Annotated in this window: 102 protein-coding genes and 5 tRNA genes (2 of these 107 cut by a window edge); 51 read left to right on the top strand and 56 right to left on the bottom strand. The window is 67.7% G+C overall.

The features are described 5' to 3' along the window. Positions 1–809 carry the start of an InlB B-repeat-containing protein gene (locus tag EDC25_RS01370; protein ID WP_123521322.1) on the bottom strand. Its footprint begins 2,611 nt before the window's first position, so 809 of the gene's 3,420 nt are visible here — the first part of the coding sequence; the start codon lies at positions 807–809; the stop codon falls past the left edge of the window. 369 nt (positions 810–1,178) lie between these two features. After that, entirely contained in the window at positions 1,179–3,059 is a 1,881-nt protein-coding gene (locus EDC25_RS01365) for a S8 family peptidase (RefSeq protein ID WP_205984899.1), read from the bottom strand. A gap of 417 nt (positions 3,060–3,476) precedes the next feature. Here EDC25_RS01365 and EDC25_RS01360 point away from each other — a divergent pair, with 417 nt between their 5' ends. Continuing rightward, the gene (locus EDC25_RS01360) at positions 3,477–6,287 is read left to right on the top strand and encodes a tetratricopeptide repeat protein (RefSeq protein ID WP_164483957.1); all 2,811 of its coding nucleotides are present in this window, start codon (positions 3,477–3,479) and stop codon (positions 6,285–6,287) included. Here the strand turns inward: EDC25_RS01360 and EDC25_RS01355 are convergent, their stop codons facing one another. Both EDC25_RS01355 and EDC25_RS01350 read right to left on the bottom strand, forming a co-directional pair. After that, positions 6,288–6,494 (bottom strand): DUF2061 domain-containing protein, encoded by a 207-nt coding sequence (locus tag EDC25_RS01355; RefSeq protein ID WP_123521320.1) that lies wholly within the window; start codon positions 6,492–6,494, stop codon positions 6,288–6,290. Between the two features lie 162 nt (positions 6,495–6,656). Next, positions 6,657–7,148, bottom strand: coding sequence for a C40 family peptidase (locus tag EDC25_RS01350; protein WP_164483956.1), 492 nt, complete (start codon positions 7,146–7,148; stop codon positions 6,657–6,659). Between the two features lie 160 nt (positions 7,149–7,308). Here EDC25_RS01350 and EDC25_RS01345 point away from each other — a divergent pair, with 160 nt between their 5' ends. Beyond that, positions 7,309–7,791, top strand: coding sequence for an FKBP-type peptidyl-prolyl cis-trans isomerase (locus tag EDC25_RS01345; protein WP_123521319.1), 483 nt, complete (start codon positions 7,309–7,311; stop codon positions 7,789–7,791). A gap of 26 nt (positions 7,792–7,817) precedes the next feature. Then, a complete protein-coding gene (locus EDC25_RS01340) occupies positions 7,818–9,074 on the top strand; it encodes an NAD(P)/FAD-dependent oxidoreductase (protein WP_123521318.1) in 1,257 nt (418 codons plus the stop codon). Positions 9,075–9,143: 69 nt separating this feature from the next. Here EDC25_RS01340 and EDC25_RS01335 read toward each other — a convergent pair whose 3' ends face one another. Continuing rightward, complete coding sequence (locus tag EDC25_RS01335; protein ID WP_123521317.1) at positions 9,144–9,539, bottom strand: DoxX family protein; 396 nt, start codon at positions 9,537–9,539, stop codon at positions 9,144–9,146. A gap of 325 nt (positions 9,540–9,864) precedes the next feature. Between EDC25_RS01335 and gorA the strand changes: the two genes are divergently transcribed. Further along, positions 9,865–11,211 carry a glutathione-disulfide reductase gene (gene gorA, locus EDC25_RS01330; protein WP_123521347.1) on the top strand — a complete coding sequence of 449 codons (1,347 nt, stop codon included), beginning with the start codon at positions 9,865–9,867 and terminating at the stop codon, positions 11,209–11,211. A 97-nt stretch (positions 11,212–11,308) separates the two neighbouring features. Further along, a complete protein-coding gene (locus tag EDC25_RS01325) occupies positions 11,309–12,793 on the top strand; it encodes a transglycosylase SLT domain-containing protein (protein WP_240639603.1) in 1,485 nt (494 codons plus the stop codon). Positions 12,794–12,865: 72 nt separating this feature from the next. Here the strand turns inward: EDC25_RS01325 and asd are convergent, their stop codons facing one another. After that, complete coding sequence (gene asd / locus EDC25_RS01320) at positions 12,866–13,723, bottom strand: archaetidylserine decarboxylase (RefSeq protein ID WP_377599461.1); 858 nt, start codon at positions 13,721–13,723, stop codon at positions 12,866–12,868. Further along, positions 13,723–14,370, bottom strand: coding sequence for an SCO family protein (locus EDC25_RS01315; RefSeq protein ID WP_164483955.1), 648 nt, complete (start codon positions 14,368–14,370; stop codon positions 13,723–13,725). Before EDC25_RS01315 ends, asd begins: the two co-directional genes overlap by 1 nt. A gap of 136 nt (positions 14,371–14,506) precedes the next feature. Between EDC25_RS01315 and EDC25_RS01310 the strand changes: the two genes are divergently transcribed. The 5 genes from EDC25_RS01310 (at position 14,507) to EDC25_RS01290 (ending at position 19,081) form a co-directional block, all read left to right on the top strand. After that, a complete protein-coding gene (locus tag EDC25_RS01310; protein ID WP_123521314.1) occupies positions 14,507–16,783 on the top strand; it encodes a thiamine pyrophosphate-dependent enzyme in 2,277 nt (758 codons plus the stop codon). A 144-nt stretch (positions 16,784–16,927) separates the two neighbouring features. After that, positions 16,928–17,347 carry a DUF1801 domain-containing protein gene (locus tag EDC25_RS01305; protein WP_123521313.1) on the top strand — a complete coding sequence of 140 codons (420 nt, stop codon included), beginning with the start codon at positions 16,928–16,930 and terminating at the stop codon, positions 17,345–17,347. Beyond that, positions 17,340–17,648 carry a hypothetical protein gene (locus EDC25_RS01300; RefSeq protein ID WP_123521312.1) on the top strand — a complete coding sequence of 103 codons (309 nt, stop codon included), beginning with the start codon at positions 17,340–17,342 and terminating at the stop codon, positions 17,646–17,648. The genes EDC25_RS01305 and EDC25_RS01300 overlap by 8 nt, the downstream gene beginning before the upstream one ends. A gap of 21 nt (positions 17,649–17,669) precedes the next feature. Continuing rightward, a complete protein-coding gene (locus tag EDC25_RS01295; protein ID WP_123521311.1) occupies positions 17,670–18,482 on the top strand; it encodes a hypothetical protein in 813 nt (270 codons plus the stop codon). 116 nt (positions 18,483–18,598) lie between these two features. Continuing rightward, the gene (locus tag EDC25_RS01290) at positions 18,599–19,081 is read left to right on the top strand and encodes a YajQ family cyclic di-GMP-binding protein (protein WP_123521310.1); all 483 of its coding nucleotides are present in this window, start codon (positions 18,599–18,601) and stop codon (positions 19,079–19,081) included. Between the two features lie 107 nt (positions 19,082–19,188). Here EDC25_RS01290 and EDC25_RS01285 read toward each other — a convergent pair whose 3' ends face one another. Then, positions 19,189–21,024 carry a monovalent cation:proton antiporter-2 (CPA2) family protein gene (locus EDC25_RS01285; RefSeq protein ID WP_123521309.1) on the bottom strand — a complete coding sequence of 612 codons (1,836 nt, stop codon included), beginning with the start codon at positions 21,022–21,024 and terminating at the stop codon, positions 19,189–19,191. Between the two features lie 119 nt (positions 21,025–21,143). On the opposite strand from EDC25_RS01285, the gene EDC25_RS01280 reads away from it, so the two are divergent. Together EDC25_RS01280 and EDC25_RS14845 are read left to right on the top strand one after the other, a co-directional pair. Further along, entirely contained in the window at positions 21,144–22,514 is a 1,371-nt protein-coding gene (locus EDC25_RS01280) for a formimidoylglutamate deiminase (protein WP_123521308.1), read from the top strand. Positions 22,515–22,801: 287 nt separating this feature from the next. Next, complete coding sequence (locus tag EDC25_RS14845) at positions 22,802–23,221, top strand: hypothetical protein (RefSeq protein ID WP_207905694.1); 420 nt, start codon at positions 22,802–22,804, stop codon at positions 23,219–23,221. Here the strand turns inward: EDC25_RS14845 and EDC25_RS01270 are convergent. The 7 genes from EDC25_RS01270 to hpf all read right to left on the bottom strand — a co-directional run bounded on the left by EDC25_RS01270 (position 23,200) and on the right by hpf (position 29,339). Continuing rightward, positions 23,200–24,495 (bottom strand): alkaline phosphatase family protein, encoded by a 1,296-nt coding sequence (locus tag EDC25_RS01270; protein ID WP_123520665.1) that lies wholly within the window; start codon positions 24,493–24,495, stop codon positions 23,200–23,202. The genes EDC25_RS14845 and EDC25_RS01270 overlap by 22 nt on opposite strands. Before the next feature lie 257 nt (positions 24,496–24,752). Continuing rightward, a complete protein-coding gene (gene ptsP / locus EDC25_RS01265; protein WP_132577165.1) occupies positions 24,753–26,417 on the bottom strand; it encodes a phosphoenolpyruvate--protein phosphotransferase in 1,665 nt (554 codons plus the stop codon). Further along, positions 26,417–26,686: an HPr family phosphocarrier protein gene (locus EDC25_RS01260; RefSeq protein WP_123520668.1), complete on the bottom strand. Its 270-nt coding sequence runs from the start codon at positions 26,684–26,686 to the stop codon at positions 26,417–26,419. Before EDC25_RS01260 ends, ptsP begins: the two co-directional genes overlap by 1 nt. Further along, positions 26,683–27,090: a PTS sugar transporter subunit IIA gene (locus EDC25_RS01255; RefSeq protein ID WP_123520669.1), complete on the bottom strand. Its 408-nt coding sequence runs from the start codon at positions 27,088–27,090 to the stop codon at positions 26,683–26,685. The genes EDC25_RS01260 and EDC25_RS01255 overlap by 4 nt, the downstream gene beginning before the upstream one ends. Further along, positions 27,087–27,977, bottom strand: coding sequence for an RNase adapter RapZ (rapZ, locus tag EDC25_RS01250; protein WP_123520670.1), 891 nt, complete (start codon positions 27,975–27,977; stop codon positions 27,087–27,089). Before rapZ ends, EDC25_RS01255 begins: the two co-directional genes overlap by 4 nt. After that, complete coding sequence (hprK, locus tag EDC25_RS01245; protein WP_132577164.1) at positions 27,974–28,924, bottom strand: HPr(Ser) kinase/phosphatase; 951 nt, start codon at positions 28,922–28,924, stop codon at positions 27,974–27,976. The genes rapZ and hprK overlap by 4 nt, the downstream gene beginning before the upstream one ends. Positions 28,925–29,021: 97 nt before the next feature. Continuing rightward, a complete protein-coding gene (hpf, locus tag EDC25_RS01240; protein ID WP_123520671.1) occupies positions 29,022–29,339 on the bottom strand; it encodes a ribosome hibernation-promoting factor, HPF/YfiA family in 318 nt (105 codons plus the stop codon). Positions 29,340–29,512: 173 nt separating this feature from the next. Between hpf and EDC25_RS01235 the strand changes: the two genes are divergently transcribed. Then, on the top strand, positions 29,513–29,959 hold the full coding sequence (locus EDC25_RS01235) for an Hsp20/alpha crystallin family protein (RefSeq protein WP_123520672.1): 447 nt from the start codon (positions 29,513–29,515) through the stop codon (positions 29,957–29,959). A gap of 136 nt (positions 29,960–30,095) precedes the next feature. Beyond that, positions 30,096–30,950 (top strand): DnaJ C-terminal domain-containing protein, encoded by an 855-nt coding sequence (locus EDC25_RS01230; protein ID WP_123520673.1) that lies wholly within the window; start codon positions 30,096–30,098, stop codon positions 30,948–30,950. Between the two features lie 62 nt (positions 30,951–31,012). Here EDC25_RS01230 and rnk read toward each other — a convergent pair whose 3' ends face one another. The 6 genes from rnk to EDC25_RS14960 all read right to left on the bottom strand — a co-directional run bounded on the left by rnk (position 31,013) and on the right by EDC25_RS14960 (position 35,738). Beyond that, positions 31,013–31,426, bottom strand: coding sequence for a nucleoside diphosphate kinase regulator (gene rnk, locus EDC25_RS01225; RefSeq protein ID WP_205984818.1), 414 nt, complete (start codon positions 31,424–31,426; stop codon positions 31,013–31,015). Between the two features lie 273 nt (positions 31,427–31,699). After that, the gene (locus tag EDC25_RS01220) at positions 31,700–32,716 is read right to left on the bottom strand and encodes an oxidoreductase (RefSeq protein WP_123520675.1); all 1,017 of its coding nucleotides are present in this window, start codon (positions 32,714–32,716) and stop codon (positions 31,700–31,702) included. Positions 32,717–32,809: 93 nt separating this feature from the next. Further along, the gene (locus EDC25_RS01215) at positions 32,810–33,640 is read right to left on the bottom strand and encodes a M23 family metallopeptidase (RefSeq protein WP_123520676.1); all 831 of its coding nucleotides are present in this window, start codon (positions 33,638–33,640) and stop codon (positions 32,810–32,812) included. Next, positions 33,637–34,986 (bottom strand): dihydroorotase, encoded by a 1,350-nt coding sequence (locus EDC25_RS01210; protein WP_123520677.1) that lies wholly within the window; start codon positions 34,984–34,986, stop codon positions 33,637–33,639. The genes EDC25_RS01215 and EDC25_RS01210 overlap by 4 nt, the downstream gene beginning before the upstream one ends. Continuing rightward, entirely contained in the window at positions 34,976–35,242 is a 267-nt protein-coding gene (gene yidD, locus EDC25_RS01205) for a membrane protein insertion efficiency factor YidD (RefSeq protein WP_205984820.1), read from the bottom strand. The genes EDC25_RS01210 and yidD overlap by 11 nt, the downstream gene beginning before the upstream one ends. Positions 35,243–35,321: 79 nt before the next feature. Next, complete coding sequence (locus tag EDC25_RS14960) at positions 35,322–35,738, bottom strand: hypothetical protein (protein ID WP_240639544.1); 417 nt, start codon at positions 35,736–35,738, stop codon at positions 35,322–35,324. 1 nt (position 35,739) lies between these two features. Here EDC25_RS14960 and dksA point away from each other — a divergent pair, with 1 nt between their 5' ends. Together dksA and EDC25_RS01195 are read left to right on the top strand one after the other, a co-directional pair. Next, positions 35,740–36,273, top strand: coding sequence for an RNA polymerase-binding protein DksA (gene dksA / locus EDC25_RS14955; RefSeq protein ID WP_243695089.1), 534 nt, complete (start codon positions 35,740–35,742; stop codon positions 36,271–36,273). A gap of 268 nt (positions 36,274–36,541) precedes the next feature. Next, entirely contained in the window at positions 36,542–37,018 is a 477-nt protein-coding gene (locus EDC25_RS01195; RefSeq protein ID WP_123520679.1) for a hypothetical protein, read from the top strand. A 63-nt stretch (positions 37,019–37,081) separates the two neighbouring features. On the opposite strand, the gene EDC25_RS01190 is transcribed toward EDC25_RS01195, so the two are convergent. Both EDC25_RS01190 and EDC25_RS01185 read right to left on the bottom strand, forming a co-directional pair. Then, positions 37,082–38,362, bottom strand: coding sequence for a polyhydroxyalkanoate depolymerase (locus EDC25_RS01190; RefSeq protein WP_123520680.1), 1,281 nt, complete (start codon positions 38,360–38,362; stop codon positions 37,082–37,084). Positions 38,363–38,447: 85 nt separating this feature from the next. Beyond that, positions 38,448–40,256 carry a DEAD/DEAH box helicase gene (locus EDC25_RS01185; protein ID WP_123520705.1) on the bottom strand — a complete coding sequence of 603 codons (1,809 nt, stop codon included), beginning with the start codon at positions 40,254–40,256 and terminating at the stop codon, positions 38,448–38,450. A 225-nt stretch (positions 40,257–40,481) separates the two neighbouring features. Between EDC25_RS01185 and EDC25_RS01180 the strand changes: the two genes are divergently transcribed. The 3 genes from EDC25_RS01180 (at position 40,482) to EDC25_RS01170 (ending at position 47,391) form a co-directional block, all read left to right on the top strand. Beyond that, the gene (locus EDC25_RS01180) at positions 40,482–41,645 is read left to right on the top strand and encodes an acyl-CoA dehydrogenase family protein (RefSeq protein WP_123520681.1); all 1,164 of its coding nucleotides are present in this window, start codon (positions 40,482–40,484) and stop codon (positions 41,643–41,645) included. 41 nt (positions 41,646–41,686) lie between these two features. Beyond that, positions 41,687–42,253 carry a CAP domain-containing protein gene (locus EDC25_RS01175; RefSeq protein ID WP_164483860.1) on the top strand — a complete coding sequence of 189 codons (567 nt, stop codon included), beginning with the start codon at positions 41,687–41,689 and terminating at the stop codon, positions 42,251–42,253. A 191-nt stretch (positions 42,254–42,444) separates the two neighbouring features. Next, entirely contained in the window at positions 42,445–47,391 is a 4,947-nt protein-coding gene (locus tag EDC25_RS01170) for an NAD-glutamate dehydrogenase (RefSeq protein WP_132577163.1), read from the top strand. 278 nt (positions 47,392–47,669) lie between these two features. Here the strand turns inward: EDC25_RS01170 and infA are convergent, their stop codons facing one another. Beyond that, complete coding sequence (gene infA, locus EDC25_RS01165) at positions 47,670–47,888, bottom strand: translation initiation factor IF-1 (RefSeq protein ID WP_123520683.1); 219 nt, start codon at positions 47,886–47,888, stop codon at positions 47,670–47,672. 97 nt (positions 47,889–47,985) lie between these two features. After that, a complete protein-coding gene (locus EDC25_RS01160; protein WP_123520684.1) occupies positions 47,986–49,104 on the bottom strand; it encodes a ribonuclease D in 1,119 nt (372 codons plus the stop codon). Positions 49,105–49,136: 32 nt separating this feature from the next. Here EDC25_RS01160 and EDC25_RS01155 point away from each other — a divergent pair, with 32 nt between their 5' ends. From EDC25_RS01155 to recO, 11 genes are all read left to right on the top strand, one after another. Next, positions 49,137–51,080, top strand: coding sequence for a formylglycine-generating enzyme family protein (locus EDC25_RS01155; protein ID WP_123520685.1), 1,944 nt, complete (start codon positions 49,137–49,139; stop codon positions 51,078–51,080). A gap of 69 nt (positions 51,081–51,149) precedes the next feature. Beyond that, a complete protein-coding gene (locus tag EDC25_RS01150) occupies positions 51,150–51,995 on the top strand; it encodes a M48 family metallopeptidase (protein WP_123520686.1) in 846 nt (281 codons plus the stop codon). Between the two features lie 109 nt (positions 51,996–52,104). Beyond that, positions 52,105–52,686 (top strand): RNA polymerase sigma factor RpoE, encoded by a 582-nt coding sequence (rpoE, locus tag EDC25_RS01145; protein ID WP_123520687.1) that lies wholly within the window; start codon positions 52,105–52,107, stop codon positions 52,684–52,686. A 3-nt stretch (positions 52,687–52,689) separates the two neighbouring features. Further along, a complete protein-coding gene (locus EDC25_RS01140) occupies positions 52,690–53,313 on the top strand; it encodes a sigma-E factor negative regulatory protein (protein ID WP_123520688.1) in 624 nt (207 codons plus the stop codon). A gap of 138 nt (positions 53,314–53,451) precedes the next feature. Continuing rightward, the gene (locus tag EDC25_RS01135; RefSeq protein ID WP_377599394.1) at positions 53,452–54,948 is read left to right on the top strand and encodes a DegQ family serine endoprotease; all 1,497 of its coding nucleotides are present in this window, start codon (positions 53,452–53,454) and stop codon (positions 54,946–54,948) included. Between the two features lie 104 nt (positions 54,949–55,052). Beyond that, positions 55,053–56,843, top strand: a complete 1,791-nt coding sequence (gene lepA, locus EDC25_RS01130) for a translation elongation factor 4 (protein ID WP_123520689.1) — start codon at positions 55,053–55,055, stop codon at positions 56,841–56,843. Between the two features lie 51 nt (positions 56,844–56,894). Next, the gene (lepB, locus tag EDC25_RS01125; protein ID WP_123520690.1) at positions 56,895–57,692 is read left to right on the top strand and encodes a signal peptidase I; all 798 of its coding nucleotides are present in this window, start codon (positions 56,895–56,897) and stop codon (positions 57,690–57,692) included. A 23-nt stretch (positions 57,693–57,715) separates the two neighbouring features. Continuing rightward, positions 57,716–58,078 (top strand): DUF4845 domain-containing protein, encoded by a 363-nt coding sequence (locus EDC25_RS01120; protein WP_123520691.1) that lies wholly within the window; start codon positions 57,716–57,718, stop codon positions 58,076–58,078. Beyond that, complete coding sequence (rnc, locus tag EDC25_RS01115) at positions 58,068–58,739, top strand: ribonuclease III (protein ID WP_123520692.1); 672 nt, start codon at positions 58,068–58,070, stop codon at positions 58,737–58,739. The genes EDC25_RS01120 and rnc overlap by 11 nt, the downstream gene beginning before the upstream one ends. Next, entirely contained in the window at positions 58,736–59,632 is an 897-nt protein-coding gene (gene era, locus EDC25_RS01110) for a GTPase Era (RefSeq protein WP_123520693.1), read from the top strand. Before rnc ends, era begins: the two co-directional genes overlap by 4 nt. A gap of 73 nt (positions 59,633–59,705) precedes the next feature. Further along, on the top strand, positions 59,706–60,524 hold the full coding sequence (gene recO / locus EDC25_RS01105; RefSeq protein WP_123520694.1) for a DNA repair protein RecO: 819 nt from the start codon (positions 59,706–59,708) through the stop codon (positions 60,522–60,524). A gap of 14 nt (positions 60,525–60,538) precedes the next feature. Here the strand turns inward: recO and EDC25_RS01100 are convergent, their stop codons facing one another. Beyond that, on the bottom strand, positions 60,539–61,258 hold the full coding sequence (locus tag EDC25_RS01100) for a response regulator (RefSeq protein ID WP_123520695.1): 720 nt from the start codon (positions 61,256–61,258) through the stop codon (positions 60,539–60,541). Positions 61,259–61,355: 97 nt separating this feature from the next. Between EDC25_RS01100 and EDC25_RS01095 the strand changes: the two genes are divergently transcribed. The 7 genes from EDC25_RS01095 to EDC25_RS01065 all read left to right on the top strand — a co-directional run bounded on the left by EDC25_RS01095 (position 61,356) and on the right by EDC25_RS01065 (position 68,181). Then, positions 61,356–63,341 (top strand): hypothetical protein, encoded by a 1,986-nt coding sequence (locus tag EDC25_RS01095; protein ID WP_123520696.1) that lies wholly within the window; start codon positions 61,356–61,358, stop codon positions 63,339–63,341. Positions 63,342–63,364: 23 nt separating this feature from the next. Then, on the top strand, positions 63,365–63,943 hold the full coding sequence (locus EDC25_RS01090; RefSeq protein WP_240639546.1) for a YdbL family probable chaperone protein: 579 nt from the start codon (positions 63,365–63,367) through the stop codon (positions 63,941–63,943). Between the two features lie 68 nt (positions 63,944–64,011). Beyond that, complete coding sequence (gene rlmD, locus EDC25_RS01085; protein WP_240639547.1) at positions 64,012–65,343, top strand: 23S rRNA (uracil(1939)-C(5))-methyltransferase RlmD; 1,332 nt, start codon at positions 64,012–64,014, stop codon at positions 65,341–65,343. Between the two features lie 7 nt (positions 65,344–65,350). Continuing rightward, positions 65,351–65,827: a CYTH domain-containing protein gene (locus EDC25_RS01080; RefSeq protein ID WP_123520698.1), complete on the top strand. Its 477-nt coding sequence runs from the start codon at positions 65,351–65,353 to the stop codon at positions 65,825–65,827. Further along, positions 65,821–66,822 carry a beta-N-acetylhexosaminidase gene (gene nagZ / locus EDC25_RS01075; RefSeq protein WP_123520699.1) on the top strand — a complete coding sequence of 334 codons (1,002 nt, stop codon included), beginning with the start codon at positions 65,821–65,823 and terminating at the stop codon, positions 66,820–66,822. The genes EDC25_RS01080 and nagZ overlap by 7 nt, the downstream gene beginning before the upstream one ends. A gap of 64 nt (positions 66,823–66,886) precedes the next feature. After that, positions 66,887–67,444, top strand: coding sequence for a hypoxanthine-guanine phosphoribosyltransferase (locus EDC25_RS01070; RefSeq protein ID WP_123520708.1), 558 nt, complete (start codon positions 66,887–66,889; stop codon positions 67,442–67,444). Further along, positions 67,441–68,181 (top strand): S-methyl-5'-thioinosine phosphorylase, encoded by a 741-nt coding sequence (locus EDC25_RS01065; protein ID WP_123520700.1) that lies wholly within the window; start codon positions 67,441–67,443, stop codon positions 68,179–68,181. The genes EDC25_RS01070 and EDC25_RS01065 overlap by 4 nt, the downstream gene beginning before the upstream one ends. Positions 68,182–68,224: 43 nt before the next feature. Here the strand turns inward: EDC25_RS01065 and EDC25_RS01060 are convergent, their stop codons facing one another. From EDC25_RS01060 to metG, 4 genes are all read right to left on the bottom strand, one after another. Next, a complete protein-coding gene (locus EDC25_RS01060; protein WP_123520701.1) occupies positions 68,225–69,796 on the bottom strand; it encodes a 2Fe-2S iron-sulfur cluster-binding protein in 1,572 nt (523 codons plus the stop codon). A gap of 117 nt (positions 69,797–69,913) precedes the next feature. Continuing rightward, positions 69,914–72,058, bottom strand: coding sequence for a S9 family peptidase (locus tag EDC25_RS01055; protein ID WP_123520702.1), 2,145 nt, complete (start codon positions 72,056–72,058; stop codon positions 69,914–69,916). Between the two features lie 134 nt (positions 72,059–72,192). Then, entirely contained in the window at positions 72,193–74,232 is a 2,040-nt protein-coding gene (locus tag EDC25_RS01050) for a hypothetical protein (RefSeq protein ID WP_123520703.1), read from the bottom strand. Between the two features lie 213 nt (positions 74,233–74,445). Beyond that, the gene (metG, locus tag EDC25_RS01045) at positions 74,446–76,584 is read right to left on the bottom strand and encodes a methionine--tRNA ligase (protein WP_123521748.1); all 2,139 of its coding nucleotides are present in this window, start codon (positions 76,582–76,584) and stop codon (positions 74,446–74,448) included. A 269-nt stretch (positions 76,585–76,853) separates the two neighbouring features. On the opposite strand from metG, the gene apbC reads away from it, so the two are divergent. Continuing rightward, the gene (gene apbC / locus EDC25_RS01040; protein WP_123521750.1) at positions 76,854–77,933 is read left to right on the top strand and encodes an iron-sulfur cluster carrier protein ApbC; all 1,080 of its coding nucleotides are present in this window, start codon (positions 76,854–76,856) and stop codon (positions 77,931–77,933) included. 76 nt (positions 77,934–78,009) lie between these two features. Here apbC and EDC25_RS01035 read toward each other — a convergent pair whose 3' ends face one another. Both EDC25_RS01035 and EDC25_RS01030 read right to left on the bottom strand, forming a co-directional pair. Continuing rightward, entirely contained in the window at positions 78,010–79,710 is a 1,701-nt protein-coding gene (locus tag EDC25_RS01035; protein ID WP_123521751.1) for a M14 family zinc carboxypeptidase, read from the bottom strand. 81 nt (positions 79,711–79,791) lie between these two features. Continuing rightward, complete coding sequence (locus tag EDC25_RS01030) at positions 79,792–81,735, bottom strand: M14 family zinc carboxypeptidase (protein ID WP_123521752.1); 1,944 nt, start codon at positions 81,733–81,735, stop codon at positions 79,792–79,794. Positions 81,736–81,996: 261 nt separating this feature from the next. Here EDC25_RS01030 and dcd point away from each other — a divergent pair, with 261 nt between their 5' ends. Continuing rightward, positions 81,997–82,572, top strand: coding sequence for a dCTP deaminase (gene dcd, locus EDC25_RS01025; RefSeq protein WP_123521753.1), 576 nt, complete (start codon positions 81,997–81,999; stop codon positions 82,570–82,572). A gap of 66 nt (positions 82,573–82,638) precedes the next feature. Here the strand turns inward: dcd and EDC25_RS01020 are convergent, their stop codons facing one another. The 4 genes from EDC25_RS01020 to EDC25_RS01005 form a co-directional block, all read right to left on the bottom strand. Then, positions 82,639–83,079 carry a hypothetical protein gene (locus EDC25_RS01020; RefSeq protein WP_377599374.1) on the bottom strand — a complete coding sequence of 147 codons (441 nt, stop codon included), beginning with the start codon at positions 83,077–83,079 and terminating at the stop codon, positions 82,639–82,641. Positions 83,080–83,200: 121 nt separating this feature from the next. Continuing rightward, a complete protein-coding gene (locus tag EDC25_RS01015) occupies positions 83,201–83,611 on the bottom strand; it encodes an HIT domain-containing protein (RefSeq protein ID WP_123521754.1) in 411 nt (136 codons plus the stop codon). Further along, positions 83,608–84,273 (bottom strand): dienelactone hydrolase family protein, encoded by a 666-nt coding sequence (locus EDC25_RS01010; protein WP_123521755.1) that lies wholly within the window; start codon positions 84,271–84,273, stop codon positions 83,608–83,610. The genes EDC25_RS01015 and EDC25_RS01010 overlap by 4 nt, the downstream gene beginning before the upstream one ends. A 95-nt stretch (positions 84,274–84,368) precedes the next feature. Next, positions 84,369–84,557 carry a hypothetical protein gene (locus EDC25_RS01005; protein ID WP_123521756.1) on the bottom strand — a complete coding sequence of 63 codons (189 nt, stop codon included), beginning with the start codon at positions 84,555–84,557 and terminating at the stop codon, positions 84,369–84,371. 362 nt (positions 84,558–84,919) lie between these two features. On the opposite strand from EDC25_RS01005, the gene rimO reads away from it, so the two are divergent. Together rimO and EDC25_RS00995 are read left to right on the top strand one after the other, a co-directional pair. Further along, a complete protein-coding gene (gene rimO, locus EDC25_RS01000; protein ID WP_123521757.1) occupies positions 84,920–86,254 on the top strand; it encodes a 30S ribosomal protein S12 methylthiotransferase RimO in 1,335 nt (444 codons plus the stop codon). Next, positions 86,254–87,057 (top strand): DUF3025 domain-containing protein, encoded by an 804-nt coding sequence (locus EDC25_RS00995; RefSeq protein WP_123521758.1) that lies wholly within the window; start codon positions 86,254–86,256, stop codon positions 87,055–87,057. The genes rimO and EDC25_RS00995 overlap by 1 nt, the downstream gene beginning before the upstream one ends. Before the next feature lie 10 nt (positions 87,058–87,067). Here EDC25_RS00995 and EDC25_RS00990 read toward each other — a convergent pair whose 3' ends face one another. From EDC25_RS00990 to trxA, 5 genes are all read right to left on the bottom strand, one after another. Further along, positions 87,068–87,799: a hypothetical protein gene (locus tag EDC25_RS00990; RefSeq protein WP_123521759.1), complete on the bottom strand. Its 732-nt coding sequence runs from the start codon at positions 87,797–87,799 to the stop codon at positions 87,068–87,070. Positions 87,800–87,853: 54 nt separating this feature from the next. Next, positions 87,854–88,744 carry an aromatic amino acid exporter YddG gene (gene yddG / locus EDC25_RS00985; protein ID WP_205984935.1) on the bottom strand — a complete coding sequence of 297 codons (891 nt, stop codon included), beginning with the start codon at positions 88,742–88,744 and terminating at the stop codon, positions 87,854–87,856. Then, positions 88,741–89,181 (bottom strand): YbjN domain-containing protein, encoded by a 441-nt coding sequence (locus tag EDC25_RS00980; RefSeq protein ID WP_123521921.1) that lies wholly within the window; start codon positions 89,179–89,181, stop codon positions 88,741–88,743. The genes yddG and EDC25_RS00980 overlap by 4 nt, the downstream gene beginning before the upstream one ends. Positions 89,182–89,284: 103 nt before the next feature. Continuing rightward, complete coding sequence (gene fghA, locus EDC25_RS00975) at positions 89,285–90,130, bottom strand: S-formylglutathione hydrolase (RefSeq protein ID WP_123521760.1); 846 nt, start codon at positions 90,128–90,130, stop codon at positions 89,285–89,287. Between the two features lie 8 nt (positions 90,131–90,138). After that, positions 90,139–90,990: a thioredoxin gene (gene trxA / locus EDC25_RS00970; RefSeq protein ID WP_123521761.1), complete on the bottom strand. Its 852-nt coding sequence runs from the start codon at positions 90,988–90,990 to the stop codon at positions 90,139–90,141. 472 nt (positions 90,991–91,462) lie between these two features. On the opposite strand from trxA, the gene EDC25_RS00965 reads away from it, so the two are divergent. Then, positions 91,463–91,747, top strand: coding sequence for a hypothetical protein (locus EDC25_RS00965; RefSeq protein WP_132577161.1), 285 nt, complete (start codon positions 91,463–91,465; stop codon positions 91,745–91,747). Between the two features lie 234 nt (positions 91,748–91,981). On the opposite strand, the gene EDC25_RS00955 is transcribed toward EDC25_RS00965, so the two are convergent. Further along, the gene (locus EDC25_RS00955) at positions 91,982–92,239 is read right to left on the bottom strand and encodes a SemiSWEET transporter (protein WP_123521763.1); all 258 of its coding nucleotides are present in this window, start codon (positions 92,237–92,239) and stop codon (positions 91,982–91,984) included. A 110-nt stretch (positions 92,240–92,349) separates the two neighbouring features. Here EDC25_RS00955 and hutG point away from each other — a divergent pair, with 110 nt between their 5' ends. From hutG to EDC25_RS00940, 3 genes are all read left to right on the top strand, one after another. Then, on the top strand, positions 92,350–93,126 hold the full coding sequence (gene hutG, locus EDC25_RS00950) for an N-formylglutamate deformylase (protein ID WP_123521764.1): 777 nt from the start codon (positions 92,350–92,352) through the stop codon (positions 93,124–93,126). Between the two features lie 176 nt (positions 93,127–93,302). Further along, entirely contained in the window at positions 93,303–93,626 is a 324-nt protein-coding gene (gene sugE, locus EDC25_RS00945; protein WP_123521765.1) for a quaternary ammonium compound efflux SMR transporter SugE, read from the top strand. Positions 93,627–93,690: 64 nt separating this feature from the next. After that, positions 93,691–94,608, top strand: a complete 918-nt coding sequence (locus EDC25_RS00940; protein ID WP_205984937.1) for a peptidylprolyl isomerase — start codon at positions 93,691–93,693, stop codon at positions 94,606–94,608. A 15-nt stretch (positions 94,609–94,623) separates the two neighbouring features. On the opposite strand, the gene EDC25_RS00935 is transcribed toward EDC25_RS00940, so the two are convergent. The 13 genes from EDC25_RS00935 to amaB all read right to left on the bottom strand — a co-directional run bounded on the left by EDC25_RS00935 (position 94,624) and on the right by amaB (position 105,218). Continuing rightward, positions 94,624–95,070 carry a CoA-binding protein gene (locus tag EDC25_RS00935; RefSeq protein ID WP_123521767.1) on the bottom strand — a complete coding sequence of 149 codons (447 nt, stop codon included), beginning with the start codon at positions 95,068–95,070 and terminating at the stop codon, positions 94,624–94,626. Between the two features lie 7 nt (positions 95,071–95,077). Then, positions 95,078–95,710, bottom strand: a complete 633-nt coding sequence (clpP, locus tag EDC25_RS00930; RefSeq protein WP_123521768.1) for an ATP-dependent Clp endopeptidase proteolytic subunit ClpP — start codon at positions 95,708–95,710, stop codon at positions 95,078–95,080. 155 nt (positions 95,711–95,865) lie between these two features. Then, on the bottom strand, positions 95,866–97,185 hold the full coding sequence (gene tig, locus EDC25_RS00925) for a trigger factor (RefSeq protein ID WP_123521769.1): 1,320 nt from the start codon (positions 97,183–97,185) through the stop codon (positions 95,866–95,868). A gap of 74 nt (positions 97,186–97,259) precedes the next feature. Continuing rightward, a tRNA-Leu gene (locus tag EDC25_RS00920) sits at positions 97,260–97,344 on the bottom strand. Positions 97,345–97,388: 44 nt separating this feature from the next. Then, a tRNA-Lys gene (locus EDC25_RS00915) sits at positions 97,389–97,463 on the bottom strand. A gap of 142 nt (positions 97,464–97,605) precedes the next feature. Next, a tRNA-His gene (locus EDC25_RS00910) sits at positions 97,606–97,682 on the bottom strand. Positions 97,683–97,740: 58 nt separating this feature from the next. Further along, positions 97,741–97,817 (bottom strand) — tRNA-Arg (locus tag EDC25_RS00905). 86 nt (positions 97,818–97,903) lie between these two features. Continuing rightward, positions 97,904–97,980: transfer RNA gene (locus EDC25_RS00900), tRNA-Pro, on the bottom strand. 155 nt (positions 97,981–98,135) lie between these two features. After that, positions 98,136–99,506, bottom strand: coding sequence for a DUF1501 domain-containing protein (locus EDC25_RS00895; RefSeq protein WP_123521770.1), 1,371 nt, complete (start codon positions 99,504–99,506; stop codon positions 98,136–98,138). 10 nt (positions 99,507–99,516) lie between these two features. Continuing rightward, on the bottom strand, positions 99,517–101,310 hold the full coding sequence (locus EDC25_RS00890) for a DUF1800 domain-containing protein (RefSeq protein ID WP_123521771.1): 1,794 nt from the start codon (positions 101,308–101,310) through the stop codon (positions 99,517–99,519). Between the two features lie 177 nt (positions 101,311–101,487). Continuing rightward, complete coding sequence (gene murB / locus EDC25_RS00885) at positions 101,488–102,519, bottom strand: UDP-N-acetylmuramate dehydrogenase (protein WP_123521772.1); 1,032 nt, start codon at positions 102,517–102,519, stop codon at positions 101,488–101,490. Positions 102,520–102,603: 84 nt separating this feature from the next. Further along, positions 102,604–103,632 carry a quinone-dependent dihydroorotate dehydrogenase gene (locus EDC25_RS00880; protein WP_276312283.1) on the bottom strand — a complete coding sequence of 343 codons (1,029 nt, stop codon included), beginning with the start codon at positions 103,630–103,632 and terminating at the stop codon, positions 102,604–102,606. A 59-nt stretch (positions 103,633–103,691) separates the two neighbouring features. Further along, positions 103,692–105,218 carry an L-piperidine-6-carboxylate dehydrogenase gene (amaB, locus tag EDC25_RS00875; protein WP_123521773.1) on the bottom strand — a complete coding sequence of 509 codons (1,527 nt, stop codon included), beginning with the start codon at positions 105,216–105,218 and terminating at the stop codon, positions 103,692–103,694. A gap of 249 nt (positions 105,219–105,467) precedes the next feature. On the opposite strand from amaB, the gene EDC25_RS00870 reads away from it, so the two are divergent. After that, positions 105,468–106,115 (top strand): exopolysaccharide biosynthesis protein, encoded by a 648-nt coding sequence (locus tag EDC25_RS00870; RefSeq protein WP_123521774.1) that lies wholly within the window; start codon positions 105,468–105,470, stop codon positions 106,113–106,115. A 110-nt stretch (positions 106,116–106,225) separates the two neighbouring features. Here EDC25_RS00870 and EDC25_RS00865 read toward each other — a convergent pair whose 3' ends face one another. Continuing rightward, positions 106,226–107,152 (bottom strand): M14 family metallopeptidase, encoded by a 927-nt coding sequence (locus tag EDC25_RS00865; RefSeq protein ID WP_123521775.1) that lies wholly within the window; start codon positions 107,150–107,152, stop codon positions 106,226–106,228. A 160-nt stretch (positions 107,153–107,312) separates the two neighbouring features. On the opposite strand from EDC25_RS00865, the gene EDC25_RS00860 reads away from it, so the two are divergent. The 5 genes from EDC25_RS00860 to lpxK form a co-directional block, all read left to right on the top strand. After that, positions 107,313–109,724 carry a DNA internalization-related competence protein ComEC/Rec2 gene (locus tag EDC25_RS00860; RefSeq protein ID WP_123521776.1) on the top strand — a complete coding sequence of 804 codons (2,412 nt, stop codon included), beginning with the start codon at positions 107,313–107,315 and terminating at the stop codon, positions 109,722–109,724. Between the two features lie 70 nt (positions 109,725–109,794). Continuing rightward, the gene (locus EDC25_RS00855) at positions 109,795–110,481 is read left to right on the top strand and encodes a MotA/TolQ/ExbB proton channel family protein (protein WP_123521777.1); all 687 of its coding nucleotides are present in this window, start codon (positions 109,795–109,797) and stop codon (positions 110,479–110,481) included. After that, positions 110,478–110,909, top strand: a complete 432-nt coding sequence (locus EDC25_RS00850; protein WP_123521778.1) for an ExbD/TolR family protein — start codon at positions 110,478–110,480, stop codon at positions 110,907–110,909. The genes EDC25_RS00855 and EDC25_RS00850 overlap by 4 nt, the downstream gene beginning before the upstream one ends. Beyond that, positions 110,906–112,678 (top strand): lipid A export permease/ATP-binding protein MsbA, encoded by a 1,773-nt coding sequence (gene msbA / locus EDC25_RS00845; protein WP_123521779.1) that lies wholly within the window; start codon positions 110,906–110,908, stop codon positions 112,676–112,678. The genes EDC25_RS00850 and msbA overlap by 4 nt, the downstream gene beginning before the upstream one ends. Positions 112,679–112,718: 40 nt before the next feature. Next, positions 112,719–113,663, top strand: partial view of a tetraacyldisaccharide 4'-kinase gene (lpxK, locus tag EDC25_RS00840; protein WP_123521923.1) — the 5' portion only. Its footprint extends 39 nt past the window's final position; 945 of the gene's 984 nt are visible here — the first part of the coding sequence; the start codon lies at positions 112,719–112,721; its stop codon lies beyond the right edge, outside the window.

Here is a 113,663-nt window from a genome sequence, read left to right as displayed (position 1 = left end):
TATCCACCCCATACGCCGACGCGGTCGATCCTGGTAGGCCGGTTCAGCGTGAAACGCTGGGCGGCGAAATTCTGGTTGTCCATGCGGTAATAGGCGGTCACGCCCCACGCCCAGGGCTCGACGGTCTGCCAGAGAAAGCGCGTCGGATCGACCGGTGCGGGCTCGATGGGCTGGCCGCGCAGGAAAATGCGCACCGAGGTCTGCTGCAAGACCATGGAGCCGCTGGCCATGTTCATGGTCCAGGGGCCGTAGGTTCTCGCCGGTTTGGGATTGCCCGTGGCGTTCATCGTCGCCGAGGACTGCGACGTGGGCGAACCGTGGCGGCCGGTACCGAAACCAACGGCATACCAGCCCGGTTCAAGCTCGACGTCCATGGCGGTACTGATTTCCGCGGGCGCGTTGCCGCCGGGCATGTCCAGCAGCGCGGTCGCCACCAGGTTGCTGTCCGTGAGCACGTAAGCCGGCGAAGACGGCGTGCCGAGGGCGTAGATCGCCCCATAGATGGTCGCCGGCTGGAACGAACTCAGCTGGCCACCGATCTCGGAAACGCGGACGCGCTCGGTCAGGCGGAATGAAATGCCGTGGAAGTGCGTGCCCGAGAGGCTCAGTCCGCCGCCGGCCAGGCCCGGTGCCGAACTCTCGAACAGAAAAGGTTCCGGCGTTCCGGCACGGGCCGGCAGGGCGACCAGCAGCCAGGCCGACAGCAGCAGTACGATCAGCGTCCACCGCGTCCGCGTGTCCCTGTGTGCCGCGACGCCTGCGGCACATGCAGGGTGGAACGATTCATGGACATCGGCGATGGGTCTCATGGACAGGCTCTCTCCGCAGTTGAATGGGCAGGGTGGCAATCGGACCTTCCTCCCGGCCCGACCTTTCCACCCGTTACCTGTCCAAGCGCGATAAGGGCACGAATCCAATCACGCAATGACGAAAATCCTGAAACTGGCCTGGAGACAGCAGGTTGGGGCGCACGGCGCGGGGTCGATGCAGCCGCTGGCCCTGCCGCACGCCGGCCTGATGCACAGAAGGGGGCGTGCTTCCTCCGCCGGCCGGGCGGGGCGGATGGGGCACTGCCGCTGCGAAAGACCCGATGTACCCGTGCCCGTCGTACGCCGGCAGCCGTCAGACGAAAAAAAGCCCCGGCATTGCCGGGGCTGAAATGCGCAATCGTTCTGTGATTACGGGGTCTGCATGTAGAACGTGTAGCTGCCGCTGCCCGAGTAGGACCGGATCCGCCAGTAGTAGTAGCCGGCAGCGCCGTTGTAGTTGATCGACTCGGTGCTGCTGGCCGACGCCGAGTTGGCGACGCGGGTCCAGGCCGAACCGTTCCAGCGATACAGCTCCAGGTCGAAGTCCGCCGTTGACGGACCGGTCAGCCAGCCCCGCTGCGCGCCGGCGACACTCTGGTAGTAGTTGCCGTTCGGCTGGATCACCGCCTGTCCGCTGCCACTGAGCGAGCCGGTGAACGACGTGCAGTTGGCACCCGAGCAGGGTGCCGATCCGCCGCCACCGCCACCGGCCTGGTAGCTGCCCACCAGCTGCGCGCCGGAGTAGCTGCTGTAGCCGCGAACGAGGACGTGGTAGGTGCCGCTCTGGGCGCTGCTGAAGTTGCAGGTCTCGTTGTTGCCGCTCAGGTACGGACGGCAGTCGTAGCTGCTGGTGGTCGGCGCGCTGCCGAATCGGACATACAGGTCGGCGTCGCCGCTGCCGCCGCTCATCGCGAACGACAGGTTGGTGGCACCCGACGGAACCTGCAGCGTGTAGCGACGCTCGGAGCTCGCCGCACCGGACAGGCCGGTCACCGGGACGCCGTTCTGCAGCTGGCCGGTGGGCGGTTCCGGCTCCGGCTCCGGACCACCACCACCGCCGCCGAACAGGGAATACAGCAACCGGTTGGGCGAGCCGCTGCCCGCACTGGTGACCTTGTTCGGCGTGGCGTTGTTGATCACGGCCGTGGTCACCTGGCTGGGTGTCGCACTGGGGTTGTTCGCCAGGTAGAGGGCGGCGACGCCGGCGACATGCGGCGAAGCCATCGATGTGCCGCTGATCGTGTTGGTCGAGGTATTGCTCGAGTGCCAGGCGGCAGTGATCGACGAACCCGGGGCGAAGATGTCGAGGCAGTTGCCATAGTTCGAGAACGACGAGCGCGCATCGGTGTTCGTCGTCGAACCGACGGTGATGGCGACTGCGGCGCGTGCCGGCGAGTAGTTGCAGGCATTCGAGTTGTCGTTGCCGGCAGCGACGACGACGGTGACGCCGGCGTTGTGCATGCGCTGCACCGCCTGGTCGGTTGCCGTGGAGGCACCGCCACCCAGGCTCATGTTGGCGACGGCCGGCTTGACGTGGTTGTTGGCCACCCAGTCCATGCCGGCGATCACGCCGGAGTTCGTGCCGGAGCCATCGCAGCCGAGCACTCGGACGGGATGCAGGCGGGCCGACTTGGCGACGCCGTAGGTCGCGCCGGCCGCGGTGCTGGCGACGTGCGTGCCGTGGCCATTGCAGTCTTCGGTGCCGCGGCCGTCATTGATCGCCGTGTAGCCGGCACCGACGCGGCCGCCGAAGTCGTTGTGGGTGGAGCGGATGCCGGTATCGACCACGTAGATGCGCACGTTCGACGCCGTGGTGTCGTACTGGTACTGCTGGTTCAGCGGCAGGTTGCGCTGGTCGATGCGGTCCAGACCCCAGGTGGCGCCACTCTGCACGGCGCTGGCATGAACCCAGCCGTCCTCTTCGATGTAGGCCACGCGCTCATCGGCCAGCAGCTGTGCAAGCGCCTTGTCGTTCGCCGTCACGACGAAGCCGGGCAGGACCTTGCTGTAGCTCATTTCCACCTTGGCGCCGTAGGAGCGGGCCAGCTGGGCGGCGACAGTGGCGATCTCGGGCTTGTTGGAGCGCTCGTCGGCGAAGCGGGCGGCGTCTTCCTTCAGGACGACGATATAGCGCCCTTCGATGGCATTCTCGCTGAACACCAGTTTGTCGGCGTCGGCGGCGTGCGAGCTCGTTGCGTACAGGCTGGCCGTACCAAGCATGGCCGCCAGCAGCGTCTTGCGGTGGTTCATTGCATTCTCCCGATGGCATGTTCGCGTAGGGCCGGACCTGGCACTGGCGTGAACACACACATCCTCAGTTGGTGAAATGGAAACTCCAGTTGCCCGATCATCCATGCAGTCCTTCCGGGGAAGGCTGGGCGCTCCCTGGGCTGGGGCGACCCGTTGATATAGGCGCGCGCGGACGGATGACGCCACGGGTTCGACCTCAAATTTTTCTCAAATCGCGTTTGAGTGTGCGAGTCATCACGAAGATCGCGCCTTTTCCCGGCCTGCCGGAAGCGGGTAGGTCTGTTGTTCCCGGTTGCTGCAATGCAAAAGCCAATCCTTGGTGATCTTCCCTACGATGCGATTCGTCGTAGGAGTACATTGCCAACGCCCGTCAACACCCTTACGCTCAGGCACTGTTGCCCGCCGGACCGGCCGTCCATGACTTGCGATCTGCAGATGCCGTGGCCCGCCACGGCCAAGCAATTGCGCGTCGGTGATATCCGCCTTGACCTGCGGTATCGCCGCGTCGAGCGCGATGGGGAATGCATCGAACTGCCGCAGCGCATGTTCGATCTGCTGCTGCTGTTCGTTGCCGAACCCCACCACCTGCATGGACGCGCGGACCTGTTCCGCCGCATCTGGCCGGGCGTGATCGTCGAGGACGGCAATCTTTCGCAGAGTGTCTGGATGCTGCGCAAGGCGCTGGGAGAATCCCGGCGCGGCTGGCTGCGCACCGTTTCAAAGCGCGGATACGTCTTCGAGCCGCCGTGTGCGGTGGAGCCGGTTGCCGAAGAAGAATGTATTCCTTCCGTGGCGTCGGCGGCAGAAGGGGTACCGGGCGGCGAACCCGCCACGTCCACGAGGCCGGAGTCGCTGTCGTCGACAGGGCGTTCGGCGACGCGCTCCGTGGGCCGTCGCCGCGGCACAGGGTTCGCTGCCGCGGCAGCACTGGTTCTTGCGGTGACCGCCCTGGTGTCGCTCGGCAGCCGCCTGGCGGCGCCCTCGTCACCGCTGGCGGTGTCGTTGATCGTGCTCGCGGATCCGGCCGACGGCACGGGCGCCGTGCCGGCCGGACTGCTGGAAGCCTGGCTGTCATGGCAGTTGACCATGTTGCCCGACATCCAGCTGCTTTCGTCCGCACATCTGGCCGCCGACCGGGACAAGCAGGAAGGCACGCGTCTGGTCACGTTGTCGGCCGGCCCGGTCGATGCCGGGCCGCATCATCTTTACGTGCAGGCTTCGATCCAGGGCGGGCAGGCCGTCCGCGCCGAAGGGCCGGTCGGGCAGATGGCATTCCTCGTCGACCAGGTGGCGGGGCAGGTCCGCGACCTGCTGGTACCGGAGCGCGCCGGCCAGTCCTGGCCGGCACTGGCGGTGTCCGCCGAGGTCGCCGAACGTTTCCTGGGCTTGCGGCGTACAAGGATGGCCAGGCAGTGGGCACAGGCCTCGGAAATCGGCAACGCCCTGCTGCAGGACGCGCCCGATTTCGGACTGGCGTGGTACGAGATCGCCCAGGTGGAGCAGATGCTGGGCCGGACGCAGCCGGCGCAGGCTGCGCTGGACCGGACGCGGGCGCTGCTGTCGCCGCTGCCCAAGGACATCGGCTGGCTGATCGAGGCGCAGTGGCTCGCGCTTGGAACCGACCACGACGCGGCCGTTGTCGCATTCTCCGAGCTGGCGCGCGCGTATCCGCACCAGCCCTATTTTTCACTGGAGCTGGCCCGCGCCTATATCCGTGCCGGCCAGTACAGGGAGGCGCTGGCGATCCTCACGCCGGATGTCTGGACACGGCAGCCCGTTTCGGTGCGCATCAGCCAGCTGCTGGTGCGCGCGGACGCCGAGCAGGCGATGGGGGACGGCGCGGCCGCCCGGATCAGCGCCCTGCAGGCCGATGCCATCGCCGAGCGCGCCGGCTGGCCGCATGAGCGGGGCTGGGCGACGCTGCTGCTCGCGCAGTCGCATGCCCTGGAGCAGCGCGATCCGACCGACATGTCACTGTTCGACCAGGCCGCCGCCTATTTCGAGCTGGCAGGGGACGAACTGCATGCGCTGCGCTCACGGCTGCTGGCGGCGACCTTCTCCGCGGACGGCGGTCCCGGAAGCGATGAACAGCTCGACCTGCTGCTGGCGCGCGCCAATGACGTCGGTCATCCCCGACTGGCCATGCACGCCCTCAGGACCGTTGCCTACCGCCACTACCGGGATGGTCGGCTGGAGGCCTACCGGCGCCGCCTCGGCGAGGCCGAGGACCTCGCGCGGTCGACCGAGGACCAGCACGCGCTGGCCTTGTTCGAGGTGGACCGCGTCAACGAGGACATCATGAGCGGCGACCTGCGTCGTGCCGGTCGCCGCCTGGACCGGGTGCGTCGGGCGGGCGGCATGCAGGGCGATGCCGGGCAGTGGCTGGACTATTTCGACGCCTACCTGGCCTACCGGGAAGGGCGCTTCGATGATGCCCTGCGCCGCCTCGAGGCCCTTGGCGGGTCGGACGTCGTGGCGGCCGTGCCTGCCGATCTTCAGCATTGCCTGCGCGGCGCCGTGGCCATTACGCGCGGCGATCCGAAACAGGCGCGGGAGGACTACGGACGCTGCGCCGCATCGCCTGTTCCGATAGTCAGGCTGGTCGGTGAGACGGGCCTGGCGCAGGTCGATGTGCAGGACGGCGAGTTCGACGCCGCGCGGGTACGCCTTGGCTCCGTGCTCGAGCGCGTACCCGGGCTGGACAGCGTCCCGGACCGCTGGCTGGTCGAGTGCGAGGCGGCTGGCGCGCTGCTCCGGGCCGGTGACCACGACGGGGCCGCGAGGCTGTACAGGGCACTGGTCGCTTCACTCGACGGGTCCGGGTACCGCCTGCTGGAAAGCGATGCGCTGATCGGCATGGCCGAACTTGCGGTCCTCGATGGCGACTGGGACGGGGCGGGGCGCTACATCGCCGAGGCGGAAGCGAAACGGCAGGCCAGCGACTGGCTGCTCGACTCCAGGCTGGCGCTGGTGCGCGTGGTCCATGCCGAGGCGGTCGGGGAGCACAACGCCGCGGCCGGCCACCTGCACCGGCTGGATCGCCAGGCGCGCCGCCTCGGTGACGACATCGTCCTCGATGTGGGCCATGACCTTTTCCATGCCCTGGCTGTTGACCATGAGTGCGCCGGAGAGCGGGGCGAAGCGGTTGTCGCGGACGCTGGCCGCACACCGCACTGGCTCCTGACGGCGTTGCCGTTGCGGCTCGCGGACGCCGTGCCCGGCGGCTGATCAGACCGCCCTGGCGGCATCGTCGCTGCCGCCGGCGGGACCGCTCCAGCGCATCCACGCGCGCTCGTGCAGGTAGTAGGCGACGGTGTTGCAGGCCGGTTCGACCAGCGCCAGTGCGCCACCCACCACGAGGCTGCCGGTCAACGCCCAGCCCACCAGCAGGGCGACGTGGAAGTGGACCAGGGCGAATGTGAGTGTCTTGCGCATGGCGTGATGATACCGATTCAGGAATGAGAATCAATATCATCCATGCCTGCCACGGCATGATTTGTTCTGATTCTCCTTATCGACAGTGTCTATGGCCGCCACGCTGGCAAGGCCGACCCGCACGCTGCCGCCCGCGCACGTTTGGGTTGAATCGCGCTGATCTCAGCGCAACAGCCGCCTTCCCAGGCGCAGCCGCTCCTGCCAGTAGCCCGCATCAAGGCGATCCAGCCGCACCGTGCCGCCGCTGGATGGCGCGTGGACGAAGCGCCCTTCGCCGACATAGATGCCGGCGTGCGACGGCGTCCGCCCATCCACGGCGAAAAACACCAGGTCGCCGCTGACCAGGTCGCGGCGTGCGACCTCCGGCCACGGACCCTCGGCGAGCGCGCGCACGGTGCGCGGGAGCGCCACGCCGGCGCCTTCGCGATAGACATAGCCGATCAGCCCGCTGCAGTCGAAGCCGCCCGACGGCGTATTGCCGCCGTAGCGGTACGGGGTTCCGACCAGCCCGATTGCCTGGATGGTGATGCTCTCCGCCAGATTGCTGGCCACCGGCGACAGCGGTGGCGCCTTGCCCGGTCGATGCGCGCAGGCGGTCGTCAGAAGGGCAACGAGAGTGGCCATCGCCAGGGCGACGACGCGGCGGGGCTTCATGGTTTCCAGGCGAAGACGGGGCTCATGCCTACAAGACTCGCCGCGCGCGCGCGTTGCGGTCAACCGTCCAGCGCATGAATGACGGGACGCCAGGGTGTCCAGGCGTGCCCCCGGCGCGGCAGGGGCGTTACCATTGCCCTCTTTCTTCGAGGATCGTTACATGCAGGTTGCCAAGGATTGCGTCGTCCGCTTCCACTACACGCTGAAAGCCGTCGACGGCACGCTGATCGAAAGCTCCGAAGGCGCCCAGCCGCTGGCGATCCTCTGGGGACATGGCGGCCTGATCGCCGGTGTCGAACGGGCGCTCGAAGGTCGCAGTGCCGGTGACAGCGTGGAGGTCACGGTGTCGCCGGAAGATGGATACGGTGAACGCCGCGACGACCTGTTCCAGCGCCTGCCTAAGAAGTACTTCCGCAATCCCGACAAGCTGCGCCCGGGCATGGTCACCGAGATCCGCACCGAACGCGGCCCGCGCGTTGTCACCGTCGTGAAGACCGGGATGACGGTGATCGATGTCGACGGCAACCACCCGCTGGCGGGCCAGACGCTGCAGTTCGCGCTGCAGGTCGTGGATGTCCGTGAAGCGACGGCAGAGGAGATCGACCACGGTCACGTCCACGGCGATGGTGGTCACCACCACTGATCCTGGCGTGGCCCGTCGAGGCTGCCGTGACCGACAATCGCCATGATGTCCTGATCGTCGGCGCCGGCGTGATCGGCCTGGCCTGCGCGTGGTCGTTGCTGCGCGCCGGCCGGCAGGTCACGGTGGTCGATGCGCGCCACGTCGCCGCCGGCGCATCGCATGGCAATTGCGGCACGATCACGCCATCGCATGCGCCGCCGCTGCCGATGCCGGGCATGCCGATGCAGGTGCTGCGCTGGATGCTGCGCAAGGACGCGCCGTTCCACGTCAGCCCGCGCTGGGATCCGGCGCTGTACGGCTGGATGATGCGCGCGCTGCGTCGCTGCAACAGGCAAGACTTCGAGCAGACCGCCGTCATCCGCGCCGAGCTGCTCAAGGCCTCGCGTGAGCTGCTGGCGCAGTGGGTCGAGCGTGACAGGCTGGACTGCGAGTTCGAACAGACCGGCACGATCTACGCCTTCATCGACAAGGCCGGGTTCGACGGTTACCGCTGGCACCAGCAGATGCTGGCGGGCCTGGACATCGAGTGCCGCCGCCTGGACGGCGATGCACTGCGATCGCTCGAGCCGGCACTGAACGACCGCGCTGTCGGCGGTTACCTGCATCCCGGTGACGCACACCTGCGTCCGGAACGCTACACCGCCGAGCTTGCCCGTTGCGTGCGCGCTGCCGGCGGCAGCATTGTCGAGGGCACGCAGGTGGCATCGCTGCTGCGCGCCAATGGTCGCGTCGGCGGCATCGTCCTGGAAGACGGTCGCAGCTGGCGGGCGGAGTCGGTGCTGCTGGCCGCGGGCAGCTGGTCGCCGGAACTGGTGCAGCCGCTCGACCTGCGCCTGCCGGTACAGCCCGGCAAGGGCTACTCGATCACCTACGAACGTCCGGCGCTCGCGCCGGCGATTCCGCTGGTGCTGAAGGAACGGAGCGTCTGCGTCACCGCATGGTCCAGCGGTTTCCGGCTCGGCAGCACCATGGAGTTCGCGGGTTATGACAGCAGTCTCAACAGCGTTCGACTGGGCGCGTTGACCCGTGCCGCGCATGAATACCTGCGCGAGCCCGAAGGCCCGGTGCAGCGCGAGCAGTGGTGCGGATGGCGGCCGATGACCCCGGACGACCTGCCGGTCATCGGTCCGGTCAGCCGGCATCCCGGCCTCTGGATCGCCACCGGCCATGGCATGCTCGGCGTGACCCTGTCGGCGGTCACGGGCGAACTGGTCGCGGCGCAGATGACAGGTCGCGTTCCGCCCTGGAACGCGCGGCCGCTGTCGCCGGACCGCTTCAACTAGAGCACCCCTTGCCGCATTGACGTCGTCGCCCATGGATCGGGCGGCAGGCGGCAGCGATGGCGGCCGCCGTCAGCCCCGCTTTGATCCGGCCTGGCGATAGTGCAGGCCGACGCACGCCAGCACGCAGACCAGCAGCACGCTGTATTCCATGCCGTTGCGGCCGAGGCCGACCACGAACCAGCCGGCGGGCAGGTGGACCAGGAACAGGCCGGCGAGATAGATGGCGATGAAGCCGAGCGTCAGCGGGAAAATCCGCCAGCCGACCGCCAGCAGCAGTGAACCGGCGATCTCGTACAGCGTCACGCCCCAGGCGATCCCCGGGCCGACCATGAAGCCGAGTCCATCCAGCCAGGCGCCGAAAGGTGCCACCGCATCGTTGAGCAGCCGCGCCCAGCCGTGTGCGGCGATCAGGCCGGCCAGTGCGAGCCTGAGCAGGGCCCACAGTGTTCCATCCGATACCGTCATCGACCGGCTCCTCCCGCCCGCTGGTTGGGCGCGTGCCCGGTTGCACCGCCTGCCACGCTTGCAGGGCCGCCTTCGCGGCGCGCCCAGTATAGACATCCCCGACCGCTGAGCTGCACGGGTCGGTGCGTCGCTACGCGGCCAATCCTTGCGCCTCGGAAACGCGTCCGTGCCTGTCTGGACCCGCTGGGCTGGCCATCGCGGTTCTTCGTGCTTCCCGCGACACCGAAACGGCATCTGGGCATGGGGCCTGCACGCCGGGGCGGAACCCTCATGGACGGGCGGGGTTAGGATGTCGCTTGCCAATCATGACTGTCCGCGGAATCCGATGACTGATCAGTACGACCTGGCCGTCCTGGGCGGCGGCTCCGGCGGCCTTGCGGCGGCACAGCAGGCGGCCCGGCTCGGCGCCAAAGTGGTCCTGTTCGAACCGGGGCGCCTGGGCGGAACCTGCGTCCATGTCGGCTGCGTGCCGAAGAAAGCCCTGTGGCTGGCGGCCGATCTTGCGCACCAGGTGGAGCTGGCGCGCGGAATCGGTTTCAACGTCAGCGCGGGTGCGCTCGACTGGCCGGCCTTTGTTGCGCGACGACAGGCGTACATCGATCGTGCCGAGGCCGGTTACGCCCAGCGGCTGGTCGACCTCGGCATCCGCGTGGTGCGCGAACGCGCACGCCTTGGAAGCGACAATACCGTGAGTTCACACGGCGTCACGGTGCAGGCGACGCACCGGTTGATCGCCACTGGCGGTCGGCCCGCGCGCGTCGATGTGCCGGGCTTCGAATACGGTGCCGTGTCGGACGATGTCTTCGGCCTCGATCGGCTGCCGCGGCGGATCGCCATCGTGGGTGGGGGCTACATCGCCGTCGAAATGGCCGGCCTGCTGCATGGACTGGGGGCGGAGGTCACCCTGTTCGTGCGCGGCGACCAGGTGCTGGGCCACTTCGATGCGGATTTGGCGGAGGCGCTGGCTGGATCCATGCGGGCCCGCGGCATCGTCGTCCATACCCGCAGCGCGGTTGACGCCGTCGAACGCCGGGATGGTGGGGTCCTGCTTCGCACCTCGGGCGAACGCGTTCATCGCGCCGACTGGCTGCTGTGGGCCATCGGGCGCGTTCCGAACAGCGAAGACCTGGGCCTTGAAGACATCGGCGTCAGTCTGGACGCGCGTGGCCACGTCATCATCGATCCGTATCAGTGCACCAGCGTGCCCGGCGTATTCGCGGTGGGCGACGTCGCCACGCAGCCGGCGCTGACGCCGGTGGCGATCGCGGCCGCGCGGCGGCTGGTGGAGCGGCTGTTCAGCGACGCCGACGTCCCGCCGCTGGACCTGGCGAACGTGCCGACCGTGGTGTTCGCGCAACCGCCGCTGGCGACTTGCGGACTCACCGAGGCCCAGGCGCGCGCGTCCTGGGGCGATGACGTCCAGGTCCATCACGCGCGCTTCCGGCCCATGCGCGAGGCACTCGCTGGCGACGCGCAGACGATGTTCATCAAGCTGGTGTGTGTCGGCGCGGAAGAGCGGGTCGTCGGACTGCACGTTCACGGGCCCGGCGCCGACGAGATCCTGCAGGGCTTCGCGGTGGCGCTTCGCCTCGGTGCACGCCGCCGTGATTTCAACGAGACCCTCGCCATCCACCCGACCGCCGCCGAGGAAGTCGTGCTCGCCGGGCGCTGATGCGCGGTGGCGTGGCGACGCGTTTCGCCGGCGTTCGTTGTGGCGACCGTGACGCTCCTGTAACGTCGCGCCCTGGTTTTCCCGATTGAACATGCCCATGCGCCGCACCTCCCTGTCGCTGATGCTGTCCCTGGTCCTGTCCGGTTGTGCCACCGTCGGTGGCGGCACGGGTCCAGGCGATGCCAATGGCAACGGCAATGGCGACCGAGAGACGGCGGCGTTGTACAACCGCCTGAACGAGGCGGTGCAGCGTTTCGCCGCCGGCACCGAGGCGATGGTCGCCGGCGATGCGGAAGGGCAGAAGGAACGTGACGCCGCCCTGGAGTCGCTGCGCGTCGATGCCGAGCGCTGCCTGCAGGTACGTGCCTGCGAGGCCAGTCGTTTCGTCGCCGCCTACGACGCGCTGATCCGGAACTCGGCGATGACGCCGCTGCCGGAAGACCGGCCCAGCGCCGATCCTGCCCAGATCGAAGCCGACGCCCTGTCGCCGGTGCTGGCCGACCTGCCGGAGGCGCAGCGCACGATCACGCTGCTGCGCGGCCGCGACCTGGCCGAGGTGATCGAGTTGAACGAGCCGGTCAAGGCGGCCATCAACGAATGGCTGACCTGGTTGCGTCCCAACCTGGTCGAGGCCTACGAGAACTACCAGTACATGCGCTACATGATGTGGCCGCAGTACGAACAGGCCGGACTGCCCGAGGCGCTGCTGTTCGCCATCATGGCGCGCGAATCCCAGGGCAAGGTGCACGCGGTATCACGGTCCGGCGCGGCCGGTCCGTTGCAGTTCATGCCGGCCACCGGCCAGCGCTTCGGCCTCGGTCGTCGTCCCGTCGACGGCTTCGACACGCGCTTCGACCCGCGGGAAGCGACGCGCGCGCAGGTCGCCTATCTCAACGAACAGTTCGACCGCCTCAACAACAACCTGGAACTGGTCGTCGCCGCCTACAACGGTGGCGAAGGACGCCTGCAGCGCCTCTCCGGTGGTGGCCAGAAGAGCCTCTGGGATCCCGCGGTCTTCGGCGCGCTGCCTCAGGAAACACAGATCTACGTGCCGATGGTGCTGGCGGCCGCCTACCTGTTCCTGCATCCGGAACAGTACGGGCTGGAATTCCCGCGCCTGGACACGCGGCCGGCGGTGGTCCGGCTGGAAAAGGCCGCGTCGATCAATGAACTCACCGTCTGCCTCGGCCATGCCGGCGGCAACCGGGTGGGCTGGTTCCGTGCCCTGCGCAACCTCAATCCGCAGTACGACAACGCGCGGGTGCTGCCGGCGGGCACGCAGCTTGAAGTGCCTGCGCTGCTGGTCGATGCCTACCATCGCCAGTGCGTCGATGGTCCGCTGGTTGCGCTCGCTTCCGAGCTGAATACCGCGCGCATGCCGGTCAGCGCGCCTTCGCCGGCGCGCCAGGTGATGTCCGGCAGTGCGCCGTCCTCCGGGCGCGTGCATACCGTCCGCAGCGGCGAGACGCTGTATGCCATCGCCCGGCGCTACAGCTGCTCGATGCAGGGACTGGCCGCCCAGAACGGGATTCGCGGACCGAACTACCCGATCCGTCCGGGGCAGAAGATCCGCCTTTGCTGAGGGCCGGCCGGCGCCAGGCCGGCCTGGTCCGTCAGGGCCGTCGGTGCCGCCCCGCGGCGCCCGGCGTGAGGTTCAGGTCGGCAGGATCGTACCCAGGCGCTCACCAACCTTGACCGACTGCCCGGGGTCGAATGCATCCAGGGCGACGCGATCGCGCGCGAACAGGACGATGGCGGTGGAGCCCATGTGGAATCGGCCGGCCTCGTCGAACCGGTCCAGCCGGATCGCCGGCTGCCGGTCGCGATAGTCCTTGCGTTCCGGCTTGCCGTCCGCGTGCTCGGTTTCCATGCCGCCCCACACGGTTTCGATGCCGGCGACGAGCATGGCGCCCACCAGGATAAGGGCCATCGGGCCGGCCGGTGAGTCGAAGTGGCAGATCAGCCGTTCATTGCGCGCGAACAGGCGCTGCACGCCACCAACCGTGACCGGGGCGACGCTGTACAGCCGGCCCGGAACATACAGTGTTTCAAGCAGGCGCCCGGCCACCGGCATGTGCACGCGATGGTAGTTGCGCGGCTGCAGGTACACGGTCGCGAAGCTGCCATCGACGAAGTCGGCGACGCGCGAGTCGTCGCCGAGCAGTTCGCGCAATGAGAAGCTGCGGCCCTTGGCCTGGAAGATGCGGTCCGATTCGATCCGGCCGACGGCGCTGATGCGACCGTCGGCGGGCAGCAACACGGCCGCCGGATCGGGGTCGGGCATGCGCGCACCCGGTTTCAGCGCCCGCGCGAAGAAGGCGTCGAAACTCTCGTAGTGGTTCGGATCGGCGCTTTCCGCCTCGTCCAGGTCGATGCGGAAACGCTTCGCGAAGCGGCGGATCTGCCAGTTCTTCACCGGCCGCCAGCGGATGCGGGTGAGGTGCAGCGCGAGGCGCGTCAGCGCCTTGTGCGGCAGCGAATGCTGCAGCAGCAGATAGAGACGTCGGAGTATCAAGGGTCAATCGTCCGGTTTGCCGCCTGGAGCACCTGCAGGTCGCCGATGATGGCCTGCGCGTCGAGCGGCGCGCGGAACAGCGCGTGCAGGCGTGCGTCGGGACCGACGACGGCCAGCTGCGTACTGTGGTCCACCGTATAGTCGTCTTCGCCCGTCGGCGTCGTCATGTAGATCATGCCGAGCTGGCGGGTAAACGGGCCGAGCTGGTCATGGCCGGCGGTCGCCGCGACGATGCGCTCGCTGAAGAAGCGTGCGTAGCCGGTCAGCGCGTCGGCGTCGTCGCGCTCCGGATCCACGGACACGAAATACAGCGTCGGTATCGGCCCGGCCTCCTGCGGCCAGGCCTTCTCGATGTCGCGGTAGACCGCCAGCGTCTGCGGACAGGCATCCGGACAGCGCGTGAATCCGATGAATACCAGGCTCCAATGGCCGCGCCAGTCGGCCAGGGACAGGGTGCCGCCGGTGCTGCGGTCGAGCTGGAAACCGGCGAGCTGGCGCGGTTCGGGAAAGACCACCGCGGCACGGGTCGGCAGCGCGTCCGGGCCCGCGGCAGGCGAGAAATGGCGCTGGCCGAGGTAGAGGCCGAGCGCGCCGGCCAGGGCCGCCGCGGCGATCAGCCAGGGCAGGGAGCGGGAGAGATTCATGGCGCGCAGTATAGGGGAGGGCGATGGCGGACCGGCTCCCCGGCGCTGGCCCCGGCGTGAATCCGCGCCGGCAGTGCCGGCAACGCCATGGTCGCGACGGCTACAATGCGCGCCTTCGATTGTCCCGGTGCCCTCCATGTCCAGCTCGGCCACTGCCATTCCCGCGCGCATGCGCGGCCTCAATCGCGCGGAAATCTGCGACCAGAACTTCATCGAATTCGTCAACGGCCATCCCGCCGCGAGCGCGCCGGCGCCGGACGCTGACGCGCCGGTGCTGCCGGGCAGCAGTCTGACGGTTTCCGCGTTCCTGGAACTGTTCGAGTCGCAGCTGATCTCGCGGCACCTGGACCTGATGGCGCGCGTGCTCCGGGTGCAGAACAAGGTCTTCTACACCATCGGCAGCTCCGGCCATGAAGGCAATGCCATGGTGGCGCGGCTGACGCGCCATACCGACCCGGCGTTCCTGCACTACCGCAGCGGCGGATTCATGGCCGAGCGTTTCCGCAAGCTGCCGGGCATGGATCCGGTGATGGATTCGGCGTTGAGCTTCGCCGCCAGCGCCGAGGATCCCGCGTCCGGTGGCCGCCACAAGGTCTGGGGCAGCAAACCTTTGTGGGTCTTGCCGCAGACCTCGACAATCGCCTCGCACCTGCCCAAGGCGCTGGGCACGGCGGTGGCCATCGAGCAGGCGCGCCGCCTGAGGCGGCCGCTGCCGGTGCCGGGTGACAGCATCGCCATCTGTTCGTTCGGCGATGCGTCCGCCAATCATGCGACCGCGCAGACGGCGTTCAACGCCGCGCAGTGGACGGCCTACCAGAAGCTGCCGGCGCCGGTGCTGTTCGTCTGCGAGGACAACGGCATCGGCATCTCGGTCAAGACGCCGCCGGGCTGGATCGGCGAGCGCTTCCGTGCCTGTCGCGACCTCGACTATTTCTTCGCCGACGGCCTCGACCTTGCGCGCGGTTACGGCCAGGTCGCCGCGGCGGTGGAGCATTGCCGGCGCACGCGGCGCCCGACATTCCTGCATCTGCAGACGACCCGCATCATGGGCCATGCCGGCACGGACTTCGAGATCGAATGGCGCAGCATCGAGGAACTGGTCGCCGTCGAGCGCACCGATCCGCTGCTGCGCTCGGCCGGCATCGCGCTGGAAGCCGGCCTGTTCACCCCGGATTCGCTGCTGGCGTTCTACGAATCGATCCGCACGCGCTGCTTCGCTGCCGCCGAGGAAGCCGATCGCCGCCCCAAGATCACGACACTGGCCGAAGTGGTGCGTCCGTTGGCGCCGTACACGCCCGACGCCGTGCAGGCCGAAGCGGGCCGCGCCGATTTCGGCGAGCGCCGCCTGGCCGTGTTCGGAAGCGAGGCCAGGCTGCCGGAAAACCAGCCCCCGCGACATCTTGCGGTCCAGATCAACCAGGGCCTGCACGACCTGTTCTGCAAGTACGACGACACCTTGCTGTTCGGCGAGGACGTGGCCCAGAAGGGCGGCGTGTACACGGTCACCAAGGGCTTGCACAAGGCGTTCGGCAGTGGCCGTGTCTTCAACACCCTGCTCGACGAGACGATGATCCTGGGCCTGGCGCAGGGTTACGCCAACATGGGCCTGCTGCCGATCCCGGAGATCCAGTACCTGGCGTACTTCCACAACGCCTGCGACCAGATCCGCGGCGAGGCGGCGTCGCTGCAGTTCTTCAGCAACGACCAGTACCGCAACCCGATGCTGGTGCGCATCGCCGGCCTGGGCTACCAGCGCGGTTTCGGTGGGCACTTCCACAACGACAACTCGTTTGCCGCGCTGCGCGACATCCCGGGCCTGGTGATCGGTTGCCCCAGCCGCGGCGATGACGCGGCGATGATGCTGCGCACGCTGGCGGCGTTGGCGAGGGTGGACGGTCGCGTCAGCATCTTCCTCGAGCCGATCGCGCTCTACATGACCAAGGACCTGTACGAAGCGGGCGACGGCGGCTGGCTGTTCCCGTACCCGACGCCGGACCAGGCGCTGGTACTGGGCGAGCCGCGCATCTATGAGCCGGAAGCGACGGATCTTCTGATCGTTTCCTATGGCAACGGCATCCCGATGTCGCTGCGCGCGGCGAAGCGACTGGCCGACACGCAGGGCGCGAAAGTGCGTGTCCTCGACCTGCGCTGGCTGCAGCCGCTCAACGCGGAGGCGATCGCCGCGCATGCGCGCGACTGTGCACGCGTGCTCATTGTCGATGAAGGCCGTCGCAGCGCATCGGTGGGCGAAGGCGTGATGACGGCGCTGGTCGAGGCCGGGCTCGGCGGCAAGCCGATCGCGCGCGTGGTCGGCGCGGATACCTACACGCCGCTGGCAGGCGCCGCCTTCCTGGTGCTGCCTTCCGACGAGGACGTGTTCGCCGCCGCCGGGCGGCTGCTGGCGACGGATTGACCGTCACGGCAGCGTGCGGATACCGCGTCCGCACGCTTCGCCGGCGACACGCGGTGGGCGCCTGGACGCATCCGGCGCACGCCGTGTCGTGACGGCACCATTCCGTCACAACCGGGACGGCACGCGCGGGATAGAATTTCCGCCATGAGGGATGGAAGCGAAGGACCGCACCTGACGGCGCAGGATACGACCGCTGCAGTCGAGGCTTTCATGGCCCGCCTGGAGCATCCGTTGAAGGGCGCTATCGAACGCCTGCGCGCGGTCATACTCGGTAGTGATCCCTCCATCGCGGAAGGGGTGAAATGGAACGCGCCCAGCTTCCGGACCCGGGACTACTTCGCGACCCTGCACCTTCGCGGCAAGGGCGTCGGCGTCGTCCTGCATTGCGGGGTGAAGTCGAAGCCACCTGCGCAGCGGCTGGCCGTGCAGGACGAGACGCGCATGCTCGACTGGCTGGCCCTGGACCGTGCGATGGTCCGTTTCGCCGACGAGATGGATGTCGACAACAGGCGTGCACCGTTCCAGTGCGTGCTTCGCAGTTGGGTTGCCCGGATCCATGCGTGAATCGAAGGTGGGACCTCGCGCCGGCGCCGGCGTCCGTGGATTGGTGCTGCTTGCCGCGATGGGCGGATGGGCGGCATCCGCGCAGACCGCCGACGGACTTCACCACTCGGCGATCGTCCCGGGCGGGGGCACGGTGACTCAGGGTGATACGCGGCTGCATTACACGATCGGCGAGCCGGTTTCCGGCGTCGTCGAAACCGGCCGGTGGCGCCTCATCGCTGGTTTCCAGGCGCTGTTTCCCGCCGTTGTCGGCGACAGCGACGTCATTTTCACCGACGGTTTCGATGCCGCCGGCCCGTAATCCGCTGGAGTGTTGTCGACCATGATCCGTATCTTTTTCGCCCTGGTCATCGCCTCGCTTGCGTTGCCGCTCGCCGCGCAGTCGCCCGAAGCCGTGCAATTGCCGGACTTCAGCTACCAGGGACGCATCGAACGCGATGGCCAGCGCTTCGATGGCACCGCCGACCTGGCCTTCACGCTGTGGGATGCCGCGACGGGCGGCAACCAGATCGGCAGTGCCATTGTCGAGAACGACTATCCGGTGGTCGACGGGCTTTTCACGGTGCAGCTCGCCTTTCCGGGCGCGTTCGCCGGCGATCAGCGCTGGCTGCAGGTGTCCATCGACGGCACGGTCATGCCGCGCCAGGCCATCGCCACCGCACCGGTTGCCCAGTACGCCATGAGCACGCCCGCCGCGCCGCCGGCCGCGCTGGGGCAGCAGGCGGTGACGGTGACGGGAACGGGGCAGCTGTCCCTGCCGCCCGGCACCGGCTATACGCTGGTCCCGGGCCTGACACAGACCATCAACGTGCCGGCCAATGCCTCGGTGTACATCAGCACCGATGGTGGTGCCCAGCACACGGCGACAGGCACGACCTACTCGGCGGTCGATATCGCCGTCTTCGTCGACGGCGTGCAGAGCACCGCCGGCGGCAACCGTCGGCTGATCCTGTCGAACACGCCGGCGGTGGCTCAGGTCGTGGGCAACTGGAGCATGGGTTTCGCGCGCCAGCTTGCGCCCGGCAACCACACCATCCAGGTGCGTGCCGCCAACCCGTCCGGTTTCGCGGTCAACGTGAGTGGCAACGATCCGCTGGTGCGCGGGCAGCTGACAGTGCTGGTGATCAAGCATTGAACCGCGCGTGACGGGCGGCGCCGGACTGTTTTCCGGATGCCTGGATCGCGCCCGCGAACGGCGCGATGGCGTGCCGGGATAGAATCGGCTTTTTACACGATCCTCCGGGAGTTGCCATGCCTTCCTTCGATGTCGTTTCGGAAGTCGACAAGCACGAGTTGACGAATGCCGTTGACCAGGCGAACCGCGAACTCACCACGCGTTTCGATTTCCGCAATACCGATGCCCGCTTCGAGCTGGTCGAGTCGGTGATCACGCTGCATGCGCCCAGCGAGTTCCAGCTGCAGCAGATGCTGGACATCCTGCGGGCACGCATGGTGGCGCGGAAGATCGACATCCGTTGCCTGGAGGTGGCTGACCCGGACGTCAACCTCGGTGGTGCCCGCCAGAAGGTGACGGTGAAGCAGGGCATCGAGTCGGCCCAGGCCAAGACGCTCGTGCAGCTCATCAAGGGCGCCAAGCTCAAGGTTGAAGCGCAGATACAGGGCGACAAGCTGCGTGTCACCGGCAAGAAGCGTGACGACCTGCAGGCGGCGATCGCGCTGTTGCGTGGCAGCGACTTCGAGTTGCCGCTGCAGTACGAGAATTTCCGCGACTGACCGCTTGGCGGCCGAAGTCGATCCTGCGATGTCCTGACGGGCGCTTCAGGATGGCGTCGCTCCTGGCGCAGGAGCACCGCTGCAGGTCGTTGATGCGGCCGCGCCGATCAGTGACTGCGTTCCCCGGCACCATCGCCGGCGGTGACCGCGGCGGTTTCCGGACTCAGCGGTTTCGCGGTCCGCGTCGGCGTCGTCAATGGCGTGGGTCGGGGCGCATTGCCCAGCAGCAGGTCGCGGCCGGCACCGAAGCCGCCGGTACTTTCCAGTTCGAAGCGTTCGCTGTCGCGACGCCGGATGTCGGCGGCCACGGCGGCGGCCTCGTCCTCGGGCACGTCGAGTACGCGCAGGGCCATTTCGCCGAAGCGCAACGCCGACTCGAAGGTTTCCCGGATGAAGTGGTTTACACCCGCGGCCGCCAGGCGCAAGGCGTGTTCGCGGTCATAGGCTCTGACCAGCAAACGGGTCAGCGGGCATTCGCCGCGGACCAGTTCAACGATGCGATCCGCTGTCTTCGGATCGTCGACGCAGACCAGGATCGCGCGCGCGTGCGGCGCGCCGCTGGCATGGAGGACGTCCAGCCGCGTGCCATCGCCGTAGTACACCTTGAATCCGAATTCGGCGGCGCTTCGGATCATCTCGACATCGCTGTCGATGATGGTGATGTCGATGCCCCGAGCAAGCAGTGACTGGCTTGCGACCTGGCCGAATCGGCCGAAGCCGATGATCAGCACGGTGCCGTGCAGGTCGTCGGCCACGTCGACGCCGTCGAGCGAGGGCGTGCTGCTCGGCAGGATGTAGCGCAGTGCGATCAGTGCCAGCGGCGTCAGGCTCATCGACAGGATGACGACGGCGCTGAAGAAGGCATTGTCCTTGCCGTCGATCAGGCCGACTGCCGCCGCGGCCGAATACAGCACGAAGGCGAATTCGCCGCCCTGGGCCATCAGGGTGGCACGATGCAGTCCGGTGCCATGGCTGTCGCGGAACAGGCGGGCGACAACATAGATCCCTGCCGCCTTGAGCGCCATGTAGCCGGCGACGGCGATGGCGATCGCCCGCCAGTCGCTGGCGACCACCGACAGGTCGAGTGCCATGCCGACGCTCAGGAAGAACAGGCCGAGCAGCAGGCCCCGGAACGGCTCGATGTCGGCTTCGAGCTGGTGGCGGAAACTCGACTCCGACAGCAGCACGCCGGCGAGGAACGCACCCATCGCCATCGACAGCCCGCTCATCTGCATCAGCAGGGCCGTGCCCAGGACCACCAGCAGCGCGGCGGCGGTCATTACTTCGCGCGCGCCCGATGCGGCAAGGATGCGGAACAGTGGATTGAGCAGGTAGCGCCCGGTTACCAGCACCACGGCGATGGCGCCCAGGCCGATGGCTATGGCTAGCAGGCTGGATCCGTGCGCTTCGCCGGTCGCAGGTGCGAGGATCGCAACCAGTGCCAGCAGCGGCACGATCGCGAGGTCTTCCAGGAGCAGGATCGATACCGCCTTCTGTCCTCGCGTACTGGCCGTCTCCCCGCGTTCATCCAGCAGCTGCATGACGCTGGCGGTCGAGGACAGCACGAAACCCATCGCCGCGATGAAGGCGACCATCCACGGCAGGCCCGCAAGCACGCCGGCTGCGGTCAGGATCGCCCCACAACTGCCGACCTGGGCCAGCCCCAGCCCAAAGATCTGCGTGCGCAGGTTCCACAGCCTGGAAGGCTGCATTTCCAGGCCGATGACGAACAGGAACATCACCACGCCGAGCTCGGCGACGTGCAGGATCGACTGCGGATCGGTGAACAGCCCGAATCCGTAAGGACCGATCAGCAGCCCGGCGGCGAAATAGCCCAGCACCGAGCCCAGTCCAAGTCGGCGGAACACGGCAACAGCGATCACACCGGCACCGAGCAGGGAAACGACAGGCAGCAGGTCGAAGGCGTGTGACTCGGCGGACATCGGCGGTTTCCGGGACGACAGGGGCAGTCTGTGGCTTTTCTCGCGGCAGGCCAAGCCGGGCGCTGCCCGGGGGAATGCAGGCTGGCACGCGCTATCCTTCGCGCTGCCCAGGAGGACGTATGACCAACCGCATCACCGCAACCCATGTCTGGCTGCCGGAAGGCTGGCGGAATCGCCTGGCCATCAACCTCCTCGATGGGCGCACCCGGGCACTGGGCGACCTGGATGCGGCGGTTCCAGCGGCCGTGGAATGGCTGCTGCCGGGTGTTCCCAACCTGCATTCGCACGCATTCCAGCGCGCCATGGCCGGACATGCGGAGCGCCGCGGTGATCCTGCCGACAGCTTCTGGACCTGGCGGGAAACCATGTACGGCTTCGCCGGCCGGATGTCGCCCGAGGCACTGTTCGCCATCGCCAGCCAGCTCTACGTCGAAATGCTGGAAGCCGGCTACACCTGGGTCTGCGAGTTCCATTATGTCCACCACCAATCCGACGGCACGCCCTATGCGCCGGCGACGGCGATGTGCGATGCGCTGATCGAGGCGGCGCGATCGACCGGCATCGGCCTGACGCTGTTGCCGGTGCTGTATATGCGCGGTGGGTTTGACGGTCGCCCGCTGGCGCCACGGCAACGCCGCTTCGGACACGAAGTGGACGCCTACCTGGCGCTGCTGGCGGCATTGCAGGCGCGCGAGCACGACCGCCTGCGCATCGGCCTGGCGCTGCACAGCCTGCGTGCGGTGCCCCCGGATGCCATGGCCGCGGTGCTCGAATCCAGGCTGGCCACCGGTCGCCCGGTGCACATCCATATCGCCGAGCAGATCGGCGAGGTGCAGGACTGCCTGGCCGTCCGCGGCGCGCGACCGGTCGAGTGGCTGCTGGACAACGCACCGGTCGATGCGAACTGGTGCCTGGTACATGCGACGCATCTCACGCCAGCGGAAACGCGAGCCATCGCCGACAGTGGCGCCACCGTCGCGCTCTGCCCGACCACGGAAGCCAATCTCGGCGACGGCCTGTTCCCGCTGCGGGCGTATCTCGACCACGATGGTGCCTGGGGCATCGGTTCGGACAGCCACATCTCGGTGTCGCCGGTGGAGGAACTGCGCTGGCTGGAGTACGGGCAGCGCCTGGCGACGCATCATCGCAACATCGCAGCCGACGACGGACAGCCGAGCGTCGGCGAGACCCTTCTGGCCGGGGCGCTGCACGGCGGCCGCGCATGCGGCGCGCCGGTCGGGGTGATCGATGGCGCGGAAGGGACGTTCGCCGGGGCCATGGCGGACCTGGTGTCGCTGGACGGCAACGCGCCGCTGCTGGCCGGGCATGGCCGTGACAGCCTGATCGACGCCTGGCTGTTCGCCGGAAACCGCAATCTCGTGGACGCGGTCTGGGTGGGTGGCGAACGGGTCGTCAGCCGGGGCCGGCACCGCGACGCCGAGGCTGTCGCCGAACGCTATCGCCGCTGCCTTGCGGGGCTGTCGGGCTGATTGGGGCGGTTTCGCGCTTGGCGGCTGCGGCGTCCGCATACGCATGCCGGTCGCGTCGCAGCCTTGTGCGGGAACGGCGGCAGAGGCGGGTATCAACGCGGGCGGCGTCGCTTTTTATCTGGACGGATCGCCCGCGGGCCGTCTTGTGGCGCTATTCTTCGGGGCCGGGTCCGTCCGGCCTGGCCCTGTCCGTACATTTCCAGCGTTTTCAGGGCATGGCTAGGGCGCCATCGCCAGAGCCCGGCGGGTGTGCGCCCGCACTTCAACCATTCTCAGAGGAGCGTCAGATGAATATGCGTATCGCCTTGATCGGCATGGCCGGTGTCGTCGGCCTGGGCCTGGCCGCCTGCAGCAGGGACGAACCTGCCGCGCCGTCGCCCGCTGCCCAGCCCGCACCGGCGACCGCCCCGGCAGCGGCGGCGCCGCCGGCCACCGCGCCCGCACCCGCTCCGGAGCCGGTTGCCGCCGCGGGCGATGTCGGCATTGCCGAATGCGACGACTACCTGCGCAAGTACGAGGCCTGCCTGACCGGCCACGTCCCGGCCGAAGCACGCGACATGCTGCAGCAGTCGCTGGATGCCACCCGAAACGCCTGGCGCCAGGCCTCCGCGAATGCGCAGAGTGCCGAAGCGCTGCGCAATGCCTGCGTGCAGGCGCGTGACACGACCCGCGCCAGCCTGCAGGCTTACGGCTGCACCGACTTCTGATCGATCGCGTTGCCGGGCGGCACCGCTCGCAGCAGCGGTGCCGTCACGGCGGGATCGCCGTCCGTTTCCGGACCCTCGATCCCCAGCAGTCGCAGCAGCAGCGGCTGTACATGGATGTTCTGGAAGGGCTCGACCAGCAGGCCCTGCCCGAAAGAGGGCCCATGCGCGATGAACAGCGCACGCATCGAAGGCAGAGACGGTTCGTAACCGTGACCGCCCCGGTTTTCGCCGGCGGCTTTTTCCCAGGGGCTGAAGGAGCCGCGGCGCCGGATGCGCCAGCCTTCATCGAGCACGCAGACGAACTCCGGTACACGGGGATGCCTGCCGAACCGCCATTCCGCCGGCATCTGTCCACGGGCGTGGCAGTTGATGCCGGACCGGCGCCGCAGCAGGGCTGCGGCGACTTCCTGCTCGTGGCCCGGTCGTGAGCGCAGCGAGGTGATTTCGCCCAGCGCGACGATGCTGATTTTCGCCGGATCCACGAGGTCTTCGAGGAACAGTTCGCGGTCGGGTAGCAGGGCGGCCATGCCGTGGTCGGAGACGATGACGATGTCCACCGCGTCTTCCAGGCCCCGACGACGCAGGCCTTCGACCAGGCGGGCGAGGGCGGCGTCGGTATGCACCAGCGCCTCGTTGACCTGCGTCGAATCCGGGCCGTATCGGTGCCCGGTGATGTCCACTTCTTCAAAATAGGTCAGGATGAGGTGCGGGCGGCGGCGCAGCGGCCGGTCGAGCCAGGCGAGCACGCGGTCGACGCGGTCGCCGGCGCTGAACGTGAGGTCATAGGCCGCCCAGTCGTCCGGCCGGACACCACTGATCTCCGCTTCCGAGCCCGGCCAGAACATTACCGAGGTGCGCAGGCCGGCCCGCTTGGCTGTCACCCAGACCGGCTCACCCTGCCACCAGCGGCTGTCGCCGACGGCGGACGGATCGCGGATCGAGAAACGGCCGATGCCGTCATCAACCATGGCGTTGTCGAGGATGCCGTGGCGGTCCGGCACCAGGCCTGTGACCAGCGTGTAATGGTTGGGGAATGTCTTGCTGGGAAACGATGGCGTCATCCAGCGCGCCCGGACGCCGCCGTCGGCGAGCGCCTGCAGTGTCGGCGTCAGTCCGCGATCCAGATAGTCGGGATGGAAGCCATCGATCGATACCAGCAACACGATGGGTTGCCGCGAGCCACCGGCGTCATCGCTGGCGGTGGGCTGCACGCCACAGGCCATCAGCAGGCAGGCGAAGAGGGAAACGACGGTATAGCGGATCAAACGGCGCATGGGCTTGGCAACGGGAAGGGTACGATGCGGACCGTTCCCTGCATTCCGGCTGGCCACCGTCCATGGCGTGTCCGCTGCCGTGCGCAAGGCACGTACGCACAACGAGGACACGCGGGTACCCGCAACCGTACATCCACAGGGAACACGTGTGGCGATGCGGCGGCACCGCGCTGGCGGTTCCAGCAACGATCCGTACACGTATGGATCACTATAGCAGCGCGGCCAGGCGACCTGCCCGCCGGCGTCCGCCAGACGCCTCAGGCCAGGGTGATTTCGCCGATACGACGACGCGCCTGGAGCAGGGCGCCGGGATGCATCGACAGCTCGCGGACACCCAGGTGCAGCAAGCGCTCGATATGCAGCGGATCGCCGGCCATTTCGCCACAGACGGCGACGCGGCGGCTGGCGGCACCGGCCGCGGTCACCACGCGTTCGATCAGGAAGGCGAGCGCCGGATGCGCTGGATCGTACAGCTGCGAGACGCTGTCGTTGTTGCGGTCGGTGGCGAGCAGGTACTGCGCAAGGTCGTTGGTGCCGATCGAAACGAATTCCGCCTCGGCCAGGATCGAATCAATGGTGATGGCGGCGGCGGGCACCTCGATCATCGCGCCCAGCTCGACGCGCTCGCCGATCTCCACGCCGGCATTCTCCAGCGCCTTGCGCGCCGGCTTGAACAGCTTCCGGACCGCTTTGATCTCGGCGGCGTTGGTGACCATCGGGACCAGTACGCGTACCGGCCCGTGCGCGGCGGCGCGAAGGATGGCGCGGATCTGGGTGGTGAAGACGTCCGGGCGCGTCAACGACAGGCGCACGCCGCGCAGGCCCAGGGCGGGATTGGCTTCGTTGGCCAGCGCCAGTCCCGTGCGGTCGGCCTTGTCCGCGCCGACGTCGAGGGTGCGTATGGTGACGGGGCGGCCCTGCATGGCGCGGACGATGGCGGCATAGGCTTCGTACTGCTCGTCCTCGTCGGGCAGCGTGTTGCCCTGCAGGAACAGGAACTCGGTGCGGTACAGGCCGACCCCCACCGCACCGGCCGCGTGGGCGAGGGAAACATCCTCGGGACGTTCCGCGTTCACCCACAGCGCGATTTCACTGCCGTCCCGTGTCCGCGTGGGCGCCTTGCGCAGGCGGTTCAGCCGCTGCTGGTCGCGCGCGTGGTCCTTGCGCCATTGCTCGAAGTCGGCCTGGTCGTCGGCATCGGGATGCACCACCAGCCGGCCGCCTTCGGCATCCAGCATCAGCACGTCACCGTCGCGGACGCGCGACTGCGCATCGGCGACACCGCAGAGCATCGGCAGCTGCATGCTGCGGGTCAGGATCGCCACGTGCGACAGCGGGCTGCCGCCGGCGGTGACGATGCCCAGCACGCCGTGTTCGTACCAGTGCGCCAGGTCGGCCGGTGCGACCTGGTCGGCGACGATGATCTCGCCGGCGAGCGAGGCCGGATCGATCGGTTCACGCAGGTCGCTGTAAAGCGCGTTGACGACGCGGCCGATGACCTGGTCGAAATCCTCGCTGCGGCTGCGCAGGTAAGGATCGTCGATGGCGGCGAATTCCCCCATCAGGCGGTCGCGCTCGCGCTTCAGCGCCGTGTGTGCCGCGACCCGTTCATCGCGGATGCGCTGGCGCACCGCATCGATGAAGGTGGGGTCGTCGAGCAGCATGGCGTGGGCGTCGAGGATTTCGCCCAGTTCCGCCGCCAGGCTGCCGCTCAGGGTCGCGCGCACGCGCTCCATTTCCGCCTGCGCATCGGCAAGCGCGCGTTCGAAGCGCTTCACTTCCGCTGGAATGCGCCGCTGGCCGATGGTTTTCTCGCTGATTTCGAAGTGCAGCGGGCGCAGCACGCGCGCGCGCCCGAACGCCATGCCGCGTGCGCAGGGCTGGCCTTCGAGCACCTGGCGACGGGCTGCTGCCGTGCCCATCACTGGCCCTCGTCGAAGCGGCGCTCGAACAGGTCGAGGATCGCCGCCATCGCCGGCTCCTCGTCGGGGCCGTCCACGCGCACGCTGACCGTCGATCCGAAGCCGGCCGCCAGCATCATCACGCCCATGATGCTCTTGGCGTTGATCTCGCGGCCGCGGAACGCGATGCGGGTGTCGGACTTGTAGCTGCCGACGAGCTGGACGAGCTTTGCCGCCGCACGGGCGTGCAGGCCGAGCCGGTTCACGATTTCGATGTCGCGTTCGATCATGGGGTGTCCGCCGCCGCGGTGATGACGATGCCATTGCGGCCGCCCGCGAACGCCGTGTCGGCGAGTTCGGCGAGTGCCTGGTCGGGGTAGTTCTGGACGCGGATCAGCATCGGCAGGTTGAGCCCGGAGACGCGGCGCAGGTGGCCGGCGAGGCTGCCGACGCGGCCGCAGATGTTGCTGGGCGTGGCGCCATACAGGTCGGTGAGCACCAGCACGCCGTCGCCGGAATCCAGCTCGTCGATGCAACGCTGGGCTTCGGCCAGTGCCGCGCCGTTGTCGCAGTCGTTGGGCATCGATATCGCACGCGTCGGCAGAGGCAGGTCACGGCCCAGCAGGCTGCGCGCGACGGCGATCAGCTCATCGCCCATGCGGCCATGCGTCACCAGCAGGACGCCGACGCTCATGACAGTTCCCGGTGGAAGACCTGCACGCCGTCGCGCCCCTGGTTCCGCAGGTGCTCCGCGAGGCGTTCGATGATGTATACGGAGCGGTGCCGGCCGCCGGTGCAACCGACGGCGAGGGTGAGGTAGGCGCGGTCATCGGCTTCGATGCGCGGCAGGACATGATCCACCAGGCCGCGGATCTGGCCGATGTAGTCACCGACGGCGGCTTCACGCTCGAAGTAGGCACGCACCTCCGGATCCCGTCCGGACAGGGGTCGCAGCGCCGGCACCCAGTGCGGATTGGGCAGGAATCGGGCGTCGAAGACGAAGTCGGCGTCACCCGGAACACCACGACGGTAGGCGAACGATTCCAGCAGCACGATCAGGCGCAGGCCATGGCGGCCGACTTCCGTGCCCACCAGCCGTCGCAGGTGGTGCACGTTCATCTCGCTGGTATCGACGCTGAGGTCGGCGATGGCCGAGAGCGGACGCAGCAGGTGACGCTCCAGCGCGATGGCATCGGCCAGCGCCCGTTCGCCGGTCGCCAGCGGATGGCGGCGGCGGGTGTCGGAAAAGCGCTTGATCAGCACCTCGTCGCGGGTGTCGAGGAAGACCAGTTGGGTATCGAAGCCGTCGCCGATCAGCCGCGCGAGGATGCGTGGCAGTTCGGCCAGGTCTTCCGGACGGTTGCGGGCATCGACGCCGACGGCGACGCGAGGGTAGTCGGCGCGGCCACCGCGCGCCGAGGCCATGAGGTCGGGGATCAGCGCAACCGGCAGGTTGTCGACGCAGTAGAAGTCGAGATCCTCCAGCGCGCGCAGTGCCACCGACTTGCCGGCGCCCGACAGTCCGGTCAGCACCACCAGCCGAGGCGGCAATGTGGAGTCCTGTCCGTTCCCGCTGCTCATGGCGCGTGCCGCCTGATCTGGTGGGCCTGGCGGTCGATGAACGTCTGCGCCGGGTCGTAGCCCTTCAGGCGCAGGATGTGGTTGCGTGCCGCGGCTTCGACGAGCACCGCTATGTTGCGGCCCGGCGCCACCGGAATGGTGAGCATCGGTACGGGAACGCCCAGCACTTCGTGCGACGAGGCATCGCCACGCAGGCGGTCGATCGGCTGCTGGTTGATGTCGCCATCGACGCGCTGCAGGTGAACGACCAGCCGCAGGTACTTGTTGCGCTTGATGGCGGTGTCGCCAAACATCTCGCGCACGTTGAGGATGCCCAGGCCGCGTACTTCCAGGCAGTCCTGGAGCAGTTCCGGGCAGGTGCCATCGATGACGTCGGGCGCGATGAGGGTGAACTCCGGGGCATCGTCGGCGATCAGCCGGTGCCCGCGTGTGATCAATTCCAGCGCCAGCTCGCTCTTGCCGGACCCGGCATCGCCGGTGATCAGCACGCCGATGGAGTACACCTCCATGAAAACGCCATGCAACGTCGTCGTGGGCGCCAGTGCCCGCGCCATGTGGTACTGCAGGTAGGTCAGCAGGTCGTGGCCACGCAGCGACGAGACCCACAGCGGCGTATCCGTTTCATTCGCGGCCGCATGCAGGTCCGCCGGCGGCGCCTGGTCCTTGGTGATCACCAGGGCCGCAGGGCGGAAATTCATGATCTTCTCGATCATTTCCCAGCGGTGGCGCGGGTCGAGGCTGTCCAGGTACTGCAGCTCGTCGGTGCCGATGATCTGCACCTTGTTGGGAAAGATGAGGTTGAGATAGCCGGCCATTGAGGGGCGACGGCTCTGTTGCCCGCCCGGCTGGATGCTGCGGTTCTCGCCGCGCTGGCCGGCCAGCCAGCGCAGCTTCATGCGCTCACCGACCTGGTCGAACAGTTCGCGGACGGTGAGTTGCTGGTTCATCGTTTGGACTTGCCGGTGGTGTATGGCGGCGCGCCCCGTCGCACCGGATGGCTCGCCGCACCGGGCTGTCGAGCGCCCGGTGCGCGCGGGGGTGTTCTCAACCTTCGGCGGCGCGGCGCGCGGCGCGATGGTGGTCGGTGAGCTTGTCCTTGTACTTGCGGACCTGCATTTCCATGCGGTCGATCAGGGCGTCAATGGCCGCATACATGTCGGCGGCTTCGGCATCGGCAAACAGCTGCTTGCCCGGCACGTTCAACTGGCATTCGACCTTGTGCACAAGCTTGTCGACCGAGAGGACGATGTGGGCGCTGGTGGCCTGGTCGAACACGCGGACCAGGCGGTCCATCTTGCCAACGGCATAGTCGCGCAAGGCCGGGGTTACCTCCATCTGATGGCCGGTGACCTGTATTTGCATAGATGTCCTCCTTGCGCTGATGGGCGACTGCCCGGGATTTCATTGTAGCCATACCACGGATGACTGCCAGATGTCCCGCGCGGATTGCGGCGCCCCTTGAAAAACGGAGCCTCCGCCGCATCTTGCCGCCATCGGCGCCACCGACCGGCGCCTTTCCAGACAGGAGGACGCACATGACTCTGACCCGCTACAACTTCGGTCTTCCCGGCCTGCGTGACGAGTTCAAGCAGGCTTTCGAAGTCCTCAACAAGTTCGCCCAGATGGACGAGGGCGACCAGTCCAATGTGGTGACCAGCCAGTGGGCGCCGCGCGTGGACATCAAGGAAGAGAACGACCGTTTCCTGATCCAGGCCGATATCCCCGGCGTCGATCCAAAGGACATCGAGGTGTCGATGGACAAGGGCATCCTGTCGATCAAGGGCGAGCGCAATACCGAAGCGCGCGAGGAATCCGAGCGTTTCACCCGCGTCGAGCGCGCCCGTGGGGTGTTCTACCGTCGCTTCGCGTTGCCGGATTCCGCCGATGCCGAAGGCATCCGCGCGTCTGGTCGCCATGGCGTCCTGGAGATCACAATCCCGAAGCGGCCTGAAGCCTCGCCCCGCCGTATCACCGTCGAGTGATCCCGGCGCGGAATGACCGGCGTGCGTGGCCCGTCCGCGCTCGCCGGTTTGCGCGGCAACCTGCCTGGGGCCGTCGGTGCAGCCCGTGCCCGTTCCAGGGCAAGGGGCGTTCAGCCCTGTATGAGATCATCAGCGCATGCAATTCCAGGATTATTACAAGGTACTGGGCGTAGAGCCGGGAGACTCCGACGCCAGCATCAAGCAGGCGTACCGCCGCCTGGCCCGCAAGTACCACCCCGACGTCAGCAAGGAACCGGATGCCGAGGCGCGCTTCAAGGCCATCAACGAGGCATGGGAAGTGCTGCGCGACCGCGACCGGCGATCGGCGTATGACGAGCTGCGTCGCAACTACCGCGAAGGCCAGACCTTCCGGCCGCCGCCGGACTGGAATGGTTTCCAGGGCGATTTCGGTGGCGGATCCGGCGGCGATTTCAGTGATTTCTTTGAAACCCTGTTCGGTCAGCGCGGTGGATTTTCCCCAGGCCCGGGTCCGCGCCCGCCGCGGTCGTTGCGCGCTTCCATCCAGTTGACGCTGGAACAGGCGTTCGAGGGCGGCCAGCAGCGGATCGGTCTCAATGGCCGCAACTACGACGTCCGCATCCCCGCCGGCATCACGGCCGGGCAGGTCATCCGCCTGGCCGGCCAGGCACACGGTGGTGGCGACATCCTGCTCGAAGTGGGCTTGGCGCCGCACCCCGTGTATGAACCCGATGGCCGGGACATCAGCAGTGAGCTGCGCGTACCCGCGTGGACCGCGGCGCTCGGAGGAACCGTTTCGGTTCCCACGCTGGGCGGGCCGGTCAACCTGCGTATTCCCGCCGGAACGGGCAGCGGCAAAAGGCTGCGCCTGAAGGGGCGGGGCTTGCCGGGATCACCGGCGGGGGACCACTACGTGCGCATCGCGGTGGATGCGCCGGTCGCGAACACCGAAGCGCAGCAGCAGGCTTACCGGGCGCTGGCGCAGGCGTTCGGCGACACCGCGGCGGGCTGATCCGCGCGAACACAATGGCCGCCGCGGGCCGGCTTCAAGCTGGCCTGCGGTCATTGCCCCGCTCAGGTACGAACCGCGCGGACCTCGATGCGACGCACGGATCCGTCGGGGACGGGCCATTCGATCTCCTGTCCGACTGACAGGCCGAGCAGCGCCGCCCCGATCGGCGAGAGCACCGAGATGCGACCGGCATCGATGTCGGCGTCCGGTGGATTCACCAGCCGGACGGTGTGCGTGCGGCCGCTGTGGCGGTCGAAGTAGTCGATCTCGCGGCCAACGGCGGTCGTGTCGTCGGGCAGGGCATCGTCGGCGACGATACGCGCCCGCGAGAGTTCGTCGAGCAGGCGTTCCGCCGTCGCGACGCTCTGGTTGCGATCAAGCGCATGCTCGGCAAGGGTGGTCAAACGCGCGTGCTCGCTCGCGGTCACCAGGATTTCGGGCATGGCAGCGGCGGCTGCCTGGGTGGATGTGGACATGAGGGTTCTCCGTGTGCTGATCGCGCGGCGATCCTGGGCCACGCGATGCGAACGTCTGGAAGCTGGGTCGGACCACGACGGCCGGACGGAAACGGATCCGGCGTGTCTGGCTGGGAAGGTGGAGCCCCGGTCGCGGCGACCGGAAGGGGCGCGCCGGGGTCAGGAGCCTGCGACGAAGCGGCCTGCGTGATGCTGACGGTGGCGGCGGACGATGGTCATGCGCCGATCATGGGTGCGACGGCGGCGGGGGTCAAGTCCGGCGGATCCGGCCGGTCAGTTTTCCCCGCGGCGGTCCACGCGGACGACGGTGCGCCCGAAGGAGTCGCCGGCCATCATCAGGTCGAAGACCGACGTCAGGCCTTCCAGGCCGGTTTCGCGCGTGATGATGGCGTCGAGGTTGTCGGGCTTCCAGGGTCCCGCCAGCCGCTGCCAGATTTCGCGGCGGATGCTGTATGGGGTGCCCGCCGAGGCGATCCCCAGCAGGCTGACGCCGCGGATGATGAAGGGCATGACGGTCGTGTGCAGGGCGTCGCCGCCGGCCAGTCCACAGCTGGCAATGTTGCCGTAGGGCTGGATGACGCGCGTCAGCCAGGCCAGCGTTTCACCACCGACGTTGTCGATGGCGCCGGCCCAGGCCGCGGTTTCCAGTGCGCGCTGGCCCATCGGCAGGGTCTTGCGGTCCAGCACCGACACCGCGCCCAGCGCCGTTAGCTCGTCGAGCCTGTCGAACTTGCCCGTCAGCGCATGAACGTCGAATCCGGCCTTGGCGAGGATGGCGATGGCCAGCTGGCCGACACCACCCGTCGCACCGGTCACCAGCACCGGTCCCTGCGCCGGCGTCTGGCCGTTCTGCTCCATGCGATACAACGACAGCGCGGCCGTAAATCCTGCGGTGCCCAGCGCCATCGCCTCGCGCAGTCCGAGCCCGGCGGGCAGCGGGACGACCCAGTCCGCTTCCAGCCGCAGGTATTCGCTGTAGCCGCCATCGCGCGTCTCCGAGAGTCCGCAGCCGGTGACGAGCACGGCGTCTCCTTCGCGATAGCGCGGATCGCGTGATTCCACCACATGGCCGGCGACGTCGATGCCGCCGACGAGCGGAAACCGGCGCAGGATCTTGCCGCGCCCGGTGCCGGCGAGCGCATCCTTGTAGTTGACCGACGACCAGGCGGTGCGGATCGTGACTTCGCCCGGGGACAGGTCGTCCAGCTTCACCGTTTCCAGAGCGGCGCGGTAGCCCGCGGCGTCGTTGTGGATGCGGAAACAGCGGAAGGTATCGGGAGTGGAAGTCATCTCTGGCTCGTGGACTGCAGTGCAAGGGCGAGCATCTCCGAACTCGCCGGTGCGGGCAAGCCCGCAGGTCGCGCCGGTAGGGCTGCCCGGTGCTCAGGGGCGGGTCGGCAGCAGCAGCTGCGGATCGAGGCGCACGTCGAACCAGTTCATGCCCCAGTGCATGTGTGGTCCGGTGGCGCGTCCGGTTGCGCCGACGGCACCGACGATCTCTCCCTGCTCGACGCGGTCGCCGACCTTGCGGTCGAGGCGGCTGAGGTGGATGAAGGTCGAGGAAATGCCGTGCCCATGGTCGATCGTCAGTGTTCCGCCGGTGAGATACAGATCCGGGTCGGCGAAAATCACCACGCCGGCGGCCGGCGCCTTCAGCGGCGTGCCCGTGGGTACGGCGACGTCGAGGCCGTAATGCGGGTTGCGCGGCGTGCCGTTGAGGATGCGCTGGCTGCCATAGACGCCACTGACGCGGCCTTCGACCGGCCAGATGAAACCGTGCAGGAAATCGGTGCGGTCGTCATCGCGCTTGCGCGCTTCGATCACGCGCGCCTGTTCGCGGCCAATACGCTCGGCGAGAACCGGGTCGGGCGTCACGGTGGACTGCGGCAGGCCATCCACGCGCTCGATACGCCATTCGCGGCCTTCGATCTCCACCTCGACGCTGCTGCGGCGACCGCCCGGGAGTATCGCTTCGACGCGCTGCACGCCGGTGCTGTCGCGTCCAGCACCGAAGACGAACCAGCCATCATCGGCCACGCGTACCTCGCGTTCGCCAATGAGGACCTGGCTGCCCGGCGGCACGCGTCCGATGACCATCTCGCCCTGGCGGATGGAGCCGGGCAGTTCGATGGGCGAGTCCGCTTTCGCCGCGCCAATACAGAGGGCCACCGTCATGGAGGCGAGCGCGCTGTGGAATCGCCGGACAGGCCTCATCGTCCCGCTCCGCTGAAAGCCAGGCGCTCGCCGGCAGCCTGTGGGGACAGCTCGCCCTCATGCCAGGCGCGATGGCCGTTCACCCAGGTCGATACGACCCGGCTGCGGAAATGCGCGCCTTCAAACGGCGACCAGCCACAGCGGCCGAGGATGCTGTCCGGTGTCACGTCCGTACCCGCTGCCGGATCCACCAGCACGAGGTCCGCCGCGTAGCCTTCGCGCAGCCAGCCGCGGTCGACCACGCCGAAGCGTTCCGCGGGCGCGTGGGCGATGCGCTCGACCAGCGTCGGCAGGTCGAGGTGGCCGTCATGCACGTGCTCCAACGCCGAGACGAGCGCGAACTGCACCAGCGGCAGGCCGGAAGGCGAGGCCGGGTAGGGTCGGGATTTTTCCTCGCGCGTATGCGGCGCATGGTCGGTGGCGAGGATGTCGATGCGGCCGTCGGCGACCGCGGCGATCAGCGCGGCACGGTCGGCGGCGGTCTTGATCGCCGGATTGCACTGGATCAGCGTGCCCAGGCCGTCGTAGTCCTGGTCGCAGAAGTGCAGGAAGTGCACGCAGGTTTCCGCGGTGATGCGCTTGCCGGCCATCGGCCCGGCCTCGAACAGGGCCAGCTCGTCCGCGGTCGAGATGTGCAGCACATGCAGGCGGGCGTCGTGACGCCGTGCCAGCGAAAGGGCCAGCCGTGTCGAGGTGATGCAGGCCTCGCGCGAGCGGATCAACGGATGCTCGGTGACCGGAATGGGCTGGTCGCCATGGCGCTGGCGCGCCGCCTCCATATTCGCCTGGATGGTCGGCGTGTCCTCGCAGTGGGTGATGATGACCGTCGGCGCGTGCGCGAAGATGCCGTCGAGGATGCCCGGGTCATCGACCAGCATGTTGCCCGTCGAGGCGCCCATGAACACCTTGACGCCCGGCGTGGTGGTCGGGTCGATCGCCTTGATCGCCTCCAGGTTGTCGTTGCTGGCGCCCATGTAGAAGCCGAAGTTGCCGAAGGCCCGGCCGGCCGCGCGAGCGTACTTGTCGTCGAGGGCCGCCCGACCCAGGGTCGGCGGGTCGGTGTTCGGCATGTCCATGAAACTGGTGATCCCGCCCGACACCGCGGCCGCGCTTTCGCTGCCGATGTCACCCTTGTGCGGGAAACCCGGTTCCCGGAAATGGACCTGGTCGTCGATCATGCCCGGGAGCAGCCAGAGGCCGCCGGCATCGACCACGGTTTCGTCCTTGCGCGCGGCGAACTGCGTCCCGATCGCTTCGATGCGGCCCGCCCGGACGCGCAGGTCACCCACCGTTACTCTTCCGTCGTTGACAATCGTCGCTTCTTTTATCAACCAGTTACGGTTCATTTTTGATCGGATTTCCAGGATATTGTTCGGGTCCGGGTTCAACGCCCGGCACCGGGTCGTGGCCGCCGGGGCATAGAGGATGGCAGCGCGCCAGACGTCGCAGTGCAAGCCAGCCGCCGCGCCAGCCGCCGTGGCGGGCGATGGCGATGCGCGCATACTCGCTGCAGCTGGGATGGAAACGACAGCGGTTTCCGAGCAGCGGGCTCAGTGTGGCTTGATAGGCACCGACCAGGCGGCGCAGCAGGCGGTTCAGCACAAGGCTCTCGCAGTCCGGACCGCGTCGTGGGGAGGAGGTGGTTGCCGAGGCGGTGCGCTTAGGCTATAACACGCGGCCGCTACGCCTCAAGGCAACAGGGAAACCAATCATTTATGGCCAAGACCCCGGCCAAAGCCAAAAATACACCCGCCACCAGGGCCAAGGCGGCCGCCAAGACTGCCGCTCGAAAGCCGGCGGCCAAGTCGGCACCGGCCAAGACCAAGGTGGTGGCGAAGAAGGCCGCGGCAAAGCCGGCCGCGAAGAAGCCCGTTGTCGCGAAGAAGGCCGCTGCGCCGGCGAAGAAGCCCGCGGCAAAGCCGGCGGCGCCGGTGAAGAAGGCCGCGGCCGCCAGGAAGCCGGCGCCGGCAGCCAAGCCTGCAGCGGCGAAAAAGGCCGCACCTGCGAAAAAGGCGACGGTCGCAAAGGCGACGGTCGCAACCAGGGCGCCGGCAGCCGCCGCCAAGCCCGCGACGACGCCGAAGTCGATGCCGGCCAAGGTGTCCGCGCCGAAGACCGCCGTCGCGGTCGCGAAGGCCGGGACGCTGGTGGCTCGTGCGCAGCCGGTCCGGAATGGCCAGGACGAGCCGGCCACGCCCCGCCGTCGTGAACCGGCGACCGCTGACGTGAAGCTGCCGGCGGGTTACAAGCCGACCGCGAACGAGGAATACATGTCGCCGCGGCAGCTGGAGTACTTCCGGCTGAAGCTGCTGACCTGGCGCGACGACCTCATCGAGGAATCCAAGCAGACCATGGAAAACCTCCGCGACGAGGTGCGTGACGTCGGCGATGAAGCCGAGCGCGCCGCGCGCGAGACCGAGAATTCCCTGGAACTGCGTACCCGTGATCGCTATCGCAAGCTGCTGGCGCAGATCGACAAGGCGCTGAAGCGGATCGAAGAGGGCGAATACGGGTTCTGCGAGGAAACCGGTGAGCCCATCGGCCTGGAACGGCTGGAAGTGCGCCCGATCGCCCGCTTCTCGATCGACGCCCAGGAACGCTGGGAGCTGCGCCAGAAGCACATGGGCGAATAAGCCCCCGCTCCGCAGGACACCGGAAATGCCCGCCTCGGCGGGCATTTTCTTTTTCCGCCTCCCTCTGGGATTCGGGTGCCGGCGACCTCGGTGCCAGACGGATTCGACCAAAGTCGAATGGCAGACTGTGTCTTCCATCATGTACCTGTTGCGACGGGGAGCAACAAGCCCAGCGGAAGGGGGTCCGGTTTCGGGTCGGTGTCGTCGTGCGTGACGGGAACCGTTCCTTCCGGCACCCCACTTGACCAGGCATCATGGTGGGAGCCTCATGGAAGACATTTTCTACACCAAGACGGAGGCGGGTCGCAGGGAGATCAAGACCCGCCAGCACAAGATGTCGATGGGACTGCGCTCCCTGCTGCTGGTGATCGACGGCCAGCGCAGCGGCGAACAGCTCCGGGCGGTCATCATGGGCCTTCGTGCGCCGCCGGATTCCCTCAAGCAGCTGCGCGACCTGGGCCTGATCGAGCGGGCCGGGGCCACGCCCGAAGGGCCTGTCGCCGACACGCCGCCGCTGTCGGAAACGGCCAACCGCTACGGGATCCTCTACGCACTGATGACGGACGTCGTCAGGGAGAACCTCGGTGTGCGCGGCTATTTCTTCCAGCTGAAGATCGAGCGTGCCGAGGATGCGGAGGCCTTGCTCGGCCTGATGCCGGACCTGCGCGCCGCCCTGACCAAGGCGCGCGGCGAGGACTATGCGGAGCAGTGGGAAGACCACCTGCGGGCGCTGGTGGAGGCCTGACCTTCAGCGGGCCTCAAGGGTCGCGGTCGGCACCGTAAGGCTGGCCGCATCCCGCGCGGGCGATCAGACGGCGCGCAGGCGTCCGCGTCCGCTGCGCGGGGCGTCGTGCGCCGCGGCGATGAATTCGCGGACCTGCGGATACACCACTTCGCGCCAGCGGCGACCGCTGAAGATGCCGTAATGGCCTGCGCCTGCGACGGTGAGGTGCTTCTTGTTCGCCTCGTCGACGCCGCTGCACAGTGCCAGTGCGGCGCGGGTCTGTCCGGCGCCGGAGATGTCGTCGAACTCGCCTTCGATGCTGAAGATGGCGGTGCCACGGATGGTTTCTGGCGCCACGCGCTGACCGTCGACATGCCATTCGCCACGCGGCAGCAGGTGCTGCTGGAAGACGATGCGGATGCAGTCCAGGTAATACTCGGCGGGCATGTCGAGCACGGCGTTGTACTCGTCGTAGAAGCGGCGGTGCGCCTCGGCGTCGTCGAGATCGCCGCGCACCAGGTCCTGGTAGAAATCCCAGTGCGAACTGACATGGCGGCCGGGGTTCATGGCGATGAATCCGGCGTGCTGCAGGAAACCCGGATAGACCTTGCGGCCGCGACCGGGATAGTTCGACGGCACTTCGTGGATGACGTGGTTTTCGAACCAGCTCAGCGGCTTGGTGGTCGCCAGGTCATTGACCTTGGTCGGGCTTTCGCGGGTGTCGATCGGGCCACCCATCAGGGTGAGGCTGCGCGGGATCGCCTCGCCGGCAGCGGCCATCAGCGAAACGGCGGCCAGCACGGGAACCGTGGGCTGGCAGACCGAGATCACATGCAGGTTTCCGGCGCCGATGTGGCGGATGAATTCCTGGATGTAGCGGACGTAGTCGTCGAGCGTGAACGCCCCTTCCGACGTCGGCACCATGCGGGCGTCGACCCAGTCGGTGATGTACACCTTGTGGTCGGCGAGCATGGTGCGCACCGTGTCGCGCAGAAGGGTGGCGTGATGGCCGGACAGCGGCGCGACCACGAGTACGACGGGATCGTCCTTGAGTTCGTTGATCACCTTCGCCTCGTCGCTGAAGCGCTTGAAGCGCTGCAGGCGGCAGAAGGGCCGGGCCAGCGCGGTCAGTTCGACCACCGGCACCGTGGCGCCGTGCGCCTCGATGCTGTGGATGCCGAAGCGCGGCTTCTCGTAATCCTTGCCGATCCGGTACAGCAGCTCGTAGCCGGCGGCCACGCGCGCGGCGCCAGGCAGCTGGGAGAACCAGCTGCCGCTGGACGAGAAGATCTTGGCGCCGGCCTCGGCCCAGTAGGTCACAGGCGCCATCATGGCCCGGTTGAACTCGTGTAGCTGATAGAGCATGGTCGGATGTCGGTCCGCGATTGCTGCGATGCAGCGAGGATAGCGGGTTTTTGACGTCCGGTCTGGATCGTTTGGGCGCCAGCCGTCAGCGTTTCGGCTTGCCGGGGCCGTTGCGCCAAGACGGCGGGGCGCCACGTTTCACCGGGGGACCGTTGCGGTCGCGTGGCGGTCGGGCGTCGCGACCGTCACGATCAGCGCGGCTGTCGCGACCTTCGCGCGGTCCGCGTTGGAAGGCTGCCTCGTCGCCACGATCCTCCCAGGGACGGATGCGCAGGCGCTGGCCCGACACCCAGACGTTGCGCAGGTGCTCGATGGCATCACCGGACAGGTCGCCCGGCAGGTCGACCAGGCTGTAGGCGCCGCGGATGTCGATGCGGCCGATTGCGCCGCTGTCCAGCCCGGCCTCGTTGGCGATCGCACCGACGATGTTGCCCGGACGCACGCCGTGCTGGTGGCCGACCTCGATACGGAAGGTCGACATTGCAGCGTCACCCTGGCGCGGCGTGCGTGGGCGGGCGGGACGCTCGCCACCGCCTTCGTGGCGGGCGTACGGCTTGCGCTCGTGGCGGTCGCGGCCGTGGTCGCGCACGAAGCCCTGGCCACCCTGGCGCCCGGTCTGCACCGGATCGGGCGCGAGCAGCAGCGGCGCGTCGCCCTGTACCAGGCGCGCGAGCGCCGCGGCGATGTCGCGGGTCGGCACGCCATGTTCGCCTTCGTAGGCCTCGATCAGCGCCTGGTAGGGGGCCAGGTCGCCGCGCGCGAGCGTATCGGTGATGCGCTGCTTGAAACGGATGAGCCGCTGGTCGTTGACCACGTCCACGCTGGGCAGGCTCATCACTTCGATGGGCTGGTTGGTGGCGCGCTCGATGGCACGCAGCAGGTGCCGCTCGCGTGCGGATACGAAGAGGATCGCCTCGCCGGTGCGGCCGGCACGGCCGGTGCGGCCGATCCGGTGCACGTAGCTCTCGGTGTCGTAGGGTATGTCGTAGTTCAGCACATGGCTGATGCGCTCGACGTCGAGGCCGCGGGCGGCGACATCCGTGGCGACCAGGATGTCCAGCTCGCCATTGCGCAGCCGCTCGATGGTGCGCTCCCGCAACTGCTGGGCGATGTCACCGTTGATCGCCGCGGCGGCGAAACCACGCGCTTCCAGCTTTTCGGCCAGTTCTTCCGTGGCCTGCTTGGTGCGCACGAAGACGATCATCGCCTCGAAGGTCTCGGCCTCGAGGATGCGCGTCAGCGCGTCAAGCTTGTGGACGCCGGACACCCACCAGCAGCGCTGGCGGATCGTGCCGGCGGTACGCGTCTTCGATTCGATGGTGACTGACGCCGGATCCTTCAGGTGGCGTTCGGCGATGCGGCGGATCGGCGGCGGCATGGTCGCCGAGAACAGCGCGACCTGGCGCTCCGGCGGCGTTGCCTGCAGGATCGATTCGACGTCGTCGACGAAGCCCATGCGGAGCATTTCGTCGGCTTCGTCCAGCACCAGCAGCGAGACGCCGTCGAGCTTGATCGAGCCGCGCTCGATGTGGTCGATGAGACGGCCAGGCGTCGCGACGACGACATGGACACCGCGCCTCAATGCCGCCAGCTGCGGGCCGTAGCCGGTGCCGCCGTAGATCGGCAGCACGTGGAAGCCCGGCAGGTGGGCGGCATAGCGCTGGAAGGCCTCGGCGACCTGGATGGCCAGTTCGCGGGTCGGCGTGAGCACCAGCACCTGGGGCTGAGCCAGTTTGAGGTCGATGCCGGCCAGTGCCGGCAGCGCGAAGGCGGCGGTCTTGCCCGTACCGGTCTGCGCCTGGCCAACCAGGTCACGGCCTGCCAGCAGCGGCGGGATGGTCGCGGCCTGGATGGGGGAAGGGGATTCGTAGCCGACGTCGCCCAGCGCCTGCATCAGCGGCGCCGGCAGGGCCAGGTCGGCAAAAGAGGAAACGGGGGCCGACACGGGCAACTCCGGAACGGGTAAAGCGTGGATTGTAGTGGCTGCCGGACTGACTGCGTGTCGCGTGGCGAATCATGTTCAGCCGCCAGCGCGAGGAACACGCCGCGTGGCGCCCGTTTGCCGCGCGCGCGGGCGATCCGTTAGTCTGCGCACCCCAGTTTTCCAAGGCACAGGGACATGGATTTCCAGTTCACCGAAGAGCAGTTGATGATCCGCGACGTGGCGCGACGGATCGCCCAGGAGAAGATCGCACCCAGCGCCGAGCACTGGGACAAGGTCGGCGAGTTCCCGCTCGAGAACATCCGCCTGCTGGGTGAGAACGGCTTGATGGGCATCGAAGTGCCGACCGAATACGGCGGTGCCGGCCTGGATTCCATCGGCTATGTGCTGGCCATGTTCGAGATCGCCGCCGCCGATTGCGCGCACTCGACCATCATGTCGGTGAACAACACGCTGTACTGCAACGGACTGCTGAGGAACGGCACCGAGGAGCAGAAGCACAAGTACGTCACGCCGATCGCGACCGGCGAGGCCATTGGCGCCTACGCCCTGACCGAGCCGCAGTCCGGATCGGATGCCTCGGCAATGCGCACGCGCGCCGTTCTGTCCGCCGACGGCAGCCACTACGTCATCAACGGCAAGAAGTCCTGGATCACGTCCGGCCCGGTGGCGAAGTACATCATGCTGTTCGCGGTCACCGATCCGGCGGCGGGTGCCAAGGGCATCACCGCGTTCATCGTCGACACCGGGCGCGAGGGCTTCTTCCGCGGCAAGACCGAGCCGAAGCTCGGCATCCGCGCCTCCGCGACCTGCGAGATCGAGTTCCAGGATTACCGCCTCCCGGTCGAGGACCGCATCGGTGAGGAAGGGCAGGGCTTCAGGATCGCCATGGGCGTGCTCGATGCCGGCCGCATCGGCATCGCCGCCCAGGCCGTCGGCCTGGCGCGGGCGGCCTATGAGGCCGCCGTCGCCTACGTGAAGGAGCGCAAGAGCTTCGGCCAGCCGATCGGCAGCTTCCAGATGATCCAGGCCAAGATCGCCGACATGAAGTGCCGTCTCGATGCGGCTGAAATCCTGACCCTGCGGGCCGCCTGGGCCAAGCAGCAGTCGCTGGCGACGGGCGCGCGCTTCAGCACCGAAGCGTCGGTGGCCAAGCTGACGGCGTCGGAGGCGGCGATGTACATCACCCACCAGGCGCTGCAGATCCATGGTGGCATGGGTTATTCGAAGGAAATGCCGCTGGAGCGCTATTTCCGTGACGCCAAGATAACCGAGATCTACGAAGGCACCAGCGAGATCCAGCGACTTGTGATCGCGCGCAACGAAACGGGGCTGCGCTGAGCGTTAACTTCCGGCTGTCAATGGATGGCCTGGAGGCCCGGATGTGCCAGTTCCACCTGACCGGCGCGCTGCTGGTCGCCGCGACTGCCCTGGCAGCAGGGCCGTCGCAGGCCGCAAGCATGGACTGTCTCCACTTCGATGCCTTCGAAGGCGGACTGGCGCCCGCCGGCCCGATGCGCGAGGTCCAGCGACTGCACAACTGCGCGCGTCGCACCGCGCAGCCGCGGCCGTCGCCGCGCCTGCGCGACCTGAAATGGAATCCCACGGTGGCCGCCAGCGCGCAGTCGTGGGCGAACCAGTGCAACTGGGCGCATCCAGGTGGCCATCCCTACGGTGAAAACCTCGCCGCCGGTTCGATCGGTTACGACGCGCCCGGCCTGGTGCCGATGTGGATCGACGAATACGTGCATTACAACTATGCCGGCAACACCTGCGCCGCCGGCCAGATATGCGGCCACTACACGCAGGTGGTCTGGCGGACCACGCAGGAACTAGGATGCGCGACCAACACCTGTTCCGGCGCGCTGCCCTGGGGTGGCACGGGGCAGTGGTTCTATCTGGTCTGTCGCTACTCGCCACCCGGGAACAACGGCGGCCGCCCGTACTGATTCCCTGCGCTTGCCGCGTCGCCCATTGCGCGACGCGTCACCGGGCTGAACGCCCGCTGGCCGTTGGCCCGGATCCGGACATCCCTGCGTCGCCTCAGCGCATCGCGGCATGGATTCGCCGCGCCTGCCCCGGTATCCTGCGCGGCTGCAATCCAGTCCCTCGAAACCCCTGATTTTTCCGGAGAAAAACCATGAGCGCCTTGGCCGCGGTCGTTCCTACGTCCGAGTCGGTTGTTGCCATCCTTGACCAGCTGTCCGGACGCCTGTCCGGCGCGCGACTGAAGGAGGCGCGGACGTTCGCGGAAGGCGTGCTCGGCCGGGTCGCCGACGACGACCTGGCCGGCCGCAGCCAGGGCGACTGGGCGGCGCTGATCCTCGATCTGCTCGAGTTCGTCCGCGCGCGCGCCACCGGCAAGGCGAAGATCCGCGTGTTCAACCCGACGCTTGCCGAGCATGGCTGGGACAGCCCGCACACGGTGATCCAGATCGTCAACGACGACATGCCGTTCCTCGTCGACAGCGTCGGCATGGCCATTGCCGCGCATGGCGCCGTCGCGCATACACTGATCCATCCGGTGGTCCTGGCGTCGCGCGACCCGGGCGGCCACCTGCTCGCGCTGGGCAGTGGCGTCAGCGAATCGGTCATCCATGTCGAGATCGATCGCCAGCCGGAAGTCGAACAGCTGCGCCGGCTGAAGGAAACGCTGGAGCGCGCCCTCGTCGATGTCCGCCTGAGCGTGACCGACTGGGCCGCGATGCGGCAGCGGATCGTCGAGCTTTCCAGCGGCCTGTCCGGCGAACCGGGTCCGGCGGGCGCCGATGAGGTCGCGGAGATCCGCGCATTCCTGGACTGGGTCGGTGACGACCATTTCACCTTCCTCGGCTACCGCGAATACGAAGTCGCCAGCGTCGACGGCGACGAGGTGCTCAGGGCCATCCCGGGCACGGGCCTGGGCATCCTTCGCGGCGACATCGTCGGTGCGACTCCGCGCAGCATCAGCAGCCTGGCCGCGAACGACGCCGAAACCGAAGGCGCCAACCGCGTGCTCATCATCACCAAGACCAATGCGCGTGCCACCGTGCACCGCGTCGGCAACATGGATTACATCGGCCTGCTGCGCTTCGATGCACAGGGCAAGGTCGTCGGCGAACGCCGCTTCATCGGCCTGTTCACCTCGGGCGCCTACATGCGCCGCCCGCAGGACGTGCCACTGGTGCGAACCAAGGTCGCCGAGGTGATGCAGCGCTCGGGCCTGCGCCCGGACAGCCACAGCGGCAAGGCGCTCAAGCACATTTTGGAGACGCTGCCGCGCGACGAGCTGTTCCAGTGCAGCACCGACGAGCTGTACTCCATCGCCACCGGCATCCTCGGCCTGCACGAGCGCAGCCGCACGCGCCTGTTCCTGCGGCGCGACCGTTTCGGGCGTTTCTTCTCGGCGCTGGCGTTCATTCCGCGTGACCGCTTCAACACCGGTGTGCGCGAACGCATCGAGGCGATGCTGCTGCAGGCGCTGCAGGGCCAGACCATCGACACCCAGGTGCAGGTCGGTGATTCCACGCTGGCGCGCCTGCACATGGTCATCCGGCCGCCCTTCGGCGTGCGCCCGCAGTTCGACACGGTGGCACTGGAAGCGGAAATGGCGCGCATCGTCCGCAACTGGCACGACGAGCTGCGCGACATCCTCGTACAGCGCCATGGCGACGACCTCGGCCTGCGCCTGGCGACGCGCTACCAGCGCGCGCTACCTGCCGCCTACGTCGAGCAGGTGCCGCCGGAAATCGCCGCCGCCGACCTGCTGGCGATTTCGCATCTCGGCAACGAGGACGACCTGCGCCTGAACCTGTACCACGCGCCGGGTGACCGCGAGGGCGCGCTGCGCTTCAAGCTCTATCGCATGGGGCAGGCGATCACGCTGTCCGAAGCGCTGCCGATGATGGAGAACATGGGCCTGCGCGTGCTCGCCGAACATCCCTACGAAATGGAAGTGGCGGGGAGCCTGATCAGCATCCAGGACTTCGAGATCGCGTTCCCGGAACACGTCGACGTCGACCTCGAGGTTTCGCACCGCTTCTTCGAGGAAGCCTTCGAGGCCGTTTGGCGCGGCCGCGCCGAGAGCGACAGCTTCAACCGCCTGATCATCGGCGCGCGCCTGTTCTGGCGCGAAGTCGCGGTACTGCGTGCTTACGCGAAGTACCTGCAGCAGGTCGGCACGCCGTTCTCGCAGTCCTACATCGAGCAGACGCTCAACCGTTATCCGGTGCTCGCCCGCCTGCTGATCGAGGTGTTCCAGGCCAAGTTCGACCCGGCCCGCGTCGACGAGCCCGCCGAGGAAACGCAGCGCTGGCAGGGCGTGGTCGAGCGCGCCATGGGACGTCTGTCGCGCACCGACACCGAGCGTGCGCAGATCCCGGCGCTGGTCGAGGCCCGCGGGATGGGCCCGGCGGTGTTCGAGCGGGCCATCGTCGAAGCGGTGAAGACGCTGCTGGAGGAAGTGGGGAGCCTGGACGAGGACCGCATCCTGCGCAGCCTGATGGCAGCGATCCACGCGACGCTGCGCACGAATTTCTACCAGCTGGCCGAGGACGGCCGGCCGCACGACTACATCAGCTTCAAGTTCGATCCGGCGCGCCTGATCGAAGCGCCGAAGCCGCGCCCGTACCGCGAGATCTTCGTCTATTCGCCGCGCATCGAAGGCACGCACCTGCGCTTCGGACCCGTCGCCCGCGGCGGCCTGCGCTGGTCCGACCGGCGCGAGGACTTCCGCACCGAAGTGCTCGGCCTGGTGAAGGCGCAGATGGTGAAGAACACCGTCATCGTGCCGGTCGGCGCCAAGGGCGGCTTCATCGTCAAGCGCCCGCCGGCCAGCGGCGACCGCGATGCGATGCTCGCTGAAGGCGTGAGCTGTTACCGCAGTTTCATCAACGGCCTGCTGGACATCACCGACAACCTCGTCGATGGCAAGCCGGTGCCGCCGAAGAACGTCGTCCGCCACGACGGCGACGATCCGTACCTCGTCGTCGCCGCCGACAAGGGTACGGCGACGTTCTCGGACATCGCCAATTCGGTGTCGGCGGAACATGATTTCTGGCTTGGCGACGCCTTCGCATCCGGTGGTTCGTACGGTTACGACCACAAGGGCATGGGCATCACCGCGCGTGGCGCCTGGGAGTCCGTGAAACGCCACTTCCGCGCGCTTGGCGTCGATTGCCAGAAGGAAGACTTCACCTGCGTCGGCATCGGCGACATGTCCGGCGACGTCTTCGGCAACGGCATGCTGCTGTCCGAGCACATCCGGCTCGTCGCCGCCTTCGACCACCGCCACATCTTCATCGATCCGCAGCCGGATTCGGCGCGCGGATTCAAGGAGCGCAAGCGCCTGTTCAACGTACCGCGCTCGAGCTGGGACGACTACGATCGCAGCCTGATTTCCGAAGGTGGCGGCATCTGGCCGCGCAGCGCCAAGACCATTCCGCTGTCGCCGCAGGCGCGCGAGGCGCTGGGCATCGCGGACGACGTCACGTCGCTGACGCCGAACGAACTGATGAAGGCGATCCTGAAGGCACCGGTCGGCCTGCTCTGGAACGGCGGCATCGGTACGTACGTGAAGGCCTCCAGTGAATCGCACGCCGATGTCGGCGATCGCGCCAACACGCCGCTGCGCGTCGATGGCCGCGAACTTCGCTGCAAGGTCGTGGGCGAGGGCGGTAACCTGGGCATGACGCAGCTCGGACGCATCGAGGCGGCGCGCGCCGGCGTGCTGCTCAACACCGATTTCATCGACAACTCGGCCGGCGTCGACACCTCGGACCACGAGGTGAACATCAAGATCCTGCTCAACGAGCTGGTACAGCGTGGCGTGCTGAGCCTCGACGAACGCAACGCGCTGCTGGTCGAGATGACCGACGAGGTCGCGCAGCTGGTCCTCAACGACAACTACCGCCAGAACCAGGCGATCAGCCTGATGGAGCGCATGGGCGTCGCGCGCCTGGGTTCCAAGCAGCACTTCGTGCGCACGCTGGAAGCGCAGGGCAAGCTGGACCGTGCCATCGAGTACCTGCCCAGCGACGCCGAGTTCGAAGAACGCCGGGCGCGTGGCGAAGGGCTGACGCGGCCCGAGCTGGCGGTCCTGCTGTCCTACAGCAAGATCGAACTGTTCGAGCGCCTGCTGGAATCGGACGTACCGGAGGATCCGCACCTGTCCGCCGAACTGGCGCGCTATTTCCCGAAGCCGATCCAGGAGCGCTACGGCCGCGAGCTCGAGCAGCACCGCCTGCGTCGCGAGATCATCGCCACGGCGGTGACCAACTCGATCGTCAACCGCATGGGTTCGACCTTCGTGCTGCGCATGCAGGAAGACACCGGGCAGACGCCGGCGCAGATCGCCAAGGCTTACAGCATCGCCCGCGAGATCCTCGATGCCCGCGCCCTGTGGGCGGACATCGACGCGCTCGACGGCAAGGTCACCGATGCGGTTCAGGTCGATGCGCTGATGCGCATCTGGCAGCTTCTGCGCTCGATGACGCGCTGGCTGCTCAACCTGCCCGGCGACAAGCTGGTGATCGCCAATGCCGTGGCCCGCTACGCGCCCGGCCTGGCCGAACTGCGCAGCGGCCTCGGCAAGCTGGTGTCCGCCAGCGAGCGCGAAGCCATCAGCGCCGATGCTTCGAACTGGCAGGAACGCGGCGTGCCGAAGGCGCTGGCCGCGCAGCTGGCGGGGCTGTCACACCTGGCGGCGGCGCTGGACATCGTCGAGGTCGCGGCCGAGCGTGGGCTGCCGGTGGGCAAGGTCGCCGAAGTCTATTTCCAGGTCGGCGACACGCTGCACCTGAAATGGCTGATGGACCGTGTCGAGGACCTGCCTGTCACCGGTCGCTGGCATGCGCATGCACGTGGCAGTCTCCGCGACGAGCTGTTCGCGCAGCATCGCGCGCTGACGGCACAGATCCTCGCCGGTGCCGCCAAGCCGGATGGCAATGGTCGCAAGCTGGTCGAGGCCTGGTTCACCGGCGATGACCCGGGCCTGCGCTTCACCCTCGGCATGCTGGCCGACATGCGCAACCAGCTGGGCATGGACTATCCGACCGTGATGGTCGCGGTGCATCGCCTGGCACAGCTGGTGAACGCGGGCCGTCGCTGATCACGGCGCAAGGAAAACAAGCCGCCCTGCACCCGTTGCAGGGCGGTTTTCCGCCGCGGTCGTCCGGTGTGCGCAGGCGGAGCTCGAGCAGGCGCGCGCGAGCCGCGGGCATCGCGGAAACGAGAAGGCCCGCGTCGCATAGGCGGAAATGTTTGCTGTCTCCCCGAAGCCGCAGCCTCCGCTGGAAGCGCGGACACGGCAATGCCCCGCGGCGCCCCGGTCAGGGCGGCGGACAGCTTCGGGATACTGGAAGGCGGCCGTGGGGGCCGCCACCGCCATTACTTCATGCGGTAGGTGATACGACCCTTGCTCAGGTCGTACGGGGTCATCTCGACCTTGACCTTGTCACCGGTGAGGATGCGGATGTAGTGCTTGCGCATGCGACCGGAAATATGGGCGGTAATGACGTGGCCGTTGTCCAGCTTCACGCGGAAAGTGGTGTTGGGCAGGGTCTCGATGACCGAGCCTTCCATCTCGATTTGATCGTCTTTCGACATCCGTTGGCGTCGTGTTGGGTCAGGGGCCCGCTGGGCGAAGGCGGCGATTCTGCCATGAGTAGCGCCGCTTGGCAAAGTTTGGAGCAGTGCGCCGTGGCTACAGTTCAGCCACCAGCGCCGGCTCCAGTACTTCACGGCGCCAGCCGGCCAGGTCGTCGGGCAGCCGTCCGGCGCGGAGCAGAAACTCCAGCGCACGTCGCGGGCACAGCAGTCCCGGCGGCAGGTCGAGGCGCTCGGCTTCCCGGTCGACGACCGCCTTCAGGCGCTTCATGCCCTGTTTCAGGACATCGTCGTGCGGCGCCGGCACGGGAACGGTTGTTGCGAGTTCCTCGTCGTCCGGCACGCGTTCGAGCAGGTTGAGCAGCGCCTGCAGGCTGCGGCGGCGTCCCGCCGGTGCATCGGCCAGGCGAGCGGCCAGGCGGGCCGCGCTATGTTCCGGTTCGATGGCGGCGGCTATGGCGGTGTGGTCGTCCAGGACCCAGCGGCGTGGCAGGTCGCGCTCGCGCGCGGCCTGTTCGCGCCACAACAGGATGCGGCGCAACTGCGCCTGCGCGAGTGGCGACCAGCGCCAGCCGTTGCGGAAGGCGAGCTGTGGCTGCTCGTCGGTCTCGCCGCGCCAGCCGTTTTCGGCCAGCCGCCGGCAGTCTTCCCGATGCCAGGACGCATACCCGCGGGTCTTTAGGCGGTCGTCGAGCAGCGCGTGGACGCGGTGCAGGTGGCGGACGTCATCCAGGGCGTAGCTGATCTGCCGGTCGCTGAGTGGGCGCGCCAGCCAGTTCGACCGTGTTTCCTGTTTTTCCAGGTGGACGCCGAGGAGCTGCGCCACGCAGGCCTGGTAACCCAGCCCCGCGCCCAGTCCGGCGAAGGCCGCGGCGATCTGGGTGTCGTACAGTCCGGTGATCGGAGCGGGAAGCAGTGGCCGCAGCGCCACCAGATCCTCGCTGGCGCTGTGCATGAGGATGGTCGCCGCCGGATCAGCCAGCACCTGGCCCAGGGTTTCCAGGGGCTTGAAGACCAGCGGGTCGATCAGCGTGGCCGGGGCGGGGCCGGCCAACTGCACGAGGGCGAGGGTCGGCCAGTACGTGCGTTCACGGACGAATTCGGTATCGACGGCGAGGATCTGGCCACCTTCACCGCGCCACTCGAGCAGGGTGGGGCCGTCTTCGATCCAGAGTTCTGTCGGATGGGTGGTCGATTCGTCGGGATTGGGTACCATTCGGGGATGATGCAGTTGCAGGCAAGCCGCGCATGATACGCCGGGTCATCTCGATCCTGATCGCCCTGGCCGGCTGCGCCGTCCTGTACAGCTGGTGGCAGCGCGGCCAGGAGACCCTGTCCGGCGGCCTGACTCCACCGGCCACCGTGCTTGCCGACAGGCCGGAAGCCCCGGTTTTTCCGGGCGATGAGGGCGATGACGGCGATGACGACCCCGGCACGGGAGCCGTCGCAGTCGAGGGTGAGCCGCACGACACCCCGGAACCGGTCGCCTCGCCGGTTCCCGAAGCCGGCTGGGCACCGACGCTGGTCGAGTTCGACCACAGTGACCGCAACGGCGTGACGGTGATCCTGCAGCGCGCCGATGCCGCGCTGGCGCAGGGTCGCCTTTTCCGGCCGCCCGGCGACAACGCCGTCGATCTCTTCGTTTCCGTCCTTGCGGCCGCGCCCGGCAACGCGCGGGCGCGCGCCGGCCTGGAGCGCACACTGGAACGCCTGGCTGCGGACATGGAATCGGCGATGTCGCTGGGCGACTACCCGGGCGGACGCGCTGTGCTGCCGATACTGGAGCAGTTGCACGAAGGTCCTGCCGACGTGGCGCGCTGGCGTGCCTGGGTGGTCGCCGGCGAGGCCCAGCGCGTGCTGCTGGAGCAGGCCTCGGCGGCCGTGGAGCGCGGCCGGCTCGACCGTGGCAACCGATCCGCCAGGGCCATCTACCAGCAGGTGCTCGAGCTGGAACCGGGCAATCTCACGGCACAGGCCGGCCTGGCCGCCATCCGCGACCGGCTGCTGACGCAGGCGCTGGCCCGTGGCGAAGAGGGCGCATTCGAGGAGGCGGAAGCACTGATAGACCGGGCAGCCGCGGTGACGCCTGATGCCCGCCTCGCACTGGAGGAGGCGCGGACGGCGCTCGTCGAGCAACGCAACCACATCGGTGCGGTCCTGCTCAGCCAGGCGCACCAGCGCCTGGACGAAGGCCAGGCCGATGCGGCCGAAGCCACCCTCGAGCAGGCGCTGGCCATCGCCCCCGATCACGTCGGCGCCGGCCTGGTCCGGGAACGTATCCGCAATGTCCGCCTGTACGCCGGCTATGGCGAAGGCGAACGCTTCCGCGACGCGCTCGGCGACGGTTCCAGCGGTCCGGTGATGGTGGTGGTGCCAGTCGGCAGTTTCCTGATGGGCTCGCCGGAGAGCGAGGCCGGCCGCCGCAACAACGAAGGTCCACGGTTTCGCGTGCGCTTCGACCAGGGCTTCGCGCTGGCGGAATCGGAAACCACCGTCGGCGCCTTCCGGCTGTTCGTCGAAGCGACGGGCTACCGGACCCATGCCGAGCGCGAGGGACGTTCGTCGGTGTACGACGAGCGTTCCGGCAGCATGCGCGAACGTGCCCGGATCAACTGGCGTCATGACGAGACCGGTCGCGCCGCGCCGGACACCTATCCGGTGGTCCATGTCGACTGGGATGACGCGGTCGCCTATGCCACCTGGCTGGCGGAATCGACCGGCAAGCCTTACCGCCTGCCATCGGAAGCCGAGTTCGAATACGCCCTGCGTGCCGGCAGCGCGACGGCCTATCCGTGGGGCGCCGGACCGCCGAAGCAGGCGGTCGCCAACGTATCCAGTGCCGGCGACCGATCGCGTTCGCGCCGGGAGTGGAGCAACGCCTTCCCCGACATCGATGACGGGCACTTCGGCATCGCGCCGGTTCGCAGCTACGCCGCCAACGCGTTCGGCATTCACGACCTGGTGGGCAATGTCTCCGAATGGGTCGAGGACTGCTGGCACAGCACCTATTCGCGCGCGCCCAGTGACGGCCAGGCCTGGGTGAATCCGGGCTGTTCGCGACGCGTCGTGCGCGGCTCGTCCTGGGCCAGCGGTCCGGACCAGGTGCGTGCGGCTTACAGGATGAACATCGAAGCGGCGACCACCAGCCCGCGTGTGGGCTTCCGTGTCGCGCGACACCTTGCCGGACCCTGACCGCCCGGTACACGCCGGAACGGCGGCGGCGCTATCCTCCGCGGCAGTCGCAACGACAGGAGAACGAAGATGGGTCCATTGGGTGCGGGTCGACGCGGCGGTGCCGGATTGCGCTGGTGGCCGATCATCCTGTTCGTGCTTTACCTGGGCTATTACTGGTTCAGCAACCAGCACGAAGTGCCCATTACCGGCCGCAGCCAGCTGGTGGACATCACACGCGAGCAGGAGTCCGCGCTGGGGTTGCAGTCCTACCAGCAGATCCTGGCGCAGGAGCGCGTGGTCCGCAGCGGTCCTGAGGTTGATGCGGTCCGCGAGATCGGCCGGCGCCTGGTCATGGCGGCGAAGGAAATCGCGCCCGACGTGCCATGGCAGCACTTCGACTGGGAGTTCAACCTGGTGCAGTCCGAGCAGGCGAACGCGTTCTGCCTGCCAGGCGGCAAGGTGGCCGTCTATACCGGCATCCTGCCCATCACCGCCAATGCGAACGGTCTTGCCGCCGTCATGGGTCACGAGATCGCCCACGCCATCGCCCGCCATGGTGCCGAGCGCATGGCGACGCAGAAGCTGGTGCAGATGGGCAGCATGGCCGCCGGCATGTCCGTGGGCGACATGGACCCCCAGACGCAGCGCGTGATCATGGGCGCCATCGGCGCCGGTGCCCAGTACGGCATCCTGTTGCCGTTCTCGCGCGACCATGAGAGCGAGGCGGACAAGATCGGCCTGCTGGTGGCCGCACGCGCCTGCTTCGATCCGCGCGAGGCCCCGCGACTGTGGGAGCGGATGGGCCAGGCCAGTGGCGGCCGGCAACCGCCGGAGTTTTCGTCCACGCATCCCAGCCACGACACGCGCATCCGCCAGCTCGAGGAATGGATGCCGGAAGCGCTGTCGATCTACCAGGAGCACTGCGCCCGGTGAGACCTGACCGCAGGCGCCGGATGCAGGGATCGCCCGCGATCGTCCGCGGCAGGGGAACTTGCCGGGGAACAGGCGGTCTGCCCGCCATCTTCGAAAGCAAAGGTCCGGAATGAGTGACAGGGACGTCGACCAGGAGCTGGTGGAGAGGGTTCAGCGCGGCGACCTGGGCGCCTTCGACCTGCTGGTCAGGAAGTACCAGCACCGGATCCTCGCCGTCATCGGCCGATATATCCGTGATTTCTCCGAAGCACAGGACGTGGCCCAGGAAGTGTTCCTGCGCGCCTACCGGGCGCTCGGGAACTTTCGCGGCGAAAGTGCGTTCTACACCTGGGTGTACAAGATCGCCGTCAACACCGCCAAGAACCACCTGGTGGCGCTGCGGCGGCGACCGCCGAGTGACGACGTCGATATCGAGGATGCCATGCATTTCAGTGCCGACTCGCAGTTGAAGGACCGGGCCACGCCCGAGAACGAACTGCTGCGCCAGGAGATCGAGCGCAATGTCACGGCCGCGGTCGACGACCTGCCCGAGGAGTTGCGCATGGCGATCACCCTTCGCGAAGTCGAAGGACTCAGCTACGAGGAAATCGCCGAAGCGATGGATTGCCCGATCGGCACGGTCCGTTCGCGCATCTTCCGCGCCCGCGAGGCGATTGAGCGCCGTATCCGCCCCCTGCTGTCCGAGACGTGATCCATGACCAGTTCCTCCCATCGCGAAGATCTTTCGGCCCTGATCGACGGCGCGCTCGGACGCAGTGAATCGGCGTTCCTGTTGCGGCGGCTGGAACACGACGCCGAGCTTCGCGAGACCTATGCGTGCTGGCACCTGATCGGCGATTGCCTGCGTGGCAGCCGTTCGATGATGCCGGCGCCCCATGCGTTGGCCGAACGCGTCCGCGCCGCGATCGCCACCGAAGCGGTGCCGCGCCGGCGCCTGCCGCTGCAGGTCGGATTGCGCTGGGCTGCCGGTTTTGCCACCGCGGCGGTGGTGGCGGCATCCGCCTTCTGGTACGTCCAGCCAGGTGCGCCCGGCGCATCCGGTACCGACGCCGGCCAGCTGGTCGCCGGTGAATCGGAAGTGACGCGTTCGGGCGTGCGCGCCGACGACCTGCGCCGCCAGCTGCCGCTGCTGCCGGTGTCGTCGCGGTCGTCGCGACCGGTCGGGGCAGGGGAATTCGCACCCACGCCCGATCCGGAAGCCTGGCAGAAGGCACCGGTGACGTCGCTGCACTATCCATCGACCCAGTACATCATCGTGCTGCCCGCGACCGTCCGTCCCGCGGCCCCCGCGCAGGAACGGCCGGCGTCAGCGCAGTAGCGGTTGCCGGAGGCCCTGCCATCGCCCGTGAACCGTGGGCGGTGCGGTTGAGCCGTCCGCAGCCGACCCCATTTCCAGGTGCCCGGGGCCCGGTCGGGACGTGCCGGGCCGATTGAATCGACATCGCTAGGAGTTCCGATGAAGACGCATCAACTTTTTGCCTTGCGCATCGCCCTGGTCGGGGCATTCATGGCCGTAGGGCCGGCTGCGTGCGCCCAGAGCGAGGCGCCGGCCGCCGCCGGCAGCGTCGCGGCGATGCAGGCCAGCCAGCCGGCGCAGACTGCAGCGCCGGTGCAGGTCACCGGGCTGCCGGATTTCACCGCGCTGGTCGAAGGGAACGCGCCGGCCGTGGTCAACATCACCGCGCTGACCACCGCGGCCAGCCGGCAGCGGAGCATGGAAGAAGAAGAGATGCCGGAGTTCTTCCGCCGCTTCTTCGGTCCGCCGGGCGTCCCGGGCGGGCGTGATTCCACTTCCGGTGGTTCCGGTTTCATCATTTCCCAGGACGGCTACATCCTGACCAACAACCACGTGGTGCAGGGTGCCGACGAGGTGACGGTCCGCCTGACCGATCGTCGCGAATTCCGCGCCGACGTGATCGGCACCGATCCGCAGACCGATATCGCCGTCCTCAAGGTCGACGCCAGCGGCCTGCCGACGGTCCGCCTCGGCAATGCGAACACGGTCAAGCCGGGCCAGTGGGTGGTGGCCATCGGGTCGCCGTTCCGATTCGACCACACCGTCACCGCCGGTGTCGTCAGCGCGACCGGCCGCAGCGTCGGTGGCAGCGACCAGCAGTACGTGCCTTTCATCCAGACCGACGTCGCCATCAACCCGGGCAATTCCGGCGGGCCGCTGTTCAACCTCTCCGGGGAGGTGATCGGCATCAACTCGCAGATCTTCTCCGGCACCGGCGGCTACATGGGCATCAGTTTCGCCATTCCGATCGACGTCGCGCAGAATGTCGTCGACCAGCTGAAGACCGACGGCCGGGTCCGTCGCGGGCGCATTGGCGTGGAGGTCCAGGAGGTCACGCGCGCATTCGCGGAGTCCCTGGGCCTGGATCGTCCGGTCGGTGCGCTGGTGGCGCGTGTCGTCCCGGGCAGTGCCGCTGACCAGGCGGGGATCAAGATCGGCGACGTGATCCTGAGCTTCGATGGCCGCGACATCATCACCCAGAGCGACCTGCCGCCGATCGTCGGCACCACGCGTCCGGGCAGCAAGGCCGACGTGCGCATCGTCCGCGATGGCCGCGAACGCATGCTCACCGTCACTGTCGCCGAGGCGGAGTCCGATCCGGAGGCCGTGCTGCCGGCGCGCTCGGGTGAGGCTCAACCCGCGAGCGCCACGCGCCTGGGCATGCGCCTGCAGGATCTGAGCGCGGAGCAGCGCACCCAGGCCGAGCTGGGCAGCGGCGAGGGCGTGCTGGTGGCGCAGGTCGTCGGCGGCCCGGCCGGACGCGCCGGGCTGCGTCGCGGCGACATCGTCCTGCGTGTCGGTCGGACCGACGTCGGCAGCGTGGCAGCGTTCAACAAGGCGGTCGAGGGCGTCAAGGCCGGCGATTCGGTCATGTTGCTGGTCCGCCGCGGCGGCGCCAATACCTTCCTGGCACTGAACGTCCGCGAAGGCGACTGAGCCCGTTCCACCAAAGGGACACCCGGCGGCCGCCCATTGGGCGGCCGCTTTTGCGATAATCGCCGTCTTTATGCCTGGTGACCCTCCGGGCGATCGCCCGACTCATGAATCTGATACGCAACTTTTCGATCATCGCCCACGTCGATCACGGCAAGTCCACGCTCGCCGACCGCATCATCCAGTTCTGTGGCGGCCTCACCGAGCGCGAGATGGAAGCCCAGGTGCTGGACAACAATCCCATCGAGCGTGAGCGCGGGATCACCATCAAGGCGCAGTCGGTCTCGTTGCCGTACAAGGCGCTGGACGGCAATACCTACCAGTTGAATTTCATCGACACCCCGGGCCACGTCGATTTCTCCTACGAGGTCAGCCGCTCGCTGGCCGCCTGCGAAGGCGCGTTGCTGGTGGTCGATGCCGCCCAGGGCGTCGAGGCGCAGAGCGTCGCCAACTGCTACACGGCGGTGGAGCAGGGGCTGGAAGTCGTGCCGATCCTCAACAAGATCGACCTGCCGACCGCGGATCCGGATCGGGTGAAGAGGGAAATCGAAGCGGTCATCGGCCTTCCCGCCGACGACGCCGTGCTGATTTCCGCCAAGACCGGCGTCGGCATCCAGGGCGTGCTCGAGGCGATCGTCGCCCGCATCCCGCCGCCGAAGCCGCTCGACACCGACCGCCTCCAGGCCCTGATCATCGACTCCTGGTTCGACAATTACCTCGGTGTGATCTCGCTGGTGCGCGTCATGCAGGGCGAGATTCGCAGCGGCGACAAGATCCTGGTCATGTCCACGGGGCGCAGCCACGAGGTCGACCAGGTCGGTGTGTTCACACCGAAGCGCAAGGTCACCGGCCGCCTCGGCCCGGGCGAGGTCGGATTCATCTGCGCCTCGATCAAGGACGTGCACGGCGCGCCGGTCGGCGACACCCTGACACTGACCGGCAAGCCGGCGAGCGAGCCGCTTCCAGGCTTCCAGGAAATGCAGCCGCGCGTCTTCGCCGGCCTGTTCCCGGTCGATGCCGACGACTATCCCGACCTGCGCGATGCGCTGGAAAAGCTGCGTCTGAACGATGCCGCCTTGCGATTCGAGCCGGAAAGTTCGGAGGCGATGGGCTTCGGTTTCCGTTGCGGATTCCTCGGCCTGTTGCACATGGAAATCGTGCAGGAGCGCCTGGAGCGCGAGTACGACCTCGACCTGGTCACGACCGCGCCGACCGTGGTCTATGAGGTGGAGACCAGCGATGACCAGATCATCACGCTGGACAACCCCGCGCGCCTGCCGCCGCTGTCGAACATCCGCGAGATCCGCGAACCGATCATCCTCGCGAACATCCTCACGCCGCCTGACTACGTCGGCAACGTGATCACGCTGTGCGAGGAAAAACGCGGCGTGCAGGTCGGCATGAACTACCTGGGTTCGCAGGTGCAGATCAGCTATGAGCTGCCCCTGGCCGAGGTGGTTCTGGATTTCTTTGACAAGCTCAAGTCGGTGTCGCGCGGCTACGCGTCGCTCGACTACCACTTCCTGCGCTTCCAGGCCGGCAGCTTTGCCCGCGTCGACATCCTCATCAACGGTGAGCGCGTCGATGCGCTGAGCCTGATCGTCCATCGCAGCTTCGCCGAACGGCGCGGCCGCGACCTCGTCGAGAAGATGAAGGACCTGATTCCGCGCCAGATGTTCGACGTTGCCATCCAGGCCGCCGTCGGCTCGCAGATCATTGCCCGGTCCACGGTGAAGGCGCTGCGCAAGAACGTGCTCGCAAAGTGCTACGGCGGCGACGCCACCCGCAAGCGCAAGCTGCTTGAGAAGCAGAAGGAAGGCAAGAAACGCATGAAGTCGGTGGGTCGCGTTGATATTCCGCAGGAAGCATTCCTGGCGGTGCTGAAGATGGACAAGTAGGCGCCAGGTGAAAGCGCCCGGATCGCGGTTGTCGAGAATGAGGAAGGTTTGATGAGGCTGGATTTCGCCCTGTTGCTGGTCGCCCTGACCGCCCTGACCGGCCTGATCTGGCTGGCCGATCGCCTGTTCTTTGCGCCGCGGCGCGCGCAGCGCAATGGCAGGGTTCCTGCCGTGGTCGAGTATGCGCGCTCTTTCTTCCCGGTCATCCTCGCGGTGCTGGTCTTCCGCAGCTTCCTGTTCGAGCCGTTCAAGATCCCGTCCAGTTCGATGATGCCGACGCTCCTGATCGGTGACTTCATCCTGGTCAACAAGTTCGCCTACGGCATCCGCCTGCCGGTGACCAATACCAAGATCATCCCCGTCGGCGAGCCCAAGCGCGGCGATGTCGCGGTGTTCCGCTATCCGGTCGACCCCAATGTCGACTACATCAAGCGCATCATCGGCATACCGGGTGACGTGATCAGCTACCGCAACAAGGTGGTGCATGTGAACGGCCAGGAAGTGCCGCAGGAGATGCTGGGCCGCTATGTCGGCGAGCGCAGCAGCGCCGAGTACACCGGCTACGAGGAACTGCTGGAGCGGTTGCCGGGAGCCGAACACCGTATCCTCCGACGGCCGGACCCGCGCGCCCTGAACCAGCTGCAGGACGAATTCCGGGTGACGGTGCCCGAAGGCCATTACTTCGTTCTGGGCGACAACCGGGACAACAGCCAGGACAGCCGCTACTGGCGGTTCGTCCCGGAAGCGAACCTGGTGGGCCGGGCTTCGGTGATCTGGTGGAACTGGGACAGCCGTGACGGTATGCTTGAGGCAGTCGATTTCGGTAGGCTTGGAACTATCGTTCGTTGACACGGACATCAGGGGGTAGGGGTATGCAAAGGCGCCAGAGGGGCTTCACGCTGATCGGCTTGCTCGTGGTCATGGCGGTCGTCGGTTTTTTTGCTTACATCGGCATGAAGCTGTTTCCGGTGTATTCGGAGTACTACAGCGTCGTGACGGCGATGAAGGGGCTGGCCAAGGAGGACGGAGTGCGCTCACTTGGTGCCGATGCCATCCGCCAGCGTTTCGACAAGCGCCTCAACATGAGCTATGTCGAATCCGTGAAACCCAACAACGTGCGTGTGACCACCCAGGGAACGCCGCAGATCCGCGTCCGTTACGAAGTTCGGCGGACGCTATTCGGCAACCTGGATTTCATCGCGACCTTCGATCGCACCGAAACCCTTGGCGGCTGATCCTCTTCCCGGCCTGGGCTACCGTTTCACGGACCCGGGCCTGCTCCGCCAGGCGCTCAGCCACCGCAGCGTCGGTGTTCCGCACAACGAGCGTCTGGAATTCCTCGGCGACGGACTGGTTGGCGCCATCGTCGCCGAGCTTCTGTACGAACGGTTTCCGAAGGCCAGCGAAGGGCAGCTGACACGCCTGCGCGCACTCCTGGTGCGCCGGGAAGCGCTGGCTGCGCTGGCGCGCACGCTGTCGCTGGGCGACCATCTCCGCCTCGGACCCGGCGAGCTCAAGAGTGGCGGCTACCGCCGCGAATCGATCCTGGCCGATGCCTTCGAGGCGCTGGTGGCAGCGATCTTCCTGGACGGTGGCTGGGATGCCTGCCGGGAATGGCTGCGGGGACGCTGCGCCGGGTCGCTGGAATCCCTCGACCTTGTCCAGACCGCGGATGCCAAGACGCGCCTGCAGGAATGGCTGCAGGGGCGCGGCCAAGGGCTGCCGCGATACCATGTGGTCAGTGCCAACGGCCAGGCGCATGCGCAGGAGTTCGTTGTCGAGTGCCGCGCCGAAAGTACGGAAAAAGTGACGGAAGGTCGGGCCGGCAGCCGCAAGCAGGCCGAGCAGATCGCCGCGCAGGCCATGCTTTCGCATCTTGAAGGATTGAAAAAATGAATGCCGCAGCCTTCCGGGCCGGTCACGTCGCCCTGATCGGCCGGCCCAACGTGGGCAAGTCCTCGCTGCTCAATGCCCTGATCGGCCAGCGGCTCTGCATCGTCTCGCCGCGTCCGCAGACGACCAGGCACCGCATTCTTGGCGTCGCCACTCGTGAGGACGGCCAGATCGGCTACCTCGATACGCCGGGCATCCACGCCGGTACCGGCAAGGCCCTCAACCGGCAGTTGAACCGGACCGCGCATACGGCGCTGGCCGGCGCCGATGCCTGCGTGCACGTGGTCGAGGCGCTGCGCTTCGACAACGAGGATCGTGCCGTGGCCGATGCCGCCCTGTCCGCCGGGATTCCCTGCCTGCTCGCGATCAACAAGGTGGATGCCGTCAAGGACAAGGAGCGCCTGCTGCCCTTCATCGCGCAGATCAGCGAAGGGCGCGGCTACCAGGGTGTATTCCTTGTTTCGGCACGGCGTCGCAGTGGTCTGGAAGAGCTGGAGGATGCGATCGCAGGCGCATTGCCGGAACAGGACGCGCTCTACGAAGCCGACACCTTGACCGACCGCAGCGAACGCTTCCTGGCGGCGGAACTGGTCCGCGAGCAGCTCATGCGCCAGCTTGGCCAGGAACTCCCGTATTCGACCACGGTGGAGATCGAGCGCTTCGAGCTGGAAGGTCGCATGAGACGCGTCCATGCAGTGATCTGGGTCGAGCGCGATGGCCAGAAGGCCATCGTCATTGGCGACAAGGGCGAGCGCCTTCGCGACATCGGCAGCAAGGCGCGCATCGCCATGGAAAAGCTCTTCGACGGAAAGGTGTTCCTTGAAACCTGGGTCAAGGTCCGCCGCGGCTGGTCGGATGATGACCGGGCGCTGCGCGAGCTGGGCTATACGGATTGATCGCATGCGCGCGCCAATGCGTGTGGCGCCGACATGGTCGCGACGAAGGCCTTGTGGTCCCTGAGGATCGATCATGCGTTTCGAGGACGAGCCCGCCTATGTACTGGAAGCGCGGCCCTACCGCGAGACCAGCCTGCTGCTTGAGTTGCTGACGTCCAGCCAGGGCCGGCTGGCCGTGGTCGCCCGGGGCGTGCGCGGCGGCAGTCGCAGCGCCACCGCCCGGCGCGCAGCGCTGGAGCCGTTCCGACGCCTGCGCATTGGCGCCTCCGGCCGCGGCGACGTCCTGAGCCTCGGCGCGATCGAATCCGAAGGCCCGGTCCTCCGGCTCGCCGGCGCGCCGCTGTTTTCGGCCTGGTACGTCAATGAACTCGTACACAGGCTGACCGGCCGGGGTGATCCGGCGCCCTCGCTTTTCCGCCGCTATGCCGACTGGCTGGGCGAGCTGGGCGGCATCGTCTCGCCGTCGCCACCAACCGGGCAGGGGATCGCAGACGAACGACCTTCATCGCAGGGCCCGTGGGCACGCCCGGCGGCGACCGTACCGGATGCCCGCGCCGACGATCGCCTGGCGTGGTCTTTGCGCCGCTTCGAACGCGACCTGATCGGGTTGCTGGGCTATGCACTGGTGCTGGACGAAGACTGCGTCAGTGGGCGGCCGCTGGTCGACGATGTCGTCTATTGCCTCGATCCCGAACACGGGGCGCGGCCCTGGTCGCCGGACAGTCCCTGGCCGCGCGCCTCCGCCCAGGTACTTCGTGCCTGGTCCGGCGACGGACTGCCCACGCCCGACCAGTTGCGGCAACTCAAGCCCCTGGCCCGCGCCCTGGTCCGGCATTACCTGGGCGGTGGCGAGTTGCGCGCCTGGCGCCTTGCGGCACAGTGGCGGACCTGATCAGCGCGCTCGGGTCAGCCTGACAAGGCCTGCTGCACGCGCGCCAATGCCGCATCCAGTCCTTCCGGGCCCTGGCCCGGATCCGTGCGGGCGGCATCGCAACACTGCCTGACCTCGGCGGCGCCCACCCAAGCGGCCGAGGCACACAGCCGGTGCAGTTCCTGCGCCAGCTGCATGGTGTCGCCGCGGGCTGCGCAGGCGGCAATGCGCTCGCGGACGGCGGGCAGCTCGGTGGCGAACAGCTTGCGCATCGACGCGAGTGTGGCGGCGTTGCCGGCACACACGGCCAGTGCCGCCTCGTCATCCAGTACCGGCGCCGGTGAAACCTGCGACCGTGCTGCCTGTGCCGTTGCGTGCGGGGTGTTTCCGCCCAGCACCTGCGCGATCCGGTCCAGCAGGACCTGGGGCGGGCAGGGCTTGGCAAGCGCGTCGGCGAAGCCATGCGCAAGCAGCTTTTCGCGTTCATCGCGGTCGAGCTCCGCGCTCATGAGCACCGCCGGCGGCGCTGGATGCACGCGACCATCCCCGGGGCCCGTCAGCAGCTCATGGCCTTCGCCATCCGGCAGCCAGCGGTCGCTCAGCAACAGGTCGAAGCGCCGGTCTGCCAGCGCCCTGCGGGCTTCAGCGAGTGAACCCGCCTGAATTGCCTGGTAACCGGCATCCCTCAGCACGCTGGCGACATACTCGGCGATCATCGTATGGTCTTCGACGATGAGGATCGATTTCCCTGCCATGTCTCCCTCCCCGGTCGCTGGCCGCCGGTCCCAGCCTCGCCGGGCCTCCGCGTCGGGTCAAGTCATCGGCCTGCTGGTGGCGCTGTTGGCGACCCCAATGCCGCAGGCAGCGGCACTGGAAACGCGACACGAGCTCGACCTGCGGATCGCCCGGATCGCCCATGCCCAGGCCGAAGCGGAAGCCTTGCGACTGTCCTTCCGGCCCATGGGGCTGGAGCAGCCCGCACGCCTGGTGCTCGACATCGAGCGCCTGAAAATGCCGGCCCTGGACCAGGAGCTGCGCTCGGTCCACCTGGAATGCGAACCCTCCATGCAGGCCCGGCCCGACGCCCCCGAGCTGGCGGAATGGGCCTGCCAGGGGCCGGTACGCTGGCGCGGCGGGCAGGCCGACTGGAGCCTGGGCTGGCGCAGTGCCAGTGACCTGTCAGCGATCCAGGTGCGCCTGGCACAGGGCAGCAGCGAACTGGTCCTCGACCTGCCACTGGTTGGCAAGAGGATGGTCGCCCAGGCGCGCAGGCTGTCGGCGGGCTGGATGCAACGGCTGCTGCCGCAATGGCAATGGCAGGGCGGACGCATCGATGGACGTCTCGAGCACACCGCGCCCTCACAGTGGCGGGGCGAGCTGAAGGCGTCAGCACTCGCCGCCCAGACGCCGGACGGGCGATTCGCCCTCGCCGGGGTCGCCCTTTCCGGCCCGTTCGAGATTGCGAACCGCGCCCATGGACAGCTGTCCGTGGCCGCGAGATCGACACTGACCGCAGGCGAAGTGCTGGCCGGGCCATTCTACGTGGGCTGGCCGGAAGGGAGCGCCGTCAGTCTGGACCTGGCCATGGTCGGGCAGGGAGGACGATGGCAGGTGGACCGGCTGAGCCTGGGCGAGGACGGCTTCTCCGCGGCGGTGAGCGGCCGTCTCGACAACAGCGGCAGCGGCGGATGGGTCCAGGCCGCCGATATTGCCATCGGCATCGACCTGGATCGCCATTATGAGCGATACCTCGGTGGCGTCATGACCTGGCTGGGACAGCGCGATGTCAGTGCCCGCGGCCAGCTCGATGTCCGCGTCGGCCTCGCGGAAAACGGGCGTTTGACACGGCTCGACGCGGCGCTGGAGGACGTCGGCCTTCGGCATCCGGCGGGGCGTTACGATCTCGTCGGCGTCACGGGCGAACTGGGGTTCCGCGACGACGGCGACGACGAAGCAAGGACGGCGCTGGGCTGGCGCCGGCTTGGCGTGAGCGGGTTGCCGCTGGAAGCCGGCCGCCTGGTCGCGGTCAGCCGTGGGGGCGAGCTCGTCGCGCAATCACCCGTGGTGCTGGGCCTGTTCGGCGGCAGCATCACCCTCGATGCGTTGCGGATCCGGCCATTCGATGCGGAAGGCGACCGCCTGTCCGCCGCCGTCGAGCTGCGCGACATCGACATGACGTCGCTGGCGACGGCGTTCCGCTGGCCGGCATTTCCCGGGCGCCTGGACGCGAGTCTGCCGCGCCTGCGCTACAGCGGCGAGCGCCTGACCGTCGATGGCGAACTGGATATCGAAGCCTTCGATGGCAGCATCGACATTGGTGCACTGGCGATCGAACGGCCATTCGGCGTCGCGCCGGCGCTGAGCGCGGATGTGCGCATGCGGGGCCTGGACCTGCAGCCGATGACCGAGGTGTTCGGATTCGGGCGCATCGAGGGCCGCCTCGACGGCGACATCGTCGGCCTGCGCCTGCTCGACTGGCGACCCGTGGCATTTGACGCCGACCTGCGCTCGCAGGAATCGGGCCGGCGCCGGATCAGCCAGCTCGCCGTCGAGCAATTGACGAGTGTCGGCGGCGGAGGTTCGGTATCCGGCCTGCAAGGGCGCCTGCTCGGTGCCTTCGACAGTTTCAGCTACCGGCGCATCGGCCTGTCCTGCCGCCTCGCCAACGACGTCTGCGAAATGGGCGGCATCGAAGGCGAGGATGGCAGTTACACTATCCTGCAAGGCTCCGGGCTGCCGCAGATCACCATCCGCGGCTTCCAGCGCCGCGTCGACTGGCCCGTGCTGCTCGGGCGGCTGCAGGCGATGCTGCGCGGTGCCGCACCCACCGTGGAATGAACGACGACCCTGAGGAGATGACGATGCTGCGTCCCTTGCGATGGCTGTTGCTGTCGGCACTGCTGGTGCTGGCGGCCTGCGTCACCATCAATGTGTACTTCCCGGCCGCCGAGGCCGAGCGCGCTGCGCGCGAATTCGTCGACGATGTCATCGGTCGCTCCGGCAATGGGCAGCCGCCAGCGGAGGATGAAAACCGTGGTGCCCACGTGTCGCGCTTCCACTTCGGATTCATTTCCACGGCGCATGCCCAGGCCGACATCAATATCCGCACGCCGGCCATCCAGGCCATCCGTGCCCGCATGCGCGAGCGTTTCGAGACCCTGAAACCGCATTTCGAGAGTGGCGCCATCGGCATGACCGCCGATGGACGCATCGCCGTGCGTGATCCGGCGTCGCTGCCGCTGCGTGAGCGCGCCACGCTGAACCAGCTGGTCGCCGAAGACAACCGTGACCGCGACGCGGTCTATCGCGAGATCGCCGTCGCCAACGGCCATCCGGAGTGGGAAGCACAGATCCGCGAAACCTTTGCACGCGAATGGATCGAGCGCGCCGGTGCCGGCTGGTACTACCAGGGCGCGGGCGGCAGCTGGACCCGCAAGTAAGGCGTCATCCCATTGCACGCCGCGGCCATGCCGGCCGCGGCGTTTCGTTTTTCAGGACACCGCAGACGTTGAACAGAAGAGCCAGTTCGCGCAGGGATGCGCCGCCAATCGAACTCCGCATCGATGACCTCAGCCACGAGGCACGCGGTGTCGCACGACATGAAGGCAAGGTGGTTTTCGTCGAGGACGCCCTGCCCGGTGAGCAGGTCCTGGCAAGGATCACCCGCCCGGGCCGTGATTTCGACCAGGCGCAGACGCTGGAGGTCCTGGCCGCATCGCCGGATCGCGTCACGCCGCGCTGTCCGCACTTCGGCGTATGTGGCGGCTGCGTGCTGCAGCATCTTTCGCCCACTGCGCAGATCGCCGCCAAGGAAAAGCAGCTGCTGGAGAACTTCCGCCGCATCGGCGGTCTCGAACCCGCGCGGGTGCTGCCGCCACTGGTCGCCGAACCCTGGGCCTACCGGCGCAAGGCACGGCTGTCGGTGAAAAACGTCGCCAAGAAGGAAAAGGTGCTGGTCGGCTTCCGCGAACGCCAGCCGCGCTTCATCGCCGACCTGTCGGTCTGCGAAGTGCTCGACGCCCGCATTGGAAAGCGTCTGGAAGCGATTTCGGCACTCGTCGCATCACTGGGTGTCGCCGAGTCCATCGCGCAGATCGAAGTGGCGGCCGGGGACGGCATGCCGGCGCTGGTGTTCCGCCATCTGCAGCCGCTTGGGGCGGGCGATGCCGGGCGCCTGCAGGCATTCGGCGAGCGTGAGGGCATCGCCATCTACCTGCAGCCCGGCGGCAACGACAGCGTGCACCGCCTGTGGCCGGCGGAACACGAACTGGTGTTCTCGCTGCCGGAGCGTGGGCTGGAATACCGGTTCCTGCCGCTGGACTTCGTCCAGGTCAACGCGCGCATCAATGCGGCGATGATCGAACACGCACTGGCGCTGCTGGCGCTGAAGGACCATGAGCGGGTGCTTGACCTGTTCTGCGGACTCGGCAACTTCACCCTGCCATTGGCGCAGGTGGCGGCCCATGTCGTCGGCGTCGAAGGCGAGGCCGGACTGGTTCAGCGTGCGCGCGACAACGCGCGCCGCAACGGGCTGGAAGAGAAAACCGGGTTCCATGCCGCCGACCTGACGCAGGACCTGCGCGGGCATGAATGGGCCCGGCAGCGCTACGACGCAGTGCTCATCGACCCGCCGCGTACCGGTGCACAGGCGATGCTTGAGCAACTGCGCTTCCCGGATGCGCAGCGCTTGCTCTATGTGTCCTGTCATCCCGGCAGCCTGGCGCGTGATGCCCGCATCCTTGCCGATCTCCATGGCTTCCGTCTGTCCGCCGCCGGCGTCATGGACATGTTCCCGCATACGGCGCATGTCGAGTCCATCGCGCTGTTCGAACGCGGTTGAGGAAACGATGGCACTGGAAATCGAACGCAAGTTCCTGCTGGCCAACGGCCGCTGGCGCGACAGAGTCAGCCGCAGCACCCGCATCGCGCAGGGCTACCTCGGCGGTGACGCCTGTTCGGTCCGCGTGCGCATCGAGGACAAACAGGGATCGCTCAACATCAAGTCCAAGCAGCTCGGCGTCGTGCGGCAGGAGTTCGAATACGGCATTCCCCTGCAGGATGCCGAGGCGCTGCTTGAACTTGCCTGTGGCCAGGTGTTGCGCAAGCTGCGCCACTACATCGAGATGGAGGGGCACGTCTGGGAAATCGACGAGTTCGAAGGCGCGAACGCGGGGCTTGTCGTCGCCGAGATCGAACTGGAAGCCGTTGATGCCAGCTTCCCGCGGCCGGACTGGCTGGGCGAGGAGGTGACCGACGATGCGCTCTACTACAACGTCAACCTGATGCGCGAGCCGTACTCGCGCTGGAGTCGTGCCCCATGCTGATCGTCGGAATCGAAGGTCCGGAACTGACCGCCATAGAACGTTCCTGGCTGATGCACCCGTCCATCGCCGGGGTCATCCTGTTCGCGCGCAATATCGTCGATCGCGCGCAGAGCCAGGCGCTGATCGAGGACATCCGCGGGCTGCGCGAAGTGCCGCTGCTGGTGTGCGTGGACCAGGAAGGCGGTCCCGTGCAGCGCTTCCGCGAAGGCTTCGCCGCGCTGCCGCCGCTGTCGCGTCTGGGCGAGCTGTACGACCGCGATCGCGAGCAGGCACTGGCCCTGACCCGTGAGCATGCATGGCTGATGGCCAGCGAGATGCGCGCCATCGGCATCGACTTCAGCTGGGCACCGGTGCTCGACCTTGCGCGCGGCAATCGCGCCATCGGCGATCGCGCCTTCCATGCCGATCCGCAGGTCTGCGCGGAGCTGGGCGCAGCCTACATCGAAGCGATGAAGGCCGCAGGCATGCGTACCACCGGCAAGCATTTTCCCGGTCACGGCTCGGTCCTGGAAGACACCCATTTCAGCCAGGCGATCGACCGCCGGCCGCTGTCCGACCTGGCCGCCGCCGACCTGGTGCCGTTCCATGCGGCCATCGAGGCCGGCGTCGACGCGATGATGATGGCGCATGTCACCTACCCGGCGGTCGATGAAGCACCGGCCGGTTATTCCGACCACTGGATCCGCCACATCCTTCGCGACAGCATGGGTTTCGACGGCATCGTCGTCAGCGATGACATCGCCATGGTCGCGGCGGAAGGCGCCGGGGCCGTGGGCCGTCGCGTGCAGCTGCACCTGGATGCCGGCTGCGATGTCGTGCTGGTCTGCAAGCCGGAACTGGTCGAGGAAGCCATCGATGCGGTGCCATGGGACCATCTTGAAAGCACCGCCGACCGCCTGGCAGCGCTTGCCGGTCGCGGCGACCTGACGTGGTCGTCGCTGCTTGCCGATCCGCGCCATGCGCAGGCGATGGCCGCTCTGGATGCGCTGGCCTGAGCCGTTGCAGCGCGCCGGCCATATTGAGGCGCCCCGGACGGGCGCGACGTGACAGGAGATGCCGATGACAACCAACCAGACGTTTTCCGCCGTGTTGGCCGAAGCCGACCTGCTCCATGATGGCAACGCGCTGGACGCGGCCATCCGCGACATGGCCACGCGCATCGATGCCGACTATTCGCAGATGGAGCGACCGGTGTTCCTGACCGTGATGCACGGCGGCCTGTTCTTTGCCGCACGCCTGGCCCTCTGCTGCCACACAGATTTCGAATTCGACTACGTGCACGCGACGCGCTATCGCGGTACAGCCGGCGGCGGGCTGAACTGGATCAAGGAGCCGGGAATTCCGCTGGCGGGGCGCCACGTGCTGCTGGCGGATGACATCCTCGACGAGGGCCCGACGCTGCTGGCGATCCTTGAACACTGTCGCGTCCAGGGCGCGGCGTCCGTGCGCATCGCCGTGCTCGCCGACAAACTGCACGACCGCCGCGCCGAGGGCATCAGCGCCCACTATGTCGGCGTCACCGTGCCGGACCGCTATGTCTTCGGCTATGGCATGGACTGGCACGGCCACGGCCGCAATCTCGACGGCATCTACGCGATGGCGGAGGTGGAGGCATGAGCGACATCGCACTGGCCGTGATCGGCGGGACCGGCGTCTACAAGCTGGCCGAACTGGAAGGAATTGAACGGCGCCTGGTGGACACGCCTTTCGGCGCGCCCAGCGATGCCGTCGTCGATGGCTGGCTCAACGGCCGCCGTGTGCTGTTCCTGGCACGGCACGGCGAAGGCCATGCGCTGTGCCCGCACGAAATCAACTACCGCGCCAATCTCTGGGCACTGAAGTCGCTGGGCGCAAAGTCGGTACTGGCGATCAACTCGGTCGGCGGGATCAGCGACAACATGGGGCCGAAGGTGCTGGCAGTTCCGGACCAGATCATCGACTACACCTGGGGTCGCGCGCACACCTGTTTCGGTGCTGGCGGCACCGTCGAGCACGTCGACATGGGGGAACCCTACGACGCGGCGCTGCGCGCGCGCATTCTCGCAGCCGCCGCAGCCGCGGGCGTGGCGATGGTTGACGGGGGCTGCTATGGCGCCACCCAGGGCCCGCGTCTGGAAACGGCCGCGGAGATCCGGCGCCTGCACCGCGACGGCTGCGATCTCGTTGGCATGACCGGCATGCCCGAGGCCGGGCTGGCGCGCGAACTGGGATTGGCCTACGCCTGCATCGCCGTAGTCGCGAACTGGGCGGCGGGACGCGGTGATGCCGCCGAGATCACGCTGGAGGAAGTGCTGGCGAACATGGCCGAGGCCACGGCGCAGCTGCCGGCGGTGCTGGCCGCGATGCTGGGCTGACGGACAACCCGACGATCGCGGCCGCCTCCACGGCGGCCGGGCATCAGTCCGGCATTACCTCGGCGATTTCCTCGTCGGTCAATTGCGCACACGTCCGGCAGTGCAGGGTGCCCAGCCGCTCGTGGTAGCGCGCCGGTGAACCGGCGGGAATCTCCTGGTGGCAACCATCGCAGACCGTGTCGAGGTCGAGGCGTTCGACCGACTGCGTGCGCAGGGGAATGTCTACGCCCTTGACCCGCATCGGCACCGCTTCCGCCTTGACGATGGACGTCCGGAAACGCTCGTGCAGCGCGAGGAAGCGGCGGACCAGGTGCGGTGCCAGTCCATGTTCGCGCAGAACCTCTTCGAACATCGCTTCGCGGTAATCGAACAGCTCGTCCGAGATCACCATCCAGTGGTGCGCGTTGTAGGGATTGAGGCCGAAATATTCACGCCGCCCCGAGATCAGGTCGGCGAGGAAACCGTACTGCTTCGCCGCGACCTGCTGCGGCAGCATGCCGTGGAAGAAGGGCGACAGGCGGGCGTCCTGGAACAGCCGCTGGTAGAAGTCGGTCAACACCGCGGTCAGGCCGGGACCGTTGCCGAGCGCGGCCCACAGTTCGGGATCGGCCGGGATGGCATCGACGCGGCTGGCGTCGTCCTGCACGTTGCCGTGGGCAAAGTCGAAGGGGTCGACGTGGATGGCGTCGCGTCGCGCGCCGGCGACGATGGCCATGACCCGCGCCTGTTCGACCATGGCGGGCAGGCCGCAGAGGAAGATTTCGGCATCCTGCAGGTCGGGAAGGCCAGTGAAGGCATGCTCGACGATGCGACCCTGGCGTACGCATCCGCGGGCTTCCTCGCGGCTGAGGCATGGTACGTAGGTGAAGTTGGCATGTTCGCGTGCGAGCTCGCACAGGACTTCATGCAGATACAGATCGGACTGGCGACGGCCGCCGTGGAAGAGCGTGACCGGTGCCGTGTGGCCCGCGGACAGCGCGGCGCGCGCAATCGCCATGAGCGCGCCGGCGCCGGTGCCCGTACCGAGCAGGAGCAGCGGCCGACCCTGCATGCGCGGGTCGTAGAAGCAGTCGCCGTAGGGGCCGCGCAATGACAGCGTGGTACCGCTGTCGGCGTGATCGAACAGCCAGCCGCTCATCGCGCCACCGTCGACGCGGCGCACATGGATGCGCAGGAAGAAGTCCTCACCCGGCAGGGTGGTGATGGAGTAGGGCCGGGACAGTCCGTCCGGTCCGGCGATGTGGATGTGCTGGCCGGCCTCGTACGCCACTTCGCCCATCGGGGCGATATCCAGCTCGAGGGTGTCGTCGGCAAGCAGGCGTCGTCCGATGACTTCGGCCGGCTTTGCCAGCGCATCCAGATCGGGCGGGCCGACGACGACCCGCTCCTTCGGCCGGCTGACGCAGGGCAGGAAATGTCCGCTTCCGCTCAGCGCCGGATCGATGTCGCGCGAACTCTCGACCGAGCCACTGACCAGCCGGCACATGCAGGTATGGCAGCTGCCTTTGCCGCAGGAATAGTTGATGTTGACGCCCTGGCGGAGCAGCGCGCGCAGGATGGTTTCGCCTTCGCGGACGCTGTATTCACGGCCTTCGTATTCAACCGGATGCGACATGCCGAACGTGCTCGTCAAACAGATGGACGGTATCCTGCCCGACGTGCGGGCAGGGGTGGTTGATCCGGATCAGCGGATCAGCGGATCAGCGGATCAGCGGATCAGCGGATCAGCGGATCAGCGGATCAGCGGATCAGCGGATGAGGGTGCGGGCGTGGTGGTGGCTTCGTCAAGCAGCCAGCGCGCCAGCCAGTCTCCGACTTCCTGGTAGAAGTAGCGGCTGTTCTCGCCCTTCAGGATCCAGTGGTTCTCGTCGGGGAAGACGACCAGCCGGCTCTCGACGCGCTGCCGCTGCAGTGCCGCCCAGTATTCCAGGCCGTTGTTGATCGGCACGCGGAAGTCCTTCTCGCCGTAGGTCACCAGTGTCGGCGTGCGGAAGTTGGCTGCCAGGCGGATCGGGTTCTGCGTGCGCCAGACTTCGCCTTGTTCCCACACCGGGCCGCCCATCGACGCTTCCCGCGACCAGGCGATGTCGCTGGTGCCCCACTGCGCTTCCAGGTTCACCAGGCCGGCATGGCTGACCAGGCAGCGATAGCGGTCGGTCGTACCCTGCAGCCAGTTGGCCAGGTGCCCGCCATAGCTGGCACCGCCGGCGCACTGGCGTTCGCCGTCGATGAAGTCATGGCGCGCGATGGCGGCGTCGGCAGCCGTGTTGATGTCGTCGGCCGGACCGCGCAGCGGATCACCCATGATCGCCTGTGCGAAGGCCTCGCCCTGGTTGGTCGATCCGCGGAAGTTGGTCAGCAGGACGACATGCCCGCGCGCGGCCAGCAGGTGGTAGTTCCAGCGCAGCACCCACTGGTCCCGCCACTGCATGTGCGGACCACCGTGCATCAGTACGAACAGCGGATATTTCTTCGACGGATCGAAGCCTGGGGGACGTACCAGCATGCTGTGGATGCGGTGGCCGTCGTTGTCGTGCCAGAAATGCTCGACCGGCATCAGGTCGAGGCCGGCAAGTCGTTCTGCGGTGAACTGCGTCAGGCGAATGAAACGGTTGCGGCCGGCGTCGAAGCGCGCGACTTCCGGTGGCGTGACCGCACTGTCGAAAAGGCCCGCCAGCATCGGCGAGTCGCCCTGCGCGACGCCGGTCAGCGCGAGATAGCCACCCGAATCCGGGCGCGCGTACTCGCGCGGTTCACCGCGGCCGGTCGTCGCTTCCAGGATGTGCTCCTGGCCATCGACACTGACGCTGAACCATACGCGATCACCACGCTGGTTGACCACATAGCTGCCGATCGCACGCCTTTCCGGCGCCTCGATTCGCGCCACCTCCGCCATCGACGGCCAGTCGAAGGCGACAAGGCGGGCGGCGTTGTAAACCTGGGCGGTTCGTGGCGACACCATGGCGAACAGGCGGCGACCGTCGCCACTGAAGGTCACCGATCCATGGCTGTCCGCGGCGTCGTCGGCATCGGTGCCGGTCAGGCGGCGTGGTTCGCCGCCGGAGAGCGCCACCTGCCAGAGGTCGTTGTGGGTGAAAGACCAGGCACTGCGGTCGCGGTTGCGGCTGGCACTGAACACGATGGACTGACCATCCGGCGCCCAGACTGCCTGGATTTCCTCGCGTCCCATGCCGCCGGTGCCGGCGAAGCCGGGCAGCGTCGACAACTGCGTGCCGGCCAGCAGGTCGCGCGCCTCGCCGCCATCGACCAGGTCGTGCACGAAGACGCGCACCTGCGTGTCCTCGCGCCAGCGATCCCAGTCGCGGATGGGAAAGCCGGTATAGACCATGGCGCTGTGCTTGCGTTCCTTGCGTTCCTTGACCAGCGCGCGCCGGCTTTCCTCGTTGGTGGAACCGGCCGGGACGTTGCTGATGAAGAGCAGATGGCGGCCATCCGGCGAGAATGACGGTGCCCGGGCACCGGTGACGATGTCGGTCACGCGTCGCGCTTCGCCGCCATCGAGATCGAGGACGTAGACCTGGGCGGTTTCGTCGTCGCCACGCTTGGCAACGAAGGCGAGTCGCCTGCCGTCGCGACTCCACGCCAGTCCTGATTCGCCACCACGGTCGAAGGTGATCTGGCGTGGCGGCGTGCGACCGTCGCTGGCCACCAGCCAGATGTCGGTGCGCGACCTGTCAGCGTCGTACTCGGGCAGGGTGACGGTGAAAGCGAGCTGGCGACCGTCCGGGCTGGGTACCGGCGCGGCGACGCGTGGCATCCGCCACAGGTCTTCGTGGGTGATCGTGCGGGCGGAAGCGGGTTCCGCTGCCGATGCGGCCAGTGCACAGGCCAGAAGCGACGCGACCAGTCGGATCATGGACTACCTCGGCGAAAATGGAACTTCGCATGGTATCCGCTGCCGACGGCCCCCCGTCAGCCGGAGCGTCCAGATGTCGTCCAATTGCGCCGTCCGGAGCCGGACGGGGTGTCCGGGCCCGGTGCGGTGTGCGCTCAGGGCTGCAGCTGCAGCGAGTTCGTGGCGCCGGTCAGGTCGCGTCGCAGGGTGATCCAGACCTGCTGCGAACCTGCACGCAGCGACGGCAGCCAGTCCTGATCACGCACCAGCACCTGGCCATTGAGACGCAGCGTGGTCGGCAAGGCGCCGGTGTAGTTGCCGATGATCAGCAGCGGGTTGCGCAGCGTGCCTGCCCCGACGGCGATGTTGGCGGTCAGCTGGTTGCCGCTGGCGTTGAACCGCAGCGCGCCGTACACCGGGTCATAACCCGAGGGCGTGTACGTGCGCACCGTTGCATCGTTGACGCCGCTGGGCCCGCTGGCGACGACCGAGCCCGTGGTCGCCGTCAGGGCGAGGCCCTGGCTCGCCTCGACCTGGCTGACCTGGGCGCCGACCGGATCGGCGCTGTGCGTGCCCAGCACGATGTAGGTCGAGTAGTTCTTCTTCGGCCAGCCGGATGCCGTGCCGAGATAGCCGTGCGTATCGTAGGTCTGCCCGCCAAGGAAGCCGAAGTTCGTGCCCCAGGCCAGGCGCGTGCTGTTCGTGGCCTGGTCGGGATTGAACGGGTAGATTGAATAGTTGATCGACTGGAACGGCCAGTTGTAGTCGCAGGGCATGCGGTGGTTCGGACTGGCGCAGGCATTGCCCGCCGCACTGGTGGTGTTCCAGCGCGTGGTGCCCCAATAGCCGCCGGCGTCCTGCTGGGTGATGGTCTGTGTTGCCACCGTGCCCATCGTCGCATCGACCGCCGAGGTCCACAGCTTCACGTAGGGCACCGTGTTCGGCTGGTTCCAGGTCCAGTGGCTGTTGAAGGTGAAGGGCGCCGTCGTGGTCGCGAAGCGGTAGCGGTCGCCCCAGCCGACACCGGCGATCGTGCTGGCGGTGGCGAAGCTGGTGGCGCCGTCGAACAGCAGTTCGCCGTAGGGCGCGCGGGCGTCGTCCTCGAGGCGGTTGACCGGAATGGCGGACATGTCCCAGGTGATCGACCACAGCGGATGGTCGCGCCCGTTGGCGATCAGCCAGTCGATGGTCACTGGCAGGTTGTACTGCTGGGCGGGTGCATTGCGCGTGCAGTAGCGCGGGTAGGCCTGCGTGAAGCGCAGGATCGCGTGGTGGCGTCCTTCGAAGACCCGCTGGAACTGGCCGGGAGTGAAGTGGCCCAGCGACGAGCTGTCACCGCCACCGGTGCAATGATCGTGGCTCTGCGGGTGCGCGACGACGTAGCCGAAGCCGCCGGCGCCGGTGGCCGGTGCACGCACGTGACGCTGTCCCTGCGGCGTCTGGTAGCGGAATTCGCGCAGTTCACCACCGCGACTGCCGCCAGCCGCCGTGCCGCCATTGTTGTGCGCGAGCACGGCGGAACGGGTCAGTCCGCCGCTGTCCTTCCATTCGAAGCGGTCGCCGGTGATGCCGTCGATGGCGACATCGCGGGTGATGACCAGGCCGCTCGCGCCGGCGCCTTCGAAGCCATTGGCGAAGATCGGGTCGGGCCCACCTTCTCCGCGCAGGGCGAGGGTATCCAGATACACGACCTGGGGTGCCGCCGGCGCATTGCCACTGGCGTCGGTGATGTTGATGCGGTTGAAGCTGCCGTTGAAGTTCAGCGGCGGATCGGTGAAACGGATCGTGGCCAGCCGGTACTGTCCGGCGGCGATCGAGCCGCCGCCTACGAAGCCGGCCAGGTTGGCCTGTGCGACCAGGGTGGCGTCCTGCTGCAGAGACACCTGCAGCTGTTCGCCACCCGCCGTGCCGCGTACCCAGAGGCGCAGCTCCGGCCATTGCGCCGTGGTCAGTGCCGCGCCAGGCCAGTGGAACGAGACGCCCTGCCAGGAATGGGCGCGGAAATGGATCGCATGCGTGCCGCTGTGTACGGCTGCGGTCGATGACAGGTTCAGGTCGCCCGGCGGATCCACCCAGGACCAGTCCAGGAATCCGTTCTGCAAGGCGTCGTCGTAGATGACCAGCGTCGGCTGCGCCTGAGTCGTACCCGCCCCGAAGGCGAACGCCAGCGTTGCCAGCAGGACCTTGGACTTCATCAGGCACGCTCCCGTTCCGTTGCTTGATCCGGGATACGGAAAATCGGAGCGGGAAGCGACATCACCGGCGGCGGATCGGCCGGCGACATCGACTGGCTGTCTGGTCCGGGTGAAAGCTGGCATCCGGCGTCCAGCGGGCGCCGGTTCAAGGTCCCGCCGGCGGCTCCGGCGGTTCGCCGCGCGTCGGCCGCGGCGCGTGTGCGGCGGTGGGGCTCAGCGCACCGGGGCGCCCGGGCGGGCACCCGCGTCGGCGTCGAGAAGGAACAGGTCTGCACCGCCGTCACCGGCGGACAGGATCATGCCTTCGCTCAGGCCGAAGCGCATCTTGCGCGGCGCCAGGTTGGCAATGAACACGACATTGCGGCCGACCAGCTTTTCCGGTTCCGGATACGCGGCCTTGATGCCCGAGAAGATCTGCCGCTGGCCGAGGTCGCCGGCATCGAGCACGAAGCGCAGCAGCTTCTCGGCGCCTTCGACGTGTTCGCAGACGACGACCTTGCCGATGCGCAGGTCCAGCTTCGCGAAGTCGTCGATGCCGACGTATTCGGGCTGCGTGGTTGCCGGCATTTCCGCTTTTCCGACAGCGGCCGGGGTGGTGGTCGCCGCGGACGTGGGTGGCGTCGCTTCCGTCGTGGTCAGGGTTTCCTTGCTGTTTTCGATCATGGTGGCAATCTGGGCTGGGTCGATTCGGGTGAGCAGGGGTTCGTAGGCATTGACGGTGTGCCGGCTCAGGACCGGCAGGCCGTGGGCACCCGCCCGCGGTTGCGCCAGCGAGCACATCGCGTCACGCGTATAGCCACGGATGTCCTCGTTGAAGAACGCGGCGATCCGCTCCGCGGTGCGCGGCAGGATCGGACGAAGGGCGATGGCCAGCAGGCGGAACATGTTCAGGGCGACGAACAGCGTTTCGTGCAATGACTCGCGCTGCGCGGGATCCTTGGCCTGCTTCCACGGTTCGCGCGTTGCGATGTATTCGTTCGCGTAGTCGGCCGCGCCCATGACGCTGCGGATCGCGCCGGCGAAGTCACCCGTCTCGTAGTCGTTCCAGACAGGTTCGACGAGCGCGGCGACCCGGGTGAACGGCTGCAAGGCCTGAGCGCCGGGCGCATCTCCCAGCCGGTTGTCGAAGTGCGTGGCCAGCAGCTTCGCGCAGCGGCTGGCGATGTTGACGAACTTGCCGACCAGGTCGGCGTTCACGCGCGCTGCGAAGTCTTCCAGGTTGAGGTCGAGGTCGTCGACGCCGCCGGAGGATTTCGCGGCGTAGTAGTAGCGCAGGTATTCCGGATTCAGCCCGGCATCGAGAAACGTGCGCGCCTGCACGAAGGTGCCGCGCGACTTCGACATCTTCGCGCCGTTGACGGTGAGGTAGCCGTTGACATGCAGGCGGTCGGGCAGGCGGATGCCGTTGCCCTTGAGCACGGCCGGCCAGAACAGGCCATGGAAGTTGACGATGTCCTTGCCGATGAAATGGTGCAGCTCGGCATTGCCGGATTCGGCCAGCAGGGCATCGAGTGTCCTTTCGTCCAGGCCGGGCTCGCGGCCGGAGCGCGCCAGTGCGAGCAGGCTCGAGAAGTAGCCGATCGGCGCGTCCAGCCAGACATAGAAATACTTGCCGGGCCGGCCGGGAATCTCGAAGCCGAAATAGGGTGCGTCGCGGGAGATGTCCCAGTCGCGCAGGCCGCCGTCGGAGTCGATCCATTCACGCAGCTTGGCCTTGACACCGGGCACGGCAACCTCGCCCTGCAACCACTCGCGCAGCACTTCGGTGAAATCCCCGAGCTTGAAGAAGAAGTGCTCGGACTGCCGCAGCTCCGGTGTCGCGCCCGAGACCACCGAGCGCGCGTTCTTCAACTCGGTCGGCGAGTAGGTGGCGCCACAGTTCTCGCAGTTGTCGCCGTACTGCTCCGGGGTGCCGCACTTCGGGCATTCGCCCTTGACGTAGCGGTCCGGCAGGAACATCGATTTCGCCGGGTCGTACAGCTGCTCGATGCTGCGCCGGGCGATATGCCCGCGCTTTTCCAGCGCCGCGTAGAAGCGCTCGGTCAATTCGCGGTTCTCGCTGGAATGCGTGCTGTGGTACCAGTCGAACGCGACCAGGAAGTCGCGGAAGTCGCGCTCCTGGCTGGCCTGCATTGTGGAGACGAAGTCCTCGGGGGCGATTCCGGCCTTTTCCGCGGCCAGCATGATCGGCGTGCCATGGGCGTCCGTGGCGCAGACGAAATGGGCGGTATCGCCGGCCATGCGCCGCGCGCGCACCCAGATGTCGGCCTGGATGTAACCGACCAGGTGGCCAAGGTGCAGGTGGCCGTTGCCGTAGGGCAGGGCGGAAGTGACGAGCAGCGTTCGGGACATGGACAGGAACTCGGGACCGGACGCGCATTATCCCACGGCGTGCACGACGCAGTGGACCGGCACCGGCTCGCGACTTGCGCTGGCGCCACTGAATGCGCTGACGCTTCCGCGCACCCGTCCGATGCCGGGGCAGGCCCCCCCGGTCGGTGCGCAGTGCCGCGAAGGCGTTTCCAGCGCGATGGCCGTAGGCTGCGCTGCCGCATTCAGCGGCCGGAGCGGCCGCGGCACGCGGGCCGGGTAGAATTGCGCTTCACGCAGGAGAAAGCGGAATGGCTGCATACCAGGACCAGGTCCGGACGGTTTTGTCCGATGTCGTCGATCCGGACACGGGAACCGATCTGGTCGGATCCGGCGCCTTCCGCGGCGCGGCGCAGACGGCCGAGGGCGCTGTCATCGACCTGGTGCTCGGCTATCCTGGTCGCAGCGGGCACGACGGACTACGCGCGCAGGTGCAGGCTGCCCTTGCCGCCGCGGGCCTCGGCCCTGCCACCATCAGCATCGACCAGCGCATCGTCGCCCATGTCGTGAAGGACGGGCTGACACCGTTGCCGGAAGTGAAGAACATCATCGCCGTGGCTTCGGGCAAGGGCGGCGTCGGCAAGTCCACGACGGCCGTCAACCTGGCACTGGCCCTGGCAGCGGAGGGCGCGAACGTCGGTGTGCTGGATGCCGACATCTACGGACCCAGCGTCCCGCGCATGCTGGGCGTCAGCGGTCGCCCGCACAGCCACGACAACAAGCACTTCCAGCCGATGATCGGCCACGGCTTGCAGTGCATGTCGATCGGTTTCATGGTCGACGAGGAAACGCCGATGATCTGGCGCGGCCCGATGGTCACCCAGGCCATGCAGCAGATGCTCAACCAGACCGCCTGGTCGAACCTGGATTACCTGGTCGTCGATCTGCCGCCAGGTACCGGCGACATCCAGCTGTCGCTGTCACAGAAGGTGCCGGTGTCCGGCGCGATCATCGTCACCACGCCGCAGGACATCGCACTGCTGGATGCACGGCGCGCCGTGGCGATGTTCGCCAAGGTGGACATCCCGGTGCTGGGCGTGGTCGAGAACATGAGCACGCACCGCTGTTCGAACTGCGGCCATGTCGAACCGGTTTTTGGTGAAGGCGGCGGCGCGCGCATGGCCGAGGAACAGCATGTGCCGCTGCTCGGCCAGTTGCCGCTGGCGCTGGCGATCCGCGAACAGGCCGATGGCGGTCGCCCGACCGTGGTCGCGGCGCCGGATTCGGACGAGGCGGCGATCTATCGCCGGATCGCCCGCGGTGCCGCCGGCCGCCTCAGCCTGCGCGCCCGCAACAAGACCATGGGCCTGCCGAAGGTCTCGATCGAATAGCGCGCATTCCTGGCTGCCGGAGGCGGCCGGTCTGGCCCACCGCGGGGAATCGTGGTGCGCGGAGTCCTGCTCCGGATCACGGTGAACCCGGCGGCGGTTCGAATCCATCCGCGAACAGGCGGTCCGGGTCAGCCTTGATTTCCAGGAACACCGCCGAGGGTGCGCCGGCGTGTCCATCCGCATCCGTGCCCTGGACGTAAAGCAGGTGTCGGCCCACGGGCAGCGCGGCCGTGTCGAGATCCAGGTGGACGGATTCCATGCTCGCGTCGAAGTTGCCGTCCGTCGCCAGCATCGGCATTCCGGTGGCGCCGGGCTGCCAGGGCAGCCTGTCCACGTACAGGTGCGCCGCGGCGACATTCTGGATGGCCAGCGCGCTGCCGGATCCACCCTCGTTCCGGTACCGGCCGTCGTTCACGGTGGCACTGATGCGTACCGTTTCACCCTGCACGGCTTTGTCGTTGCTCGCGGCGACGTTGTAGCTGTCGGGACCCCACGGCAGGCGATAGGGCGCGTGCAGGCTGCGCGCGGCGTAGTCCAGTGCGGCGAGATTGTCCGGCAGGATGGTGCTCTGGAAGGTGTTGCAGTTTTCGAAGAAAGCCGTTCCCAGTTCGAAGGTCAGCGCGGGAACGCCCCGCTCGCCATAGGCGAAGTCCACCGTCGTGCCGTAGGTCGGGTACAGGGCGACAGACTGTTGCGGCGTGTAGTTGTTGAACCAGGCCAGGCGCCGGCCGAGGTGGCGGAACGCCATTTCATTGCCGCTCTGTACGGATACGCCCCAGGGCCACAGCACCAGGCCGGTGTAGCTGTGCATGTCCAGGAACAGTCCGCTGGTATCCGGATCAGCCGCGGCGGTCAGGTCGGTTCCGGGCCGCGTGTCCGGGAATATGTCCAGTACGTAATCGCGAATGGCCTGTGTTTCCGGTTCCGACGCGGCACCGACGCCGGGATACACGGCGCTGCATTGCTGCGGGCCGGTGCCGCCCGGTTGCCAGTTGAACGGGAAGTTGCGGTTGAGATCGACGCCCGGGTGCGAGTTGCCGTCCGGGTTGCCGTTCATCTGCGGGCAGTGGTTGATGTTCTCGTTCTTTCGCCACAGTACCGCCTGCTCGGCACGCTTGCGGCCGTCGGGATTCGAATGCAGCAGCAGGTGGAACTCGAAGTTGTCGAGCAGCCAGGTGGCGTTCGCATCGCTGCCGTAGCCTGCGAGCATGCGCTCGGCAAAGCGTGTCATGAGCTCGGCGGGCGTGTACTCGCGCGCATGCACCGAGGACATGGCGAACATCGCCGGTTTTTTTCCGGTCGCCTCCCGGTTGCCCAGTCGAAGGACGCGCAGCGGATAACCCTGGCCGGGATCCTGTACGCGGCGCCAGCTGTCGCCGATGTCGATCGAACTGGCCAGCACCGGGTAATGGGCGACCATCGTGTCGATGCTGGCGAACGTCTCCTCGACCGTGCGGTAGCAGGCGTAGCCGGGAATGGCCCGCAGTCCATCGACACCGTGCTCGATGAAAGCCTGGTAGGCCGCGGTCGCATCGGCGTCGACCTGCCATCCGATGCCGAGGCGGCGCAGGCGGTCGCGGCCCAGTACATCGGTTTCGACCATCGCTATGCCGGTCGTCTCGTCGTAGCCGATGTGACCGAACAGGTCACCGAGCTGGTGGCGAAGGCCGGCATCGGCGGCATGGATGCGAACGATCTGATGCTGTTCCGACGCCGTCACGACACTGGAAACGGCGAGGGCAAGGCAGGCCAGGACGGCACGAGGACTCGGTATCATCGGTCTCCAACGGATGGATGGTCGATCGAACGGGACGGCTTGGCCCGCGTCCCACACGCAGGCCTCGTCGCCATTATGCGTTCAATCGGTGTGGAACCCGTCAGCGAAGATCACGTCGGAGGTCGGGACCAGCGGGAAGTCGAGATTCACGGTTTCTTCGGGGGCCAGGGTGACGGTCCGCGCAGGGACGGACAGGTAGCCTTCGGCGCTCACCGTCACCGACATGCTGCCCGGTTCAATCAGGAAGCTGTAGTCGCCATCCTCGCTGATCACGATTTCATCGCCCGCCTGCACCCGTGCGCCGTCGATGCCGTCGCCGGTGACCCGGTCGGTGATCCGCCCGACAAGCACCGCCTGCGCTGGCGCGGGCTCCTTGATCTCGATGAACACGGCAGCCGGCGGGCCATATTCGCCCCCGGCGTCATGGCCCTGCACGAAGACCAGGTGGCGGCCCGGCGCAAGCGCCGTGGTGTCGATGTCGACCCACACCTGTTCGCTGGTGCCGTCGAAGTGGCCGTCACCGGGCAGCATCGGCTGGCCCACGGCACCGGATTCCCACGGCAGCTGGTCGATGTAGTAGCGCGCGCCGGCGATGACATGGTGTGGCCGGGCCGTGGTCGGCGCCGGCGTGGATTGCTGCTGGTTCCGGTAGCGGCTGTCGTCGACCCGGGCGGTCAGGCGCACCGGTTCGCCGGCAACGACGGTATCCGCGTCCACTGAAAGGTCATAGGCGTCCGGGCCGGCTGGAAGGCGGTAGGGCGCGTGCAGTGTGCGCGCCGCGTAGCGCAGCGCCTGCAGATTCTTCGGCGCGGTGTTGTTCTGGAATGTCGTGCAGTTCTCGAAAAACGCGACGCCCAGTTCAATGGTGTACGAGGGCACGCCCATTTCACCGTAGGCGAAATCGTCGGTGGTGCCGCGGGTCGGATAGAGGCCGACCGCCTGCTGCGGCTCGTAGCCGTTGAACCACGCCATGCGCATTCCCAGCGTGGCCAGTGCATCGGCGTTGCCTGACGGCGCCGTGCTGTGGCCCCAGGGCCACAGCACCAGCTGTGAATAGCTGTGGATGTCCAGGAACAGGCCCTGGGTATCGGGATCGGCGGGAATGGAGGGGTCTTCGGGATTGCCGGGGCGGGTGTCGGGGAAAATGCTGCGGACGTATTCGATGACCGCCTGCGTTTCCGGTTCCGAGGCGGCGCCGGGACCGCGATAGGTTTCCGAGCAGGCCGACGTGCTCGAACCGCCGTTGTTGTAGTTCCAGAACACCGGGAAATTGCGGTTGAGGTCGATACCGGGCCGCGTGCCGCTGCCGCAGTAGTCGAGGTTCTCGTTCTTGCGCCAGGAATTGCCGGCTTCAGCCCGTTTGCGCCCGTCCGGATTCGCCTGCAGAAGGAAATGGAACTCGTTGTGGTCGAGCAGCCAGGTTGCGTCCGGATCGACGCCGTAGCCGGCGAGCAGCTCCTCGGCGTAGCGCGTCATCAGTTCCGCAGGCGTGTATTCGCGTGCATGCACCGAACTCATCACGAACATCTTCGGCTTGGTGCCGCCGGTCGTGGAATTGGTGAGCTTCAGCACCACCAGGTCGTAGCCCTGCGCGCCGTTGCGGGTGCGGCGCCAGCTGTCGCCGATGTCGATGGCGCTGGCCAGCAGCGGGTAGTTATCCACCAGGCTGTCGACGGTCTGCTGCGTTTCCTCGACCGTGCGGTAGCAGGCGTAGCCCGGAATCGCCCGCTGCGCCTGCAGCGGCAGCAGGCTGCGTTGCAACGACTGCGTGGCCTCGTCGTCGACCGCGAAGCGGAAGCGCTGCGCCGCCAGCCAGGCGCGGTCCTCGCCGTCCGCTTCCACGCGCACATCGCCGGATCTCGGATCGCGGAGGATGTGTCCGAACCGCTGGCCCAGCGCCTGCACCACGGCGGGCGGGGGCGAGTTGATCACGACGACCTCATGGTCCGAGGTGGCGGAAGGCGCATGGGCGAACGCCGGCAGGCCGGCAAGGCAGCCGAACAGGAAAGCGAGGATGCGGATCATGGCGGGTGCGGAATCAGGTGAGACGGGTGAGCGGCCGCAGGTCGTAGCCCGCGGATCTTATGCCGGTACGGACGCTCCCCATCCACGATGACGCCCGGGCGGGCGGCACGCGGGGGGTTGCACCGGTGGCCGACGTGGGCACCGACGCTAGCACGGTGGCGAAGGCAATTCTGGACGCGTCCCGGCGCCATCGTTCGATCGGCTTGGGGCGAGGCCGGGCATGCTGCTAACCTTGCCCTCCCTCGAGGACCGCCGACCGTCATGACCATCAAATCCGACCGCTGGATCCGCCGCATGGCCGAAGAGAAAGGGATGATCGAGCCCTTCGAGGCCGGGCAGGTACGCATGCGCGAGGACGGGCACCGGATGATTTCCTACGGCACGTCCAGCTACGGCTACGACGTGCGCTGCGCTGACGAGTTCAAGATCTTCACAAACATCAATTCGACCATCGTCGATCCAAAGGATTTCGACGCCCGGAATTTCGTCGACTTCCGCGGCGACGTCTGCATCATCCCGCCGAATTCCTTCGCCCTGGCGCGCACGGTCGAGTATTTCCGTATTCCGCGCGACACGCTGGTGGTCTGCCTGGGCAAGAGCACCTATGCCCGCTGCGGCATCATCGTCAACGTCACGCCGCTGGAACCGGAATGGGAAGGGCACGTGACGCTGGAGTTCTCGAACACCACGCCGCTGCCGGCGCGCATCTATGCCAACGAAGGCGTGGCGCAGATGCTGTTCTTCCAGTCCGCGCCCGATGATGTCTGCGAGACTTCCTACGGCGACCGCGGCGGCAAGTACCAGGGGCAGCGCGGCGTCACCCTGCCGCGCACCTGAGCCACCGATCCCGGGGCAGACGGTTCGCTGCCGGCCGGAGGGCCTGTACGGTGCCCGGGAGCGCGCTCAGCGCGCGCGCTCGATGCTGAACTTGCCGAAGGCGACGCCCAGGTCCCAGCCGCGGCCGGTGCCACTCAGTGCCAGCGACACTTCGCCCTTGGTCACGACCTGGCCCTTGGCCGAACGCACCGCGCCGGCGTGGGCTTCGGCGCTGACGTAGCTGCCGAGCACCTCGCTGATGTCACGCACGCCCGAGAACTCGCCGCGGCCGTCCTCGATGGAGGAGCGGCCGAAGGTGATGCCACCTCCCTTTGCACTCAGGCGCACGCTCATGCGCTGCCCGTTGTTGCAGGTCACGGTGCCGTGGCCCGAGGCCGTCTTGAAGAAGGCGGACCAGCCACTCATCTCGAAGCGCATCTGGCAGTCGTATTGCTGCGCCAGTGCGGTGCCGGTGGAGGAGGCGAGCAGCAGGGCGACAGGCAGGCAGAAACGCTGGGCAATGCGCATGGAGGTACTCCATCGTGATTCGGATGTGCCGATTCTGACGTCGATCCACGGGCAAGAAAACCGCCGCCGCAGGGGACGGTTCAGGCTGGGCGGGAGAGCGAACGTGAGCCTTGTGCGCCGTTCAGGCCGACAGCGCACGCGCCAGTTCGACCAGCTGTTCCGACAGCTGCTCCGGTGAATACGGTACCGCCGTGCCCTTGCCCCAGACCGGCCGCGGCCAGGCGTAGTCGTCCTTGTGCCGTGCGATGACGTGGATGTGCAGCTGCGGCACCATGTTGCCCAGCGCGGCGACATTGAGCTTCTCGCAGCGGTACAGGCGCTGCAGGACGCGTCCGGCGCGGTTGACCTCCTTGAGCAGCGCCAGCTGGTCGTCGGCCGACAGGTCCATCAGCTCGCGCAGGAATGGTTGCCGAGGCACCAGGATCAGCCAGGGCCAGCGCGTATCGTCCATGAGACGCACCGAACACAGCGCCAGTTCGCAGACTGGATGCGTATCGGCAAGCAGTTGCGGATGAAGCAGGAAGTCGCTCACGGCCTCAGCGTCCTGTGCAGGAAGTCCAGTGTGCGGCGTCCGGCAAGCGCGGCGCTGGCCGGGTCATGGTCGGCGCGCTGGTCGCAATTGAACCCGTGGCCGGCAGGATAGACATGGATTTCGGCCTCGGGCAGCGCCTGGCGGTGCAGGTCGACGTGCCCAGGCGGGATGATCGGATCGCGCTCGCCGAAATGCATCAGCAGCGGCGCCTTCGGGCGTTCACCGAGGAACGGGACCGTACGCCCGCCGTAATAACTCGCGGCCGGCATGCCGTGGCGCGTGTTGGCAAGGAAGGAAACGGTTCCGCCCCAGCAGAACCCGATCGCGGCGATCCGGCCCGCCGACGCGATCGCTTCGGCGGCGCTGACCACCGCTTCGAGCGCGCGCTCGAAACCGACAGCGGCGGCGAGGGCGCGACCGCGCTCCACGCCGGGCTCGTCATAGCCCAGCTCGACGTCCGCTTCGACGTGGTCGAACACTGCCGGGGCGATCGCCGCGAAGCCCAGCGATGCGTAATGCTCGACGAGGCTGCGGATGTGCGCGTTGACACCGAAGATCTCCTGCACGATCACCACGCCGCCGACGGGGGCGCCGGCCGGTCGCGCCAGCCAGGCGCCGATGCACTGCATGCCCTGGGTGGGAATCTGGATACGTTCGCCCATGTCGGCTCCACCGGATACCTGCATGATCATACGCAGTCCTGGCCCGGCGACGTATCGACGCGCCGGGCCGGCGGGGCGGCCCGGCGCAGGCCGGTTCAGAAAGAGCCGGCCACGGTCCGTTCGCGCTCGCGGCCGTCCTCCAGCGCCAACCCCGGGACACGTCCCGCCGCGTCCTGGCGCCAGGCGAGCGGCTCGGCCAGCGAACGGGTCGTCCCGCCGTCGACGGCGACGTTTCTTCCGCCGGCTGTCCACCTGGGCAGCGCGGCGGCGATATCGGGCGCCACGCACACCTGATCCAGCCGTCGATCTTGTGGATCAGCGCCAGCCCGCGGCGGTCGTGGCAAACGGCCGGCCAGAATCCAGCGTGGGTGCAAGCTGCAGGCAGGCGCTGGGGTCGTCGATCAACTGCATGGAAACGCGTCGGGACGGCCAGGGCGGGACTGCCCGCGGCCCGACGCGGCGGTATTGCGGCGGCGGCGGGCGGTAGCGGCGCAGGCTACGACCTTGTTCGCAATCCGCAACGGCCGGAAGTCCTGGGTGTCCGAAACGCCTGTTCCGCTCCTTGGAAAGCCCGGGTTCTGCCGCGGCACGGCCCTCATGGAGGCAGGCGGCTATAATCCGCGGCCTTCTTTCCCGGCCCATCTCCATGTCCACCAGCCAGCCCAAAGTCGGTTTCGTCAGCCTTGGCTGTCCGAAGGCGCTCGTCGATTCCGAGCGCATCCTCACCCAGCTGAAGGTCGAGGGATATGATGTCGTCGGCACCTACGACGATGCCGATGTCGTGGTGGTCAATACCTGTGGCTTCATCGAGGCGGCCGTGACCGAATCGCTGGATGCGATCGGGGAAGCGATTTCGGAGAACGGCAAGGTGATCGTCACCGGCTGCCTCGGCAAGCGCGCCGACCTCATCCGCGAGGCGCACCCGGGCGTGCTCTCGATCAGCGGCCCGCAGGACTACGCCAGCGTGCTGACCGCCGTGCACGAGGCGCTGCCGCCGCGGCACGACCCGTTCACCAGCCTGGTGCCGGGTACCGGCATCAAGCTGACGCCGAAGCACTACGCCTACCTGAAGATATCCGAAGGCTGCAACCATCGCTGCAGCTTCTGCATCATTCCGTCGATGCGCGGCGACCTGGTGTCGCGCCCGGTCGACGATGTGCTGCGCGAGGCCGAACGGCTTGTCCGCGGCGGCGTGCGCGAGCTGCTGGTGATTTCGCAGGACACCAGCGCCTATGGCGTCGACCTGCGCTACGCCGAACGCGAATGGCGCGGCCGTGCCTGGCGTACGCGCATGACGGAACTGTGCGAAGGCCTGTCGGAACTGGGTGTCTGGACCCGCCTGCATTACGTCTATCCCTATCCGCACGTCGACGAGGTGATCCCGCTGATGACCGCGGGGCGTCTGCTGCCTTACCTCGACATTCCATTCCAGCACGCAAGCCCGCGCGTCCTCCGCCTGATGAAGCGGCCTGGCAATGTCGAGCGCGTGCTCGACCGCGTCAAGGCGTGGCGCGCGGCCTGTCCGGAGCTGACCATCCGCTCCACCTTCATCGTCGGATTTCCCGGCGAAACGGAAGCGGAGTTCGAGGAACTGCTGGATTTCCTCGACGAGGCGCAGCTCGACCGCGTCGGCGCCTTCGCCTATTCACCGATCGACGGCGCGGCGGCGAATGATCTTCCCGGCGCGCTGCCGGATGAGGTGCGCGAGGAGCGGCTGGCGCGTTTCATGGAGCACCAGGCCGCGATCAGTGCCGCGCGCCTGGAACGCAAGATCGGTACCGTGCAGAAGGTGATCGTCGATGTCGCCGAAGACGACCTGGCCACTGCGCGCTCGATGGCCGATGCGCCGGAGATCGACGGCGTGGTCCATGTGCAGCAGGTGGAGGGCGTCAAGCCCGGCGACATCATCGACGTGGTGATCGAAGCCTGCGACGAGCATGACCTGTTCGCGCGGCCGCTTGGCGTGTCCGCCGACGACTGATGCGCTTCGTCGCGCCGTTGCGCGGGACGGTGGATTCCGCCTGTTTCGACCATCCGGCCTTCGCCGCTTACGCGCGACATCTGGACCTGCTGCGAGCGGAACACTGGCCGGCGCTGGATGAACTCGACCGGCGCATGGGCGCCGTCGATCCGGGCATCCGCTTTGTACGCCAGGATGCGGCACTGCTTGCCGATGGCCATCACTACGAAACGCGCATTGCCGCGACAGGACGTGTGGCGACGCGTCCCGACAACTGGCACGACCTGCTGAACGCGCTGGTTTGGATGGAGTATCCAGCCCTGAAGCGCGCCCTCAACGCCCGCCAGGTGGCCGATATCGGCATCGTCGGCCGGCGCGAAAGGACGCGCGGACAATGCGCGCTGACGCACTTCGACGAAGCCGGTATCGTCGTCGTGATGCCTGACGCGTCGCTGCTGCCTGCCTGGGACCGGCACGACTGGTCGACGCTGTTCCTCGACGGTGGCAGCGCCTGGCGGCACCGCATCCACATCCACGTTTTCGGTCACGCGCTGCTGGAACACGCGCTGTACCCGCAGCCCTGGCTGGTCGGCAAGGCAATGGTCGTCCTCGGCGACGATCCGTGGCGCGCGCGGGATACGCTGGTGAGCGCGATCCGCAGCGGCCAGGTGCTGAACGATCCCCTGGAGCTGCGTCCGCTGCCGCTGGCCGGCGTGCCGGGCTGGCATCCGCGCGCGGGAACCGTCGACTTCTATCACGACGCGCCCTGTTTCCAGCCGGTGCGCGAAGGGCGCCGCTATCCGCCACCCTTGCCGGTGACGTGAACCGCGCTGCTCAGGGCGGCGGAATGCAGCCCGGAAGATCGTCGCGACATTCGAAATCGTGTGCGGCAACGAGCTCGCCGTACAGCACGGTACCGAAGGCTCGATACGTCGGACGCATCGGTGACAGCGGCGACCAGAACGGCTCCGGCGGAACGTGGCTGTAGCCCTCGAATACCGGCCGTTCCGTCGACCCCTCCGCTTCGGTGTCGTTGCAGTTGAAGAATTGCCGGTTGACGAAGGGCTGCCATTCCACGCCGACATGGATCCGGCCGGACAGCGCGCGCAGTTCCGGTGGCAGATCGACCGGGTACATGGCGACGCCGTCTTTCAGGAACTCGGGGATGGCTTCCGCCCGGGCACTGGTGCGGCCCAGTTCGGTGCCCGGGAAACCGGGTTCGCCCTTGGCACCGACCCCGTCGTCGGCGAAGAACACGACGTCGAAGTCCAGGTCCGTCCCGTTGTTGAACGGGCCCCGCGTCCAGCACAGGCAGACCCGCGTCGGCTGGAAACCTGCGGGAATGTCGAGCGCCATGACGTAGGCACCGACCTGGACCGCATTGGCGTAGCCGGTCGCGCCTTCGAAACTGCCGTCGTCATTGCGCAGGCCGCCCTGGCAGTTCGGTGGTGCGAGTACCTGGCCACCGCGACGATCGGGGGCATCCAGGAAACGGAGCACGTCGTCGGCGGCGGCCGGAGCGCACAGCAGGCCCAGCGCCAGGCCAAGTACGGCAGAGCTTTTCATCGCCAATGTCCTCCCGTCACCGGAGCCCTACCTTAGCGCAGGTGGGCACGGCGATCAGCGCCGCGGCGCACGGACGTTGGCGGTCCCCAGCAGTCCGCCCGTGATGATGAGCAGGCAGGCCACCGCCTGGCTCCAGTGCGGTGTCGCGGCACCGGCGATCAGCAGCCAAAGCGTCGAAAGCAGGGGCGTTGCGTAGGCGAGGTTGCCCAGCACCGGCAGGCTGCCGCGCTTGGTGCCGATATCCCACAGCCAGAAGGCGATGCCCACCGGCCCCAGTCCCATCGCGAGGACGATGGCGGCGGTGCGCACATCCCATGCGATCCCGTTTTCCAGGACGACGTGGCAGATCGCGCCGAGGACGGACACGACCAGGCAGGGTCCGGCGATGGTGGCGGAAGGCACCTGGGCGAAACGGCGGTTGAGCACCGAATAAATGCCCCAGGTGACGGCCGCACCGAGGGCGGCGAGGTAGCCCGGCAAATGCGCCGGATCGATGCCGATGCGGGCACCGCCGGTGACGATCAGGATCGCGCCGGCCAGTCCCGTCAGCACGCCCAGCCATTGCCGGCCGGCGACGCGCTGGCGCAGCAGCAGCGCCGCGAACACCACGATCAACAGGGGCCAGAGGTAGTTGATCAGGTTGGCCTGCACCACCGGCGCCGACTTGAGCGCGATGAAGTACAGCGCGTGATAGCCGAACAGCGAAGCGGTCGTAAGCAGGAACGCCTGCGGCGGCTGTCTCAATGCCTGCAGGCCGGCGCCGCCGGGACGCACCAGCAGGGCCAGGCCGAGCAGGCCGCCGATACCGAAGCCCAGCGCAAGCAGCAGGAACGGCGGCATGCCGGCGGTGCCGAGCGTCAGCACCGCCAGCGTCGACCACAGGCAGATGGCGGCGAAGCCGGCCAGCGTTGCGCGGCCGGCTGGAGCAGGACCTTCCGCGGTCACAGCACCGCGCGGAGGAAGTGGACCATCAGCTGGTTGTAGGTGCGGAAGTAGTCGACCACACGTGCTTCGGTGACGCCGCCCTCCAGATCCAGGTCCGCTTCCAGCACCGGATCGCCGTCGCGGTCGAGATAGGCGCGACCGAAGCGCTTCTCGGTGTCGAACTGGTTGACCGTCTCGTGGGTGGCCTTTGTGCCCGCCAGCGCGAAGCGCATCGAGAGGTTCTTGCCCTTGTAGGTGCCGACCAGGATGAGGACGCGATATCCCTGCATGTTCACCAGGACATCTTCGTCGGCGTCGATTTCCGCGCCGACGAAGCCGGCCTGCCCCAGCAGGTCGACGACGCGCTGGGCGGAAATGGTTTCGATGACGTCGGCGGCGCGCGCCGGCGTGGCGGACAGGCCGAAGACAAGGAGGAGGGACAACAGCAATGCGCGCATGAGCGACTCCAATTGTGGGCCGCGACCTTCGCCGCCCGGTGCGGCATTGTTGCCGACTGCCGGCAGGCCGTGAAGCCCCCGGAATGCGGGAGGGGATGCCGGGTCAACCCTCCAGCGCGCGGGCGTGGTGGCGCAGGTGGTCGTCGATGAAGGTCTGGATGAACCAGTAGCTGTGGTCGTATCCGGCCTGCATGCGCAAGCGCAGCGCCTGGCGGGCGTCCCTGCAGGCCGAGGCGAAGCGTTCCGGCTGCAACTGCGCCTCGAGGAAGCGGTCGGCTTCGCCCTGGTCGATGAGGATCTCGCCATCGAAGCGATGGCCGTCCTCGACCAGGGCCGTCGCGTCCCAGCCCCGCCAGGTCGTCTCGTCCTCGCCGAGGTAGCGCGGAAACGCCTTCCGGCCCCAGGGGACCTGCGCAGGTGAGACGATCGGTGCGAAGGCCGAGACCGAGCGGTAGCGGCCGGGATGGCGCAGGGCGAGGGTCAGTGCGCCATGGCCGCCCATTGAATGCCCGAAGATGCCGCGGCGCGACGGATCGACCGGGAAGTGCGCTTCGACCAGGGCAGGCAGTTCCTCCGCGACATAGCGGTGCATGTTGAAACGGGTCGACCACGGCGCCTGCGTGGCATCGACATAGAAGCCGGCGCCTTCGCCGAACTCCCAGTCGCCCGTGGCCCCGTCCAGGCCGGTGTCGCGTGGGCTGGTGTCGGGCGCGACGAGGACCAGGCCGAGTTCGGCGGCCAGGCGCTGCGCGCCGGCCTTGATGATGAACGTTTCCTCGGTGCAGGTCAGGCCGGCCAGGAAGTAGAGGGCGGGATATTTCCCGTCGCCCGCCGCCGGCGGCACGAAGACGGAGAACCGCATGTTTCCGCCGGTGGCGTCGGACGCATGCTGGTAAATGCCCTGGGTGCCGCCGTGGCAGCGTTGTTCGGAAACGATTTCGATGCTCATGGGTTCGCTCAGAAAAGCAGGCTGGACATGCGGCGGCGGACCTGTGCGACCAGGTCGGCGTCGTCGACGAGGCTGAACGCCTGCACCAGCGACTTGCGGCCGAGGTCGTCGCCGAACTTGCGGTCGCGTCGCATCAATTCCAGGAAGCTTTCCAGCGCCGTCGGCGCATCGCCGTCGAGAAGCAGGCGGACGCCGAGCAGGTGGCGCGCAGGGTGGTCGTCCGGATCACGCAGCAGCCGTGCGTCGAGCTCCGCGATCGACGGCGCGCCTTGGGCGACCTGCACGAACGCCAGCTGGTTGGCCAGGCGGCGGCCGCGGTCCGATTCGGCTTCGGCGGCGGGCAACTCGCCCAGGCGGGTGCGTGCTTCGTCGATTTCCTGCTTGCGCAGCAGCGCTTCGACCAGATCCAGTTTCAGTTCCGCGGTGTCAGGTGATTCAGCCAGTGCGCGGCGCGCCTCGGCGAGCGCGGTATCCGCATCGACGGCGGTCGGTGCCGCTGCGACGGCGGGCGCTTCCACTTCCGGCAGCGCGCCGAGATGGGGTTCCAGCCATTGCCGGACCACCCCTTCCGGCTGCGCGCCCATGAAGTGGTCGACCGGCTGCCCGTCCTTCATCAGCACCACCGTCGGCAGGCTGCGGATGCCGAACAAGCCGGCCAGCTGCGGTTCCTCGTCAGTATTGATCTTGGTCACCTTCAGGCGACCGGCAAACTCTTCGGCGAGCTTGTCGAGGATCGGGCCGAGCGAGCGGCAGGGCGCGCACCAGGGCGCCCAGAAATCCACCAGGACCGGCAGGTCCATGGAGGCGTGGATGACTTCGGCTTCGAAGTCGGCGGTGGTCACAGCGATGGCCTGGGACATGGGGAGGTCATCCGGTCGGGAGAATGGACCTGACATGGTGCCAGACCCCGCGTTTCGCAAGCGTTGTCAAACAGTTTTTACATCAGTCGCGGCCACATGTAACGTGAGCCATAGATCAAGTCGATTGCGGATGGCCCTGTGGGGCCCATGATTCGGCGGGTGCTGGCCGTCGCGGCCGCGGCGATCCTGGTGGTCCGGCTGGGGTGGGTCTTGCTGGGCCCGGCATCTTCGGATCCGATTCGCGAGATGTCGGCATCGCCATCGTGCTGGCCACCATGTGCCTGTCGCTCTGGTGGATATCCACGCTGTCGGCCGATCGCTGGAAGTGCCCGCCTCGCCGGTGGAGTGGAATGCACGGATCGGACTGCTGTGCCTAGCCCAGGCGATGGCCTGCGTCGCGGCCGGGCTGCGCTGTTCGCCTTGCCCGGCCCGGTCACCGACTTCCCGGATGCGCCGGGCTGGACCCAACGTCGTGACGATGGCGATCGCGTGGCCGGTATTCTCCGGTATGCCGGGCACGCGCTGGCGAGGGCGTGTCGAGGTCGACGGGCGCGCTCGCCGGATCCCCGCGGGCACCTCCAGCGCAGGCCGCTGGACCTTGGCCGAACGTCAGGCCGCGCTGGCGGTGACGCCGCCCGAACGCCTGGCGTCGGCGACGCCGGCCTTGCTGGCGCCGCTGCTGATACGTCCGCGGGTGGTGTCGCAGCGGGTCGAGTTCGCGGTGCAGGTGCGCTGTAACCGGGGCAAACGGCACTGACATGGCGGGCACGTTCCTCGGCATTCACCCCCGCCCCTGCGATTGGAGCGCGGCGAGATGACCCAGGAATCGCCGGCGCCGCGCTGCGGCGTGATGCGCCAGACGATCATCGCGCTGGAAGGCGGGCGCCATGCGCCGTCTCTGTAGCGGGATTTCCGGATTTGCGAAGCCCTGGAGGTGCCGCTGACCGGAGTGTTCTTCCGGGCGGCGTCCGATGATGCGCCGGCGTCGTGATCAGCCGTGGCGGATTTTCAGTACCAGGATCATCGCCGCCAGCGTCAACGTGACGATGTTGGACAAGATCATCGGCCAGGAGCCCAGAAGCAGGCCGTAGGCCAGCCAGCAGCCGACGCCTACGGTGAAGGCGGCATACATGGACAGCGACAGGGCGCGTGTATCGCGACTGCGCCAGGTCTTGATCGCCTGCGGAACGAAGGACAGCGTGGTCAGCGTGGCGGCGGCGAAGCCGACGAGTTCAACGGCAAGGCTCATCGAAGTAATCCGGACCGGCGGGGGGGCGATCGCCTGGATCCAGGCGGCGGCGCGAGCGGTCATTCTAGGCTGGCTGCCAAACCCTGCGGACGCGTCGTACACTGCCGGACGTGGAAATCTTTCAACTGCACCGCGGCGACGCGCCGCTCCTGGTCAGCCTGCCGCACGACGGCAGCGAAATTCCCGCCGGACTCGCAGAACGCATGACGCCCTCGGCCCGGCGTGCGCCGGATACCGACTGGCATGTCAGCAGGCTCTATGCCTTCGCCCGCGAGCTCGGCGCCTCGATGATCGTGCCGCGCTGGTCGCGTTACGTGGTCGATCTGAACCGGCCGCCGGATGATCGCTCGCTGTATCCGGGCCAGAACACGACCGGGCTGTGCCCGACCGTGCAGTTCAGCGGTGAGCCCGTGTATCTGCCCGGCGCCGAACCCGATGCCACGGAGATCGCGGAGCGCGTCGAGACCTGGTGGCATCCGTATCACGAGGCGCTGGCCTGCGAACTCGAACGACTGCGTGCGCTGCACGGGCGCGTGGTGTTGTGGGAAGGCCATTCCATCCGTGGCTTCCTCCCTTTCCTGTTCGAAGGCGAGCTGCCCGCCTTCAACCTCGGCACGGCCGATGGCGGCAGCTGTTCGCCGGATCTTGCGCGCCGGCTGGGCGCCGTCCTCGCCGCCCAGGATGGCTACACCCATGTCGTCAACGGCCGTTTCAAGGGTGGGTACATCACCCGGCACTACGGCCGTCCGGACGAAGGCGTGCACGCCGTGCAGCTGGAACTGGCGCAGCGCACCTACATGGACGAGGGTACCTTCGCCTGGGATGAAGGTCGCGCCGATATGGTGACGCCGGTGCTCAAGGCACTGCTGCGGGTGTGCCTGGACTGACCGCGCGGCATGCCCGCCAGCGCATGAATGGAAGTGACGGCGGCGCTTGAGCCTGTGCCGGTCCATGGCTAGCCTGTGTGGGCGTCGGGACGACCCGACGCCGGCGCATCGTGCAAGGCGGTGACCGCTTCATCCAGGGGACGGCCCCGACCCGATCAGGACATGGGGAGCCGGACATGGCATGGATCTACCTGTTCGCGGCAGGGCTGCTGGAAGTCGCCTGGGCCGTCGGCCTGAAATTCTCCGAAGGTTTCAGCAGGCCTGTCGCCAGCATGGTCACGGTGACCTGCATGATCTTCAGCTTCTGGTTGCTGGCGCTGGCCATGCGCGTGCTGCCGCTGGGCACTGCATACGCGGTCTGGACCGGCATCGGCGCGGTCGGTGCCTTCGTGGTCGGCATCATCGTGTTCGGCGAGTCGGCCAGTGCGCTGCGCATCGCCAGCATCGTGCTCATCGTCGCCGGGCTCGTCGGGCTGAAACTGGCGACACCGGCTTCGTGATCCTGCCCACGATGCCGCGCTAAGCTGCGGGCCTGGGCAACGGAGGGCTTCGATGAGGCGGGGAATGTTTACAGCGGCGTGCCTGGGTTTGGCGCTGGTCTCGACGGCCTTCGGCCGATCCGAAGGCGGCGCGCGACCATTGACCATGGCCGACGTGCTGGGGGCGACCACGGCGTCGGACTGGCGCACGCCGGAGCTGGCGGATCTGCTTTACCTGGACCTGGAAGCCGGACGCGTCGTGATCGAGCTGGCACCGGCCTTCGCGCCGGCGCATGTCGCCAACATCCGCAAGCTGGCGCGCCAGAAATACTGGGACGGCCTGGCGATCGTGCGCGTGCAGGAGAACTACGTCGTGCAATGGGGCGATCCCGAATCCGGAAATGCCGACCGCGCACGTGAACTCGGCGCGGCGGAACGGCAGTTGCCAGCGGAGTTCACGGTGGCTGCGTCCGCGGTTGCATTCACCCGCCTGCCGGATGGCGATGTCTATGCACCGCAGGTGGGCTGGTCGAACGGATTCCCGGTGGCGCGTGAAAGTGCGGCCGACGGCGACCAGGCCTGGCTGGCGCACTGCTATGCCGCCGTCGGCGCCGGGCGCGAGAACGCGGCGGATTCCAGCAATGGCAGCGAGCTGTACGTGGTGACCGGCCACAGCCCGCGGCATCTGGACCGCAACATCACGCTGGTTGGCCGGGTGCTGACGGGCATGGAAGTGCTCGGTGGCCTTCCACGCGGTCGCGGGCCGATGGGATTCTTCGAGGATGCGGCGCAGCGCATCGCAATACGTTCGATCCGGCTGGGCAGCGATGTGCCGGAGGCGGAACGCGTTCCGCTGCAGGTGATGCGGACGGACACGCCGGCCTTCGAGCGGCTGGTCGAATCGCGTCGCAACCGGCGCGAGGAATGGTTCGTGCACCCGGTCGGAAAGGTCGAGCTCTGCAACGTGCCGGTGCCGGTCAGGCAGCCGCCGCCGGAGGATTGAGTTCCCAGGTGGCGATCAGCGGGTGCGCAGGCGCCGGTGCTCGACCATGAGGCAGCGATCCTGCACCACGTCGATCCCGGAGGCAACCAGGGCGGCGGCGAATGCGTCGTCGCGGATGCCGCTCTGCAGCCAGACGGCGCGGGGGGCGAGGGCGATCAGGTCATCCAGATGCGCCGGCAGGTCGGACGGACGCCGAAAGACGTTGACCAGGTCCACCGGGCCTTCGATGGCACGCAACGAGCGCACGACCGGCCGGCCGAGGATCTCGCGCACCTCCGGGTAATAGACCGGCACGGGAACCATGTCGAAGCCGGCGTCGGCCATGTAAGCCGGCACGTAGAACGCCGGCTGGTCGTGCTGGGCTTCGGTCTTGATGCCCAGCACGGCAATGCGCCGGGTGCCGTCGAGCAGCGCCTTCAGTGCTGCGTCGTCCTCGATCAGGCGACCCGGTGAAGTGGACATCCCTGTATCAGCTCGCGGCGACGTCGGCGCGGCGCTCCAGCACCTCGTCGATAAGGCCGTACTTCTTCGCCACGTCCGCAGCCATGAAGTTGTCGCGCTCGGTGTCGCGGGCGATGGTTTCCACGTCCTGGCCGGTGTGCTTGGCAAGGATGCGGTTCAGTCGCTCGCGGGTGTCGAGGATTTCCTTGGCGTGGATCGAGATGTCCGTCGCCTGGCCGGAAATGCCCCCCGCCCACGGCTGGTGGATCATGATCCGCGAATGCGGCAGTGAATAGCGCTTGCCCTTGGCACCGGCGGTGAGCAGCAGCGCGCCCATGCTCGCGGCCTGGCCAATGCACATGGTGCTGACGTCCGGCTTCAGGAACTGCATGGTGTCATAGATCGCCAGGCCGGCGCTCACCGAACCGCCGGGCGAGTTGATGTACAGCGAGATGTCCTTGTCCGGATTCTCCGACTCGAGGAACAGCAACTGGGCAACGACCACGTTGGCCATGTAGTCGTCCACCGGACCGACCATGAACACCACGCGTTCCTTCAGCAGGCGCGAGTAGATGTCATAGGCGCGCTCTCCACGCGAGGTCTGTTCGACGACGACCGGAACCAGGTTCAGGTTCTGGGGATTGAAGGACGGTGGGTACATCGGGAGTCTCCGGATTCAGGCCTACAGCATGCCAGATCAGATGGGGGCGCGGGTCGCCGCGCACAAGGCGTTCGGGTTTGCGCCGGGCAGGGTGGTTCCGGAAACGACGACGCGGCCCGTGGGCCGCGTCGTCCTGAACCGCTACCGGCCCGCCGTCAGGCGGTCTGCGGATTCATGACCTCGGTGAACGGAATCTCGCGCACTTCGACCTTGGCCTTTTCCGCCACCCACTCGGCGACCTGGTCTTCCATGACGCGCTGCTGCAGGCCGCCCATGAGCTGCTGGTTGCTGTAGTACAGCTGGATGACCTCTTCCGGGTCCTCGTAGGTCGAGGCGATCGTCGCCAGCGCTTCGCGCAGGCGGGACTCTTCCAGGCGGATGTCGTTCTGCTGCGCGATCGCACCGATGAGGACGGCGGCACGGACGCGGCGCAGCGCCGTTTCCTCGAACGCTTCCACGGCCGGCACCGGCGGCAGCTGGCGGCCGGCCTGCTGCGCCTGCGCGAAAGTGCGCTGGGCGTCGGCGTGCAGCGCGGCGGCTTCCATTGACACCATGCCCTTGGGCACTTCGAGATCCGGATAGGCCGCCAGCAGCTTGTCGATGACCGACTGCTTCAGGCGACCGGCGATGGCCGAGTTCAGCTCGCGCTGCAGGTTGGCGCGAACGTCGGAACGGAACTGCTCGACGCTGCCGTCGGCGATGCCGAAGCTCTTGATGAAATCGGCATCGACCTCGGGAACACGCGACTCGTGCACCTTGGTCACCTTGACGGTGACATCAGCGGTCTTGCCGGCCAGTTCCGGGTTGTTACGCCAGTCGGCCGGGAACTCGACCTTGAAAGTCTTCTCGTCGCCGACCTGCAGTCCCGCCAGTTCGGTTTCGAAAGCCGGCAGCATGGCGCCGGAGCCCAGGATCGTGCCGGCGCGCTCGTTGCCCTCGACCGGAAAGCGTGCGTCACCGGCCTGTGCGTGATGCTCGAACAGCACCATGTCGCCATTGCCGGCGCCACGCTCGACCGGATTCCATGTGCGGCGCTGCAGGCGCAGGGTTTCGATCATGCGATCGATGTCGGCGTCTTCGACGTTGGACTGCACGCGTTCAATGCTGAGGCCGCTGACATCGATCGTGGCCAGTTCCGGCAGCACCTCGAATTCGGCGGTATAGGCGAACTGCTCGCCGCCGATGTCGCCGACCGGCGTGATGCGCGGCGACATCGCCGGGCGCAGGTTTTCCTGGCGCAGCGCTTCGCCGAAGCTGTCACGGATCAGCTCACCCAGGGCTTCCTCGCGCACCTGGTTGCCGTAGCGCTTCTGGATCACCGACATCGGCACTTTGCCGGGGCGGAAACCCTTCAGACGCACTTCACGGCTGAGATCCTGCAGGCGGCTGCGGACGACGTCGTCCAGGCGCGAGGAGGGAAGGGTGACGGTGAGCTTGCGCTCGAACGTGCCGGTGTTTTCCAGTGAAATCTGCATGGGTGGTCCTGCAAGGAAATCGTGCGCCGGCCTTCATGGCCTGCGTCACAATGGGGAGTCGACGATCAGCGGTGTGGTGCGAAAGGAGAGACTCGAACTCTCACGGGTTGCCCCACTGGAACCTAAATCCAGCGCGTCTACCAGTTCCGCCACTCTCGCCCGCGCCATCGTTCTGGAACATTGCGCGAGCAATCGGGTTGGGTTGGTGGGCTGTCAGGGACTCGAACCCCGAACCTACTGATTAAGAGTCAGCTGCTCTACCATTGAGCTAACAGCCCGCCGATGACGCGCAGAGGCGGAATTGTGCCGCCTTGTTCCGGGCTTGGCAAGCCTCGGAACCACACTCGATCCAGCGTCTTTGGATGTCCGTGTCGAGATGCCAGAGTGGTCGACAGAAGCGGACGACGCCATCAAACGAGGTGGGGTGGAAGACGGGATTCGAACCCGCGACCCCCGGAATCACAATCCGGTGCTCTAACCGTCTGAGCTACATCCACCGCTGGGGCGCGCATTCTAGTGCACACAGCCGGCGGAATGCCAGTAGTCCGAAGTGGATGGCGCGCCCGGCAGGAATCGAACCTGCAACCACCGGCTTAGAAGGCCGGTGCTCTATCCTGTTGAGCTACGGGCGCGTACGGCCGGGAGAATACAACGACGCAATCGGAAGGGTTCGCGTCGCGCCTGCGGCGACGGATGTGCGCGGAGGCGCGGAAGAAAGTGGTCGGGGCAGAGGGATTCGAACTCTCGACATCCAGCTCCCAAAGCTGGCGCTCTACCAGGCTGAGCTATACCCCGACGATCAGCCGACGCATGGTAAGCAGCGCCGGCGCCAACGTCAATGCGCGCGGCAATGCGCGTGATCCCGCGCGTGCCGCGCTCACGCGCTGGACCGCGCCCGGCCCCTCGTCCGGCAAACGCCATGTCGCGCCGCGGGCCTGCGTCTGCCGGGCTCAGGCCGCTTCGAAGCCGTTGTCGAAAAGGTGGTCGAAGCCGCCCCAGTTCGGGGCCAGTCCAGTGGCATCGCTGAACAGCCCGAGTGGCGTGTAGCTGTTCAGGCCGGGGAAAACGTGTCCGAGATAGGGATTGCCCAGGCGGCGCAGGAGGCATTCGCTGAGGATCTGCCGGTAGTCCGTGGTCACGCCGACATCGGCGCGCTCGAACAGCTGGTTGGTGCCGAGGCCGGGGAACGTGCCGTAGACGCCCCCGTTGACGGTGCCGCCCATGACCAGTGCGACGTTGCCGTAGCCGTGGTCGGTGCCACCGGCGTCGTTCTCGAGCACGCGGCGACCGAACTCGCTCATCACGACCACGCTGACGCGCCCGGCATGATTGCCGGCGCCGCTGCCGTTCAGATCGGTGTAGAACGCGGTGAGTGCGCGCGATAGTGGTTCCACCTGGTTGCCGAAGTAATCGTAGCTCTGCGTCGGATTGCCCTGGCCGTTGTGGGTGTCCCAGCCGCCGACATCCACCGTCGCCACGCGCAGGCCGAGTTCCTGGCGCTTGATCAGGTTGGCCAGCATCTGCAGCTGGTCGCCGAGCGTGCCGCTCGGATATTGTGCGCCGTTGCCGGGTGTATACGTTTCACCAGCGATCGGCCGGATGATCGCCAGCGCATCGTGAGCCTGCTGTCCCTTGCGCTCCAGGATGTCGCTGCCCTGCCAGAGCTGCGGCAGCACTTCCGCGAAGCCGAGTGCGCCCGCCGGCGTGCCCTGCGTGCTGTGGTTCCAGTTCCAGGGGCCGGTATTCAGGCGGAACTGTTGCAGGTTCGCCATGGTGATCGTCTCGGTGCTGGCCAGCAGGCTGGTCGCCGTGATCGCACCGGCGCTCACCGAGGGAATGGAGACATTGGCCGGCAGCCCACCGCTGATCAGGTGGCGGGTCAACCAGCCCTGCGTACCGGCCTGTCCGTTGAGGCCGAATTCCATGAAGGCCTGGGCCTCGAAATGGCTGCGCGTGACCGGCTCGTGCAGCATGCCGACCGCATGCACGACGGCGAGCCGGCTGGCCTGGAAGAGGCCGTGCAGTCCGCTGGCACGCGGATGCAGGCCCCAGCCGCTGCTGCCAAGCGGCAGCGCGGCGTTCGCGCCGGTGGCCGGAATGCGGGTTGCGCTGCGCGCCTGTTCGTATTGCGTGCGGAGCTCGCCGGCGACCGGTGCCACCAGGCTCAGGCCATCAATGCCACCGCGCAAGTACACGAACACCAGTACATCGCTGGTCGCCGCATCGGGATTGCCGAGTGCCACGCGGGTGCGCGCGCCGGCGCCGACGGCGAGGGTCGCCAGCGAGCTGGTGCGCAGGAAATCGCGTCGATTCATGCTCATGTCGCGCTCCTCAGCGGCGGAAGTAGTCGGGCGCGCACAGGATCAGCGCGACCGCGTAGCGCAGGCGTGACTGCGTGTAGAACGCGCTCGGGTTGTTCGCGTTCGCCCAGGCATCCGTGGTGATGTCCAGCGGCGCATCGGCCGCCGCGTTCTGGCGAAGGAAATCGACGAGCTGGGCGCGTCGCGCCGGTTCCGGCTGGAATCCGTACAGGCGCCCGAGCCAGTAATCGATGATGCCGCCCGCCGTCCGCTGGGCGGCATTGGGCAGTGCGGTCATGGTCTGCGCCACGATATCGGCGACCAGCGGCGACTGGTTGTCGCCGCGTACCTGGCGCATGGTCGTGAAGTGCGCCAGCAGCTTCCAGGTCATCGCCAGCGCGCCGGAACTCGACCATGCCTCCTGGCGGTCGGGGTAGCCGTTCGGCGCCGGCCAGTAGAACGGTCCATGCCCGGTCGCGCGCAGGTGCGAGATGAACTCTTCGGTCGTCGTCCAGTTGCTGGTGTTGTCCCACACCGGCGTGTAGTCCGCCTGCAGGCCGCGCAACGCGGCCATGGCGATGGTGAACGGCCGCGCCATCTTCTGGTTGAACGCCGCCTTGAAGGTGCTGGACAGCAGGATGTGCCGGATCACGCGGGCGATCTGGTCGGCCGCCTGCCAGTGCTGTCCGAAGACCTGTGCCGCGCTCTGTACCAGGCTTTCCGGGGGATTGTCGCCAACCAGCCGGCGGCACAGCTTGCGGCATACATGCGTGGCCGTGCCGGGGTGCGCGGCCAGCGTGTTCAGCACGATCTCGCCGTCGTCGTCGCCCTTGTAGCTCTGGATGAAGCGGTTGAGAAACCACTTGCTGTAGTTGTCGTGCCAGCCCGGCCTGAAGGTGAACTGGCCGTCGTTTTCCGCGGGGAACTGCCAGTGTCCATCGCGTATGGTCCAGCCGGTGAAGGCGCGCGTGGCGCTGTAGACATCCTCGTCCACGTACTTCAGTCGCACGTTGACACCGTCATTGGCCTGTCCGCTGGGCAGCGACGGATCATCCGGACGCAGCACGCCGGCATAGTTCTCGGCGCCCAGCGTGTGCAGCTCCACCAGCTCGCGCGCGTAGTTCTCGTTCGGCCCGTCGCGACGGTTCGAACGCAGGTCGAGGAAGTACATCATCGTCGTCGCGCGGGTGACACCGCCGAGCATTGCCCGGAAGTTGCCCAGAGCGTGGGCACGGATGATGTCGCGGTCGTAATGCGGGAACACCGGCCCGCCGTCGTAGTGCCAGCCGAAGGTGCTGAAGTGGTCGTGCCAGAAATCGACCACGACTTCGTAGAGCTGCCGCCGGCTGTAGACGGCGCGCACGACCTTGGCGCATTCGCTTTCGGTGATCGGGCGCATGCGCACGCCATAGTCCGTCGTCACGGCATGGTGTTGCGTCCACAGTTCGCTCAGTGACTTGAACAGCGTCGGATGGCTCGCCGCCGTCAGCCGGGCATCGACCTGGGGATCGTTGATGGCAGCCGGATTGAGCTGCTGGTCCACCCAGGCCTGCCAGCGGGCATCGTCGTTCCCGCCCAGTCCGTTGACCTCGGCCAGCAAGGCGGGCGTGGTGCCGAACGTGGCGCGATTGAGCCAGCGCACCAGCGCCGGCGGCGTCGTGACCGCGGCCGGTTGCAGATCCGGGTCCTGTTCCGCCTCCGCGTACACCGGTGGCTTGCCGGGACGTCGCATCGGCGGCGGCGTAGGGTCGGAAAACAGGCCGGGCAGGACGCCGAGCAGCCGGCGCCGGGCCAGGTCGAGCAGCGCGGAATCAGGTCGGCTCATGGCGGCGCCTCCGGCTGGTCCCTGGATGGTCGGATGGTGCCGGGTGGCAGCCGGGCAGGGTGGCGATGGTCTCGGCCATGGAGGACTCCCCTTGTCGGACGGATGACGATAGCGCAGTGGCGGGCCGCAAATCTGCGAGCAATGCCGCAGATCGACAACACGTCCCGCACCCTCTCGTCAGCGCGCGGCGATGACCCTCGGCTCGGGTTCGAGTCGGACACCGAAGCGCGCTTCCACCGCATTGCGCACCTGCTGCGCGAGCGCCCACAGTTCCCTGCCGCTGGCGCGGCCATGATTCACGACAACAAGGGCGTGCCGCTCGCTGATGCCGGCATCGCCCAGTCGATGGCCTTTCATGCCGGCCTGCTCGATCAGCCAGGCGGCGCTGAGCTTGACCTGGTCGCCGCCGTCCTGCGGCCAGGCGGGCAGGTCCGGGAAGGCATCGCGCAGCTGGGCGTACTGCAACCCGGGCACCACAGGGTTCTTGAAGAAACTTCCGGCATTGCCGATCTGCGCCGGGTCGGGCAGCTTGCGCCGGCGCAGGGCGCAGATGGCATCGAATACCGCCCGTGGATCGGTGCCATCGGTGCCCTGCGCGGCGATTTCCTCGCGGACGCCGGCGTAGGCGGTCACGGTCGGGGCGTCGCGCGGCAGATCGAACTCGACCGCGGCGACCAGCCAGCGCTCCGGCTCGCGCTTGAAGCGCGACTCGCGATAGCCGAAGCCGCACTCTGATGCCGGCAGCCGCACCAGGCGACGTTCGCGGGTGTCATAGGCTTCGACGAAGGCGATGAATCGATCAAGTTCAACGCCGTAGGCGCCGATGTTCTGGACCGGTGCGGCGCCGACGCTGCCCGGAATCAGGGCCAGGTTCTCCAGCCCGCGCATGCCGTTGTCCAGGGTCCACTCGACCAGCCGGTGCCAGTTCTCGGCGGCGCCGACGCGGACACGCGCAAGGCCGTCGTGATCGCCCTGCCAATCGGTGCCTTTCAGGTTCGCCCGCACGACGATGCCGTCGTAGTCCTCGACGAACAGCACGTTGCTGCCTTCGCCCAGCGGCAGCCAGGACAGGCCGATCTCGTCGATCGCCGTGAACAGTTCAGGCAGGTCCTCGATGGCATCGATCTGCGCCATCATCATCGTTTCCACGTCGACGCCGAAGGTGTTGAGGGCGCGCAGCGGTACGCCGACCTGCAGATCCAGAGTCATTCATGTTCCCCCTGTGCCGGTCGGTATGCCGGCTGGAACGTCAGACAAGCTGCCAGCAAAAGCGCTGCTTGTCGATGCCGGCTTTCAAGGGTGACGGGGCGCACGTTTTGCAGCGATCGCCTCGACGCATTCGGCGACCAGCCGGGGTCCGCGATAGACCAGCCCGCTGTAGCACTGCACGAGATCGGCGCCGGCCTGGATCTTCGCCACCGCGTCGCGGCCACTGCAGATGCCGCCGACGCCGATGAGCGTCACCTCCGGACCCATCCGGTCGCGCAGTCCACGCAGCACGCTGGTCGCCGGCTTCATCAGCGGGCGTCCGGACAGGCCACCGGTTTCACTGCCATGGCGATGTCCGGCGACGGCATCGCGCGCGATGGTTGTATTGGTGCAGATCAGGCCGTCGACCCGGGCTTCGAGCATGACCGCCGCCATCCCGTCGAGCGCCGGCTCGTCCAGGTCCGGGGCAATCTTGATCAGCATCGGCACGTAGCGGCCGTGCTGGCCGGAGAGCTGCTCCTGACGCTCGCGCAGGCCGCCGACAAAACGCTTGAGCAGCTCTTCTTCCTGCAAGTCCCGCAGGCCCTGGGTGTTGGGCGAGGATATGTTGACGGTGACGTAGCTGGCCAGGGGAAACACCCGCTCCAGGCAGTGCAGGTAGTCGCCCACCGCGCGCTCGTTCGGCGTGTCCTTGTTGCGGCCGATGTTGATGCCGAGGACACCGCGCCAGCGCGCGCGCTCGACGTTGGCCAGCAGTGCCTCGACGCCGTCGTTGTTGAAGCCCAGGCGATTGATGACGGCCTGGTGTTCGGGCAACCGGAACATGCGCGGCTTCGGATTGCCGGGCTGCGGACGCGGCGTGACCGTACCGACCTCGATGGCGCCGAAGCCGAGCGCGGCCAGCGCGTCGATGCAGGCGCCGTTCTTGTCCAGTCCCGCGGCCAGGCCGACCGGGTTGGCGAATTCCAGGCCCATGGCCCGTGTCGGCAGGGCGGCAACGTTCTGCCGCACCATGCCCAGCTTGTGGCCAAGCGCCAGCAGGCGCAGCGTGGCGTGATGTGCGCGTTCGGCATCCATGCGGAACAGCAGCGGTCGGATCAGGTCGTAGAACACGGCAACGGCCTCGGGAGGAAGGGCCGGACGTCGTGTCCGGCCCCGGCAGCGGAACGCGCTTACAGGTCGAACTTGATGCCCTGCGCCAGCGGCAGCGCGTCGGAGTAGTTGATGGTGTTGGTCTGGCGACGCATGTAGGCGCGCCAGGCATCGGAACCGGATTCGCGGCCACCGCCGGTTTCCTTCTCGCCACCGAAGGCACCACCGATCTCGGCGCCGCTGGTGCCGATGTTGACGTTGGCGATGCCGCAGTCCGAGCCGGCCGCGGACAGGAAGGCTTCGGCCGCCTTGAGGTTCTGCGTGAAGATCGAAGACGACAGGCCCTGCGGCACCGCATTCTGCAGCGCGATCGCCTCGTCCAGCTGGCTGAACTTCATCACGTACAGGATCGGCGCGAAGGTCTCCGTCTGCACGACCTCGGCGTCGTTGGTCAGGCCGGTAATAAGGGTCGGCAGCACGAAGTTGCCGGGGCGATCGATGGCGGCGCCGCCGGTTTCGACGTTGCCGCCCAGCGCCTTCGCCTTCTCGACGGCCGCCAGGTAGGCGGCGACGGCGTCACGGCTGTTCAGCGGGCCCATCAGATTGGCCGGATCGGTCGGATCGCCGATGCGCTTCTCGACCTGCTGATAGGCGGCGACCAGCTTGGCCAGCACGTCCTCGTAGATCGACTCGTGCACGAACAGGCGTCGCGTCGTGGTGCAGCGCTGGCCGGCGGTGCCGACCGCACCGAAGACGATGGCCGGGATGGCCAGCTTCAGGTCGGCGCTCTCATCGACGATGATGGCGTTGTTGCCGCCCAGCTCCAGCAGCGAGCGGCCCATGCGGCGGGCGACACGTTCGCCGACGATGCGGCCGACGCGCGTCGAACCGGTGAAGCTCACCAGCGCCACGCGGTGGTCATCGACGAAGGCCTGCGCCAGGTCGGTGCCGGCGTCGTTGATCAGGAAGAAGATGTCCGGGAAGCCGCCGGCACGCAGCGCCTCATTGCAGATCTTCATCGAGGCGACAGCGGTCAGCGGTGTGCGCGGCGACGGCTTCCACACCGAAATGTCGCCGCAGACGGCGGCGATGAAGCTGTTCCAGGCCCACACGGCGACCGGGAAATTGAAGGCCGAGATGATGCCGACCAGGCCGAGCGGATGCCACTGCTCGTACATGCGGTGGCCGGGACGCTCCGAATGCATGGTCAGGCCGTAGAGCTGGCGCGAAAGGCCGACGGCGAAATCGCCGATGTCGATCATTTCCTGTACTTCGCCGTCACCTTCGGCCTTGGACTTGCCCATTTCAAGGGCAACCAGGGAACCCAGCGCATCCTTGTGCCTGCGCAGCGCCTCGGCGCACAGGCGGATGGCTTCGCCGCGGCGTGGCGCAGGCGTCGTGCGCCACTGCGCAAAGGCGGCCTGGGCCCGGGCCATGACAGTCTCGTAGTCCGCCGTGCTCGTCGCGTGAACGCGGGCGATCAGCTCGTTGCTGGTGGGATTGATGGACTCGATCACGCCGGCGTCGGTGGTGGTGGACCATTCACCGTTGCCGAGATAAGTGCCGGAATTCGTGTCGGCCAGGCCGAGCTGCTTGAGTAGGGTCATGGTCGTTGTGCGTCCAGGATTCAGTGGAATAGGGAGCGGCCGCGACGCTCTGCGTCCCCGCCGAGCCGCCCATTATCGCCCAGAATCGGCACCGGGGCCCGGAGCGGAGGTATCCGGTTCAGGTGTCTGCCTCGCCGTCGACCACGCCCGGACGTGTCGTGGTGAAGGGCCACCTCCTGGCCTTGCCTGCGTCGCGGACCGCTGCAAAGGGGCTGTTACACTGCGCCGCCCTTACTGTCCGCCTTGCCCATGACTGCTGTTGATCGCCTGACCGGCGTCCTGGAAGAGTTCGTCGAAAAGGCACGTCTCGAACGCGTCATGCTGGGAGACATGCTGGCCGCCATCGGCGACGGCGGCTACGGTTTCATCTGCCTGCTGATCTCGCTGCCCTTCCTGATCCCGGTGTCGCTGGGACCGATCTCGACGGCAGCCGGCGCCGCCTTCCTGATCCTGGGCTGGCAGATGATCCGAGGCCGCCAGTCACCCTGGCTGCCGCAGCGCATCGCCGCGCTGACGCTGGGGCCGCGCCAGGTGGAGCTGATGCTGGGTGCCTGCCGACGGGTGTTGCGCTGGTGCCGCAAGATCTCGCGGCCGCGGCTGGAATCCTGGGTCGAGGGCCGGCGGGGGCTGGCATTCGCAGGCTGGCTGATCGTGCTGGGCGGCATCCTGATCGCGGTGCCGCTCCCCGGTCTGCCATTGACCAACACCATTCCCGCACTCTCGATCATCTTCGCCTGCGTCGCACTGCTCGAGCGCGACGGGCTGATGCTGCTGTTCGCCCTGTTCTGGCTGATCGTGACGCTGGTGTACTTCGCAGTGATCGGCTGGATACTGTATTTCGTCGGCATGCAGGCCTTCGAATGGCTTAAGGATTACCTGCCGTCCTGGCTGCTGTGAGTACATTTGGCTCCAGCGCACCGCTGCCGGGGCGAAGGGGCAGCGTGCGAGCGTGACTGCGCGAACGCGCCCCGGTCGACCGCCCGCGCGGCGGCGGGCGTCCGAAGCCGTCACGCCACCGGATGCGCCAGCAGGTAATCCAGTGCCGCCCTGACCGCGGCGACCTGCGCGGCATTGCACTGCGCCGGCGTCGCCCGTGGGCTGTCCGGATACACCTCGGTGGTGGTGGTATAGCGCGCGCCGGTCATGCCGGCGCACAGGCCGAGCGCCTTGAGCGGATAGCGGATGATGCCCGGGGCAACCACCGGTGATCCGATGATTTCGCCATGGGCATCCGCTGGCGCGATATGTGTGACCTCCGCCACCGCTTCGATCACGGCCTGCTGGAATCCAGGCTGCGGGTTCTCGGTGTCGTCCACCAGATAGAAGCCGTCGGGGATCTCGCCGGGCTCGAACGGCTTGCCATCCCGGGCCGCCAGGGCGGGGCGGAACTCCGTCTCGTCGGTGTCCGTCGTTTCATGCAGGTCGATGTGCAGGGCGATGCGCCCCAGGAGGGGTTCGACCAGGCGCATCAACGCCGCCGCTTCACCCGACGGACTGTCGGTGCGGAATGAGCGGTTGGGATCGATCGCGTCCCGGTTCCAGCGATGGATCCGCTCGTAGGCCCACGGACTGACGCAGGGCGCGATCAGCAGGTTGACCCGACCGGCGTAGTCCTGCGCCGCCCCGGCGGCGAAATCCAGTGCGCCCTGCACGCCGCTGGTTTCGTAGCCGTGCACGCCACCGGTCACCAGCGCGACGGGCAGCGCGTCACTCCAGTCGCGTGATCTCAGCGCATACAGGGGGTAGTGGTCCGGCGCATAGTCGAGCCGCCCGTATTCGATCACCTCGAAGCGTCCACGAAGCGCGTCGATGCGGCTTTCGACCTCGTCGGCATAGCGCCGCTTGATCGACTGGGCTGCCAGCCATTGCGCCTTCTCGGCATCGCCCCAGTGTTGGCCGGGTGTACCGATGGGATGGAATCGTTCCTGGGTCATGGCTGCACCACGGTAAAATCGGCAAGGCCGGAACTGTAACAGTGCGCCGTTGCCCGACGGGGCGTCCGACTCGCCGGAATCTGGACGAATCGGAATTTTCGCGCCGGAATACCCGCTTCCTGCTGCAGCCCGTTGCCGATCCGGGCTGCATGCTGCGGCCATGGGGTCTTTGCCACCAACGACCAGCCGCGGCCCGAACGCGCAGCGCGGGCTGGATACGACAGTCCTGCTGGCATTTTCGCTGGGCGTGGCGCAGCTGTGGCTGTGGCCACGCACGCCGGAGGGCGTCATGGAATGGCTGGTGCCGGTCGCGGTCGTGGCAGCCGTTGCCGGGGTCCTTCCACGACCGTGGCGCCGGCCATTGCTTGCCGGCCTGTTCGGCGCCTGCTGGGCATTCTGGGTGGCGGCTTCCGGGATGGCATCGCGCTTGGATCCGGCGCTGGAAGGCGTCGATCTGCGCGTCGAGGGGCTCGTCGCTGACCTGCCGCGGCGCGACAGCGACGCCGTACGCTTCCGTTTCTGTCCGCGCCAGGCCTGGCGGGCGGATACCGGCGAGGCGGTCGCGGTTTCCGGCTGCTGGCGAATGGCGTGGTACGCGCGGCACGGTTTCGGCGAGGTGCGCGAGCCCGTCCCCGGCGCAATGGAGGAACTGCCGGATATGCGCGCCGACCAGCAGTGGCGACTGCACGTCCGGTTGCGACGGCCACGCGGCCTGTCCAATCCGGGCGGATTCGACAGCGAACGCAAGGCGCTGGAGACGGGGCTGGGCGCCTACGGCTACGTCCGGACCGGCAGTCCGCAGGTACGGCTGGACGATACCGCCGGCATCAATCGCCTGCGCGAGCACATCGCATCGCATGTGGATGGCATTTTTCCGGCGCAGCCGCGCATGGCGGCGCTGCTGCGCGGATTGGCTGTGGGCGACCGGCGCGGTTTCGAGGCAGCTGACTGGGCGAGCCTGCGCATGACCGGTACCACGCATCTGTTTTCGATCTCCGGCCTGCATGTCGGCATGGTCGGGGTATTCGTGGCGATGCTCATGGCCGGACTGGCCTGGTGTTTCCCGGCGCTGCTGCGCTGGGCGCCTCGACGGGTCTGGGCGCTGCCGCCGGCGGTCGTCGCGGCCACTGGCTATGCCTGGCTGGCGGGGTTCGAGGTGCCGACGCGACGCAGTGCGCTGATGATCGCCGTCGCGGCGATGATCCTGCTGGCGCGCCGGCGCGGCAGCCTGTGGCAGGGCTGGTGTCTGGCGATGGCGGCGGTGCTGTTGCTGGATCCGCTCGCGGTTCTCAGCATCGGGTTCTGGCTCTCGTTCCTGGGCGTCGCCTGGCTGCTGCTGGCGGGGCAGGGACGTGCCCGCCAGGCGTGGTGGCGGTCGGCGACACAGGCGCAATGGGCGGTGAGTATCGGCCTGCTTCCCGTCGGAATCGGCTTCTTTGCGCAGGCGAGCTGGATCTCGCCGCTGGTCAACCTGATTGCGATTCCGTGGGTGACGCTGCTGGTTGTGCCGGTCCTGCTTCTCGGTGTCGGTCTGCTTGCGGTGTGGGCACCGGCCGGGCATGTGCTGATCGATCTGGCGGCGCGGCTGCTTGCACCCCTGATGTCGGCACTGGATGCGGTGGCGGCGTGGCCATTGGCGGCATCCTGGCTGGCCGAGCCGTCGGCCCTTGGCCTGGCTTCGGCCACCGTGGCCGCCGTGGTGGTCCTGCTGCCGGTCCAGCGTCGCCTGCGCTGGCTGGCGGTGCCCCTGTTGCTGCCGCTGTTCCTCGCCACACCCTTGAGGCCGTCGTTCGGGCAGTTCCAGCTCGATGTCCTCGACGTCGGACAGGGAACGGCTGTCCTGGTCCGCACCCGCCACCACGCATTGCTGTTCGACACCGGTGCCCGCTATCCGAACGGCTACGACGCTGGTGAAGCGGTGATCGTGCCGGCATTGCGCGCGCTGGCGGTCGGGCGCCTCGATGCGCTGGTGGTCAGCCATGCCGACAGCGACCATGCCGGCGGTGCCGAAAGCGTGCTGCGCGAAGTGCCGGTACTTCGACTTCTTGCCGGCGAGCGCCTGCCGCAGGGCGTACAGGCCACTGCGCCGGAGGCCGAGTCATGCCTGGCCGGGCACCGCTGGCACTGGGACGGCGTCGCGTTCGAGTTGCTGCATCCGCCACCGCGCTACCCGGCCCGCGGCAACGAAATCTCCTGCGTGCTCTCGGTTCGGGCCGCGAATGGCGAGGCGGCGCTGCTGACCGGCGATGCCGGCGAACTGGCCGAACTGCGCATGCTGGCACTGCATCGTCCTGCGCTGTCGAGCCGGGTGCTGGTCCTCGGCCACCATGGCTCGACGACTTCGTCCTCCACCGCCTTCCTGGACGCCGTCGGGGCATCCCTGGCGATTGCCAGCGCCGGCTACCGGAACCGGTTCGGGCATCCGCACATCGATGTGCTCCGGCGCCTGGACTGGCGTGGTGTCGAAGTCGCGACCACATGGCGGACCGGTGCCGTCCATGTCCACCTCGGCGGCGAAAACCCGACGTGGACCGCCTCGCGCTCCCGTCGCCAGCTCTGGCACGAACCGTGACCGGGTTCGTCGCGGCGCTGCCGCGGCCCGCTGCTATGATTCGCGCTTCGCTCAACAGGGGTGCTGCAACGTGTTGGAACTGTTTCGAGTTGGCGGCGTGGTCATGTGGCCGCTGCTGGCCCTGTCGGCCCTGGCGGTCGGGATCATCCTTGAACGCTTCTGGACCCTGCGCCGCAAGACGGTGCTGCCGCCCAACCTCACGGCCGAAGTGCTGACGCTGGTTCGCGGCCGCCGGATCGAATCCAGCCACATCGACGCACTCCGCCAGCACTCGCCGCTGGGCAAGGTGCTGGCCACGGCACTGGCCGAGCGCCATCGCCCGCACGAAAAGCTGGTTGCACGCGTGGAGAACACCGGCCGTGAAGTGGTGCATGGGCTGTCGCGCTGGCTGAACACGCTGGGCACCATCGCCATCATCGGCCCGATGATGGGGCTGCTCGGCACGGTCATCGGCATGATCCGCATGTTCCTGGTGATCACCGATGTCGGCACCGGCGACGCGACCCGGCTTGCCGGCGGCATCGGCGAAGCGCTGATGGCGACCGCGTTCGGCCTGGTCGTCGCCATCCCCGCCTACATCTTCCACCGCTATTTCCGCGGCCTGGTGCAGGCGTTCGCCCTGGAGATGGCGCGCGACGCCAGCCAGGTCGTCGATGCGCTGGAGACGCCGGCTGCCGATCGCGCCGCCACGGCGGCGGCACCCGCTGTCCGCGCCGCGGCGCCCGTCACGCCCGCACCGGCGAGGACGACGCGATGAATTTCGGCGGCCAGCAGGATGCCCATGACGACATCGAGTTCAACCTGATCCCGTTGATCGACGTCATCCTCTGCCTGCTGATCTTCTTCGTCGTCACCACCACGTTCCAGCAGCAGGCGCTGGTCAGGATCGACCTGCCGGAAGCCAGCGCCGACGCCACCACGATGAACAGCGATTCGCTGGAAATCCTGATCGACGCCAACGGTCGCTTCTACCTCAACCAGCTCGAGGTCCTGCAGTCGGATCCGGCTTCGCTTCGCGAAGCGGTGCAGGCCTACGCGGCGGACGCCTCGCGCGAGCAGCCGGTGACTGTCCGCGCCGATGCGCAGACGCCGCACCAGGCCGTGATCACCGCCATGGACGTCCTCGGCCAGCTCGGCTTCAGCCGCATCTCGCTGGCCACCGTGCGGAGCGGGGAGGGCGGTTGACCGCCGCTCGCGCAACGCCGGCCGCGGGTCACGGCGGTTCGGCCCACGGATACGGCCGCCTGTTCGCCTACACGCGGCCGTTCTGGCCGGTGCAGCTGGCGGCGGTCACCGGCATGCTGGTCGAAGCGGTGGCGGCTGGCGCCTTCACCTGGCTGATGCGGCCGCTGATCGACGGCACCTTCGTCGATCGTGATCCCGGCGTCTTGGCCTGGATGCCGATGGTCGTGGTCGCGCTGTTCCTGGTTCGCGGCATCGGCGTATTCCTGTCCAGCTACGGCATGGCCTATGTCGGCCGACGGGTGGTCGAGACGCTGCGCGGCCAGACCTTCGCGCACCTGCTCCGCCTGCCAACCGGCTATTACGCCGACGAGAACACCGCGCGACTGGTCGCGCGCCTCAACTTCAATGCCGAGCAGGTCGCCGACGCCTGCGCCGAATCGCTGAAGGTGATCGTCACGGACACCTTGACGGTGCTCGCGCTGTTCTGCGTGATGCTCTACAACAGCGTCAGCCTGACGCTCACACTGGTCTTCATGGTCCCGCTGATCGCCCTGGTGGTCTGGGCGGCGGGCAAGCGCTTCCGCAGCATCAGCCGGCGCATGCTCGGCACCGTCAGCGATTCCACGCGCGTCGCCGGCGAGACGCTGGCCGGGCTGGATGCGGTCAAGGTCTTCGGCGGCGAAGCGGCGGCGGAGGAACGCTACCGCGTACTGTCGGCGCAGCGGCGTCGCCTGCACCTGAAGGGCAGCGCGGCCAAATCGCTGAGCACGGCGCTGGTGCAGCTGACCGCCGCGATCGCCCTGGCGATCCTGATCTGGATCGCCGGTCGCGGTGCCATGCAGGGCACGGTGACGGCGGGCACCTTCATTTCCATGATGCTGGCCATGTCGGCGATGCTGCCTTCGCTGAAACGCCTGACCACCGTGCAGGATACGATGCAGAAGGGCCTGGTCGCAGCTGAAAGCCTGTTCGAGATCCTCGATGTGCCGGTGGAAGCCGACCAGGGCGGCATCGCCATCGCGCGCGCGACCGGCCGCGTCGAATTCCGTGGCGTCGGCCTGCGCTATGCCGGTGCTGCCCGCGACGCGCTGCTCGACATCGATCTCGTCGCCGAGCCCGGCACCGTGACGGCGATCGTCGGTCGGTCGGGGAGCGGCAAGAGTTCGCTGGTCCGGCTGCTGCCACGCCTGCTCGAGCCCGGCACCGGCACCGTCCTGCTCGATGGCCGTCCGCTGTCGGACTATTCGCTCACCGACCTGCGTCGCCAGATCGCCTGGGTGTCGCAGCAGATCGTGCTGTTCGACGACACGGTCGCCGCCAACATCGCCTTTGGCGGGCTTGCCGACCGCGACGACGAACAGATCCGTGCCGCGGCCCGCGCCGCGAATGCGCTGGAATTCATCGGGGCGCTGCCGCAGGGTTTCCAGACCCGGATAGGCGAAGGCGGGGCATCGCTGTCCGGCGGCCAGCGGCAGAGACTGGCCATCGCGCGGGCGATCCTCAAGGATGCGCCCATCCTTATCCTCGACGAAGCGACCAGTGCGCTCGATACCGAATCCGAACGCCTGATCCAGGACGCGCTGGCACATGTCATGCGCGATCGGACCACCTTCGTCATCGCGCACCGTCTCAGCACCATCGAACATGCCGATACGGTGCTGGTCATGGACGACGGGCGCATCGTCGAGCGTGGTACCCATCGCGAACTGCTCGCGTCAGGTGGCGTCTACGCGTCGCTGCACCGCATGCAGTTCGCCGATGGCGGCTGAGTCGCGGCAAGATGCGATCGCCGTTCCGGGAAACGTAGTCATGCGCGCACGTATACAGGCCTGGCTGGAGGCGCGCTGGTATGGCGGCGCACCGGTGCCGGCCTGGTTGCGGTCGCTGGCGCGCCTGTTCGGCTGGCTAGCCCGCCGGCGACGCGTGTCAGGGGTGCGGCGGGCCGTGCGGTTGCCGGTGCCGGTCATCGTGGTCGGCAACATCAGTGTCGGTGGCACTGGCAAGACGCCGGTGGTGATCGCTCTGGTGGAAGCGCTGCGCGCCATGGGCCGCAGGCCTGGCGTGATCAGCCGCGGCCATGGCGGAAGCGAGCGCGGCCCGCTCCTGTTGACCGGCGAGGCGACACCGGCGCGCTTCGGTGACGAGCCGGTGCTGATCGCGCTGCGCAGCCGGGCGCCGGTGGCGATCGGCAGGGACCGCCCGGAAGTTGCGCGGTTGCTCCTCGCGGCGCATCCGGAAATCGATGTGCTGGTCAGTGATGACGGCCTGCAGCATTACCGCCTGCATCGCGATGTCGAGGTCGCCGTGGTCGACGCACAGAGACGGTTCGGCAACGGCCTGCTGCTGCCCGCCGGGCCGCTGCGAGAACCGGTGGCGCGGCTGTCGGATGTCGACGTCGTGCTGGTGAACGGTTCGACGGCGGCCGATGAAGCCGGCTTCGTCCTGCGCGCGGACCAGGCGGTGGCGCTGGACGGCAGCGGATCTCGTCCGCTCGCTGCCTTCGCAGGACAGATCGTGCATGCGGTGGCGGGCATCGGACATCCGGCGCGATTCTTCGCCACCTTGCGCGACGCCGGGATCGAGGTGATCGGGCATCCGTTCCCCGACCACCATGCATTCACGCCGGACGATTTCGGCTTCGCCGACGGCCGCGCGGTACTGATGACGGAAAAGGATGCCGTCAAATGCCGTTCCTTCGCCCAAGCGGGCTGGTTCGCGGTGCCGGTCTCGGCGTCGCTGCCACCGCCGTCCATC

It is taken from the genome of Pseudofulvimonas gallinarii (assembly GCF_004343305.1).
Lineage (GTDB): Bacteria > Pseudomonadota > Gammaproteobacteria > Xanthomonadales > UBA2363 > Pseudofulvimonas > Pseudofulvimonas gallinarii.
This window is presented reverse-complemented; position numbering and strand designations above follow the sequence as displayed.

Bases quoted from the DNA above. Each gene is read 5' to 3' on its own strand.
- EDC25_RS01365 (WP_205984899.1), bottom strand. From the start codon at position 3,059: ATGAACCACCGCAAGACGCTGCTGGCGGCCATGCTTGGTACGGCCAGC.
- EDC25_RS01360 (WP_164483957.1), top strand. From the start codon at position 3,477: ATGACTTGCGATCTGCAGATGCCGTGGCCCGCCACGGCCAAGCAATTG.
- EDC25_RS01355 (WP_123521320.1), bottom strand. From the start codon at position 6,494: ATGCGCAAGACACTCACATTCGCCCTGGTCCACTTCCACGTCGCCCTG.
- EDC25_RS01350 (WP_164483956.1), bottom strand. From the start codon at position 7,148: ATGAAGCCCCGCCGCGTCGTCGCCCTGGCGATGGCCACTCTCGTTGCC.
- EDC25_RS01345 (WP_123521319.1), top strand. From the start codon at position 7,309: ATGCAGGTTGCCAAGGATTGCGTCGTCCGCTTCCACTACACGCTGAAA.
- EDC25_RS01335 (WP_123521317.1), bottom strand. From the start codon at position 9,539: ATGACGGTATCGGATGGAACACTGTGGGCCCTGCTCAGGCTCGCACTG.
- gorA (WP_123521347.1), top strand. From the start codon at position 9,865: ATGACTGATCAGTACGACCTGGCCGTCCTGGGCGGCGGCTCCGGCGGC.
- EDC25_RS01325 (WP_240639603.1), top strand. From the start codon at position 11,309: ATGCGCCGCACCTCCCTGTCGCTGATGCTGTCCCTGGTCCTGTCCGGT.
- EDC25_RS01315 (WP_164483955.1), bottom strand. From the start codon at position 14,370: ATGAATCTCTCCCGCTCCCTGCCCTGGCTGATCGCCGCGGCGGCCCTG.
- EDC25_RS01310 (WP_123521314.1), top strand. From the start codon at position 14,507: ATGTCCAGCTCGGCCACTGCCATTCCCGCGCGCATGCGCGGCCTCAAT.
- EDC25_RS01305 (WP_123521313.1), top strand. From the start codon at position 16,928: ATGAGGGATGGAAGCGAAGGACCGCACCTGACGGCGCAGGATACGACC.
- EDC25_RS01300 (WP_123521312.1), top strand. From the start codon at position 17,340: ATGCGTGAATCGAAGGTGGGACCTCGCGCCGGCGCCGGCGTCCGTGGA.
- EDC25_RS01295 (WP_123521311.1), top strand. From the start codon at position 17,670: ATGATCCGTATCTTTTTCGCCCTGGTCATCGCCTCGCTTGCGTTGCCG.
- EDC25_RS01290 (WP_123521310.1), top strand. From the start codon at position 18,599: ATGCCTTCCTTCGATGTCGTTTCGGAAGTCGACAAGCACGAGTTGACG.
- EDC25_RS01285 (WP_123521309.1), bottom strand. From the start codon at position 21,024: ATGTCCGCCGAGTCACACGCCTTCGACCTGCTGCCTGTCGTTTCCCTG.
- EDC25_RS01280 (WP_123521308.1), top strand. From the start codon at position 21,144: ATGACCAACCGCATCACCGCAACCCATGTCTGGCTGCCGGAAGGCTGG.
- EDC25_RS14845 (WP_207905694.1), top strand. From the start codon at position 22,802: ATGAATATGCGTATCGCCTTGATCGGCATGGCCGGTGTCGTCGGCCTG.
- EDC25_RS01270 (WP_123520665.1), bottom strand. From the start codon at position 24,495: ATGCGCCGTTTGATCCGCTATACCGTCGTTTCCCTCTTCGCCTGCCTG.
- ptsP (WP_132577165.1), bottom strand. From the start codon at position 26,417: ATGGGCACGGCAGCAGCCCGTCGCCAGGTGCTCGAAGGCCAGCCCTGC.
- EDC25_RS01260 (WP_123520668.1), bottom strand. From the start codon at position 26,686: ATGATCGAACGCGACATCGAAATCGTGAACCGGCTCGGCCTGCACGCC.
- EDC25_RS01255 (WP_123520669.1), bottom strand. From the start codon at position 27,090: ATGAGCGTCGGCGTCCTGCTGGTGACGCATGGCCGCATGGGCGATGAG.
- rapZ (WP_123520670.1), bottom strand. From the start codon at position 27,977: ATGAGCAGCGGGAACGGACAGGACTCCACATTGCCGCCTCGGCTGGTG.
- hprK (WP_132577164.1), bottom strand. From the start codon at position 28,924: ATGAACCAGCAACTCACCGTCCGCGAACTGTTCGACCAGGTCGGTGAG.
- hpf (WP_123520671.1), bottom strand. From the start codon at position 29,339: ATGCAAATACAGGTCACCGGCCATCAGATGGAGGTAACCCCGGCCTTG.
- EDC25_RS01235 (WP_123520672.1), top strand. From the start codon at position 29,513: ATGACTCTGACCCGCTACAACTTCGGTCTTCCCGGCCTGCGTGACGAG.
- EDC25_RS01230 (WP_123520673.1), top strand. From the start codon at position 30,096: ATGCAATTCCAGGATTATTACAAGGTACTGGGCGTAGAGCCGGGAGAC.
- rnk (WP_205984818.1), bottom strand. From the start codon at position 31,426: ATGTCCACATCCACCCAGGCAGCCGCCGCTGCCATGCCCGAAATCCTG.
- EDC25_RS01220 (WP_123520675.1), bottom strand. From the start codon at position 32,716: ATGACTTCCACTCCCGATACCTTCCGCTGTTTCCGCATCCACAACGAC.
- EDC25_RS01215 (WP_123520676.1), bottom strand. From the start codon at position 33,640: ATGAGGCCTGTCCGGCGATTCCACAGCGCGCTCGCCTCCATGACGGTG.
- EDC25_RS01210 (WP_123520677.1), bottom strand. From the start codon at position 34,986: ATGAACCGTAACTGGTTGATAAAAGAAGCGACGATTGTCAACGACGGA.
- EDC25_RS01195 (WP_123520679.1), top strand. From the start codon at position 36,542: ATGGAAGACATTTTCTACACCAAGACGGAGGCGGGTCGCAGGGAGATC.
- EDC25_RS01190 (WP_123520680.1), bottom strand. From the start codon at position 38,362: ATGCTCTATCAGCTACACGAGTTCAACCGGGCCATGATGGCGCCTGTG.
- EDC25_RS01185 (WP_123520705.1), bottom strand. From the start codon at position 40,256: ATGCAGGCGCTGGGCGACGTCGGCTACGAATCCCCTTCCCCCATCCAG.
- EDC25_RS01180 (WP_123520681.1), top strand. From the start codon at position 40,482: ATGGATTTCCAGTTCACCGAAGAGCAGTTGATGATCCGCGACGTGGCG.
- EDC25_RS01175 (WP_164483860.1), top strand. From the start codon at position 41,687: ATGTGCCAGTTCCACCTGACCGGCGCGCTGCTGGTCGCCGCGACTGCC.
- EDC25_RS01170 (WP_132577163.1), top strand. From the start codon at position 42,445: ATGAGCGCCTTGGCCGCGGTCGTTCCTACGTCCGAGTCGGTTGTTGCC.
- infA (WP_123520683.1), bottom strand. From the start codon at position 47,888: ATGTCGAAAGACGATCAAATCGAGATGGAAGGCTCGGTCATCGAGACC.
- EDC25_RS01160 (WP_123520684.1), bottom strand. From the start codon at position 49,104: ATGGTACCCAATCCCGACGAATCGACCACCCATCCGACAGAACTCTGG.
- EDC25_RS01155 (WP_123520685.1), top strand. From the start codon at position 49,137: ATGATACGCCGGGTCATCTCGATCCTGATCGCCCTGGCCGGCTGCGCC.
- EDC25_RS01150 (WP_123520686.1), top strand. From the start codon at position 51,150: ATGGGTCCATTGGGTGCGGGTCGACGCGGCGGTGCCGGATTGCGCTGG.
- rpoE (WP_123520687.1), top strand. From the start codon at position 52,105: ATGAGTGACAGGGACGTCGACCAGGAGCTGGTGGAGAGGGTTCAGCGC.
- EDC25_RS01140 (WP_123520688.1), top strand. From the start codon at position 52,690: ATGACCAGTTCCTCCCATCGCGAAGATCTTTCGGCCCTGATCGACGGC.
- EDC25_RS01135 (WP_377599394.1), top strand. From the start codon at position 53,452: ATGAAGACGCATCAACTTTTTGCCTTGCGCATCGCCCTGGTCGGGGCA.
- lepA (WP_123520689.1), top strand. From the start codon at position 55,053: ATGAATCTGATACGCAACTTTTCGATCATCGCCCACGTCGATCACGGC.
- lepB (WP_123520690.1), top strand. From the start codon at position 56,895: ATGAGGCTGGATTTCGCCCTGTTGCTGGTCGCCCTGACCGCCCTGACC.
- EDC25_RS01120 (WP_123520691.1), top strand. From the start codon at position 57,716: ATGCAAAGGCGCCAGAGGGGCTTCACGCTGATCGGCTTGCTCGTGGTC.
- era (WP_123520693.1), top strand. From the start codon at position 58,736: ATGAATGCCGCAGCCTTCCGGGCCGGTCACGTCGCCCTGATCGGCCGG.
- recO (WP_123520694.1), top strand. From the start codon at position 59,706: ATGCGTTTCGAGGACGAGCCCGCCTATGTACTGGAAGCGCGGCCCTAC.
- EDC25_RS01100 (WP_123520695.1), bottom strand. From the start codon at position 61,258: ATGGCAGGGAAATCGATCCTCATCGTCGAAGACCATACGATGATCGCC.
- EDC25_RS01095 (WP_123520696.1), top strand. From the start codon at position 61,356: ATGCCGCAGGCAGCGGCACTGGAAACGCGACACGAGCTCGACCTGCGG.
- EDC25_RS01090 (WP_240639546.1), top strand. From the start codon at position 63,365: ATGCTGCGTCCCTTGCGATGGCTGTTGCTGTCGGCACTGCTGGTGCTG.
- EDC25_RS01080 (WP_123520698.1), top strand. From the start codon at position 65,351: ATGGCACTGGAAATCGAACGCAAGTTCCTGCTGGCCAACGGCCGCTGG.
- nagZ (WP_123520699.1), top strand. From the start codon at position 65,821: ATGCTGATCGTCGGAATCGAAGGTCCGGAACTGACCGCCATAGAACGT.
- EDC25_RS01070 (WP_123520708.1), top strand. From the start codon at position 66,887: ATGACAACCAACCAGACGTTTTCCGCCGTGTTGGCCGAAGCCGACCTG.
- EDC25_RS01065 (WP_123520700.1), top strand. From the start codon at position 67,441: ATGAGCGACATCGCACTGGCCGTGATCGGCGGGACCGGCGTCTACAAG.
- EDC25_RS01060 (WP_123520701.1), bottom strand. From the start codon at position 69,796: ATGTCGCATCCGGTTGAATACGAAGGCCGTGAATACAGCGTCCGCGAA.
- EDC25_RS01055 (WP_123520702.1), bottom strand. From the start codon at position 72,058: ATGATCCGACTGGTCGCGTCGCTTCTGGCCTGTGCACTGGCCGCATCG.
- EDC25_RS01050 (WP_123520703.1), bottom strand. From the start codon at position 74,232: ATGAAGTCCAAGGTCCTGCTGGCAACGCTGGCGTTCGCCTTCGGGGCG.
- metG (WP_123521748.1), bottom strand. From the start codon at position 76,584: ATGTCCCGAACGCTGCTCGTCACTTCCGCCCTGCCCTACGGCAACGGC.
- apbC (WP_123521750.1), top strand. From the start codon at position 76,854: ATGGCTGCATACCAGGACCAGGTCCGGACGGTTTTGTCCGATGTCGTC.
- EDC25_RS01035 (WP_123521751.1), bottom strand. From the start codon at position 79,710: ATGATACCGAGTCCTCGTGCCGTCCTGGCCTGCCTTGCCCTCGCCGTT.
- EDC25_RS01030 (WP_123521752.1), bottom strand. From the start codon at position 81,735: ATGATCCGCATCCTCGCTTTCCTGTTCGGCTGCCTTGCCGGCCTGCCG.
- dcd (WP_123521753.1), top strand. From the start codon at position 81,997: ATGACCATCAAATCCGACCGCTGGATCCGCCGCATGGCCGAAGAGAAA.
- EDC25_RS01020 (WP_377599374.1), bottom strand. From the start codon at position 83,079: ATGCGCATTGCCCAGCGTTTCTGCCTGCCTGTCGCCCTGCTGCTCGCC.
- EDC25_RS01010 (WP_123521755.1), bottom strand. From the start codon at position 84,273: ATGGGCGAACGTATCCAGATTCCCACCCAGGGCATGCAGTGCATCGGC.
- rimO (WP_123521757.1), top strand. From the start codon at position 84,920: ATGTCCACCAGCCAGCCCAAAGTCGGTTTCGTCAGCCTTGGCTGTCCG.
- EDC25_RS00995 (WP_123521758.1), top strand. From the start codon at position 86,254: ATGCGCTTCGTCGCGCCGTTGCGCGGGACGGTGGATTCCGCCTGTTTC.
- EDC25_RS00990 (WP_123521759.1), bottom strand. From the start codon at position 87,799: ATGAAAAGCTCTGCCGTACTTGGCCTGGCGCTGGGCCTGCTGTGCGCT.
- EDC25_RS00980 (WP_123521921.1), bottom strand. From the start codon at position 89,181: ATGCGCGCATTGCTGTTGTCCCTCCTCCTTGTCTTCGGCCTGTCCGCC.
- fghA (WP_123521760.1), bottom strand. From the start codon at position 90,130: ATGAGCATCGAAATCGTTTCCGAACAACGCTGCCACGGCGGCACCCAG.
- trxA (WP_123521761.1), bottom strand. From the start codon at position 90,990: ATGTCCCAGGCCATCGCTGTGACCACCGCCGACTTCGAAGCCGAAGTC.
- EDC25_RS00955 (WP_123521763.1), bottom strand. From the start codon at position 92,239: ATGAGCCTTGCCGTTGAACTCGTCGGCTTCGCCGCCGCCACGCTGACC.
- sugE (WP_123521765.1), top strand. From the start codon at position 93,303: ATGGCATGGATCTACCTGTTCGCGGCAGGGCTGCTGGAAGTCGCCTGG.
- EDC25_RS00940 (WP_205984937.1), top strand. From the start codon at position 93,691: ATGTTTACAGCGGCGTGCCTGGGTTTGGCGCTGGTCTCGACGGCCTTC.
- EDC25_RS00935 (WP_123521767.1), bottom strand. From the start codon at position 95,070: ATGTCCACTTCACCGGGTCGCCTGATCGAGGACGACGCAGCACTGAAG.
- clpP (WP_123521768.1), bottom strand. From the start codon at position 95,710: ATGTACCCACCGTCCTTCAATCCCCAGAACCTGAACCTGGTTCCGGTC.
- tig (WP_123521769.1), bottom strand. From the start codon at position 97,185: ATGCAGATTTCACTGGAAAACACCGGCACGTTCGAGCGCAAGCTCACC.
- EDC25_RS00895 (WP_123521770.1), bottom strand. From the start codon at position 99,506: ATGAGCATGAATCGACGCGATTTCCTGCGCACCAGCTCGCTGGCGACC.
- EDC25_RS00890 (WP_123521771.1), bottom strand. From the start codon at position 101,310: ATGAGCCGACCTGATTCCGCGCTGCTCGACCTGGCCCGGCGCCGGCTG.
- murB (WP_123521772.1), bottom strand. From the start codon at position 102,519: ATGACTCTGGATCTGCAGGTCGGCGTACCGCTGCGCGCCCTCAACACC.
- amaB (WP_123521773.1), bottom strand. From the start codon at position 105,218: ATGACCCTACTCAAGCAGCTCGGCCTGGCCGACACGAATTCCGGCACT.
- EDC25_RS00870 (WP_123521774.1), top strand. From the start codon at position 105,468: ATGACTGCTGTTGATCGCCTGACCGGCGTCCTGGAAGAGTTCGTCGAA.
- EDC25_RS00865 (WP_123521775.1), bottom strand. From the start codon at position 107,152: ATGACCCAGGAACGATTCCATCCCATCGGTACACCCGGCCAACACTGG.
- EDC25_RS00860 (WP_123521776.1), top strand. From the start codon at position 107,313: ATGGGGTCTTTGCCACCAACGACCAGCCGCGGCCCGAACGCGCAGCGC.
- EDC25_RS00850 (WP_123521778.1), top strand. From the start codon at position 110,478: ATGAATTTCGGCGGCCAGCAGGATGCCCATGACGACATCGAGTTCAAC.